At 34.4% G+C, this 115,343-nt stretch carries 75 protein-coding genes and 1 pseudogene (1 of these 76 running past the window's edge); 41 read left to right on the top strand and 35 right to left on the bottom strand.

Translation table 11 applies throughout. The features are described 5' to 3' along the window. The 8 genes and pseudogenes from ACSV4D_RS08815 to ACSV4D_RS08780 form a co-directional block, all read right to left on the bottom strand. Positions 1-199, bottom strand: the beginning of a protein-coding gene (locus ACSV4D_RS08815) for a hypothetical protein (protein ID WP_439227951.1). It extends 1,418 nt beyond the left edge of the window; only the first 199 of its 1,617 coding nucleotides appear in the window; its start codon is at positions 197-199; the stop codon falls past the left edge of the window. Between the two features lie 57 nt (positions 200-256). Further along, positions 257-2,047 (bottom strand): RagB/SusD family nutrient uptake outer membrane protein, encoded by a 1,791-nt coding sequence (locus ACSV4D_RS08810; RefSeq protein WP_439227950.1) that lies wholly within the window; start codon positions 2,045-2,047, stop codon positions 257-259. Between the two features lie 33 nt (positions 2,048-2,080). Beyond that, on the bottom strand, positions 2,081-5,170 hold the full coding sequence (locus tag ACSV4D_RS08805) for a SusC/RagA family TonB-linked outer membrane protein (protein ID WP_439227949.1): 3,090 nt from the start codon (positions 5,168-5,170) through the stop codon (positions 2,081-2,083). Positions 5,171-5,554: 384 nt separating this feature from the next. Further along, the gene (locus ACSV4D_RS08800) at positions 5,555-5,899 is read right to left on the bottom strand and encodes an L-rhamnose mutarotase (protein ID WP_439227948.1); all 345 of its coding nucleotides are present in this window, start codon (positions 5,897-5,899) and stop codon (positions 5,555-5,557) included. A gap of 4 nt (positions 5,900-5,903) precedes the next feature. Next, positions 5,904-7,226 (bottom strand): L-fucose:H+ symporter permease, encoded by a 1,323-nt coding sequence (gene fucP, locus ACSV4D_RS08795; protein WP_439227947.1) that lies wholly within the window; start codon positions 7,224-7,226, stop codon positions 5,904-5,906. Positions 7,227-7,325: 99 nt separating this feature from the next. Continuing rightward, a pseudogene (locus ACSV4D_RS08790) lies at positions 7,326-7,949 on the bottom strand (SDR family oxidoreductase); the annotation flags it as partial. A gap of 275 nt (positions 7,950-8,224) precedes the next feature. Continuing rightward, positions 8,225-10,258, bottom strand: a complete 2,034-nt coding sequence (locus tag ACSV4D_RS08785; protein WP_439227946.1) for a glycoside hydrolase family 2 protein — start codon at positions 10,256-10,258, stop codon at positions 8,225-8,227. Between the two features lie 34 nt (positions 10,259-10,292). Then, a complete protein-coding gene (locus ACSV4D_RS08780; RefSeq protein ID WP_439227944.1) occupies positions 10,293-11,426 on the bottom strand; it encodes a glycoside hydrolase family 117 protein in 1,134 nt (377 codons plus the stop codon). Between the two features lie 262 nt (positions 11,427-11,688). Here ACSV4D_RS08780 and ACSV4D_RS08775 point away from each other — a divergent pair, with 262 nt between their 5' ends. Genes ACSV4D_RS08775 through ACSV4D_RS08765 form a run of 3 tightly spaced genes read left to right on the top strand, consistent with a single transcriptional unit; the run spans position 11,689 to position 16,655 of the window. Then, positions 11,689-12,093 (top strand): hypothetical protein, encoded by a 405-nt coding sequence (locus ACSV4D_RS08775; protein WP_439227943.1) that lies wholly within the window; start codon positions 11,689-11,691, stop codon positions 12,091-12,093. Between the two features lie 47 nt (positions 12,094-12,140). Beyond that, a complete protein-coding gene (locus ACSV4D_RS08770) occupies positions 12,141-12,344 on the top strand; it encodes a hypothetical protein (RefSeq protein ID WP_439228037.1) in 204 nt (67 codons plus the stop codon). 24 nt (positions 12,345-12,368) lie between these two features. After that, a complete protein-coding gene (locus tag ACSV4D_RS08765) occupies positions 12,369-16,655 on the top strand; it encodes a hybrid sensor histidine kinase/response regulator transcription factor (protein WP_439227942.1) in 4,287 nt (1,428 codons plus the stop codon). A gap of 269 nt (positions 16,656-16,924) precedes the next feature. Here ACSV4D_RS08765 and ACSV4D_RS08760 read toward each other — a convergent pair whose 3' ends face one another. From ACSV4D_RS08760 to ACSV4D_RS08715, 10 genes are all read right to left on the bottom strand, one after another. Next, complete coding sequence (locus tag ACSV4D_RS08760) at positions 16,925-17,089, bottom strand: hypothetical protein (protein WP_439227941.1); 165 nt, start codon at positions 17,087-17,089, stop codon at positions 16,925-16,927. A gap of 553 nt (positions 17,090-17,642) precedes the next feature. Then, the gene (locus ACSV4D_RS08755; protein ID WP_439227940.1) at positions 17,643-19,142 is read right to left on the bottom strand and encodes an alpha-L-fucosidase; all 1,500 of its coding nucleotides are present in this window, start codon (positions 19,140-19,142) and stop codon (positions 17,643-17,645) included. A gap of 8 nt (positions 19,143-19,150) precedes the next feature. Continuing rightward, entirely contained in the window at positions 19,151-20,749 is a 1,599-nt protein-coding gene (locus tag ACSV4D_RS08750; protein ID WP_439227939.1) for an alpha-L-fucosidase, read from the bottom strand. Between the two features lie 170 nt (positions 20,750-20,919). Beyond that, positions 20,920-21,714 carry an SDR family oxidoreductase gene (locus ACSV4D_RS08745; protein ID WP_439227938.1) on the bottom strand — a complete coding sequence of 265 codons (795 nt, stop codon included), beginning with the start codon at positions 21,712-21,714 and terminating at the stop codon, positions 20,920-20,922. A gap of 9 nt (positions 21,715-21,723) precedes the next feature. Further along, positions 21,724-22,734, bottom strand: a complete 1,011-nt coding sequence (locus ACSV4D_RS08740; RefSeq protein WP_439227936.1) for a zinc-binding alcohol dehydrogenase family protein — start codon at positions 22,732-22,734, stop codon at positions 21,724-21,726. A gap of 10 nt (positions 22,735-22,744) precedes the next feature. Next, on the bottom strand, positions 22,745-23,509 hold the full coding sequence (locus ACSV4D_RS08735; protein ID WP_439227935.1) for an SDR family NAD(P)-dependent oxidoreductase: 765 nt from the start codon (positions 23,507-23,509) through the stop codon (positions 22,745-22,747). A gap of 10 nt (positions 23,510-23,519) precedes the next feature. Beyond that, positions 23,520-24,710 (bottom strand): UxaA family hydrolase, encoded by a 1,191-nt coding sequence (locus ACSV4D_RS08730; protein ID WP_439227933.1) that lies wholly within the window; start codon positions 24,708-24,710, stop codon positions 23,520-23,522. A 1-nt stretch (position 24,711) separates the two neighbouring features. Further along, positions 24,712-24,987 (bottom strand): UxaA family hydrolase, encoded by a 276-nt coding sequence (locus ACSV4D_RS08725; RefSeq protein ID WP_439227931.1) that lies wholly within the window; start codon positions 24,985-24,987, stop codon positions 24,712-24,714. Between the two features lie 3 nt (positions 24,988-24,990). Continuing rightward, a complete protein-coding gene (locus tag ACSV4D_RS08720; protein WP_439227930.1) occupies positions 24,991-25,683 on the bottom strand; it encodes an RraA family protein in 693 nt (230 codons plus the stop codon). Between the two features lie 24 nt (positions 25,684-25,707). Next, positions 25,708-27,114, bottom strand: a complete 1,407-nt coding sequence (locus ACSV4D_RS08715; protein WP_439227929.1) for a sugar porter family MFS transporter — start codon at positions 27,112-27,114, stop codon at positions 25,708-25,710. 137 nt (positions 27,115-27,251) lie between these two features. On the opposite strand from ACSV4D_RS08715, the gene ACSV4D_RS08710 reads away from it, so the two are divergent. The 18 genes from ACSV4D_RS08710 (at position 27,252) to ACSV4D_RS08625 (ending at position 59,923) form a co-directional block, all read left to right on the top strand. Then, positions 27,252-28,118 (top strand): AraC family transcriptional regulator, encoded by an 867-nt coding sequence (locus tag ACSV4D_RS08710; RefSeq protein WP_439227928.1) that lies wholly within the window; start codon positions 27,252-27,254, stop codon positions 28,116-28,118. A gap of 313 nt (positions 28,119-28,431) precedes the next feature. Beyond that, the gene (locus tag ACSV4D_RS08705; protein WP_439227927.1) at positions 28,432-29,946 is read left to right on the top strand and encodes a sulfatase-like hydrolase/transferase; all 1,515 of its coding nucleotides are present in this window, start codon (positions 28,432-28,434) and stop codon (positions 29,944-29,946) included. Between the two features lie 32 nt (positions 29,947-29,978). After that, entirely contained in the window at positions 29,979-33,200 is a 3,222-nt protein-coding gene (locus ACSV4D_RS08700; RefSeq protein WP_439227926.1) for a glycoside hydrolase family 2 TIM barrel-domain containing protein, read from the top strand. A 6-nt stretch (positions 33,201-33,206) separates the two neighbouring features. After that, positions 33,207-34,610, top strand: coding sequence for a sulfatase-like hydrolase/transferase (locus tag ACSV4D_RS08695; RefSeq protein ID WP_439227925.1), 1,404 nt, complete (start codon positions 33,207-33,209; stop codon positions 34,608-34,610). A gap of 362 nt (positions 34,611-34,972) precedes the next feature. Then, positions 34,973-36,478 carry a sulfatase family protein gene (locus ACSV4D_RS08690; protein WP_439227923.1) on the top strand — a complete coding sequence of 502 codons (1,506 nt, stop codon included), beginning with the start codon at positions 34,973-34,975 and terminating at the stop codon, positions 36,476-36,478. 29 nt (positions 36,479-36,507) lie between these two features. Continuing rightward, positions 36,508-38,133, top strand: coding sequence for a sulfatase-like hydrolase/transferase (locus ACSV4D_RS08685; protein ID WP_439227922.1), 1,626 nt, complete (start codon positions 36,508-36,510; stop codon positions 38,131-38,133). A 7-nt stretch (positions 38,134-38,140) separates the two neighbouring features. Next, on the top strand, positions 38,141-39,949 hold the full coding sequence (locus ACSV4D_RS08680; RefSeq protein WP_439227921.1) for an arylsulfatase: 1,809 nt from the start codon (positions 38,141-38,143) through the stop codon (positions 39,947-39,949). Positions 39,950-39,964: 15 nt separating this feature from the next. Continuing rightward, positions 39,965-41,479: a sulfatase family protein gene (locus ACSV4D_RS08675; protein ID WP_439227919.1), complete on the top strand. Its 1,515-nt coding sequence runs from the start codon at positions 39,965-39,967 to the stop codon at positions 41,477-41,479. A gap of 327 nt (positions 41,480-41,806) precedes the next feature. Beyond that, the gene (locus ACSV4D_RS08670; protein WP_439228039.1) at positions 41,807-42,022 is read left to right on the top strand and encodes a hypothetical protein; all 216 of its coding nucleotides are present in this window, start codon (positions 41,807-41,809) and stop codon (positions 42,020-42,022) included. Between the two features lie 986 nt (positions 42,023-43,008). Then, positions 43,009-45,216: a glycoside hydrolase family 3 C-terminal domain-containing protein gene (locus tag ACSV4D_RS08665; RefSeq protein ID WP_439227918.1), complete on the top strand. Its 2,208-nt coding sequence runs from the start codon at positions 43,009-43,011 to the stop codon at positions 45,214-45,216. Between the two features lie 261 nt (positions 45,217-45,477). After that, on the top strand, positions 45,478-48,018 hold the full coding sequence (locus ACSV4D_RS08660; protein ID WP_439227917.1) for a glycoside hydrolase family 2 TIM barrel-domain containing protein: 2,541 nt from the start codon (positions 45,478-45,480) through the stop codon (positions 48,016-48,018). A gap of 6 nt (positions 48,019-48,024) precedes the next feature. Then, positions 48,025-49,692, top strand: coding sequence for an apiosidase-like domain-containing protein (locus ACSV4D_RS08655; RefSeq protein WP_439227916.1), 1,668 nt, complete (start codon positions 48,025-48,027; stop codon positions 49,690-49,692). 13 nt (positions 49,693-49,705) lie between these two features. After that, entirely contained in the window at positions 49,706-51,502 is a 1,797-nt protein-coding gene (locus tag ACSV4D_RS08650; RefSeq protein ID WP_439227915.1) for an alkaline phosphatase D family protein, read from the top strand. 2 nt (positions 51,503-51,504) lie between these two features. Continuing rightward, complete coding sequence (locus tag ACSV4D_RS08645) at positions 51,505-52,806, top strand: beta-porphyranase D (protein WP_439227914.1); 1,302 nt, start codon at positions 51,505-51,507, stop codon at positions 52,804-52,806. Positions 52,807-52,810: 4 nt separating this feature from the next. Continuing rightward, positions 52,811-54,334 (top strand): sulfatase family protein, encoded by a 1,524-nt coding sequence (locus ACSV4D_RS08640; protein WP_439227912.1) that lies wholly within the window; start codon positions 52,811-52,813, stop codon positions 54,332-54,334. Positions 54,335-54,337: 3 nt separating this feature from the next. Then, complete coding sequence (locus tag ACSV4D_RS08635) at positions 54,338-56,701, top strand: glycoside hydrolase family 3 N-terminal domain-containing protein (protein ID WP_439227911.1); 2,364 nt, start codon at positions 54,338-54,340, stop codon at positions 56,699-56,701. 209 nt (positions 56,702-56,910) lie between these two features. Beyond that, positions 56,911-58,314, top strand: a complete 1,404-nt coding sequence (locus tag ACSV4D_RS08630; RefSeq protein WP_439227910.1) for a sulfatase-like hydrolase/transferase — start codon at positions 56,911-56,913, stop codon at positions 58,312-58,314. Between the two features lie 220 nt (positions 58,315-58,534). Continuing rightward, on the top strand, positions 58,535-59,923 hold the full coding sequence (locus ACSV4D_RS08625; RefSeq protein WP_439227909.1) for a family 43 glycosylhydrolase: 1,389 nt from the start codon (positions 58,535-58,537) through the stop codon (positions 59,921-59,923). A gap of 492 nt (positions 59,924-60,415) precedes the next feature. On the opposite strand, the gene galB is transcribed toward ACSV4D_RS08625, so the two are convergent. From galB to ACSV4D_RS08605, 4 genes are all read right to left on the bottom strand, one after another. Then, positions 60,416-62,878 (bottom strand): beta-galactosidase GalB, encoded by a 2,463-nt coding sequence (gene galB / locus ACSV4D_RS08620; protein ID WP_439227908.1) that lies wholly within the window; start codon positions 62,876-62,878, stop codon positions 60,416-60,418. Between the two features lie 297 nt (positions 62,879-63,175). Continuing rightward, positions 63,176-64,036 carry a glycosyl hydrolase gene (locus ACSV4D_RS08615; RefSeq protein WP_439227907.1) on the bottom strand — a complete coding sequence of 287 codons (861 nt, stop codon included), beginning with the start codon at positions 64,034-64,036 and terminating at the stop codon, positions 63,176-63,178. Between the two features lie 712 nt (positions 64,037-64,748). Beyond that, positions 64,749-66,341 carry an alpha-L-fucosidase gene (locus tag ACSV4D_RS08610; protein ID WP_439227906.1) on the bottom strand — a complete coding sequence of 531 codons (1,593 nt, stop codon included), beginning with the start codon at positions 66,339-66,341 and terminating at the stop codon, positions 64,749-64,751. Between the two features lie 185 nt (positions 66,342-66,526). Further along, complete coding sequence (locus ACSV4D_RS08605) at positions 66,527-68,821, bottom strand: alpha-L-fucosidase (protein WP_439227905.1); 2,295 nt, start codon at positions 68,819-68,821, stop codon at positions 66,527-66,529. Between the two features lie 776 nt (positions 68,822-69,597). Here ACSV4D_RS08605 and ACSV4D_RS08600 point away from each other — a divergent pair. Beyond that, positions 69,598-70,998, top strand: a complete 1,401-nt coding sequence (locus ACSV4D_RS08600; RefSeq protein WP_439227904.1) for a tetratricopeptide repeat protein — start codon at positions 69,598-69,600, stop codon at positions 70,996-70,998. A gap of 140 nt (positions 70,999-71,138) precedes the next feature. Here the strand turns inward: ACSV4D_RS08600 and ACSV4D_RS08595 are convergent, their stop codons facing one another. From ACSV4D_RS08595 to ACSV4D_RS08570, 6 genes are all read right to left on the bottom strand, one after another. Beyond that, positions 71,139-72,611: a RagB/SusD family nutrient uptake outer membrane protein gene (locus ACSV4D_RS08595; RefSeq protein ID WP_439227902.1), complete on the bottom strand. Its 1,473-nt coding sequence runs from the start codon at positions 72,609-72,611 to the stop codon at positions 71,139-71,141. A gap of 10 nt (positions 72,612-72,621) precedes the next feature. Beyond that, entirely contained in the window at positions 72,622-75,786 is a 3,165-nt protein-coding gene (locus ACSV4D_RS08590) for a SusC/RagA family TonB-linked outer membrane protein (protein ID WP_439227901.1), read from the bottom strand. A gap of 486 nt (positions 75,787-76,272) precedes the next feature. After that, on the bottom strand, positions 76,273-77,688 hold the full coding sequence (locus ACSV4D_RS08585) for a RagB/SusD family nutrient uptake outer membrane protein (RefSeq protein WP_439227900.1): 1,416 nt from the start codon (positions 77,686-77,688) through the stop codon (positions 76,273-76,275). A 65-nt stretch (positions 77,689-77,753) separates the two neighbouring features. Beyond that, on the bottom strand, positions 77,754-81,107 hold the full coding sequence (locus ACSV4D_RS08580; protein ID WP_439227899.1) for a TonB-dependent receptor: 3,354 nt from the start codon (positions 81,105-81,107) through the stop codon (positions 77,754-77,756). A gap of 81 nt (positions 81,108-81,188) precedes the next feature. Further along, positions 81,189-82,355: a FecR family protein gene (locus tag ACSV4D_RS08575; protein ID WP_439227898.1), complete on the bottom strand. Its 1,167-nt coding sequence runs from the start codon at positions 82,353-82,355 to the stop codon at positions 81,189-81,191. A gap of 236 nt (positions 82,356-82,591) precedes the next feature. Further along, positions 82,592-83,128 (bottom strand): sigma-70 family RNA polymerase sigma factor, encoded by a 537-nt coding sequence (locus tag ACSV4D_RS08570; RefSeq protein ID WP_439227897.1) that lies wholly within the window; start codon positions 83,126-83,128, stop codon positions 82,592-82,594. A gap of 334 nt (positions 83,129-83,462) precedes the next feature. On the opposite strand from ACSV4D_RS08570, the gene ACSV4D_RS08565 reads away from it, so the two are divergent. The 5 genes from ACSV4D_RS08565 to ACSV4D_RS08545 all read left to right on the top strand — a co-directional run bounded on the left by ACSV4D_RS08565 (position 83,463) and on the right by ACSV4D_RS08545 (position 87,414). Continuing rightward, complete coding sequence (locus tag ACSV4D_RS08565; protein ID WP_439228036.1) at positions 83,463-83,813, top strand: RagB/SusD family nutrient uptake outer membrane protein; 351 nt, start codon at positions 83,463-83,465, stop codon at positions 83,811-83,813. Positions 83,814-84,849: 1,036 nt separating this feature from the next. Then, positions 84,850-86,070: a site-specific integrase gene (locus ACSV4D_RS08560; RefSeq protein ID WP_439227896.1), complete on the top strand. Its 1,221-nt coding sequence runs from the start codon at positions 84,850-84,852 to the stop codon at positions 86,068-86,070. A 77-nt stretch (positions 86,071-86,147) separates the two neighbouring features. After that, the gene (locus ACSV4D_RS08555) at positions 86,148-86,486 is read left to right on the top strand and encodes a helix-turn-helix domain-containing protein (protein ID WP_408079608.1); all 339 of its coding nucleotides are present in this window, start codon (positions 86,148-86,150) and stop codon (positions 86,484-86,486) included. 59 nt (positions 86,487-86,545) lie between these two features. Beyond that, a complete protein-coding gene (locus ACSV4D_RS08550) occupies positions 86,546-86,746 on the top strand; it encodes a hypothetical protein (protein ID WP_439227895.1) in 201 nt (66 codons plus the stop codon). A gap of 20 nt (positions 86,747-86,766) precedes the next feature. Further along, entirely contained in the window at positions 86,767-87,414 is a 648-nt protein-coding gene (locus ACSV4D_RS08545) for a helix-turn-helix domain-containing protein (RefSeq protein ID WP_439227894.1), read from the top strand. Between the two features lie 345 nt (positions 87,415-87,759). Here ACSV4D_RS08545 and ACSV4D_RS08540 read toward each other — a convergent pair whose 3' ends face one another. The 4 genes from ACSV4D_RS08540 to ACSV4D_RS08525 all read right to left on the bottom strand — a co-directional run bounded on the left by ACSV4D_RS08540 (position 87,760) and on the right by ACSV4D_RS08525 (position 95,395). Continuing rightward, positions 87,760-89,421, bottom strand: a complete 1,662-nt coding sequence (locus tag ACSV4D_RS08540) for a sulfatase family protein (RefSeq protein WP_439227893.1) — start codon at positions 89,419-89,421, stop codon at positions 87,760-87,762. Positions 89,422-89,445: 24 nt separating this feature from the next. Then, positions 89,446-91,806 (bottom strand): beta-glucosidase, encoded by a 2,361-nt coding sequence (locus ACSV4D_RS08535; protein ID WP_439227892.1) that lies wholly within the window; start codon positions 91,804-91,806, stop codon positions 89,446-89,448. Positions 91,807-91,904: 98 nt separating this feature from the next. Then, positions 91,905-94,151: a TonB-dependent receptor gene (locus ACSV4D_RS08530; protein ID WP_439227891.1), complete on the bottom strand. Its 2,247-nt coding sequence runs from the start codon at positions 94,149-94,151 to the stop codon at positions 91,905-91,907. A 110-nt stretch (positions 94,152-94,261) separates the two neighbouring features. Continuing rightward, complete coding sequence (locus ACSV4D_RS08525) at positions 94,262-95,395, bottom strand: formylglycine-generating enzyme family protein (RefSeq protein ID WP_439227890.1); 1,134 nt, start codon at positions 95,393-95,395, stop codon at positions 94,262-94,264. Between the two features lie 248 nt (positions 95,396-95,643). On the opposite strand from ACSV4D_RS08525, the gene ACSV4D_RS08520 reads away from it, so the two are divergent. The 10 genes from ACSV4D_RS08520 (at position 95,644) to ACSV4D_RS08475 (ending at position 107,337) form a co-directional block, all read left to right on the top strand. Beyond that, on the top strand, positions 95,644-96,396 hold the full coding sequence (locus ACSV4D_RS08520) for an NUDIX hydrolase (protein WP_439227889.1): 753 nt from the start codon (positions 95,644-95,646) through the stop codon (positions 96,394-96,396). Between the two features lie 428 nt (positions 96,397-96,824). After that, complete coding sequence (locus ACSV4D_RS08515; protein ID WP_439227888.1) at positions 96,825-98,162, top strand: sigma-54-dependent transcriptional regulator; 1,338 nt, start codon at positions 96,825-96,827, stop codon at positions 98,160-98,162. Between the two features lie 173 nt (positions 98,163-98,335). Beyond that, on the top strand, positions 98,336-98,617 hold the full coding sequence (locus ACSV4D_RS08510; RefSeq protein ID WP_439227887.1) for a DUF7674 family protein: 282 nt from the start codon (positions 98,336-98,338) through the stop codon (positions 98,615-98,617). An 83-nt stretch (positions 98,618-98,700) separates the two neighbouring features. Further along, positions 98,701-98,778 (top strand): potassium-transporting ATPase subunit F, encoded by a 78-nt coding sequence (locus ACSV4D_RS08505; RefSeq protein WP_084625983.1) that lies wholly within the window; start codon positions 98,701-98,703, stop codon positions 98,776-98,778. Between the two features lie 2 nt (positions 98,779-98,780). Further along, complete coding sequence (gene kdpA / locus ACSV4D_RS08500) at positions 98,781-100,481, top strand: potassium-transporting ATPase subunit KdpA (RefSeq protein WP_439227886.1); 1,701 nt, start codon at positions 98,781-98,783, stop codon at positions 100,479-100,481. An 11-nt stretch (positions 100,482-100,492) separates the two neighbouring features. Continuing rightward, positions 100,493-102,511, top strand: coding sequence for a potassium-transporting ATPase subunit KdpB (gene kdpB / locus ACSV4D_RS08495; RefSeq protein ID WP_439227884.1), 2,019 nt, complete (start codon positions 100,493-100,495; stop codon positions 102,509-102,511). 59 nt (positions 102,512-102,570) lie between these two features. After that, positions 102,571-103,131 carry a K(+)-transporting ATPase subunit C gene (locus ACSV4D_RS08490; protein WP_408079716.1) on the top strand — a complete coding sequence of 187 codons (561 nt, stop codon included), beginning with the start codon at positions 102,571-102,573 and terminating at the stop codon, positions 103,129-103,131. Between the two features lie 179 nt (positions 103,132-103,310). Further along, the gene (locus tag ACSV4D_RS08485) at positions 103,311-104,393 is read left to right on the top strand and encodes a porin (protein WP_439227883.1); all 1,083 of its coding nucleotides are present in this window, start codon (positions 103,311-103,313) and stop codon (positions 104,391-104,393) included. 93 nt (positions 104,394-104,486) lie between these two features. Next, a complete protein-coding gene (locus ACSV4D_RS08480) occupies positions 104,487-105,608 on the top strand; it encodes a sensor protein KdpD (RefSeq protein WP_439227882.1) in 1,122 nt (373 codons plus the stop codon). 1 nt (position 105,609) lies between these two features. After that, positions 105,610-107,337, top strand: a complete 1,728-nt coding sequence (locus ACSV4D_RS08475; RefSeq protein WP_439227881.1) for an ATP-binding protein — start codon at positions 105,610-105,612, stop codon at positions 107,335-107,337. Positions 107,338-107,659: 322 nt separating this feature from the next. Here the strand turns inward: ACSV4D_RS08475 and ACSV4D_RS08470 are convergent, their stop codons facing one another. The 3 genes from ACSV4D_RS08470 to ACSV4D_RS08460 form a co-directional block, all read right to left on the bottom strand. Continuing rightward, positions 107,660-107,935, bottom strand: a complete 276-nt coding sequence (locus ACSV4D_RS08470; RefSeq protein WP_408079724.1) for a DUF6520 family protein — start codon at positions 107,933-107,935, stop codon at positions 107,660-107,662. 89 nt (positions 107,936-108,024) lie between these two features. Further along, a complete protein-coding gene (locus tag ACSV4D_RS08465; protein WP_439227880.1) occupies positions 108,025-109,557 on the bottom strand; it encodes a MauE/DoxX family redox-associated membrane protein in 1,533 nt (510 codons plus the stop codon). Positions 109,558-109,767: 210 nt separating this feature from the next. Continuing rightward, positions 109,768-110,055: a hypothetical protein gene (locus ACSV4D_RS08460; protein WP_408079728.1), complete on the bottom strand. Its 288-nt coding sequence runs from the start codon at positions 110,053-110,055 to the stop codon at positions 109,768-109,770. A 156-nt stretch (positions 110,056-110,211) separates the two neighbouring features. On the opposite strand from ACSV4D_RS08460, the gene ACSV4D_RS08455 reads away from it, so the two are divergent. From ACSV4D_RS08455 to mobC, 4 genes are all read left to right on the top strand, one after another. After that, the gene (locus ACSV4D_RS08455; protein ID WP_439227879.1) at positions 110,212-111,108 is read left to right on the top strand and encodes a toprim domain-containing protein; all 897 of its coding nucleotides are present in this window, start codon (positions 110,212-110,214) and stop codon (positions 111,106-111,108) included. Between the two features lie 232 nt (positions 111,109-111,340). Further along, positions 111,341-111,730 (top strand): plasmid mobilization protein, encoded by a 390-nt coding sequence (locus ACSV4D_RS08450; RefSeq protein ID WP_439227878.1) that lies wholly within the window; start codon positions 111,341-111,343, stop codon positions 111,728-111,730. Then, entirely contained in the window at positions 111,718-113,016 is a 1,299-nt protein-coding gene (locus ACSV4D_RS08445) for a relaxase/mobilization nuclease domain-containing protein (RefSeq protein ID WP_439227876.1), read from the top strand. The genes ACSV4D_RS08450 and ACSV4D_RS08445 overlap by 13 nt, the downstream gene beginning before the upstream one ends. 20 nt (positions 113,017-113,036) lie before the next feature. Beyond that, positions 113,037-115,019, top strand: a complete 1,983-nt coding sequence (gene mobC, locus ACSV4D_RS08440; protein WP_439228035.1) for a conjugal transfer protein MobC — start codon at positions 113,037-113,039, stop codon at positions 115,017-115,019. Positions 115,020-115,343 lie beyond the last annotated feature (324 nt).

The raw sequence follows: 115,343 nt of genomic DNA, 5'->3' as shown, positions 1-115,343 counted from the left end.
TGTGCCAAGAATGCTCTATAGTTCCTTGTGATAAATCAGTAAAAGATGCATATTTGTTCAAGGCTACATTGAGCGTTTTGATTGTTCCAAAACTGTTATAAAAACCGACATCACTAAGCTCATTTGGAGCTTCGTAATCGGTTTGACATCCGAAGATACTTGATAGTACAAGTCCTATTACTATTAATTTATTTTTCATCTTTTATATTTTTTTAAATTCTAAGTCTATAATTTTAAACGCTAATCATATATTGAATTAATTCCCTACAATCTCGTATAATTTTGGATTGGTAATAATTTCACCATTAGGTAATGGAAAGTAACCATGTTTTGATTCATTATAATTAGCTGCAGCTTCTTGAAATTCATTCCAGCCAACATCAACCAATGGATCAGCTGGAGATACCTCAGTTACAATTGATGCCCACCTAGTAACATCATTACCCGTAATTTCGTCTTTTACATTAAAGTTTTGCGCATAATATCTTCTGGCTGCTAATTCTTTAAAACGGTCAGCTTTTACATTCCATCTTCTTAAATCCACATTTCTTTCACAACCGTACCCTTCCGCTGACAATTCCAAAGGATATTCTTTGAATCTTAAGTGCTTGGTTAATGATTCTTTATCATAAACTACATTATCGTGATCATTATTAGGATATTCTCCAGACCCATTTAAACCTAACAATTGTACCCCTGAACGTCTTCGTACTTTGTTAATTTGTACTAAGGCTTCATCAATTTGTCCCATTTCGATTAAACATTCAGCATATTGCAAATGGATACCACCTAATCTGATTAATCTTTCATTAACACCAGAGCGAACTTTACCAGGAGACAAAATGTTTTCTCCTCTTGTTATATCCCAATTAGTGTGCTTACGCCAAAACGCAGTCATTCTTACATTGAAGTTACATGCTTGTCCTGTTTCTGCTCTTAGATAATAAGGCATATCTACGTCATCTACAAGTGCTACAGACCAAGAAGTTCGTAAACTAAATTTTCTTAATCGCTGTTGACCCGAGGTTTTATCAGTAACAATATTTCTAGGGTCTTGTGTATCTAAAACTTCATTTCTGTACTCCTTAATAAGCCAATTAGCTACTACAGCACCAAAATAAGTTCCTGAAGCCCCTGTAAATTGCAATTGTAACCCACCTGTACTTGCAACATCTCTACTGTCATAATTATTGTAGTTATCCGTATATCCAGTAGCATATGAAATTTCAAGAATAGACTCATCATTTAACTCATCCAAAGTTGTAAAGTTACTTCCAATGTTTGGCATCAACTTATAACCGTAGTTTTCAATCACCCTTTTAAAATAGGGAGCTGCTTCTGTGAAATTATTTTCGTATAAATAAGTTTGACCAATTAAAGCTTCGGCAGCACCTGCAGTTACTCTACCTTTGTCTTTTCCACTCCAAGTCGGAGGTAAATTTTCAACAGCAAATTCTAAGTCTTCTAAAAAGAATTTCTTTACGTTTTCAGCTGTCTGCAAAGGTTTATAAAAGTCAGCTTCGACAACTGGTACATCTTCAAAAATTGGAAGTGAACCCGCGTTAAAGGAATGGTACAAATTGAAGTAATGAAAACCTCTAAAAAAGCGCGCTTGTGCTAATATTTTTTTAGCCAACTCAATATCAGTAGATGATGTTAAAGTAGGAATTATTCTTTCAGCAGCTATAATTACTTGATTGGCTCTAAAAATAGAGGTATAATTAGCAGCCCATTTATCATTAATAGGTTGTTCTGCATTAGTGAAAATTTGTAAGTAATAGGGATTGGTATTACTCGGTCTTTGATATCCATTAGCCCAAGCTAAATCAGTACGCGCCAATTCTTGAATAAGTGCATGATTTTTTGGGTTTGCAAAAGATTTGTAAACAGCATTTAATCCTGTTTGTAAGTCTTTAGTATCTTTCCAAAAACTATCTGTCGATATGTTGTTTGGATTCGTTTCGGTCAACCAGTCATTTTGACAACTAGTTACTGTTAGGACGAACGCCAAAGCTATCAAAAGTCTGGTATATATATGTTTTTTCATCTTTTTCATTTTTAAGTTGGGTTGTTTTCTAAATTAAAATTCGAACTGCAGACCAGCTGTAACTTTTGAACTTTGCGGTACTGTACCTTTATCAATACCACGAGTACTTAAACCGTTATTACCAACTTCAGGGTCATAACCTTTGTATTTTGTCAATCGAAGCGGGTTTTGAGCTGTTACATAAAAGCGTAATTTTGATAAACTCATTTTATCAACTATTTTCTTTGGTACTGTATATCCTAATGACACATTACGTAATCTTACAAAAGTTCCATCTTCTAACCAGTAATCAGACCATCCTCTATAGTTGTTGTGCAATGCCCCTCTATCTGCAGGAATTTCCGAAGTTGGATTTTGAGGTGTCCATTGATAAATTAAGTCTTTATTGTTAGAGTTCTTATATCCTAAAGCTTTACTTCCATTAATGATTTCAGCTCCAAAAGAACCATACCATTGCATAGAAAAATCAAAATCTTTATAGCTAGCAGAATAATTTAATCCTAATTCAAAATCAGGAGTACCACTTCCAGCAAATCTACGGTCATCATTTGTGATTCTCCCATCACCATCAGTATCCACATAACGTAAATCTCCAATTTTAGCAGTTGGTTCTATCTTTTTGTATTCTAATAACTCTGCTTCACTTTGAATAGCACCATCTGTTTTCATTAAGAAGAATGCCCCTGCAACATAGCCTTCTGCCAAGGCAGAAACCTTATCTTGGTCATTATCATGCCCTGAAATCGTACTACCGTTAAAATATAATAATTTATTTGTACCACTCATTTTGGTAACAGTATTGGTGTTTTTAGTAAAGTTAACCCCAACATTTTGCTTGAACTTTTTTCCTGTACGGTAGTTTAAAGCGTATTCAATACCTGTGTTTCTCATATCACCAACGTTTAATACCACTTCAGAGCCTGATCCACCACCTGCTGAAGGAGGTAATAAAACAGGAAATAACATGTCTCTTTTTTCAGTTACATAAAAATCAGAGGTTAAGGTTAACTTATTATTAAAGAACCCAAAATCAAAACCTAAGTTAGTTGAGACTGAAGTTTCCCACTTAACATTTTTATTAGCAAAATCAGTTTGAGTCGCCCCTTGAACATAATTTTGATCTGTTCCTGTTCCTAATACGTAATCGTTGTTTAAAACAATACCTGCACTATACGAATAATCAGCAACCCCTGAGTTTCCTGTGCTACCTCTACTTAGCCTTGTTTTGAAAACTGGTGCAATTTTTTTGAATGGCTGCCAAAAATCTTCATCTGACACGTTCCATCCCATTGAAACAGAAGGAAACCATTGGTAATGTTCTGCATTAAATTTTGAAGATCCGTCACGACGAGCACTCAAACTTAAAAGATATTTCCCCTTGTAATTGTACTGTAATCTCCCTAAAGTACCGATGAATTTAGTAACCCTGTTCTGAGTCCATTGGTTGTTTCCGGAACCAGCATTTGCTTGCCCGTTTGCTCCATTTATCACCGTAATATCATTACTTACAAGGTCAAATTTCTCAGCAAAAAACTCACCATAGTCATAGCGTTCAGCTGAATATACCGCAGTAAGACCTAAATTATGGTTACCAAAAGATTTATTGTAATTCAAGATATGTTCTAAAGTTCTTTTGGTTGCTCTAGAACTCAAGTTTCTAACTTTTGATTGTTGACTTGGAACTAAATCTCCTTTATTGTCATAGGCAATAAATGAAGGATTAATAGTGAATCGAGTCGTATTGTCATAACTAACAGCTCCTCTGGCAGTGTATTTTAAATTTTTAGTGATACTGTACTCAGCACTAATATTACCATCAAAATAGTCTCTCAAAGCCTTATCTGATGTTTGTAATTTATATCCTAAGTAGGACAAACGTGTTGCTTCAGTATTATCTCCTCCTGTATTGTCAATTTGTGTTTGATCAGCAGTAACCTGTACACCATAGGGATTGTATTTTACTGCATCAAGGATTAATCCGAATGGAGAATACTGAGTATATTCATTTCTTAAAGAAATTCCTGTAGATATCTTCCATTTCCCTTTACTGTATTGGGTATTAGCCCTTACATTATAACGTTCAAAGTTAGATTTAATTAAAGCCCCTTCTTGACCGAAAAAACCTCCGTTTATATTGTAAGACAAACCATCTTTACCTCCAGAAACACTAAGATTATAACTTTGAATTGGCGCCAAATCATTCTCAATCACATCATAAAAATTGCTGTTATTGGTTAATTGCGTTGGATTTTGTTCAATAGTTGTATAAGAATTGCCAAATACAGTTCCACTTTGGTTGTATTTATTTAAAAATTCAATATATAGTTTTTCTTCCACTGTAGGAACTGGAATGTGCCTGTAGTTCTTCTGAACACCATAATAACCATCTAGACTAATTTTCATAATACCTGCTTGAGGTTTTTTAGTCGTAATCAAAATTACCCCGGCAGCACCACGAGTACCATAAATAGCAGCCGAAGCACCATCTTTTAAGACATCAATAGTCTCAATTTCATTCATACTGATGTTTGGATTGTTATCATAAGGAATACCATCTACTACATACAAAGGTCTATTACTTCCTAAGACAGATGAGAGACCACGAATTTGTACGTTAGCTTCTGCTCCTGGATCTCCAGAACTTGCTGTTACATTGACACCAGCAATTAAACCTTGAAGAGCTGAACCTAAATCGGACGTAGCAGATTTAGATACATCTTCTTGTTTTACTCTTGTTACAGCTCCTGTAATTTCTTTTTTCTTTTGAGTTCCATATCCTACAATTACCACTTCGTCTAATGATGATACCTTTGATTTCATCACAACATTGACGGTGTTTTTGTTTGAAATTTTTACTTCTTGGTTTTCAAAACCTAAGTATGTAAAAATCAACACGTCTGTCGGTTTTGCTTTAATAGTATAGTTTCCGTCAAAATCGGTAACAGTTCCGGTAGTTGTTCCTTTTATAAGAATACTTACTCCAGGTAAAGATCCTTCCGTATCTGTTACTTTTCCTTTTACCGTAAATTGTGTTTGTGCCTGAAGTACTCCAAAGCAAAATAGCAACATTGCCATTGTTAAATTGGTCTTGAGCTTCCAATTTGTTAATAATTTAGAATTCATAATTTTGGTTGTTTAAATTTAGTACACAAAGGTTCAGCTAAACACTCATATTGTAGGTAACATATGTTTTTTTCATTGTAACATATGATTTATTTGTTAATTTTCGTTAATTTAATGGTAATATTTTCTTAGTTTATTAAAATTAATGCTTTTATTTACGTCTTTTTATTGCATTCATCAGTACGTATTATTTGTTTTAATCAATTATAATTTTAGTTTGAAGAAATCTCGTTTTATTATTGGATAACATTTGCTTTTGTTAATATCAACTCCTATTTTAATTCGATTTTTTCATGCTTGATTTACTTGAGTATCCTTAATTTTCTAAACAAAAATGGCTATCATTTTCAGATAGCCATTTTTGTTTAAAAAAAATTTAAAGTATTAAACTAATTGAAATACCTTTTCAAGAGGAATCCACTTTTCACCATCCTTTGCCCAGGGCAATTCTTGTTGGTATTTCCACATTAAGTTTTCCCATTCTTGTACTTTCGGATTACTAGCATCCATTTCCGCTTTCTTGGCTGGGTCGAAAGTTTCATCGACTTCCATAATCATAAACATGCGGTTTCCTGTTAAGTAAATTTGCATGTCTACAATTCCAGCATCTTTAATACTTTTAGTGATTTCAGGCCAAGCTTTACCTGCCGCATGATATGCTTTGTATTCGGCGATTAATTTAGAATCGTCTTTTAAATCACATGAAAAACAATGACGTTTTGTGTTCATTTTTTTATTTTTTTGATAGTTGAAAAGTATTGTAACCATAGAATGCTACAACTGACAAACAGATTAATGGTAATATGAATGAAAAATTAACCTCAGGTATATAACCCAATATTTTCACATCTGAAAATCCAGGACCGCCCCAATCTAACATTCCCCCTTGCAATACAGGCATTAACGCCCCTCCTACAATAGCCATTACCAATCCAGCAGATCCTATTTTCGCTTCATCACCCATGTTTTTTAAGGCAATTCCATAAATTGTTGGAAACATAATGGACATGAAAATTGAAATACTAACAAGAGAAATTAAACCTGCCATACCTTGCAATAGAATCGCTCCCGCACAACAAACTACTCCTCCAATTCCAAAGAACATCAATATTTTGGAAGGATTTATTTTTTTCATCAAAGCCGTACCAATCCATCTGCCAATTAAGAATAGCACCATTGCTGTTACATTGAAATATGTAGCGGTCAATTCCAATCCAAAGGTTTGATTGATATTATCAACATATTGAAAAATAAAAGTCCAGCACATAATTTGCGCTCCCACATAAAAGGCTTGCGCTACAACTCCATATTTATAATTTGTATTAGCAAACAATTTTGAAAAAGATTCCGATAAGGACATTTTATCTTCTTGTGGTGTTTTGGGCATTTTTGTAAAAACTATAACTATCAATATCGCTAAAACTAAAAGCCCTAAACCGATATAAGGAATACTGATAATACCCAAATCATTTTCTCGAATCGCGGCTACTTCAGTTGATGACAAAGCATTATAAGCTTCAGTTGAATAATCATCAGATTTTAAGGCATTGATGACAAAAACTTGCGCCATAATCATTCCACTCAAAGAACCTATTGGGTTAAAAGCTTGCGCTAAATTTAAACGTTGCGTCGCTGTTTCTGGATCTCCTAAAAATAAAATTAATGGATTTGAGGTAGTTTCCAAAAAAGCCAATCCACAAGTAATAATCCAAAGGGATAGTAAAAAATAAGTAAAATCTTGATAAGCCGCCGCAGGATAAAATAAAAATGCTCCTGTAGCATATAAAAATAAACCAACAATAAGTCCTGATTTATAACTGTATTTTCTAATAAAAAGTGCCGCTGGCAAAGCCATGAAGAAATAACCAAAATAAAAGGCAAACTGTACTAAGGATGCTTGCATATTAGACAATTCAGGCATTACTTTCTTAAATGCCGAAACCATAGGATTCGTTAAATCATTTGCAATTCCCCACAATGCAAATAAAGATGTAATTATAATAAAGGGGAAAAGTAGCTCTTTGCGGACTACTGGAACTGTAGCGGACTGCGACATAAATAATTTAGGTTATTGGGTTAATTAATCACTTTACAATAGTATCAATTATTAACAGAAACTTAATTGTCAAATGTTTTAGATACTATAACATATGGTTTATTGTGATAATAAGGAACGATCTAAGTGTACATAGCCTCCATCACAGTAAATGAATTGCCCAGTAGTATGCGAAGACAAACTTGAAATTGTAAATAAACTGGTATGTGCAATTTCCTCTTATGTTGTCATACGGTTTTCTAATGGAATTTTCTCCACAATTACTTTTAACTTTGCCTCACCCTTCTCAAGTGTTTTAATACAATTATCATAAGCAGGAGTCTAACTTTCGGTAATTATAATTGCATTTACTCGAATAGAACATTTAATTAAATCTACCGCCCACTCGTGTGTTAAACCTAAAACACCACCTTTTGCAGCAGCATAACCTGAAGTTCCACCTTGTCCTGTAAACGCAACTTTTGAACCTATATCCAAAATATTCCCTTTAGATTCTTTCAAAAAAGGAACAGCATGCTTCACAATCATGAAATAGCTCAATAAGTTCAATTTTAAGGACTCCATAAATTCCTCATAAGAAGCATCTAAGCCTGCTCCATCATTTACCCCTAGATTATTAATGACTATATCAATACATCCATATTTAATTGCAATGGTATTAATTGCATTTTAAATTTGTTTTGGATCAGCCAAATTAGTTTGACAAAAAATAGCATCTACTCCTTGATAGCTGACAGATTTAAGTATTTTTTTCGTTCAAAATCAGACACGCCTCCAACAGTATGTTTTACATTCAAATTTACATCTACAATGGTTTGTGCCATAGTACTTAGCCCACCTAGAGATAAGATAAGTATAAATAGCTTAAAAATTTTGTGCTTGTTTGAAATTTTCATTGGTTTAAGTTATTAGTGTCGGTTCTTTATAATTCAAATTACTTTTTTTATGAGGTCTTCGATTAATTGAATCCAACTGATTTATTAATATACATTTATAATTTAAAGAAGCTTCCAATTCACCTCATCGGCTAATTTTCCTGCTGTGATTTTGATGAGGTTGTTCCCTTTCGTCAATTTCATGTTTTTGAATTCGATAATCTTAATATCTGAATTTAGTTTTTGGGTGGCTATTTTTTTTCTATTTAGCCAAAGTGTCACTTCGGGCTGATTGCTGTACACCTTCACTGTTGTTTCAGACTCTTTTCTATCGACGTTTCTTCTTTCAGCAATGTAAAGAACAGGTGTTTTAGACCAGTTGGCTTTATAAAAATAGAAAGCGTCTTTTTTTGTTGCTCTGTCATAGGTGATAAGTCCTTTGTGGTTTAAGTTGGTAATTCCACCACGGTTCCAACCTGCCAATGCAAAATCAAACATATTCCAAACAAAAGAATTCCAGATATATGGACGATCTTTAATTATTTTCCAACTAACTTCATGACATAACGTTTGATCCATTTCTGGAAAATGATCTCCAAAAGGCTTGTCTAATAACTTGATATCTTGATGGTATATATTTCCTCCTGCACCATATTCACTAATAGCTAATGGAATGTTTGGGTATTTGGTATGTGATTCATCTAGCCATTTGCCTAAATCTTCATACTGTCCGTAGTACCAGCCAAAATATTTATTCCATGCTTGTAAATCGGTTATGTTTTCCATGTTTCCCATGATGCCACGATCACTTGCAGAGGCAGTTTTTCTAGTCTTATCCAATTGATGTGCTAGCGTATTCAACTCTTCGGTCAATAGCACACATGGTTCTGTTTTACTCACATAAGCACGAACTTCATTCCATAATCCCCAAGTATAAATGCTAGGATGATTGTAATTTTGAAGTATCAATTCGGTTAGTTGTCGTTTTGCATTTTCACCTTCACGACCGCTATAATCGTGAACAAAAGGTATTTCAGACCAAACTAGAATTCCTTTTTCATCTGCCAATTGATACGTCAAATCTGAGTGTTGGTAATGAGATAAACGTAGGGCAGTAGCTCCAATTTCATCCACTAAATCCATGTCTTTTTGATGTTGCTCGTCTGAAAGAGCAGGTCCCGTTTGTTTCCATTCTTGGTGCATCGCAACACCATATAAACGAAAAGGATTGTTGTTTAATTCAAAGCCTTTGTCAGGAGTAACAGCATAGGTTTTGATTCCAATTTTTTGATTTATTTTATCAGTTTTATTCTCGTTTTCTACACTTATTTCTGCTCGGTATTGGTGAGGGTTTTCTTTTCCATTCCACAATATTGGATTTTTTATTTTTGTCGAAAAGCGAATCATAGTATCCTTTTTGACAAAAGAAATGGTTTTTTTCTCTTGGGCAACCAAATTGTTTTTAGCGTCAAATATTTTGTATTCCAATAGTGCATTTTTGGAGGAAGCTGTATTGGATAGGTGCGTGCGAATTTCTAAATCGGCGGAATTATTTTTAAGCTCTTTTAGTTCTACAAACACACCCGATGAGGCGTAATATGTTGGACTAATGGTTGTTTTTGGAGTTGAAAAAATTTGAACAGGACGATAAATTCCCCCATAAAGATTGAATAATTTGTCATTTATAGGAATGATTTTAAAATCGGGTTCATTGCTTACTTTTAACGCGATTGTATTTTCTAAATTTGGTTTTGTCAAATTGGTTATTTCGAAACAAAAAGCACTATACCCGCCTAAATGATTTCCTAAAAGTTGATTGTTTAAGTACACTTGGACTTGATGTCCAACGGCTTCAAATCGGATAAAAATACGTTCCCCCTCCATTGATTTTGGTAAACTAACTTGAGTGCGATACCAAGCTTCACCACGGTAATAGCCCGAGCTATCAATAGCCTCCATAGAGTAGGTGTGGGGTACTTTTACTTTTTTCCAATTAGAAGTATTGTATGTGTCTTTTTGCGCATTATAGTGAACTCCTTTAGTGAAAATCCAATCGGTTAGGTTGATGTGGTTTCTTTCTTTAACAAAAGAGATTTGTGCTTGTAATGTAATGCAAGCCAGTAAAATAAGTGTAATTAATAGGTGTTTAAATTGCATGATTTTGATTGTCTTTATTAGGTGTGTTTTTAGATTATTTTTCAAAATTATAATCTTTTCGACTTTTATAGTCCAATACTTTTTGATACTCTTTATTAATGCTATCACCTTTGATTAAGCTCAAATCACAATCAAAACGGCGTAAAAAATTCCAATCGCCCAAAACATGTGATAACCCCCATGTAATACCTTGTCCTGGTGCTATATCAGTATCAGTAAAACCACCTTCACGATAAACTCCTCCTGCTTCTGGTTTTTCTAAGCCATGCTTTACAGGATAAAAATTGATGCCATCTTCAGCAAACTGAATACTATTTGCCTCAGGACCTTCACTCAAAAAAGCACAAACACCTTTTCTATACGGCCATACAATACATTCATGACCACCAATTAGGACTGGATTATATTCAGATTTCACATAAGGCCCTTCTGGTTTATCGGCAATGGCAACTCCAATAATAGCATGAGGCATATCTGCAAATTCTTTGGTAAATTCTCCTTTAGAAATATTGGGTTTCCAAGGCACACGAGCAGCACTTTTGTAATACATAAAATATTTTCCCTCACGAACTACAAAGGTTGGATCGTGTACGACTTCGCCATCCCAAGCTGTTTCTGAACCCACTTTTAAAATTGGATTTTCAAAACGATGCCAAGGTCCGTTTGGCGAATCTGCCCATGACATGCCTATAACGTTTTTATTGAAATCACCTGCAGTAGGACGACTTCCTGCCCAACGTGCTTGTTTTAAACTCCCCGCTGCTTGATAAGCTAAATAATATTTACCATTGGCTACTAAAATATCGGCAGTAAAAACAGAACGGTGGTCGTAATTCCCTTCTGGTCCTCGGTGTACTGCTATGCCTTGTTCTTTCCAATCGTATCCGTCTTTTGATGTAGCATACCAAATGTCGCATAAATCCCAATGAAATGCTCTAGTAGTATCAACTGCTTTCTGGGGCCCGACTAATACTGTATTGGCTTGTGGCTTGGTGTACCATACATAATACAATCCATCTACTTTTATAATGCTTGATGGATCACGACGCGTAACCCCTTTTTCGTAACCAATACCTTTAATATCAGTAAATTTAAATTGAGTGCTGAATTCATTGTATTTATCAAAACGTAATTTACTTTCTCTAAAACGCTTGTAGGAAGCGCTCATTTTTTCTTGTGCGTACGTTTGAGAATTAAAACAGAATGTTACTAAATAACAGATAAGTAGGAATGTTGTCTTTTTAATCATAACCATGAATTGTTTTTTTATTGAATAAGTGGTGCTATAAAAGTAATAGTTTTTATGTTTTTTATTTGTTCTTGGATTGTCTTTTAAACAATGCGTATAAGGTTACGCAAAATTAAGTTGTATATTCAAAATATTACCTTTAATTTGCTATGCAAAACTTATACAAAATTTGCATATTGCCATGTCAGATAATGAATGCCTTGATAAAGTTCGATTAGAAATTGAAAAAAAGCTAAACTGGGAGCCCTCCTCTTTATGGAAGGAATTCGACTATATAATGTTGGCTCAAATAATATCAGAGGCTTCATCAATTACCATAAGTCCGCATACCTTAAAAAGACTTTTTGGAAAAATAAAATACAATGACCAATACAATCCACAATTAGCAACAAAGGATGCTTTGTCTCTCTTTTTAGGCTATTCAAATTGGACGGATTTTATTTTGAAAAATAAAACTACTACTATTGAGCCTTCAGAGGTTGAAAAGGAAATAACCGAAAAAGGGAAAAAGAAAAAGGGTGTTTTTAGTCCCTATCTGATAATGATTTTGATGGGACTTTTTTCTTTAATGGTGTATAATGTATAGTTTAGCAATTCTAAAATTAGTAAAAGTAATTATAAGTTCCTGAGGAAATTGCATTAATAGGCTTCTGTAATGAACCTTTTACTTTATTAGCAAAACCATCTATTTCTACTATTAATAGCAACCAAATTGGAAGATTAGTTGCCGAAGCTTTTTTAGAAAGCATGAAAAATACTAAAAAGAAAACGATTTTAAATAAAATAATTTTAACTCCAGAATTGATTATTAGAGAATCCTCTAATATAAATATTTAACAAAATAATATAATACCACTAATAATGCCAAAATTAACCAACCTAACCCCACCCTACCCTTTTAGTTTTACATTAAAAGTACTTTTCTTTTTGTTATTTGCTTTTAACGCTACTGCTCAAGAAGAGAATGGCTTCGTACATTTAACTACTGATAACGGTTTGTCACAAAGTGATATCAACACAATCTATCAAGACAAACAAGGCTTCATGTGGTTTGGAACTCATGATGGGCTCAATAGATATGACGGTTATAATTTTTCAGTTTTCAAACCTGAAATTAATAATAAGAAAAGCATCAGTAGCAACCTGATTTGGAAAATTGTTGAAGACAATCAAAACCGATTATGGATTGGAACAACAGGAGGTGGCTTGAATTGTTTTGACAAAAAAAGAGAATCCTTTACCCATTTTACAGCTAATTCCGTTGCTGATGCTAGTATCATCAGCAATACGATAAGTGCTTTGTTAAAAGACAGAAAAAACAGATTATGGATAGGTACACCTAAGGGAATAGACATGTTAGACTTAAACAAGTCTTTAAACAAACCCATTTTTAATCATTTTAGCTTGAATCAAAACAAGAAAAAAAGCTCTTGGGACGGTTCTAACATATACAGCATTTTTGAAGATAGTAAAGGTAATATATGGGTTGGTAGTATGAGTGGATTGTTTAAATTAACAAGAGATACCCATGGAGAAATATACTTTGAGGACAGTAGATTATTTAATACTGCGATAAATGGTATCGTTGAGGATGAATTTGGACGATTAATCGTCTGCTCATTTAATGCTTTGTTTGTTATTTCTTCCAAAAATAATAGTGTGCAAGTTAACAAAATAATAGATGCACCATTTACTACTATACTAACTTCTAAGGGCTATTTATGGGCAGGGGGATCTAAAGGATTGTATCGCTTTGAAAATGCTTCATCATTAAAACTACCATCCCTTATCAATCAATATAGTTATAACCCAAAAATTCCTGAATTAAGTTTAAGTAAAAATAATGTTAAATCATTGTTTATTGACAAAGGAGGTATACTTTGGGTTGGAGTCAATGGTGGCGGAGTGAATAAACTAGATCCCACTGTAAAAAGATTTAAACACATCAAGAAAACCCTAAATCCTAATAGCCTAACTAATGATAAAGTCCGTGCTATTTTTGAAGACAGCAACCAGTTTCTATGGGTGGGAACTGAAGGTGGAGGTTTGAACTATTTAAAAAAAGGAAATAATTATTCCAATTTCAATATACTTTCTTCTATTTCAAATGTTTTTGCTATTGCCGAGGTCAAAGAAGGCAATTCTAAAAAATTACTCATAGGAGCTGAAGGGGGTATTGGATTGTATGAGTTAGATATCACCAATCCAAGCTCTATTTCTTCAATTAATGTGAAACCAATAAAAGACATTTATCATAGTGTTTTTGCCATTTTAGTTGATTCTAAAAAAAATATTTGGATTGGAACTTATAATGGAGGGGTTCATCGATGGCTAACAACTAGTACACCAGGTCTATATAAAAAAGACGTTTTGTACGAAAACAGCAACGAACCTAAAAACTTATCTAACAACATTATACGCTCCATAAAAGAAGACATGAAAGGAAATATTTGGTTTGGAACTGCAGATGGTCTTTGTAAATTACCTGAAGATCAAATTCGACAAAATAAACCTAAGTTTAAAATTTATAAAAACAAAATTGGTAATTCATCCAGTTTAAGTCATAATTATATTTTAGCTATTCATGAAAGTCGATATGGTGATTTATGGGTAGGGACTTTTGGGGGAGGAATAAACAAATTGATTCCTGCTAAATTAGGCAGAAAGGGAGAAAGTTTCAAAAACTATTCAGAAAAAGATGGACTTCCAAGCAATGTTATCAAAGGAATGTTAGAGGATAATTATGGTAATATTTGGATATCAACAAACAAAGGACTTTCACGCTTCAATATTAAATCTGAAAAATTCAAAAATTATGATGTTAATGATGGTTTACAAAGCAATGAATTTAGTGAATTAGCTTGTTTTAAGAGACAAAATGGAGAATTGCTTTTTGGTGGTGTAAATGGTTTCAATGCATTTTATCCTAATCAAATTGTGGATAACTTAGTTAAACCGAAAACTGCTTTTACTTCATTTTCAATTTTTAATAAACCGATCACTACAGGGGAAGAGTTTAATGGAAGAGTCATTTTAAATCAATCAATTAGTACGACTGATAAAATAGAATTATTATATAGTGAAAATAGTTTTTCAGTTGAGTTTTCAGCATTAAATTATACAGCACCAAGAAAAAACAGTTATGCTTATAAATTAGAAGGATTTAACGAAGATTGGATTTATACCTCCTCAAAAAACAGATTAGCAACCTTTACAAATTTAGCCCCAGGAACCTACACACTATTAGTTAAATCTGCTAATAACGATGGAATTTGGAATGAGAAACCTGTTGAACTAAAAATCACCATAGTTCCTCCATTTTGGAGAACAAATATCGCATATTTGATTTATTTTTTACTTTTTATAGGCTTTCTCATGGCTTTGAGAAGGTTTGAAATTATTCGTTCTACTAAAAAACACCAATTGGAATTAGAGGTATTTGAAAAGGAAAAACACGATGAAATGCATCGTTTAAAACTAGAATTTTTTACGAATATCTCCCATGAATTTAGAACACCATTAACCTTAATAAAAGGTCCCTTAGAATATTTACAAAAAAGTGAAGGCAAACTTTCAACTGAAAAACTAAAAGAGCAATACAATATAATGGAAAAAAACGTAAATTTTTTAATACGTTTAGTAAACCAATTACTTGATTTTAGAAAAATGGATAAAGGTAAAATGGATTTAATTCTAAATTACAGTAATATATTCGAATTCTTAAAATTAGTATCAGAACCATTTCAATTCCTAAGTCATAAAAAGAAAATTACTTTTGAAATTACTTCAAAATTAGACAATCCTCTAATTTGGTTTGATTCTGATGCGCTGGAAAAAATATTAAACAACTTACTCTCAAATGCTTTTAAATTTACCGCTGATGGAGGAAAAATTTCAGTAATATTATCAGATGGAAAAAAATTTAAAAACTCTTCCGGTTTTAACATCCAAGAAAACAAAGAAGATTTTATTTTTATTAGAGTAAAAGACTCCGGATTAGGCATTTCACCTCAAAAAATTAAAAATATTTTTGAGCGTTTTTATATTGATCGCGATTACAAAAAAACAAATACAGAAGGAACGGGTATTGGTTTGGATTTTACTAAAAAACTAATTGAATTACACCAGGGGAGTATTGATGTAGCAAATAATAAAAAACAAGGAGCAAGCTTTATTATTTGGCTACCAAAAAACAAAAGCGTATATGAAAACATACAAGGAATAAGCTTTGGAAATAAAGAAGAGAATGATATTTTTACAACTCATAATAATGCTGAAGTTCATACAGTAGAAGTTTTAGATGAGATTGAAGATCAGAATATCTCAAGATCTAGATCAAAACTACCCTTACTATTGATTGTAGAGGATAATACTGATATTAGGACAGTTATAAGACGTGGCTTAGAAAATAAATACTATATATATGAAGCGCAAAATGGACAAGAGGGTTTAGAATTGGCTAACAAATTAATGCCAAATATCATTTTGACAGATATTTTCATGCCAATCATGGATGGAATAGAAATGTGCGAAAAACTCAAAACAACCTCCGAGACCAGTCACATTCCAATAGTTATGCTTACCGCAAAAACTTCTACTGAATGGGAAAAAGAAGGTTTAAAAAATGGTGCAGATGGCTACATACGTAAGCCATTTGATATGGAATTATTAGAACTTAAACTCAAAAACATTCTCAAATACAGAGAAGATTTACGACGAAAATTCAATAGAGAAACAACCTTACAACCTAAAGAAGTAACTGTTACATCAGCTGACGAAGACTTTTTACAAAAGGCAATTGAAGTAGTCGAAAAACACATGATGAATACGGAGTTTAGCGTAGAATTGATGGTAAAAGAAATGGCTTTAAGTCGCAGTAATTTGTATTTGAAAATTAAAGAACTTACTGGTTTGTCTTCTAGTGAATTTATTCGAAATATTCGTTTAAAAAGAGCCATGCAATTGTTGGAACAAAGTGACCTTTCAGTCAAAGAGATTATGTATATGACAGGTTTTAATACCGCATCCTATTTCTCAAAATGTTTCAAAAAACAATTTGGTGTAATTCCGAGTAAGTATTTAAGAGATGCTGACAATGAAGATAGTGATGAAGAGGAAAATAATTCTGAAGCTGAAGTAATCAATTAGCAAGTACCTAATTTGGTGTATGTAGCATAAGGAACTCTACTTATTTCAAAGAAGAACAACCCTAACGGACCTTGGTAACGATTGGATAAACCTATAATTGATGTGAGTCCTAATCCAGAAGCAATGAATGCCTTAATGGTGAGTAATCCATCGATTAGCCAAAAAACTAACGGAACCTACTTGATGGTCTAGAAAGCTGTTGGGAAAAACATAGCAGGAAAATTTGGAGGTTTCTGTTGTACCTTCTGTGGCTACAGCAAAGAGCCCTGTTACCCCGCCAGAGGGGTGTCGCTTAACCATGTATCGGCACACAATCCGGTTGAACGTCCTTTCTCATAATCGAGAATACCTGCTGTTGGAGAAATGCAAACGTCGTATTTAATTTTGTAGGTAATACCAATATCCTGCTTGTTTTCATAATCATGATTTAGCAAATAGGCGAAAGCCTTTTTGCGAATGTTATCACTTAGTAATTCAAGCTCCATATCAAACCAAAATAAATCAGGTTAACTTATCTGCCGACTCTTTTAAAATATCGAACTAAGGTTACTCAAAGTCAGTATCGGGATATTCTACTTCAGCCATATCCATACTATTCCAACGACTAACATCAGAGTCTCAATTCAAGTAATTATCATGAAACACACCTATGGGGCCCCTAAATTTTTTACCTGCTTTTTGAAACTATACAGGTAAAAATACCGAATTTGGCATCTCTAAACCATTAAGAAACCGAAGGCTTGGCAATAGAAGGCCACTCTTCTTTGTATACATTACCAGCCCTTCTAGCTTCTTCTGTCTGGTTATACTCACTGGCATTTTCCTTTTTCTCTGTTTTGTTTTGAGCTAAAACTACTTAATTCATATCTTTGTAGGAATACTGAACGAAATCCTAAAAAACCTATTCTATTATTTATTAGTTTATTATTTAATTTTAATTGTTAGTGTATTTATATTATGTTATGGATGGACAAAATAATTTTCAATTTAATTGAATGTGATGCTTACCGCAAATGCATGCTCACAATGATGCTGGGTTGGAAGCTTAATGATAAGTTGGTCGTCATTCTGGTTAAAATCTAATAGTTTACCAGTACCAACCATAGTCACTTTTTTTATTGTTTTTGAATTATATTCAGCTTTTTTCCCCAAGGCTTTGATAACCATTGTTTCATTTTGTGGCCAACCAAGTTGAAAAGCAAAAAATTGATCGCCTTTGGTGGTAAAGCGTATATCGTTTTCATCCATCATTTCTTCATTGGCCATATCTCCATGGTTATTTGCTTCTTTGCGTTTAGGACCTTCTCCATATATTTTCCATGGACGGGTACCATATATTGCTTCTCCATTTATATCCATCCATTGTCCCATTTCAACCAAAAAGGTGTCAATAGCCTCTGGGTGAGTCCCATCTGCTTTTAAAGGCAAACACAATAGCAAGTTTCCATTTTTACTAACTATATCAATTAGCTTATCTACAATGTAATTGGTAGGGCGATACTCCGCAAATTGGTTGTAACCCCAGCACCCCATGTGGTCATCGGTTTGCCAAGCATTTACTTTTAACTCTCCTGATTTTTTACGTTCGTAATCCATGAGTGCAACCTCGGCATATTCTTTTCCTCCTTCTGTAGGCCAACCTTTTATGCACATTACACCATTTTCATTTCCATTGTGGCGTTTCAGATTGTTGTTATAGAAATGCGATACCACATCATACCCCTTTTTACCAAATGGAATCCCTCCATCGAAATACAATAAATCGAGTTCGTAATTATCGATTAAATCCTTAATTCTCTTGTTCCACATCGTGCCCCAATCATCAGCAATCTGTTTATGCTTTGGATTTTTAGGATCATATGGAGGATGATACAAATCATAATATGTAGGATCAACACCATCATAAGGTTCTTCTGGTGTGCCTTTATTTACTGTCCACCAGTTAAGACTTCTTGCCAGGTGTGTAGTGGCACCATAACGCAAGCCTTGAGCATGTGCTGCCTCTTGAAAAGCTTTTACCATATCCTTTTTGGGTCCTGTTTTTACCGAATTCCAACGCGTATGTTTTGAGTCAAACAAATCGTAATTATCATGGAACGTAGCAATAGATGTGTAATATTTGGCACCTGCTTTTTTGTACTGTTCCATCAATTTATTGGGATCGAATTTTTCGGCTTTCCACATGGGAATAAAATCTTTATAGCCCATTTTAGATTGATGTCCCCATACTTTACGATGATAAGGACCTTGTACCTGCCAAGTATTTTCGCTCTCCATAATGTACATATTGCGTGCATACCATTCCCCAACAGCAGGAACAGAATATGGCCCCCATACATTCCAAATGCCAAACTTTGCATCGCGAAACCACTCTGGTGTCTTATACTCTTGCAATGATTCAACTGTGGGTTTAAATTGATTTTGTGATTTTACCTGCCCTATAAAAACGAGAGTTATAGAGATAAAGAATACATATCTTATTTTCATGATTAGGTCTATTTATTTTGTTCTTGTTTTAATTGGATTTTATAACAAAAGGCGTATTTGCCATTTATATTTTTAGGAAACGAAAATGTCATATTTGTTTCGTTTTGCTGCCATTCAATTTTTTCATCAGAACCGATTAAACTTACACTTTCAATCTCACGAGTTAAATACTCAAACCCTTTTCCTAACTTTTTAGCTATTACAGTATTTGTTGTTGGTTTATCCATTACAATTACGTACAAAGTATTATTATCTTTACTTTGGGTATATCTAATATCTTGCTGGGTGTAAATAGCTTCCCAGTTTTCGTTAAAATGGCCATCTTTTTCTAATTTGGTAGGACCTTCTTCAGCTATTACCCAAGGTCTAGTGCTATAAATAGCTTCTCCGTTAGTTTTTAACCACTGACCTATGCCAAGTAGGGTTTCTTTTTGGTCATCTGGAATGGTTCCATCAGGTTTTGGGCTTACATCCAAAAGCAGACAACCATTTTTACTCACAATATCTATAAGAATTTCAATAATGGCTTCGGCTGAACGTGACTTACGTCCGTTATAGAACCATCCTCCTAATGGAGTATCGGTTAACCAGACGTCTTCTCTTGCTTTTTGAGATCGGCCTTTTTCAAAATCTAAGATTCCAGCAGAAGGAGCGATTGGAACGCTGTATTTTATTTTATAAGAAATTCCAATTTCTTGATTGTTTTTTTTAGCATTATTTAAAATGCCAGCAAATGCTTTTTTACGAATTTTTTCACTTAGCAATTCCAATCCCATATCAAACCAAAACAAATCTGGTTTGTATTTTTGAGCTGCTTCTTGCAATAAAGCATTCCATCTTTCTTCGTACTCAGCATCAGGATATTCGTCAAAACTATCATTATCACTAGAAAACTTATGAGGTTTAGAATATAAGTCTTGAAATTCAGGGTTTGCTCCATCAAATTTATGAGATTCATTAAAAAACCACCACGAAAATGCATGATGAAAAGTCATTACGTATTTCATACCTCGCGCACGTATAGCTTTCTCTAGCTCTCCAACTACATCTATACCCGCAGTGCGTTTCATATTCCAACGCGTAATTTTGGAATCCCAAAGCATAAAATTGTCATGATGGCATCCCATGGGGCCACTAAATTTTGCCCCAGATTTTTCAAAAATGTCTGCCCATTCTTCTGCATTAAATTTATCGGGCTGAAATTTCATTATCAAGTCTTTATAGCCGAATTCATTTTGATCGCCAAATAGCTCTCGATGCAACTTGAATTCGCGTGTAGTATCGGGCGAGTCGGGACGTATGGCATTTGTCCAATATTTTGCTTTTTTATTGTACATAGCCCATCCCCACCACTCTGTCGTTTGGTGTTGGGTAGCCAATACAGCTGGTCCAAAATGTGTGTAAATTCCAAACTTAGCATCTCTAAACCACTCAGGTGTTGAATGACGAGCTATAGAAGGCCATTCTTCTTTATAAATTTTTTCATTTACCTTCTTTTCTTGCTTAGAATGGGTTTCACTTATGTTTTCCTGAGATTTTTTTTGACTAAATCCTGTACTTCCAAAAAGAAGAATAGAAACTATTGTCAAGGTTTTTATTTTAATCATTATATTATTGTTTTTAAATAAGACCGTATAACATTTAAGAGTTTCTGATTTTGTTATCCTAAAAATTCCGAGACCCTTAGCAATGTATTTAGCAATAAGTAGCATTCTCTAATTAAATCATAATGCAAAAAGTTATTTTTAATACGTTTATAAATAAACCCTTTAAAATTTTAATTCCCTTCTATAAGTGCCCTATCTAGATGAACATAGCCACCATCAACAAAAACGTACTGACCTGTAGTATGGGATGATTTATCAGAAATTAAAAACATAGCAGTATTGGCAATCTCCAAAGGCGTTGTCATTCTTTTTTCCAAAGGAATTTTTTCTTCGATGCTTTGTAAAATCTCCTTACCATTGGGTTGAAGGTCTACCCAATTTTGATAAGCTGGTGTCCAGCTCTCGGCTATAACAAGGCAATTTACCCTAATTTGGTCTTTAATTAAATCAACTGCCCATTCTCGGGTAAGCCCTAGAACGCCTCCTTTGGCAGCAGCATAACCAGAAGTATTTCCTTGACCGGTAAGCGCAACTTTAGAACCAATATTCAATATAGTTCCTTTGCTCTTTTTTAGTTCAAGTAAAGCAAACTTTGTGGTAAGAAAGTAGCTTACTAAATTCAATTTTAACGAGTACATAAAATCATCATAGCTGCTCTCAAATCCTGCACCATCGTTTACTCCTACATTATTAATTAGAGCATCTATTCTTCCATATTTTTTTATTATTTTGTTTATGGCTGCCTCTATTTGCTCAGGTTGTGTCATATCTGTTTGAATGAATATGGAATCAACACCTTGATTATTCAATTCTTTTTCATAATCAAACCCTCTTTTATTTCTATCAACCAAAACAGGGATAGCTCCTTCATCTGCCAAAGCTCTTACTATAGTTTCTCCAATACTACCTTTCAATCCTGCAGCACCTGTAACTATCACGACCTTATTCTTTAAATTCAAGTTCATTTTTTGAAATTAAAATTTAACTAATATTTTCATTATTGCTCCAGAATTTTCGGACCACTCTTTAATTTCCTTTGGAAATTCTTCTGGCTCGATAATTTTAGTAATCAGTTTTTCAGAATCATCATTTTTTCTGAGATAATTGATTACCGCCTCAAAATCTGATTGTGTAGCATTTCTGGAACCTTTCATATCTAGTTCTTTTTGTACAAACAAATGGGTTGGAAATGCAATTTCTTTACCTGCATAACCAATAAACACCACGCGTCCTGTAAAGGCTACTTGGGCAATAGCGGTTTGATAGGTATTATTATTTCCTGCTGCCTCTATAGTAACGCTTGGACCAAAATTATCGGTAAGCCTTAAAATTTGAGACTCAAAATCATTGTCCATCGCATTCACTATATGGGTGGAACCAATTGATTTAGCTATTTCCAGTTTTCTTTGATCAATGTCAACGGCTATTACCTTAGCACCTCTTAAAACGCTTCTAATGATTGCTCCAGCTCCAATCATACCACAACCCAAAACCATTACCGTATCGTTATCGGTAACCTCTCCTCTGGCAACAGCATGGAAACCTACAGAAAGTGGCTCGACCAATGCTAATTTTTTCTTACTAAGACCCTCTGCAAAAAGCAATTTACTAAACGGAACATTGTGAAATTCCGTCATAGCACCATCTCTTTGCACACCAAGGGTTTCATTATATTTACATGCGTTTGTACGACCTGTTCTGCACGGATAACACTGACCACAATTCGTATAAGGCATGCAAGTAACTTGCTTTCCAATATACTCCTCTGAAACTCCTTCACCTGTTTCAACGATTACTCCACTTATTTCATGACCTGGTATTCTAGGGTACTGCACCATCGGGTTTTTTCCCATATAAGTACTTAAGTCAGATCCGCAAATACCAACATAATGTATTTTAATCTTTACTTCCCCTTGTTCAGGTTGCTTATCCACTATTGAACCTATGGTAGCGTTACCTGGTTCATTTATAAATATACTTTTCATCTTTTTTTATTTAAAATCCAACAGCAGCTCCGCCATCTACAGGAAGTAATACACCATTTACATAGGATGAAGCATCGGATCCTAAATAAATAGCGGCATTACCTATATCCTCAGGCTTACCAAATTCTTTAAATGGAATTCTGTTTAGAATTTTGTTTTTACGTTCGGCATCTTTATCTAATGCTTGGTGTAACATTTTAGATTTGATCCAACCGGGCGCAATTGAATTCACTCTTATACCATCCTCAGCATAATCGGCTAAAAGTCCTCTCATTAATCCTAACATAGCAGTTTTGGCACTGGTATATGCTACTACCTGTGTCATAGCCATAATGCCAGTCATAGAACTTATCATAATTATAGATCCTTTAATATCATAGCGTTTCATGGATTCCATAACCTCTCTGCTCAAGGTAAAAGCACTTAATAAATGGGTTTGAATCACGCTTAAAAAGGCATCATCTGTAGTTTTTGATGCTGGAGCTTTTAAGTGAATGCCCGCATTGTTTACCAAAATATGAATAGGACCTTGATTGTCTACTATCCTATTAATTAAATCTTTTATTTTTGACTGCTCGGTAATATCAAACACATAATACGACGCATTCGATCCTAATATAGCAACCGCTTCTTTTAATTGAGATTCCGTTCTACCAATAATAATAACTCTTGCTCCAGCTTCTGTATACGCTTTAGCAATTCCAAAACCAATTCCCGAACCACCTCCTGTGATTAGAGCTGTTTTTCCTTTTAAACCAAACTGAGGTATATTCATTCTAATAAAATTAAATAGGTAGGCAACCTGGTTCTAAATCGTTAAATGTTTTATAATTAAGTTGAAATTCTTGATGCAATAACGCTTCAGATTTTGATAAAGCACCATTGGCAACAGATATTATAGTTTTTTCCAGCGTTTTTGCAACCTCCTCTATAGTTTCGGTTCCCTCAACAATGGTTCCTGCATTAACGTCCATATCTTCTTCAAGGTTTATATACGTTTGCGGATTCGCGCAAATTTTAATTACTGGTGATATCGCAGAGCCTACCACCGAACCACGACCTGTTGAAAATAGCACTATTTGTGCCCCACAGGATATCAACTCTGCAATTTCTGCATTATCATTGGCATTAGGCCAACCAAATATAGGGTCACCATCTGGCACAACATCAAGTAAATACAATCCTGAATTTTCTGGTTGAATAGTTGGTTTTATAATACCGTCTATTTGTGAGTCGCCGCTCTTTATATATGCACCCATAGATTTTTCTTCTATTGTGGTTAAGCCTCCCTTAGCGTTCCCGTCAGAAAAACTACCTAATCCCATATTTTGGTAATAGGTTTTTGCTTTATCTACGGTTCTCACTAACATTTCCGCCAATTGGGGCGTTGCCGCTCTTTTTGCCATAATATGTTCACAACCAATAAGCTCGCCTGTTTCTTCAAATATAGCAGTAATGCCTTTTTTTAATAAATTATCAAAGGTTTTACCAATAACGGGGTTGGCGGTAATACCACTGGTTGCATCAGACCCCCCACAAATGGTTCCTATGCATAATTCATCAAAAGACATTGATACAACGGACATCTCTTTTAAGACGCTTAATTGCTCTTCTACCCATTGTCTACCTTTTTCTATAGATGTTCTACTCCCTTTGGATTCCTGAATTGTAATGGTTTTTACAGGCCGTCCAGAGGCTTGAATTGTTTTCTGTAAATTTTCTTTATTCAAATTTTCACAACCTAATGACATGATAAGAACCGCACCTACATTAGGATGTGTACAGAGGGCTTCCATCATACCATTGGCATAGGTATTTGGTGCGCACCCATGAAATCCAATAACATGCACGCCTTTATCTCTGTAAGGGTATTGTATTTCACGCGCTACATGATGTGCACACTCCACAGTATAAGCTACCAAAATATAATTTCTGATGCCCTTTTTACCATTTTGTCTTAAATATCCTTTTAGCATTTTATTTTGAAAATTGATTCATATACAGGCTTTCCATATTGTGTGTGTGAATATGACTGCCTTTTGAAATATTTTTAGTTGCAACTCCTATAGGAACACCGTACTTAACAACTTGTTCACTTTTATTAATCAATTTTAGTGCAATTTTATGTCCAAAATTGACGTCTTCAAGTAATTCAAACGTATCTGAGTTATAAGATATAGTATCTCCTCTTTTAAGGTTAGACAATGCTACTACTACATTATCAGACTCATGTAAACCAACAACTTTATTCATAGCTTACATTATACCAAATGTATTAAAAGCTTCTACGGTACTCATTCCGTTTTGCAAAGCCTCCAATACTATTTTTTCTCCTCTTGCTTTTCCAAGAGCTAAAGAAAAAGCTTCTTCTACAGCAACTTTAGGAACAATTAATACACCATCTCTATCTCCATAAATAACATCACCTGGATGTACTGGGATGCCTCCAAATTCAATAGGCAAGCCATAATCTACTACTTTACCTCGAGGTCCTTGATCTTGAGCGTAGGTACCCGCTGAAAAAGTTGGGTAATTTAACCTCAATATTTCGTTGGTATCCCTTGTAAAACCATTCACAACAGCGCCAGCAGCTCCTAATTTCATTGCTCTGGTACTCATTAGTCCACCCCACATTGCGTAGTTATAGGATCCTCCCGAGCAAATATAGACTTCGTTTTGCTTAAGACCGTCTAAAGCTTCAAACATCAATCCAAATGGTTTATTCATAATGGGATTTGCAGTTCCCTCTATTTTTTCGGCAAACACATCTGCCTCTAAGACGGGCATTGCTCTACCAATTACTACCATTTCCGAAGAAACTGGTTTTATTTGCTGGGGCAAAAACTGGTGTAACAACCCCATTTTATCCATAACATCACCTACTAAGGCAACAAATAATTCTTGTTTTGCTAGCTGAAATAGCTCATTGTCGTCTTTCCAAAGATTCATATTCTTATTGTATTTAATTTTAATCTAATTTAACCAAGAACGTTCTATATCTTCAATTGTTCTTCCTTTTGTTTCTGGCATTAAAAATTTCACAACCAACAGTAACAAGACAAGTTCGCCTGCAAACAGGAAGTAAATTACTCCCGGTGGGGTTATGGCTTCAATAACAGGGAAAACCTGAGCTACCAAAGCACTTGTTATCCAAATACAAACTGTTGCCAATGCAATGGCTTTTCCGCGGACCTGATTTGGAAAAATCTCTGATACTACTACAAATTTCACGGGGCCTATGGCACAGGCAAAAAAGGCAACAAAGGCATTAATAGCCACTACAATGGGCCACCCAGTAATATTGCTCATAAACAGAACACCTATAGCTATATGAGAAAGTAATGCCCCTATGGCTCCTACTGCCAATAATTTTCGCCTACCAGCAGAGTCAACAAAACCCAAGGCAAAAATGGTAGCTATAAAATTTACTATAGCAATGGATGCAAAACCTCCTAAAGAACCTCCTAGATCAAAACCAGCGCTTTCAAAAATCTGGGGGCCGTAATAGAATATAACAGACACCCCACAACCTTCTGATAATATACAAATAAGTATGGCAAGAATTAAAGGTTTTTTAAGTTTTTTTCCGAACAAATCTGCAAACTTCACAACACCTTCAGCGTTAAGCGTCTCCTTGATTTCCACTACTATTTCTTTAGCTCTTAAACTTCCATTTATTTTAGTTAATATGTTTTCTGCTTCAGCATTATAACCTCTTTTTACAAGCCATCTTGGGCTTTCGGGAATAAAAAAAGCACAGACTAAGAATAAAATTCCTGGAAGCGCTTCTGCCATAAACATTAAACGCCAGTTTTCATCTACTGCCAACCACTTCCAAAATTTAGAAAGTGTTGTTGAATTTGTATTAGACTCGGCAAAATTGAAAATGCTCCAATTGGCAAATACGCACATTACGATACCAATGGTAATGGTTAACTGGAAGAGTGTTACCATTCTCCCTCTTAAGTTTTCAGGAGCTACTTCAGAAATATATAATGGACAGACCATTGTGGCAGCCCCTATACCAAACCCACCAATTAACCTCGCAATGATTAAATCTATTGGTGTTGATGCCAGACCACTCCATACTGCCGAAATAAAAATTAAAACTGACGCCATCATCAAGGCTTTCCTTCTTCCAAAAGAATCAGAAATTGGACCAGCGATACCCGAACCAATAGCACACCCCCAAAGCACACAGCTTACATAAAACCCTAGTTCTGCTTTTGAAAAAGAAAACTGTTCTACTACTTGTGTATTGGTTCCTGATACTACAACCGCATCATAGCCAAAAAGTAAACCGCCACATGCGGCTACAATACATATAAACCATAAATATAAGGCTGACTTTCTTTCCAGTGGTGAAGCTACTTGATTCATTTAGTTTTATTAAAAATTTGTATTACAAAGATATGTTACGATGAATCAAATAATTTATCTCTTGTGACAAGAAATAACACTAAACTACCTAAAATAAAACTATATTATATGTATTTTTGAATAATTAAATCAATTAGATGAAACCACAATTAATTCAAGTTCCTAAACAGACTAGTACTTTATATATAATAAATGAAATTGTTCCCTATTTTTACAATCCTTTTCATTATCATAATAAATTAGAACTAACTTACATTTTAAACAGTGTTGGAACTCGGTTTATAGGTAATAACATGGAACGGTTCAAACCAGGAGAACTGGTACTTGTTGGTCCGTTATTAGCACATTGTTGGAAAAACGACCCTGAATATTTTGAAAAAGACCCTACTTTAAAGGCTCAAGCAGTAGTAGGACATTTTGATTTAAACTTTCTTGGAGAATCCTTCTGGAAAGTATCTGAAATGCAAGCGATAAATCAATTACTTGAGCAATCAAAACAAGGTATTCTCTTTAGTAAAAAAACTACTGAAAAAGTAAAATTAAAGTTACTAAAACTTGAGTCTTTATCTGAATCTAAAAAAATAATTGCGTTTTTAGATATACTCAGCATTTTGAGTGAAGATGAAAACAAACGCGTTTTAAGTTCAGCTTCGGTAAACCATCCTATTAACGATAAAAATCTTGATAGATTAAATAAAGTAATTAATTATATATCGAATAATTTTACCAATGACATAACCGTTGGAGAGCTTTCTGAAATAGCCCACTTGACCCCTAATGCATTTTGCAGGTATTTTAAAAAACATACACGCAAAACATTTAAAGCTTTTTTAAATGAATTGCGTGTAGATTATGCTTGCAGGTTAATGCAAGAAGAACAAATGAGCATGGCTGAAATAGGTTTCCAATCTGGTTTTAATAACACGTCTCATTTTATTAGAACATTCAAAAAGATAAAGGGTGTTTTACCTTTAAAATATAAAATAGCTATTGCAAAAATTTAATCTTCTATTCTATTCAAACTCTCCCTTAAACACTGTAGCTAAATCATTGGATATACAAATAAAGGTTGCTTCTGGTTTAAAGTAGTTCGTGATTACGGAGATTTAGAAGTAATATTTTTTGAATTATTAACCCTCAAAACACCACAAATACCATCTTAAAACCATTTGTATTATTTATAAAACCATTTGAAGGCTTAAATTTTAAACCAATTTAGAATCTTTGTAACGTTAGTTTTAGTTAGTTTGTTCACATATTAATACTCGCTCGGATTCTATTTGGAGCGAGTATTATTTTTTAATCAAAAAACCAATAATGAAATTTAAATTTTTTGCCGTAATCGTATGGACTGTATTATTGTATAATACCAAAATTAGATGTCAAAATAATTCACAAGGGAAGCCCAATATCGTTTTTATATTCACAGACGATCAAACTTATTCTTCAATCCATGCACTCGGAAACAAGGAAATTCAAACTCCCAATATGGATGCACTCGTTAAAAACGGAACTACTTTTACCCATGCCTATAATATGGGATCTTGGAGTGGAGCGGTTTGTGTAGCCTCCAGAGCAATGCTGATTTCAGGTCGTAGTGTTTGGCGCGCCAATGAAGTTAGTAAAGAATGGGCTAAAAATAAAAGTGTAGAAAAAACATGGGGAAAACTCATGGAACAACAAGGTTATGATACCTATATTACAGGTAAATGGCATGTGGATGCTCCTGTAGCTCAAGTGTTCCGGCATACTAAAAATATCCGTGCCGGAATGGCTGAGGATGGCTGGAATCATAGCAAAATGGTCGCGACTTTTGATTCTATCAGAAAAACTAAAGGTTCATTTGATGATGTTCGAATGCCGAACGGATACAATCGACCATTGAGCAAAAATGACACATCATGGCTGCCTTATGATAAAACTAAAGGTGGCTATTGGAAAGGTGGCAAACATTGGAGTGTCGTATTGAGAGATAATGCTATTGGTTATATCAACGAAGCAAAAACGAAAACCAATCCGTTTTTTATGTATTTGGCCTTCAATGCACCTCATGACCCTAGACAAGCACCAAAAGAATATCAAGATAAATATCCTTTAAATAAAATATCTGTACCACAAAGTTTCTTGCCTGAATATCCTTTTAGAAGAGATATGGGAAACAACAATGATTTGAGGGATGAGGCCTTAGCTCCTTTTCCTAGAACTGAATATGCAGTAAAAGTTCATACCCAAGAATATTATGCCAGCATTACTTATACTGATGAGCAAATAGGTTTAATTCTTGAGGCGTTAAAAAAATCTGGTAAAATGGATAATACCTATATCATTTTTACTGCCGATCATGGTCTGGCAATGGGGAGACACGGATTGTTAGGAAAGCAAAGTTTGTTTGACCACAGTGTTCGTGCTCCATTTGTAATGGTTGGTCCGGATATTCCAAAAAACAAAAAAGTAGATACAGATATTTATTTGCAAGATGCCATGGCAACCGCTTTGGATTTGGCCGGAGCTCCAAAACCAAAATATGTAGAGTTCAACAGTTTAATGGATTTAGCAAAAGGAAAAAAGACCAAAAGTAATTACAAAGCCATTTATGGTGCGTACTTAGATTTGCAGCGAATGATTCGTAAAGACGGATATAAATTAATCGTCTATCCTAAAATCAAAAAAGTATTGCTTTTTGATCTGAAAAAAGACTCAGAAGAAATAAATGATATTGCTGGCCTTCCAGCCAACAAAGAAAATGTAAAAACGCTATTTGCTGATTTACAGCAATTGCAAAAAGAAATGGACGATCCGTTAGATTTATCAGGAATACTTCAGTCATTATAATATTAAAATTACCATCTAAAAAAATATTTACATTGAATAAGTTAATATCCTTTTCGGTTCTTTTTTTATCTCTTAGTATTTTTTCTCAACAAAATGAATGGGAAAATCCAGCTGTTAATCAAATCAATAAAATGGCAGCACATGCTACCTTTTATTCCTATGAAAATGAGGCATTGGCCAAAGAAAATAACAGAGAAAAATCATCTTGGTTTCAATCCCTAAACGGAGATTGGAAATTCAGTTGGGCGCCCAAACCTGCTGATGCATCGACTAGTTTTCAGGAAAACAATTTCAATACTTCAAGCTGGAAAAACATTGATGTTCCTTCAAATTGGGAAATGAGAGGGTATGGAATTCCGATTTATACCAATTCGACCTATCCTTTTTTCAGTGATTTCCCATTTATCAATCACCATGACAATCCTGTAGGTCATTATGTAAAAACATTCGACCTCAATGATTCTTGGAAAGACAAAGATGTGATTTTACATTTTGGGGGTGTTTCTTCGGCCTTTTATGTTTGGGTAAACGGTACTTTTGTGGGCTATAGCGAAGATACTCGCTTACCTTCAGAATTTGACATAACAAAGCATCTTGTTAAGGGAAAGAACAAAATCGCCGTAAAAGTATATCGTTGGTCAGACGGGAGTTATCTCGAAGCTCAAGATCACTGGAGGATGAGCGGAATCGAAAGAGAAGTTTTCTTGCAAGCGGTACCAAAAGTTCGTTTGTCAAATTTCACCGTTCGTACCGATTTAGATAAAAATTATGAAAATGCCTCATTGCAAATTCGTCCTGCTTTTGTAGCCAATATTGCGAATAAATATATCGAAAAAGTAGGTCATTTTGGAGATAATCCTTTGCAAACCACCGTAGATAACTGGACACTTACAACCCAGTTATTAGATGCCAGAGGTGCTGCTGTAGGAGATGCCAATGTGATGAAGTTGCAAAAGTATTTTGGTGAATATTATCCGCAACGAGATAATGTTGATTTTGCCATGATTGAAACCCAAGTAAAGTCACCCAAAAAATGGTCTGCAGAAAACCCTTATTTATACACTTTATTATTCACTGTCAAAGACGACAAAGGTAACCCGATACAATATACAAGTACTAAAGTAGGATTTAGAGAAGTTGAAGTTGATAGTAAAGGACGTTTTTTAGTTAATGGAAATCCGGTGAAAATGATAGGTGTAAATCGTCATGATCATCATATGACAAACGGGAAAACGGTTTCAAGAGCCGATATGGAACGCGATGTACAGCTGCTAAAACAATTTAATTTTAATGCCGTTCGTACTTGTCATTATCCAAATGATCCTTATTTCTATGATTTGTGTGATTTGTACGGAATTTATGTTATGGATGAGGCAAATTTAGAGTCACACGGTAGTAGAGGCCGATTGGCAAATGAACCTGAATGGGCAAGTGCTTATCTTGAGAGAGCAATTCGCATGGTAGAAAGAGATAAAAATCATCCGTCAGTAGTTATTTGGTCTTTAGGAAACGAATCAGGAATGGGGCCTAACCATGCCGCTATGTCAGCTTGGATTAAAGAATTTGACCCTACTCGTTTTATTCATTATGAAGGAGCTCAAGGAGACAAGAATGATCCTCGATACCAAAAGAAATTTAATTCAAAAATGGCCAATCCAACTGACCCGAAATGGGTAGATATGTTGAGCCGAATGTATCCTACACCTCAGGAGTTGCAAGACTTGATAGACGAAACCAATTTTGATACCCGTCCGGTGGTGATGTGCGAATACGCACACTCTATGGGAAATTCTACTGGAAATATGAAAACCTACTGGGATGTGATTTACAAAAATGATCGAGCTTTAGGTGGTTATATTTGGGATTGGATTGATCAGGGATTGGTTAAAAAAGATAAAAACGGAAAAACATTCTTTGCCTATGGAGGTGATTTTGGTGATAAACCAAATTCTGGTAGTTTTTGTTTAAATGGAATCATTACTCCTGACAGAAACCCTAAACCGGCTACTTATGAGTGTAAGTATGTTAACCAACCAGCAGTTATTAGTCAAATAGACGCAAGCCGAGGCAAATTTGAAATTCTCAACCGTCACCATTCGGTAGATTTATCACAATATGAATTGGTTTGGAATCTTACCGAAAATGGAAAAACAATTCAATCGGGAACACTTGCCACTTTGGATACAAAACCTTTTCAAAAAGAGGCTTTGAATGTGAACTTGAAAAAAATAAATTTCAAGTCTGGAAATGAATATTTTATTACCATTCAAGGAAAATTAAGAGAAAATACGCTTTGGGAAAAGAAAGGTTATGTGGTTTTTGAAGAGCAATTTGCTGTTGAAAACCCAACAAAATTTGAGGTTAAATCAACGAAAACCGCTGCTTTAGAAGTAAATGAAACGTCTCAAAAGATAAACATCAGCAATAAAGCGGTGCAAATTGAAGTTGATAAAAAATCAGGTTATGTTAGCCAATTTAAATCAAACGGAATCGAAATCTTAGCGAGCCCTTTAAAATTGAACTTTTGGAGAGCCGAAACAGAGAATGATGAGGCATATCGTAATGCGAAAAAACTTTCAGCCGAATTGGATTGGATGAAGGCAGGAGATCGTTTTGAAGTGCAAAAAGTAACCGTTAACAACAGCGATAAGTCAAATGTTGTGGTTACGGTAAACGGAACAATTGCAAAGCCTAAAACGGCAATCACTTTAACATATACTATTCAAGGAGACGGTAAACTAAAAGTAGATTACTCCGCTAGCATTGATAAAAATGCACCGAATGTTCCCAAAATAGGAATGCAGTTTGATACCGATAATCAGTACCGAAATCTAACATATTTCGGGAAAGGACCTTTCGAAAACTATCAGGACAGAAATCTGGGATCAAAAGTAGGCTTGTATAGCGGTGATGTATTTACTATGAATCAAAGCTATATATATCCGGAAGAATACGGAAACCGTATGGACACCCGTTGGTTCTCGATAGCAAACAAATCAGGGAAAGGGATTGAAGTTACCCAAGAAAACAAGTTGTTAAACTTCAGTGTTTTGCCTTACAGTACATATAACTTACAAGAGGCCAAACACACCAATGAGTTGGAAGACAGAAAAGTAGTAACTGTAAATATTGATTTGATTCAAATGGGAATTGGTGGAGATGACACTTGGTCTAAAAGAGCAGAACCACATCCTGAATATTTAATCAAGCCCGGAACCTACTCCTATTCTTTTTATATTAATGCAAAAAAATAATAACTATTGAAAACTAAAATTGCTTTAGCATTATTAGTGTTATCGGGAGCTTTTTTTTCGAACACCATTAGCGCCCAAAAAAAGAATAGGCAAAAGCCCAATATCATTGTAATCCTGACCGATGACCAAGGTTGGGCAGATGTGGGCTTCAATGGCGCTACGGATATCCCTACACCCAACTTAGACCGAATTGCCAAGGAGGGAACCATCTTTTCTAACGGTTATGCGTCACATCCCTATTGCAGTCCTTCCCGTGCCGGATTGATGACAGGGCGCTATCAGGCACGTTTTGGTCACGACTGTAATATTGCCGATGATGGAGTAGATAACCCGACAGTAGGTACACCGCTTTCAGAAAAAATGATAGCTGAAGCCTTAAAAGAACAAGGATACCGTACTAGCGCTATTGGGAAATGGCATTTGGGTGACCATCCTGATTTGTATCCTACCAAGCAAGGCTTTGACCACTGGTTTGGTTTCCCTGGTGGAGGCATGAATTATTGGGGTACGTCAACGGATGCTATTCATACCGTTTACCGAAACGAAATTCCGGTTCCTGAAACTGAATTAACCTATTTGACTGATGATTTTACAGAGGAAGCCATAAAATTTATCACCAAAAAAGATCAAAAACCGTTCTTCATTTACCTGGCTTACAATGCGCCTCATGCTCCTGATCAAGCTACCAAGCAATATCTGGACAACACCAAACACATTGAGTACGGGGGGCGTAGCGTGTATGCCGCTATGGTAAATGCTGTCGATGTAAATGTCGGCCGCATTGACTCTACATTGGTAGCAAAAAAGATGAAAGACAATACCATCATTGTGTTTTTGAGTGATAACGGTGGCCGAGCAGAACTTGCCGATAACAGACCTAACCGTGGGCATAAAGGGATGATCTTTGAAGGGGGTATCAAAGTGCCTTTTTTCATGACATGGAAAAATGGATTAAAAGGAAATCAAGTTTATTCAAATGTGATTTCTTCATTGGATTTATTCCCAACTTTTTTGGATGCCGCAGGAGCTGATTTTCGTAAAGAAAAACAATTAGACGGTACTAGTTTGTTGCCGTATGTTAGAGGAGAAAATAAAGGCAAGCCTAATAACTTGTTGTTTTGGCGTTCGGTAGGTGGTTTTGAATATGCTGTCCGTAAGGGAGATTTTAAGTTGTATAAAAGTGCTTATAAGGGGAAAACTATGCTTTTTAATCTCAAAAGTGATGCTTTAGAACGTAATGATATTGCCCAAACTAATCCTGAAATTGTTTCTGATTTGGAACAGGAATATAAAAAATGGGATGCCATAAATATCGCCCCGGCTTGGATTGACCCTCATCCTGAAAACGTGATGAAAGAAGAAAAAGTTTTCCAGGAAATAAGACAAAAATCTTTAAAAAAGGTAAAGTAATTCTAATTATATAATTTGAAAAATTAACCACAACAACTCTCTAGTTTTAGTGGTTTTTTTGCTGCCTATTCTTTTTTATTCATAGGAGAGTTTAGGTTATTATGTTTCCGATATTATGTAGAGGAACCATTTGTGCCATAGTTTTTAGTTCTAAACTCTTCATAGAAACGGATTGGAATTATTTTTATAGAAAAACTATTATTATTCGTTTTGGATAGTTTTTGTTCAAATATTTTGTATTGTAATTAATTAAGATAACATGTTTGGCTCAAAAAATAAACATTTGTTGTAGTCTATAAGTCATATCATTTGTCGTTTTTAAATGAGAATAACGAATTTTATCTTTTTAAAATTCAGATTAAATGATAAAATCAACTTTTTTTAGTTCAAAATCAATTATGGTTTTGATTCTCAGTTTTATAGGTTTTTGCGCAATCCAAGCTCAGGAAAAACCTAATTTCATTGTAATTGTTGCAGACGATTTAGGTTATGCAGATGTTGGGTTTACAGGATGTAAAGATATTCAAACGCCTAATATTGACAGACTAGCCAATAATGGAGTTGTTTTTAATAATGCTTATGTGACACATCCATATTGTGGGCCATCCAGAGCAGCATTAATTACGGGAAGGTATCAAGCACGTTTTGGGATGGAAATTAATTTAACTTTCTCTCCTTTTGATATGCAAAACGGATTGCCTGTTTCAGAAAAAACATTTGCCGACAGATTAAAACCAGCGGGTTATCATACGGGAGTTATTGGAAAATGGCATTTGGGAGCCGCTTATCCATTTCATCCTAAAAATAGAGGTTTTGATTATTTTTATGGATTTCTAGCTGGAGGACATTCTTATTTTCCTGAAAGTGTCGATACTACCTGGCCATTATATACTAAAAAAGGGACAGCAGATTACAGTGCTAATGAAGGATGTTATTGGCCTTTGGTGCGTAATAATAATACAGCAGAATTTAATGAATATTTAACTACGGCATTAAGTAGAGATGCTGCCAAATTTGTAACAGAAAGTAAAGATCCATTTTGTTTGTATTTGGCTTATAATGCACCGCATTCACCATTGGAAGCTCCAAAAGAATTAATTGCTAAGTATGCTCATATTAAACACAAAGAGAGAAGAGTATATGCGGCTATGATTGATGCTATGGATCAAGGAATTGGTATGGTAGTAGATGCCTTGGAAAAATCAGGTAAACTGGATAATACAGTCATATTTTTTCTTTCCGATAATGGAGGAATTGTTAATCATAGTAGACCTGAGAATGAACCAAGACTAGATCATAATGATTGGGGAGATAATTTCCCTTTTAGAGGTGGTAAAGGAAGTTTATTGGAAGGAGGTCATCATGTTCCATTTTTTGTTCATTGGCCTAAAGGGTTGAAATCAGGTATAAAATATGATTTGCCTATTTCGTCTTTAGATATTGCAGCCACTATGGTTGCATTAGGTAATGGTGATACTAATGGCGAAAAATTAGAAGGAGTCAATTTAGTACCTTTTGTTCAGGGGAAAAGTAAAGCTGTTCCACATGAAGCCTTGTTTTGGCGTATGGATAGTGGGTCAAGCTGGGCTGTACGTACTCCTGAGGCTAAATATTTTAAAATGGGTAAAGAAAATCCAGTACTCGTTGATATAAAAAAAGATCCATACGAGAGCAAAAATGTTATTGAGAATAAACTTGATGAAAGAAAAAGATTGGCTAAGTTATGGAATGAATGGAATGCTCAAAACCAACCTAGCAAATATTTGCAAGCCAATGAGTATCAAAAGCAACGTTTGAAATTCTATGAAGATATGAGAAAACGTTTGGATAAAGAAGCGGAAAATATGAAGCCATTGATTATAGATTAATGACTATACTAAATACCATAGTTGAAAAAATGAAATACAATTTTTTAAATCTGTTATTGTTATCAGTTTTATTTTGTTCTAATGTAGAAGCACAAGAAAAACCTAATATTATTGTCCTTTTTGCTGATGACATCAGCGCAAGAGAGTTGCCTGTTTATGGATCTACCGTATGGAGTGATTTACATGGCGGAGATACTTCGGATAAAAATTTAAGAGCTTTCACTCCGGTATTGGACAAAATAGCAAACGAAGGTTGTTTTATTAAAACTGCTTGGGCAGCGACAATATGTGGTCCTAGCCGTGCGATGATGATGACGGGTCGTTATGCGCATCTGCATAAATGGTGGTTTAATACTGATAAAGGAAAAGCTCCTGATGGTAAAAAAACTTGGGATTTATATGATAGTTCTCCTCATACGATAGCCCATATTGCTAAAAAAGGTGGATATGCTACTTTTTGGGCTGGTAAAACTCAAATGAATATTGAAGGATTTAAATTTGATGAAGGATGTTTTACACCTGGTGGGGAAACAAGTGAAAAAGCTTCTACGACTGATGCCTACAGTGATTTCAGATTGGAAACGAAAAAAATTGATGGGCAAAAGAAGCTAATTAATATTGACACAGGAAAAGAAGTTGCAAAAGGATATGCTCAATCGAGTTGGTATTGGAAACCTAATGTACAATTACTAAATAATCCTAAAGCGTCTTCTGCTTTAGAACGTTGGCCAAATAACAAAGTAGCTATCGATACTTTTGGTTTAAGTACATATGGTCCTGATGTGGAATTGAACTTCATTTTTGATTTTATGGAACGTAAGCATAAAAGTAAAACTCCATTTTTCGTATACCACACCAGTCATTTAGGACATGATGCCTTTGATTTCTTAAATCCAGAATCTGGTAATAAATGGCCAGGTACTCCCAAAGTAACTTGGGACGGAAAAAAATATTCCCGTTTAAAACCTCATGTTACTGGTGACAACGGGGTTTACGATTCACATGGAACAATTACTGGCTCAGGCATTTACAATCACGTAAATTATTTAGATTATCAGATTTGGTTGTACATGAAAAAACTCAAAGAATTAGGAGAAGAAAATAATACCATTTTTATTTTCTGTGCTGATAATGCTACTAGTGGTTACGGAAAAGCAATAGCAACCAGTCAGAAAGGAACTCATGTACCTCTTATCATTTATGCTCCAGGAATGAATTTAACTAAAAAAGGAGAGCAGGATATTCTAGCTAACATTTCCGATGTTCTACCTACAATTGCGGATATTGCTGGAGTAAAAATCCCTGATAATTATGAAATTGACGGAAAAAGTTTAGTTCCATTTTTAACTACAAAACAAGACAAACACCGTGATTGGATATATGGATATCAAAAAGAATTTCAAATTATTCGTGGAAATTTAGTGTTAAGAGATGGTAAAGACATTTGGTATGATGTAAGTAAAAATCCTGCCGATTTAATTAGTTTTCCTAAAATAACAGATTGGAGTACAGTTTCTGAAGCCCATAGAAAAGAGAGAGATGAATTGCAAGCGATATTGCCAAAATTCAATAAACATGATACGGAACATGATGCTCCAAAAGATGGAATTGTTAAAGTTGATCCTTTAGAAGTAGTTAAGAAAAAGAAAAAATAATTTTAAAATGAGCTTAAACAAAAACATACAATTAAATTACAGTAGCGTATTTTATACGTTACTGTTTTTGTTATTTTCTGTAGGCGTTATAACTGCTCAAAAAAAGCCTAACGTCATTTTAATTTTAACTGATGATCAAGGAATTGGAGATTTGGGCTGCGAAGGAAATCCTTGGCTCAAAACCCCAAACATAGATGCTTTTTACAAAGAATCGATTCGAATGACTGATTTTCATGTAAGTCCGATGTGTACTCCCACACGCGCAGCAATTATGACAGGTAGATACCCCATAAACAATGGAGCTTGGGCAACTTATAAAGGGAGAGATGCATTATCAAAGGACCAATTGACAATGGCAAATGTATTTAAACAGAATGGCTATACAACAGGATTGTTTGGAAAATGGCATTTAGGAGATAATTATCCAACAAGACCAACAGATGTTGGTTTTGATGTAGCCATACATCATAAAGCGGGCGGAGTAGGCGAATTATCAGATTATTGGGGCAATAGCTATTTCAACGATGTGTATTACGTCAATAACGAGCCTAAGCCATTTGAAGGCTATTGCACTGATGTTTGGTTTAAAGAAGCAATTAAATTCATGAAGCAAAGGAAAAAAGAGGACAATCCTTTCTTTGTTTATTTAGCGCTTAATGCTCCTCATGATCCTTGGCTTGTTGATGAAAAATATTCAAAACCATACAAAAAACTGGAAGGCACAAAAATTAATAATGCCAATTTTTATGGAATGATTGCTAATATTGATGAAAATTTTGGAAAACTTCAACAATTTTTAAAAAACGAGAAATTACTCGAAAATACTATTGTTATATATATGTCTGACAATGGTACAAGTGGCGGAATTAGTCGTGATGGTAAAGAAATTGGCTACAACAAAGGTTTTAGAGGAATTAAAGGTACAAAAACCGAGGGAGGACATCGGGTACCGTTTTTTATTCGTTGGCCCAACGGAAAGATTAAAGGAGGAAAAGACATAAATGAGCTTGCTGCTCATGTAGATCTTATTCCAACCTTGGCCAATTTATGTCAAATGTCTGTTCCGGAAAAAATGAAATTAGATGGAGTCGATTTTTCAAAACTATTACGCCATCCAAAAGAAGAAACACTAGCTAATAGATCTGTTTTTGTACATCACCGTCAAGATTGGCGTCCACCAATGGATGTAAACCAAAGCTGTATTTTAAAAGAGAATTGGCGACTAGTAAACGGAACCGAATTGTATGATATTGCAAAAGACCCACATCAAGACAATAATGTAGCGGGAATTTATCCGGATATCGTAAAACAGCTTTTAAATCAGAATACTGAATTTTTAAATGTTTCGAAGAAAAATCCAGAATACAACGAACTACCTGTAAATGTAATTGGAAATAAATCGCAACCAGAAATAAAATTAACCATTCAACACGCAATTGGTGAGGATGGAGGTATTTGGAAATGCGAACAAGTAGCTGAGGGAATGAAGAATAAAAACAATACGCATGCTATTGAGATTGAAGAAGAAGGCGATTATTTAATCTCTTGTTGCCGATGGCCTAAAGAATGTTCGGGAACAATTTTAGGAACGCCAAATGAAAATATAAAAAACAGGTTTCAGTACCAAAAGATTAGACCAAGCAAAGTCCAGATTAGTATCGCCAATCAAATATTGGAAAAAGAAATTAAACCGACGGATGAGGAAGTGGTGTTTAAAGTTCATTTAAAAAGAGGAAAAACCTTATTGAGAAATGATTTTATTGAAGGAAAAGAAAGTTATGGTGTGTACTATACCTACATCAGTAAGTGCAATTAAATTAAAAAGACAACTATGAAAAGAACTCTTTTTTTGAGTTTAAAAATCTTTGTGATTGTGGTTTTTAGCATAATCAATCCTAGCAATTTACAGGGGCAGGAAAAGCCTAATTTTATTGTCATACTTGCCGATGATTTGGGCTACAATGATGTAGGATTTACAGGGGCCAAGGATATCATGACCCCAAATTTAGATCGATTGGCTAAGAATGGAGTGGTATGCAATAATGCCTATGTAACACACCCTTATTGTGGTCCCTCACGTTCAGACCTGATTACAGGAAGATACCAAGCTCGATTTGGTATGGAAATTAATCTGACCTTTTCGCCTTTTGACTCTCAAAATGGTTTGCCGGTTTCTGAAAAGACTTTTGCAGATCGATTGAAAACTGCAGGATATCGTACTGGTGTCATCGGAAAATGGCATTTGGGTGCTGCTTATAATTTCCATCCAAACAATAGAGGTTTCGATTTCTTTTATGGATTTTTATCGGGAGGACATTTTTATTTTCCTAACAGTGTTAATACTATTTGGCCTTTATACACCAAGAATGGTACGGCAGATTATAGTGCAAATGAAGGCTCGTACTGGCCGTTAATGCGCAATAATAACACAGGGGAGTTTAATGAGTACCTAACTACAGCCTTGAGTCGTGACGCTGCCAAATTTGTAAAGGAAAGCAAAGACCCTTTTTGTTTGTATTTGGCCTACAATGCACCTCATTCGCCCCTCGAAGCACCAAAAGAAGTGATAGATAAGTATGCACACATCCCTCAGAGAGAAAGAAGAATCTATGCGGCTATGATTGATGTCATGGACCAGGGAATAGGAATGGTGTTAAAATCATTGGAAGAATCAGGCAAACTAGATAATACAGTAATCTTTTTCCTTTCGGATAATGGAGGAATTATTGACTATACACGTCCTGAAGGTCAACCTAGAAGAGAACGTAGCGACTGGGGGGATAATACACCTTTCAGAGGGGGAAAAGGCAGTTTACTTGAAGGAGGAAATCACGTTCCTTTTTTAGTACACTGGCCCAAAGGTTTGAAAGGAGGAAAAACCTATGACCTGCCTATTTCGGCCTTAGATATTGCCGCAACGATGGTCGCTTTAGGTAAGGGTGATACCTCGGGCGAAAAACTGGAAGGCGTCAATTTGATACCTTATGTACAAGGAAAAAATAAAGGTGTACCGCATGAAGCAATTTATTGGAGACTAGACGGGGGAAGTAGCTGGGCGGTGCGTACCCCAGAGGCAAAGTACCTTATGATGAGAGGAGTTAATAAGGGAAGCCAAATGCTAGTAGACATGGTTAAGGATCCTTACGAGCACAAAAATGTTATTGATGAGAAACCCCAAGTCCGAAAAAAATTAGCCAAATTATGGAATGACTGGAATGCTCAGAACCAACCCAACAAATATTTACAGGCAAATGAATATCAAAAACAACGTTTGCAATTTTATGAAGATATGAGAAAGAACTTGGATGAAGAAGCTGCAAGAAAGAAACCATTAATAATTGATTAAAGTATGCAAGTAAGCCTACCAATAAACGCAATAATTTTTCGTATCTAGAAAATATTATCCCACTATAAAATGAATTTTAACTCTAAACATGTTCACAAAGGATTAGTAGCTTTTTTTATTGCCTCTACTTCTTTTGCCTAAAAGTCGATTTTTCTTTTCAAAATAATAATTTACCCATTGAAAATAAAGCAAGATTCTTAGTGTCACAAATGACCATTTAAGAAAATCAATTAATTTAAAAACGGAGCTACTGCCATACCAAAGTTAAAGGTTCCCGATTACGATTGGTGGAATGAAGCACTGCACATGGTATAAAGAAACGGAAAAGTGACTATCTTTCCTCAGGCAATTGCTTTGGGATCGACTTTTGATCCCAAATTAACAGAAAGGCTAGCCTCGGCTATATCCATCGAAGCACGTGCTCAATATAGTATTTTTCAAAAAAATAGCAATCAAAGTATGCTTATTCCGTCAAATCCTGATGTGAAAACAGGGACGAATTATCCGTGTTCTTTGACTTCTCTATTGAAATCAGAAAAATAATTTATAACACAAAACTGGGGTATTGTTTTAAACTAATTTTCTCTTATTTTTGAAAAAAGGCTCCGATTATAAAACCGAAGCCTGACTTTTCTATTTATACACTTTATGGGATAGTTTCTCATTTTAATCAAAAAATTGTATGTCTTTAAAAAACGCTCTTAGTTGCAGGCTCTACTTTGTGTAAGCACAACTATTTGGGCTATACTAGTTGTTATCTTTTTTTCATCGTATGTATTGTTCTGCCCTTATTAATTTGTTTATCGCTACTAACTTATATCAGATGTCCTTTTTTGAGTGAGTTGTGACTTAAATCTTAGATTCAATGAAAACAGGTTTCATAATGAATAATATTTTGTCTACGAAACACTATAAAAAAGACATACATTGTACATTTTTAGTCATACCGTACTCGCTTTGAATTTAGAAATGGGGAATTTTACAATCATTAATAGAAATTTCGACGGCTCCTCATAAAATATGTTGCCGTAAATTCATAAGAGCTGTAATCCACATAATAAATTAGCTGAATAGCGATGAAATTAAATACTTTATTTAAAATTAAAACAATTTCTACTTTGTTATTCGTAACCGTATTTTTTGCAGGACAAAACCAAGAGAAACCTAGTTTTATAATTATCCTTTCAGATGATTTAGGTTATAATGATGTAGGATTTACAGGTTTTAAAAAAATTTACACACATTCCTGTGGAAAGACAAACTATAAAGACATCAATGGTTGTAGACTATGTCAACCAATATACACAATCTTGTCTCACTGAAATTATTTCACTTATACCGCTAATTACATCACCTAACAACATACAATAAAAATGCGTCCTTATAAAAATCAACTTGTCAACAAAAAATAATTAATATTTGAAACTAGTTTTGTATATGAAATCATTAATTTTGTTTATTCATAATTGTAATGAATCAAAAAGGCTCGTTGATCTGACCTACAAAAAGACTTTATTATAAAAATACAAATGATAAAAAGTACTCTATACAAAAAAATAAGTATCGCCTCAATGGTCTTAGTAACCATGAGTGGAACGGCACAAAATGTAGATTTTTCTTTCCAAAACAACAATTTGTCAATTGAGAGGAGAGCCGAAATTTTGGTGTCACAAATGACAACCGAAGAAAAAATTAACCAGTTGAAAAATGGTGCAGCGGCCATACCACGCTTGAAAGTGCCCGATTATGACTGGTGGAACGAAGCGCTTCACGGTATTGGTAGAAACGGAAAAGCAACTATTTTCCCGCAAGCTATTGCTTTGGGAGCCACTTTTGACCCTCAATTGGCAGAAAGAGTTGCTTCGGCAATTTCGACAGAAGCACGTGCTAAATATAGTATTTCTCAAAAAAATGGCAATCACAGTAAATATTCTGGATTGACTTTTTGGACGCCCAATATCAATATTTTTAGAGACCCAAGATGGGGTCGTGGTCAAGAAACCTATGGTGAAGATCCGTTTTTAACGGCTCGAATTGGAGTTGCTTTTGTAAAAGGATTGCAAGGAAACGATCCCAAATATTTGAAATCTGCTGCCTGTGCTAAACATTTTGCTGTTCATTCGGGCCCTGAGAATGTCCGTCATGAATTTAATGCAGAACCTTCTAAACAAGATTTATATGAAACCTATTTGCCTGCTTTTGAAGCCTTGGTCAAAGAGGCAAAAGTAGAAGGAGTAATGGCTGCTTATAATGCCGTTTATGGCAAACCAGCTTGTGCGAGTGATTTTTTATTGAAAGAAACTTTAAGAGATAAATGGAAATTTGATGGCTATATAACGTCAGATTGTGGTGCTGTGAGTGGAGTTTCGGGCAAATTAAAATATGTAAAAACGGCGGCAGAAGCGGCAGCTGTTTCTTTAAAAGCAGGAACCAATTTGGAATGTGGTACAACCTACGATCAATTGAAAAAAGCGATTAAAGAAGGTTTTATAACAGAACAAATCATTCATGAAAGAACAGTCCAACTTTTTAAAACCCGTTTTAGATTGGGAATGTTTGACGAATCGGGTACTGATAATCCGTATTTAAATTATGGTTTGGAAAAAATTCATAGTCCTGAGCATATAGCACTTGCAAGAGAAGTAGCGCAAAAATCGATTGTATTGCTGAAAAACAAAAACAATATATTACCCCTGTCAAAAGACATCAAAATACCTTACGTGACAGGACCTTTTGCCAATTCAAATGATATGTTAATGGGAAGCTACTACGGCGTAACCTCTGGCATGGTTACTATTTTGGAGGGAATTGCAGATGCGGTTTCTCCTAGTGCTTCTTTAAACTATAGGAGCGGTGTGTTACCTTTTCACAAAAATATTAACCCAAAAAACTGGGCTCCTTTTGAAGCGGGTGAATCAGATGTTACAATTTGTGTAGTAGGTTTGACTGCCGATAGAGAGGGAGAGGAAGTAGATGCGATTGCTGCCGAGAATGTAGGAGATAAAAACGATTTGAAATTACCACAAAGCCAAATTGATTATGTACAAGAAGTGGCGTCCAAGATCAAAGGCAAGCCATTAATTTTGGTAATAGCCAGCGGAAGTCCGGTTTCACTAGAAGGGATCGAAGAGCTATGTGATTCAATCGTACAGATTTGGTACCCAGGAGAACAAGGGGGCAATGCAGTTGCCGACGTACTTTTTGGAGACATTTCACCATCGGGACATTTACCATTGACTTTCCCTAAAAATATCAAGCAATTGCCAGCTTATGAAGATTATTCGATGAAAGGTCGCACGTATAAGTACATGACCGAAGAGCCAATGTACCCCTTTGGATTTGGTTTGACCTATTCAAAAACAGAATTTAATAATCTAAAATTATCTTCGGATAAAGTGAAGAGCTATAGTTCTTTATCAGCTTCTATAGAAGTAATAAACAGCGGTAACTATGATATTGACGAAGTGGTACAACTTTACATTTGTCCAGTTGACCATAAAGATGGCGTTCCTTTTAAAACTTTAAAAGCTTTTGAACGTGTTGCATTGAAAAAAGGAGAACGTAAAACGGTTTCATTTACTATAGCTCCGGAGCAATTGAAGTTTGTTAATGAAAAAGGAGAGAAAATATGGCGCAAAGGCGACTATAAAATAGTTATAGGGAATGCATCACCTGGAGATTTAAGTGTAAAACTAGGATCTGCTGTACCACAAGAGACTATGCTTAGGCTGAAATAAAACTGGTGAAAATGAATTTATAGAACTGAAATCCACTTATCAACTTTGTTTCTGATAATGATTTTTTTTTCGTGTTGAACGAATGTTAAAAAATATCAGAGCGCTTTCTATAAAAAATTTACTTTTTCAGAACGTTTTGATTGTGATTTGAGTCTCGAATAAGGGAATGAAAAAAAAGCCGAATTTGATAAAATGATCGAATGGAATAAAAGCGATAAAGACTGGAAAGAATAATAAAATAAAGATTGAAATTTAAATAAAATGAGGAATACAAAAACAAAATTGATTGCATTTTTATTACTAATAGCTCTATTTGCTAGTGTGAAGATGATATCACAAAATGTAAGGGAGCAAGACTTTAATTTCGATTGGAAATTTCAGTTGCAAAAAGACACAAAAATTACGACAGCGCTTCCGCTAAAAGATACCGATTGGCGCGATGTACGTTTACCTCACGATTGGAGTGTCGAATTTTCATTTGATAAAACCAAAGAAGGTGCTACGGGTTATTTAGATGGAGGTGTGGCTTGGTACCAAAAACATTTTTCAATTCCTAAAGCCGACAAAGATAAAAAGTTCTATATCCTTTTTGATGGTGTGTACAATAATGCGAAGTTTTGGCTAAACGGAAAACTATTAGGAGAAAACCCTTATGGCTACTCCCCTACTTATTTTGATCTAACGCCTTTTCTTACCAAAGACGGCAGTCAAAATGTAATTTCGGTACATGTAGACCACTCTCGTTATGCTGATAACCGCTGGTATTCCGGTAGTGGAATTTATCGTAATGTAAAATTAATCACTACAGATAAATTGCATATTCCTATTTGGGGAACCTTCATTAGCACTCCCGAAGTAAACAAAGAGTTGGCCAAGGTACAATTGAAAGTAAAGGTTGAAAACGAACTTTCAAGTAAGAGTACTTTTGATTTATCGACAAAATTAGTTGATGCTAATGGAACTGTAGTTGCAAAACAAAACAGTACCCTAAAGTTGAATGCCAAAACAAACAAAGAATTTACTCAGACATTTACTGTAACCAATCCAAAACTATGGGATCCAGAAAACCCAAACAGATACAAAGCCATTACAACGATTACTACAAAAGGTAAAGTCATTGATGAATATACTACTCCTTTCGGAATCCGTAAAATTGAATTTAAAGCCAAAGAAGGTTTCTTTTTGAATGGAAAATCGACCTACATGAAAGGAATATGTATTCATCACGATGGTGGTTTGGTAGGTTCAGCTGTACCTGAAGGCGTGTGGCGCAGAAGATTGACAATATTAAAAGAATGTGGCGTTAATGCGATTAGAACGTCTCACAATCCTTTTTCTGAAGAATTTTTGGACCTTTGTGACGAAATGGGATTTTTAGTTCAAAACGAATTATTTGATGAGTTTGATTTGCCAAAAGACAAACGTCAAAATTATCACGAAAGACATGACGATTACATCACAAAAGGCTATACTGAGCATTTTCAAAAATGGGGAAAAAGTGATTTGACACGTACAATTTTACGTGACCGTAATCATCCTAGTGTAGTACAATGGAGTATTGGTAACGAAATTGAATGGACTTACTTAAATTACAGATACATCACTGGTTTTTGGAAAGATCCAAAGGACCCTCAAAAATCTGGTGATTTTTGGGGAAGTATCCCGATGTATTCTCCAGAAGAATTAAAGAAAAGATATGACGAATCCAATCACGGCAAATACGTTCTGGCCGAAACTGCCAAAAGATTAAGCGGTTGGGTAAAAGAATTAGATGATACCAGACCTACTACTGCCAATATGATTATTCCGCAGGTGAGTCATGTGAGTGGTTATGCAGATGCTGTAGATATTGCTGGTTATAGCTATAGAAATGTAATTATTCCGTGGGCACAAAAACATTTCCCTACTAAACAGGTAACCATTAATGAATGTCCGGGAACTTGGGATGATTGGAAACAAGTTTTAGAATATCCCGGTGTTTTTAGTATGTTTTTGTGGACAGGGATAGACTATCTTGGCGAAGCACATAATGAATGGCCTCAAAAAGGATGGGATGGCGATTTATTGGATTTTGCCGGATTTAAAAAACAAGGATTTAACTATCACAAAAGTATTTGGGTAAATAAACCCAACATCGCTATAGGGACAATGCCTGTAAAAGGAACCGATTTTAAAGTAGATGAACTAAGTGGTCAATTAATTGTTCCCAAAAAAGAATTAAAATGGAATAATAGTAAAGCCAATTTTCACTGGAACTATACTCCTGGAGAAATGATTGTGGTGGAAGTCACCTCAAATCATGCTGAAGTTGAATTATTCCTAAACGGACGTTCATTGGGAGTTAGAAGCATGTCTGAATGTCCCGATCGTATTTTCCGTTGGGCAGTACCGTATCAAGCAGGTACACTTACTGCAAAAGCTGGTTTTGACGGAGCTGAAGTCACAGCTCAATTAAAAACGACATCTGAACCGGTGAAAATCGTATTGACTACTGACCAAACCAAATTAAAAGCAGATGGTTATGATGTAGCACACATTATCGCTCAATTAGTAGATAAAGACGGGAATGATGTTACTACAACTGAAGCTCAATTGACTTTTGATGTCAAAGGTGATGTTAAAGTATTAGGTGTTGATAATGGATGGAACAAAAGCACTCAGGACTATCAGACCAATACAGTAGAAACCCATAACGGACATGCTTTGCTATTGATTCAATCGTTAAGAAAAGCGAGCGATGTATCTGTAAAAGTTTCAGCCAAAGGGCTAAAAAGCAATGAAATAGCAATAGAGATAAGATAATTAAATATGAATACCAAACTTTGCTTACTTCTTTTTGTATTTACAATTCGATTAAATTATGCCCAAACCAAGGTTTGGAACAAGCCAAAATCGAATCAAACTATTGCTACGGTTCAATGGGAGGTTAGTGATTTGGTATATCATAGTAGTCAAAAGATTGAAAAGCCGCTTGAGAAAGAAGTATTTGCATTGGTAAAAGGAAATAATGAAACCCAAAAAATCCCTTTGTTTTATAACGGAAACAACGATTGGGTATTCCGATTTTCGAGTTCGACTGTGGGGAATAAAAACTTTGTAATCCAATCAGATATAAAAGAACTAAATGGTAAAAAAGGGAAATTTACCATTCAACCCAATAAAAAAGTAGACCGCCACGGAGGAATTGTTTTGCACAAGGATAATCCTCAACATTTTTTCTACGAAGACGGTTCTCATTATTTCAATCTAGCCTTTGAATGCGATTGGTTGTTTGCCTTGGATTATGGTCAAAAAGAAATACCTAAAACTAAACAATTACTTTCGACAATTGCCGAAAACAGATTCAATCAGATTGTGATGAATGTGTATGCCTATGACCTAGATTTAGATTGGGTGAAGGATGAAAAATTAAAAACAAACCCTCAACATAATTATGGTGCTCGTGAAGATATCTTCCCCTTTTTAGGTTCCAATTCAAACCCAGATTACAGTGCCTTAAATATTGACTTTTTTAAGCATTTTGATAAAGTTATTGCAGCCATGCATGACCAAGAAATTGTAAGCCATTTGATGATTTATGTGTGGAATAAACGGGTAGCATGGCCAAAAGCAGGATCTGATGCTGACAATAGGTATTATAATTATGTCATAAAAAGATACCAAGCCTTTCCAAATGTTATTTGGGATGTATCCAAAGAAGCTACTAATAAAATCGCATTGGAGCAAAATAAAAACGTAGTCCAGCACATTGAAGAACGTATCAGTCGTACAAGAAATTTAGACGCATTTGACCGTTTGGTATCTGTTCACGATTTTGGTTTTTGTAAAAATCATAAAAATGAGGTTGACTTTATTTCTACCCAAGATTGGAAATTGTCACTACATGAAAGTATGCTCAATGTGTACAAGCTTTTTCCTGATAAGCCTGTTTTTAATATCGAGCATGGTGGGTATGAAGAATCTCCGTACAACATTTTTCCTGGTGGATTCTCAAATGCAGAAGCATGCTTACGAAGAAATTATCTGTGTCTTTTTGCTGGAGTTTATACAACTTACTATTGGCAGGCAGCGGCTTGGAATGCCATTATTCACAACCCTTTTGAACAACCTGAAGCTGTAATTAAACCGAGGTTTGATTATTTCAAGTATATGCGGAATCTGTTTGATAAAGTAAATTTTGAAAACTTTGTCCCAGATTCTAAAAAGATGACTAGATCCTATGTGTTAGCAAATGCTAAAGAGGGTGTTGTAATGCAATACCTTCCTAAAGAAGTACATTCAGATGATATGAAGCAGTATCTGGAAAATGAATATAATTACGAAAAGGCTACTTGGCAATGGTTTAATACACTAACAGGAGCATTTACAGAAGAAAAAAAGGTGCTGTTTGAACATAAATATGGTTTTTGGGATTGGCGACCTTGGCGAAATGAAGCTGATGCTATATTGATTATTAAAGGGCTTAAACAATTGTAAAATAAAAAAATATATGAAAAAAGGACTCTTAATTATTCTTGTATTTCTCAGTTATTTTTCTTTTGCACAAAAAAAGAATGTATTAGAAATTACCAGAAATCAAACTCCGAATGATCGCATTTGCTTTGCACTTTATACCGTTCATGATAAAACGTTAAAATTGACTGCGCAATTTTATCCCATAAAAGATTATGAACCTTTCAGAGCTTTATTGCAAATTAAAAAAGGAAATGATTGGGAAACCGTACAGACAGCTGAGATAGAATATCCAAGCTATACCGCTCATTTCAGAATAGAAAAATGGGATGATACCCAAGAAAAAGAATACCGTGTAGCGCATAACAATAAAGCGTTTTATGACGGAATCATCCAGAAAAATCCGATTCACAAAAAGGAAATCACCATGGCAGCTTTTTCTTGTTGGTCGCTTTACGAAAGACATGGAGGACAAATTCCTGCTACTGATATCGTAAATAATTTGAAAAAATTGAAACCGGATGTTTTATTTTTTTCAGGAGATCAGGTGTACGATCACAGTGAACATTATAAATATTGGTTAAAATTTGGCGAGTCTTTTGGAGATGTGATTCGCAATACCCCAACCATCTGTTTGCCGGATGACCACGACATAGGTCAAGGTAATTTGTGGGGTAATGGCGGAAAAAAAATTGAAAGTAGAGACGGTGACGAAGGAGGTTATTATATGCCGGTTTCTTATATCAAAGAGGTAGAAAAAGCACAAACCAGTCACTTACCGGATCCGTATGACCCAACACCTATTGAACAGGGAATTGGGGTTTATTATACCGATTTAACCTGGGGCGGAATCAGTTTTGCTATTATAGAAGACCGAAAATTCAAGTCGGGTCCAAAAAGAGTTTTGGAGAGAAAAGGTTATGCCGATACCAGAGAAATGGATGTTCCTGGAGCTTCCTTGTTAGGACAAAGACAAATCGACTTCTTGGAAGACTGGACTACAAAATGGCAAGACGCCGAGATGAAAGCAGTATTATCTCAAACTATTTTTACCAATTTATCAACGCATAGCCCAACCATTAATCAAAAGCAAAGATACAGTACCGACTCTAACGGTTGGCCGCAATCAGGCAGAAACAAAGCCTTGAGTGTCATCAGAAAAAGTTTTTCATGCATGATTGCAGGAGACCAACATTTAGGTTCTGTGGTGCATCATGGTATTGAAGAATGGGACAATGCAGGCTATTCTTTTGCAGTTCCTGCGGCAGCCAATTTTTGGATGCGCTGGTGGAATCCGGAAAAACCGGGGAAGAATCACATCAAAGGAATGCCTGAATATACAGGAGAATATAAAGATGCTTTTCATAACAAAATCACTGTTCATGCTGTTGCCAATCCTACTCACAAAGACAATACGCCTAGGGAAGATTTACTAAGTGGAAGAGCTGCCGGATATGGGATAATTAAATTCAATAAAGAAAAGCGAGAAACAACTTTTGAATGTTGGGAACGCAACGTAGATATGTTTGCAGCCGGGAGTAAGCCTTTCAATGGTTGGCCTGTAACTTTTTCACAGGCAGACAATTTTAACATAAAGGAAGGTTTTGAATTACCCACCTTAAAGATCAATCAAACCGATCAGGTGGTAACCGTAAAGAATTATTATACCAGCGAGGTGGTTTCTTCATTAAGAATTAAAGGGACAGAATACAAACCGAAAGTAATGCTAGCTGGGAAATATACAATTGAAGTAGGTGAAGATAAAAATATCAAGCGTTTCTACGAAATAGAAGCAGTAAAGAAAAACAAAGAACTAATAAAAGTAACTCTATAAAAATGAAAACCAATAAAAAAAATCTGATATTAGTTGCCTTATTGAATTTGTTTTTTGCACAAGCGCAGACAGTTTCATCAGGACCACCCGAACCACCTTTGGGGAAAAGATGGGTGTTAAATCCTGATTTTTCTGATGAGTTCAACGGAAGAGCATTGGATACAACCAAATGGTATGATCATCACCCAACCTGGAAAGGTAGAGAGCCGGGTATCTTCTTACCATCGCAGGTTTCGGTCAAAGACGGCTTTCTTCAAATCAAAGGAGAAAAGCTGAAGAAAGATACCATTATAAAAGCCTATGGTAAAGAATTGAAATATAACATTGCAGGTGGAGCGGTAGTTTCAAAAAAAGCGGTGCTTTTTGGTTATTATGAATCAAGGATTAAAGCAGCCGCAACTACAATGTCAGCCACTTTCTGGTTTTCAAGTCCTGGCCATAAGGGGCAAAAAGATTGTGATAACTATAGTTTAGAATGGGACATTCATGAATCTATAGGAAGGGGTGGTGATTTTAAAGGAAATTTTTTCGCCTATGGTATGCACTCCAATTCGCATTATTGGTACACCGATTGTAATAAAGAAAAACATGATTATCGGGCAGCAGTCATCAATTTTAATAATCCGGAAGTTTCCTCAGCCCGTTTCCATGTGTATGGCGGTTGGTGGCGCGACGAACAAACGGCTAGCTATTATTACAATAACAGCGAACCAAAACATCAAAAATTTTACGACAAAGTAAGCGGAAAACCATTTGACCAACCCATGCATATGCGTTTGGTTTCTGAGACTTACCCTTATCCTTGGATTGAATTGCCTAATGATGCCGAATTGGCCGACCCAACCAAAAACGTGGTGTATTATGACTGGGTACGCGGGTACAAATTGGTAGATGTGAATGATGCTAATACAGGAGCTAAGAATGATCCAACGGTTAAACTTTTTGACGAAAGCATTATGTTTCATTCGGCTACAATTGATTTGTCGTCAGCAACTGTTTTAAAAATCCCATTGGCATACAAAGCCCTTGAAGACCGTGAGATTTATTTAAAACTTTGGGATGCTAACGGCACAAAAATTGTAGAAACCAAATTCATTGCCTATGCAGGTTATGCCAATTTAGAATACGAATTAAAACTGGATAAAATTCTGGAAGCTAAAGCGGGGTATTCTCTATTGGCTAAAATCCGACCATTAAACGTAGAAAAACCTACCGATATCGACTCAAGTACATTAATTATTAATATTAACGATACTAAAACAGCAAAAAACTTAACTTCAAAGAAAAAGAAAACAAATAAATAAAATCATGAAATTAAAAAATGCAGCCCTATGTCTTATAGTATTGGGATTAATAAGTTTCCCACTATTGGCACAAAAAAAGAATACTAAAAAACCCAATATTGTTATTATTTACCTGGACGATTTGGGTTACGGCGATTTAAGTTCCTATGGAGCAACCGAACTAAAAACACCAAATATAGATGTCCTTGCGAATGGAGGTATAAAATTCACCAATGGGTATGCTACTTCGGCTACTTGTACTCCAAGTCGTTATGGCTTATTAACGGGAGTTTATCCATGGCGTAATGATGATGCTAAAATTTTACCGGGTTCGGCACCATTAATTATTTCTGAAAAGCAAGAGACCTTGCCTAAAATGCTAAAACGAGCTGGTTATCAAACCGCTGTAATAGGAAAATGGCATTTGGGTTTAGGTGTGGGAGAAACCGACTGGAACAAACAAATTAAGCCAGGAGCAAATGAAGTTGGCTTCGATGAATCCTATATTCTAGCAGCTACACAAGATCGTGTACCTACTGTTTACATTGATAATGGTCGTGTAGATAATTTAGATCCTAAAGACCCTATTTTTGTAAGTTATAAAAAGAACTTTGAAGGACAACCTACAGGATTAGACAATCCTGAGTTGACTACGATGAAATGGAGTCATGGTCATAATCAATCTATTGTGAATGGAATTCCAAGAATTGGTTATATGAAAGGTGGTGAAGCAGCCAAATGGAAAGATACTGACATGGCTGATCATTTTTTAATCAAAGCCCAAAACTATGTAAAAGAGCATAAAAACAAACCCTTTTTCTTGTATTATGCCTTGCAACAACCTCATGTACCGCGTACACCACATCCTCGTTTTGAAGGAAAGTCAGGAATGGGACCGCGTGGTGATGCTATTTTAGAAGCCGATTGGTGTATTGGTGAATTTATGAAAACCTTAAAAAAAGAAGGGATTTTAGAAAACACACTAATTGTTTTCTCTAGTGATAACGGTCCGGTTTTAGATGATGGATATCACGATGATGCAGTCGAAAAATTGGGAAAACATACTCCGGCAGGTAAATTAAGAGGTGGGAAATATAGTTTGTTTGAAGCAGGAACGCGTGTTCCTTTTATGGTATATTGGAAAGGCACCATTAAGCCAAAAGTTTCAGATGCTTTGGTTTGTCAAATGGATTTACTGGCTTCTTTTGCTTCGATGTTTGGGGTAAAAACTGATTTGGGAGATAGTCAAAATACAATCAATACATTTTTAGGAAAAGACAACAAAGGACGTCAAAACTTGGTTATAGAAGCTAATTCTAAAACCGCTTTCAGAACTGGGGATTGGATTATGATTCCGCCTCATAACGGAAAAGCTATGAATGAACAAACGCATACCGAATTAGGTATTGATACTGAATTCCAATTGTACAACTTGAAAAAAGACATTAGTCAGAAAAAAAATCAAGCTCCCTCTAATCCCAAGTTAGTTCAAACATTATTTGAACAATACAAAAAAATCGTAGTAGACAAATACACCCCAATAAAGTAAATTATGAGTAGTAGAATCCTAGTAATTGTAATGCTTTTTTGCTTTCAAACAATAATAAATGCACAAGTAAGAAAGGTAGAAAGCTATTCAACTCCAGAGATTGATGCCAAAGTCGAAAAAATAATGGCTACAATGACTATGGAGGAAAAAATTGCTCAAATTACGGGTACACGTTTAAAAGAGATTATGGTTGATGGCAAGGTCTCTTTAGAAAAATGCAGACAAAATATCCCCAATGGTGTGGGCCATTTTTGCCAATTTTCATCGGGGCTTGAACTTTCTCCAGAAAAACTAAGAGATTTAGTGCGTGAGGTCCAGCATTTTCTAATGACGGAAACCAAATTAAAAATCCCTGCTATTTTTCACGAAGAGGCCATTACTGGTTTTGCCACACAAGGAGCCACTACTTTCCCGCAACAAATTGGTGTAGGTTGTTCTTGGAATCCGGAAGTAGTGAAAAACAATTCTCGTTCTACTGCTCAAAACATGAGAGCCGCTGGGGCAACTTTTGCTTTGTCTCCAATGCTTGATTTAAGTCGGACCGCACATTGGAACCGACTCGAGGAGAGTTATGGTGAAGACGCGTATTTGACTTCAAAAATGGGAGTAGCCTTCGTAAAGGGTTTGCAGGGTGAAGATTTTAGAACGGGAGTGGCGGCCACCGTAAAACATTTTGCAGGCTACGGCACATTTAATAATAGCGAAAAAGAATTATACGAAGAATATTTAATGCCGCATGAAGCTTGTATCAAAATTGCAGGAGCCAAAAGTGTGATGCCATCGTATGGAAAATACAGAGCTTTACCAGTAATTGCGAGTCCTACCATGCTTGACCAAATGTTACGCAAGGAAATAGGTTTTGACGGATTGATTGTGAGCGATTATTTTGCTGTTTCTAAAACTTTTAAAGGCTATAAACAAGCGCCATCTGAAATGGTAGCGGGCGCTATGGCAATCAATGCGGGTGTTGATATCGAATTGTCCTCGCCTATTGCTTATCCGCTTTTGCCAGAAGCTTTGAAAAAAGGAGAAGTTTCAATAGAAACGATTAATCAAGCCGTAAAGCGTTCCCTAATAATGAAGGCAAAACTAGGCTTGTTAGATAAAAACCCTATTATTGGCAAAGAAGGAAAATTAGATTTTGATCCACCAGCATTTAGACAATTAGCCTATGAAACTGCTACCCAGTCCATTGTTCTTTTAAAAAATAACGGACTATTACCCTTAAAAAAAGAGGTAAAAAAAATAGCCTTAGTAGGCCCAAATGCGGCAACAGTGCAATGTTTATTGGGTGATTATACCTATCAGTCTATGATTTCTTTTTGGCATAGCACTGAGTTTGATCCTTTGAACCCAAAATTGGTGACTTTAAAAGAAGGCTTAGAAAACAAATTAGGAAATAAAGTAAAAATTCTTCACGAGAGAGGTTGTGATTGGAGTGCTACTCTTGAAACTAAGGTAGATAATAGCGGTTTGGGTGATGACCGATTGAGCAAACTAAAATTAATGGCTATCAAAGGATTGCCGCAGCCGGATTTGCAAAATGCCATAAAAATTGGTAAAGAGAGCGATGTTATTGTGGTGGCTGTTGGCGAAAATTTATACTTGTGTGGCGAAGGAAGAGAACGTAACGGAATAAGGCTACCTGGTGATCAAGAAGCCTTTGTCGAAAAAATGATTGCAACAGGCAAACCCGTTATTTTAGTAATGTTTGGTGGTCGTCAGCAATTGGTAAGTAAGTTTGAAAGTAAATGTGCTGCGATTATTCAGGCTTGGTTTCCAGGTGAAGAAGGCGGAAATGCTTTGGCAGATATTATTGTTGGAAATGTAAATCCTTCAGCAAAATTATGTGTTACTTATCCCAAAACCGATTCCAAAGAAGAAATTAATTACAAAAATGGATACGTTGATGGTTCATTAGTACAATATCCTTTTGGTTTCGGATTGTCATATTCCAATTATGTTTATTCAGACTTACAAATGCAGCCTAACGCAGCCATTACAGACGAACGTTTTTCGGTTTCGGTAAAAATTAAGAATACAGGAAAAAGAGAGGGAACTGAAATTGTTCAATTGTATGTTTCACCTGTAGATAAAACCTCAACCATGAAACCCATTCAGCTTAAAGGATTCGAAAGAGTGTCGTTGAAAGCTGGTGAAGAAAAAACAGTAGTTTTTAATGTTTCGCCGCAACAATTAGTGCAATACAAAGAAGAAAAATGGATTATCGAATCTGGAAAGTATGAGTTTAAAATAGGTGCATCCTGTACAGACATTCGTCAAAAAGGGATTATTGATGTCCAAGGTAAAGAGTTGATTTTGAACAAAGGAAGAGAAGTGTTTTTTACCGTTAATGAAATTAAATAAACTATAAAACCTAACATCTAATGGTTTGAGATGAAAGAATTTAGTTCTATTTAGAGTATTTTAGGCGATGAAATACTCTTTGTCTAGTTTTTGTCTAGTGAAAAAAATGCCATTCTGAATGAACTTAATTTATATTTGTTTATTATCAATTGCCACGGGGTCAAAATCGTGGCAATTGATTATTAATTAAAAAATAAAAAAATAAAAAGATGCCTATTAAAAGATTAATCCTAACTACCGCTGTTTTTTTGATGGCTTTTATGCCAATGAAAATAACAGCTCAAAAAACAAATATAATTTTCCTTTTCGCAGATGATGCTGGGTATAATGATTTTGGTTTCCAAGGAAGTAAATATTTTAAAACACCCCATTTAGACAAACTGGCTTCGGAAGGTATGATTTTCAAAGAAGCTTATACCACAGATTCAGTTTGTGGACCTTCGAGAGCAGGATTGCTTACAGGAATGTACCAGCAACGCTACGGAATTGAAGAGAACAATGTACCAGGGTATATGAGTGAATCCTCTCGATTGAATGATGACGAAATGGGTTTACCAACCAATATCAAAACAATTGCCGATTACTTACAACCATTGGGATATAAATCAATTGTTTTAGGGAAATGGCATTTAGGTAATGACGATAGATACCATCCGTTAAAAAGAGGTTTCGATGAATTTTATGGTTTTAGAGGAGGCGCCAGAAGTTTTTGGCCCTTGACTGAAAATGAAGCCAAACTAACACCTGAAAACAGACTGGAACAAGGTTTTGGAAATTATAAAGAACCCACTAAGTATATCACCGATGATTTTGCAGATAAGGCTTGTGAATTCTTGGATCGAAACAAAAAAAATCCGTTTTTCATGTATGTTTCCTTCAATGCTGTGCATGCACCATTGCATACTACTGAAGAAGATATGGCAAAAATTGAGCACCTAACCGGTAAACGAAAACAATTGGCAGCAATGACCTTGGCACTAGACCGTGCCTGTGGACAAATTTTGGATAAACTTAAAAAATTAGGTTTAGAAAAAAACACATTAATTGTCTTTGCCAATGACAATGGAGGTCCTGACGGTACAGAAACCTCAAACTACCCTTTGAGTGGTTGTAAATCTACTTTTCTGGAAGGCGGAATCCGAGTGCCTTTTATCATGAAATTACCTTCAATAATCAAGGCCGGAACTACTTATGATAAGTCAATTAGCATGCTGGATATGGCCCCTACTTTTATTAATCTAGCCGGAGGAAATGCTACTGCTATCAAAGATTTAGATGGTGTTGATCTTATGCCATTTGTAACCCATAAAAAATCAGAAGCACCACACAAAAGACTGTTCTGGAAAATTGCTAACAGAGGGGTCGTACGTGAAGGCGATTGGAAATTGCTGCGTTATCCTGACAGACCTGCTGAATTGTATAATATTGCCGAAGATATTAGAGAGAAAAATGATTTGGCAGTCAAATATCCAGAGAAAGTACGTGAAATGTACAAAACTTTGTTTGAATGGGAAGCAGGTTTAGAGCGCCCTTTGTGGATGCTAAAGACCATTTATGAGGTAAATGCAGTTCACCGTACAGATGAAAAAAGAGATCCGGTAATTGATAAATAGAGACCCAGAATCAAGCAACCTAAATTCGCAAATTGAATTATTGAAAAATAATTGAGTTTGCGAATTTTTGGTTTAAAATTCTTAATGTAAACCTCATTATTCTCAATAATAAATCATACGTTCTACTTATCGGTTAGTCTGTATAATGATAATTCCGTTCAATGTCATAATATTGCTATAATAAAGTTTGATGCTTCAAAAAGATTTAAACACATACAAAATGAGATTTTTTAAAATAAATACAATGCTTTTAGTTGGATTGATTTCCAATGCTCTTTTTGCACAAATTGGAGTGAAACATGGTAGTGATGATAATCGTAGCAGTTGGGGGATAAATCCTCATGCACTTTATGTGGACGTAATTGCACCTGAACATGGAATGGCGGATCCGCATGCTTGGGTACAAAATGATACTGTTTATGTTATTTGTGGTCATGATGAATCTTGGGAAGGTAAAGGTTCTTTTCGAATGGACCGATGGGAAGTTTGGTCTTCCACAGATTTAAAAAATTGGAAACACCATCGTAATATTTATCCATCACAAACCTATATCGGCAATCAGCCCAATTGCTGGGCAGGAGATATAACGGAACGAGATGGGAAATTTTATTGGTTTTTTTCCAACAGAAATAAAAATACCGGTGTTATGGTTGCCGATAATGCTACTGGTGAATACAAGGACTTGTTAGGCAAACCATTATTGCCTGAAGGAATTGTTCCTGTGCATCCCTATGATCCGGAAGTTTTTGTCGAAAACGATGTCTATACGATTTGTTTTGGAGCAGGAACCTATTATATGGCTACTTTATCTAAGGATATGAAATCTTTGGCATCAGAACCCAAAGCGATTACCGTTATCGATGAAAAGGGACAAAGTATGAAAACTGAAGATAAATCAACTTTATTCAAACGCAATGGTTGGTATTATTTAGTCTTTGGAAGTAGATATGCTATGTCAAAGAATTTGTATGGTCCTTATGAATTTAAGGGTGCATTCTTAAAAGGTGGACATACCAGTTTTTTTGAATGGAAAAATCAGTTGTATGTACTACAGGAAAACCATGACATCAGTGCTTTCTATAGAGGAGCAAGTTTAAAACCTGTCTTTTTTAATAAAGACGAAACCATTATCGTCCCAAAAGAGGACCGCATGTATCCAGCACCGGGAAGACCTTTTGAATTTAAAAACAGTACCATGGGCTGGAATGCCTTAGGAGGAACTTTGATTTCGTATAAAGAGGGCAAGTTGATGGGGACAATTACCGCAAAAAATGCTGTTGTACAAAGTGCCCCCTGGTTGTACACAGAAACCAAATTATGTTCGAAAATCACTTTAAAAATCAAAAACAATAGCCAAGCTAAGGAACTAAAATTGGCACTTTTTACACGTAATTATTCTAAAAATTTTTGGTCAACAGAGACCGGTCAGGTGGATTGGAGCAAACAAGAATGGATTACAATTCCTATTGCGGCTAAAGATGCCTCTTTTAAAATCTACACTATTGATTTAAATAAATTCAAAAATAGAAACGAACTATTAATGCAATTGGCATTTCAGCTTGAAGCCGATAAAGGAAGTTGGGAAATAGATGAAGTCATCATTAACTAAACCACTCTGCACTTCCAGTACAGAGGTTTGTTTGACGAGAGACTGAAAATCTCTAAATTTTGAAAACTATTTATCAATGCTGAAAAAATCAGAATATACTTTTTCGCATTACTTAAGTACTGCAATAAATTGCAGGGTTTTAGACCCGAAACTGAGACCAATAAAGGAAATTCTAGTTTATCCCCCCTGAAGAGACCACATTCAGAAGTAAGTGTTTTTTTGAGTGAAGCATAGAAAATAGCTGATTTTAATGTCCTAAAATCGGTCATTTTTGTTTTGTGATTTTTTTCAAAGATTCATTGGGGTGGAGGGTAAAAAAAGGGATTTTAGCACCCAACAGGACATAGGGATTCCATTAAAATGGCATGAACCCTGAATGCAGTTTATAATAAAGACAATCTGGAAATAAAAAAGAAAAGCCACAAATAGTTCAAAAACTACTTGTGGCATCCTTATTTTGGTGATTTTTTTTACTGTGAATTTTATAAAAACTTACTTCGTTTCAATTACAATCTGCGTGCTTTTTAATGATTTTGAATTGGCTTTTAAAGCAATTTTTCCAGCATTTTTAGATGATTTTAAAATAGCCAAACACATACCGTTAAAAGCTTTTCTTTGGTTACCCTGAAAAGACTCCAAACTGATTTGGTTTCCGTTATCAACGCCTATGATTTCCCCTACTCCTTTTACATCAAAAGTTACTAGATTATCTGCCAACGGACAGAAATTGCCGTTTTTGTCTAAAATTTTCACCGTTACATAAGCAAGGTCTTGTCCGTTAGCGTCAATTATACTTCTATCAACAGACAAACTGATTTTTGCTGGCTTTCCAGCTGTTTTGATTATTTCTTCATTGACCTTTTTACCATCTTTGTAACCCACCACTTTTAAGGTACCGGGTTGATAGGGAACATTCCAAGATAATCTATATTTAGATTGAAAGGTTTTGGGTTCGTAACGAGTAAAATCAACTTTAATTTCGGTTAAATCCTTCCCTTTCACTTTTCGTCCTAATGATTTACCGTTTAAAAACAGTTCCGCTTCATCAACATTGGTATAACAATAAACGGGAATCTCCTTTCCTTCCATTCCTTCCCAATTCCAATGTGGCAACAAGTGAATCATCGGTTTAGTAGTCCAATGACTTTGGTACAAAAAGAATCGGTCTTTAGGGAAACCGCATAAATCCACTGCTCCAAAATAAGAGCTCTTAGAAGGCCAATGTCCGTTCCAATAACCATTAGTCGAATTGTCTTTTCCTCCGTATGGAGTAGGTTCTCCTAAATAGTCAAATCCAGTCCAGATAAATTCTCCCATCACAAATGGACTTTTTTCCTGAAAATGAAATTCGATATCCGGTGGGTATGCCCATGGCGGTCCGATGATATCATAACTCGTAACATGCAATGAAGGATGTGTTTCGTATTTTTCAATTGGTAAATGATAGACCCCGCGACTACTGGTACAACTGGAAGTTTCAGAACCATAAAAAGGCAATTCAGGATAATTACTTCTTATTTCCTCATATTTACTCGGTTTGTAATTTACCCCTGCAATATCTACTTGTTGTGCGAAATTATTGTCATACGGGTTTGAATAATTATTCATTCCCATCGTAGTGGGTCTGGTTCTATCTACTTCTTTACAATAATCATTGAGCATTTTTGCCACTCTCCAACCGTTCTTTTTGTCTCCTTGCTCTAGGATTTCGTTTCCTGTACTCCACATAATAATAGATGGGTGGTTACGGTCTCTGTACAACATGTCTTTGATGTCTCTTTCTGCCCATTGGTCAAAAAACACACTATAGCCGTTAGGCACTTTAGGCATCTTCCACATGTCAAAAGATTCATCCAAAACCAATAATCCTAACTCATCACATAAATCTAAAAATTCTCTTGAGGGTGGATTATGACTGGTACGAATCGCATTAGTCCCCATGTCTTTCATGATTTGCAATTTGCGTTCATCAGCTCTTTTATACACTGCCGAACCTAAAGCGCCATTGTCGTGGTGTAAACACACACCATTGAAACGTATTTTTTCATTATTCAGAAAAAAACCATCTTTGGTAAAAGCGATGGTACGCAACCCAAAACGAGTTTTATACGAATCCAATACTTTTCCATTTTCGGAAATTGTGGTCACAGCATTGTACAAATGCGGTGTTTTAGTGTCCCAACGTAGCGGATTTTTTATCACTGTGTACAATGCTGAAATCGCTTTGGAGTTGGGTGCAATTTTCAAATCTTCCTCAACTGATGCCACTGATTTTCCGTCAGGCGAAAAGTATTCCTGTTTTACTTTTACAGTAACTGCCTTTTCGGTTTTATTCTCTACAGTAGTTTCGTTTTGGATGGTTGCTTTTTCCTTAGTTACTGTTGGAGTCGTAATATATGTTCCCCATTGTTTTACATGTACAGGCTCGTCAATTTTTAACCAAACCGAACGGTAAATTCCTGCCCCCGGATACCAACGAGAAGATAAATCCTCTGGTTTTAATCGAACGGCAATTATATTATTTGAACCATCGTATTTTAAATATTTACTTATATCAAATTCAAAACCGATATACCCATTAGGGCGATTCCCAACCAATTGACCGTTGACCCAAACATAGGCATCATACATCGCTCCTTCAAACTCGATTCGTACGACTTTGCCTTGAGCACTTTTATCCATTTTGAATGATTTGCGATACCAACCTGTTCCGTGAAAAGGCAAACCGCCACAACGCGCATTGTATTTTTCGTCAAAAGGACCTTCGATAGCCCAATCATGAGGTAAGTTTAGATTACGCCACTTGGAGTCATTGAAATTTACTTGCTCAGCACCCTTGGCTTCGGCATTGAAAAATCTCCAAGAATCATTAAAATTCAAATCTTGTGCTTGTGCTTTGCTTACTCCACAACATAACAATGTTGCCGCACAAAAGGATAAAAAGAGTTGTTTCATTTTGAATTACTTCAATTAATTATAGTCTTTATAATAAGACCAAAACTAAGATTAAACAATAGGAATAGTATTTACAAATGTTTTTTATTGTACCATAGATGGGTTTTTGCATTCATAGGAATGCAAACTAATAAACCCAGTATTAAAATTTTGACCCCACAATATAAATCCCCTTAAAATTATTTTCAATTATTATTGATTATTTCGTTGACTTTATATACTTATTTATGGGCTTCGATGAATTTATTTGGTTCAATATCTGGTTCCATTTTGGTTATAATAAAATCGGTACAAGTATTAACGATCTTTTAATTCATATACTCTTATGTAATCAATCAAAGTTGTTCTTTCTTCTTTGCTTCCTGTAGCGACTTTACTTCCTTTCTCCGGTATGGGGTTCCAATCATAGGCTTCTATAGAAAATTGTAAAACCAAATCTTGATCAAAAGGTACAGGTGGTTTCAAAGTGTAAACGTATTCACCATCTAGATAAAACAACAATTCTGTTGGGCTTTTCCAGTAGAATCCATAGGTATAAAAACGTTCGTGGTTTTTAGTTGGCGGAGCCATTTTCTTTTGATCTCTAACTTGTTTTACACAGGCAGACTCTCTATGAATAGCATTAGAATGCATAATTTGGTCCCAATCAAAGGCCCATTTATGAGTTTGATCTGTCAAAACACCTACTGATTCCGTAATATCGATTTCATGTTTGTTTTCACAAGTTCCTTTATGACACAACCAAAAACCACCACCCATTTCTGTTTTGTTCATTTTCATACGGCACTCATAATAATGCCCTACAGATGTTTTTTTGTAGGATCGCAGAATACCTCCATGGTATTTATAGGTCGATTTCCCAATTGTAACAGGTTTAGGCAATTCTCCAACTTCAATGGTTAGACAACCATCTTTGATGTCAAAACTTTCTTTTTGAAACAATCCAGGAGCACGACCCGTCCAGTCTAATTTGTAATGTCCCTGTGGATCTATATTCCATTTTTTAGAATCAATTTTTTTACCATTAAATTCATCACTCAACGCCTGTACCTTTTCCCACTTCTTTCCCGCTATTTCCGGCAACTGTGCATACGAATTTGTAATGGCCAATATTAAAACGGCAAATACAATACTTTTAAAAATCTTTGAATATTTCATATTTAAAAATTAATTATTAGAGGTTCGGTTTTTATTTCTTTTATACTGCACCAATTATATTTGGCTCCTTTTTAAAACAAGTTCTCAGAATAGTTAATAATTTTAAAAGACAACATTTAGAATCATTAAAGTTGAACTTCATATCCCCGTCGATCAGGATCGAAAAATTTTCACAAATCCATATAATTCATTTTCTAGGGATTTACCGTAGTTCAAAACAAAAAAATGCTATTTAGAAAAGTTTTAAATAAAACTACTTCATCATAAAACAGTTCAAATTTGGGTTGCATATTCATCTTCAAAAATAGATTTAAAGCAATACTGCCCTCCTAACATATGTTTTTTATTCTAACATAAATGTATTTTCCAGATTTATGAAGGACTTTTAGATTGTACAATTCAAAATAAATGGGACTATTCCGAAGAATAAGCCCTTCTCAAAAAAATAGTAACAGCTGTTTTCTAAACGGAAATACAGGTTCAATTTAATAATTCTTAGTCTTATTTTATTAGGCAATTAGATAATACGCTCCTCAAAAAAACCACTATAAACTAGAGGTTCATAGTGGTTATAACATAGCAGTTTTTCTGCAAACATTTTTATTCACGAGGTTATTGGATAAAATGACTTGAAAAAACCAAAAAAATCATCAAAAACAATTTCTCAAAACAGGCTTTATAGAATAAAAATATTACAATATTTTTTAGTATTTTATTTCAACTCAACTTTATAACACCAAGCATATTTACCTTGAGCATTTTTTGGAAAAGTCAAATGTAATCCCTCTAAATCACGTTTCCAATGAATAGAATTTTTGGATCCGATTAAAGATACAGCAGCAATTTCTCGTTCCAAATAAGGGTTTACAGTTGACAAAGCTTTAACAACCACTTCTTCAGTTGATGGTTTATTTAAAACGGTTATATAAAGTGTATTGTTATCCTTACTTCTTGTAAATCGAATGTCTTTTTCAGTATAAATAGCCTCCCAATTTTCATTAAAATGTCCATCCTTCGATAATTTTGTAGGACCTTCTTCTGCAATTACCCATGGGCGAGTGTTATAAATTGCTTCTCCATTCATGTCTAACCATTCTCCTATACCCAATAAGGTTTGTTTTTGATCTTCAGGAATGGATCCATCTGCTTTTGGACTTACGTCTAGCAATAAACAACCATTTTTACTCACAACATCTACTAGAATTTCAACAATTGCTTTTGGAGAGCGCGAAGGTCTTGTATTATAAAACCACCCCCCTAAAGGAGTGTCACTTAACCAAGGATCTGGTCGTAATCCTGTAGAGCGCCCTTTTTCAAAATCCAAAATACCTGCTGTTGGAGGAATACATACATCGTATTTTATTTTATAAGCCAACCCTATATCCTGTTTGTTTTCGTTGGCTAAATTTAATAACCGAGAAAATGCTTTTTTGCGAATATTATCACTTAAAAGTTCAAGACCCATATCAAACCAAAAAAGGTCTGGCTTATATTTCAATGCTGATTCTTCTAAAATTTTAAACCAACGCTCTTCAAAGTCAGCATCAGGATATGGCTCAAAACTATCTGGAAGCGGTGAGAACGCATGTGGTTTTCCATATAAATCTTCATTACCTGGTTTTCCTCCGTCAAAAGCAAATGAATTGTAATACCAATACCAAGTAAAGGCATGGTGGTAGGTTATAAGGAATTTCATATCGCGTTTTCGAATGGCTTTTTCTAAATCGCCCACAATATCTACTCCTGCCATTTTTTTGCTATTCCAACGACTAATGTTTGAATCCCAATTCAAATAATTATCATGAAAAATTCCAATAGGCCCCATAAATTTAGCACCCGCTTTTTGAAATAAATCCGCCCATTCTTCAGCGTTAAATTTTGAAGGTTGAAATTGTTTTATAATATCTTTATAGCCTACTACATTTTGATCACCTCCAAAAAGTTGTTTATGTCTCAAAAATTCGCCAGAAGGTTTGTGTTTACCTAAAGGTGTATTTGTCCAAGAAACGCTAATAGTATCGTACATTGCCCAACCATACCACTCGGTAGTCTGATGTTGTGTAGCCACAGTGGCAGGTCCAATACATGTAAAAATCCCAAACTTAGCATCTCTAAACCACTCTGGTACAGAATGTTTTGCTATAGATGGCCATTCTGGTCTAAATTCAACACTTTTTTTAGCTTCTTCTATTTGATTTGTTTCACTTACATTTTCTTTTTTTGCTAATTTGTTTTGTGCGTTCAGTGTTGTTAGAAATACACCTATGCTCAAAACAAAAACTGTAAATTGAATCTTTCTTTTCATTTTATATTGTTTGGGTTAATTTTTAATGATTTGCTCTAATTCTAATTTATAAATTACGACTAAAGACCTATTTACCTTTTGTCTCTTTAGGAAATGCCAATTGCTGTCCTTTCCTGCGTGTTTCCAATTCAATTTTAAAACAAAAGCATTGCTGCTAGGATATTCCCTAGCAAGCTACTGTACTTTTAATGTTTTAAAATAGAAGATCTCGCCATCGAAACAGTCTCTTTATTATCTTTGAGTCCACAACTTATATCTAATATGTTTTTATCAACTTGCTCAAGTTCAACCATTCCTATTAGATTGTATATACTTATTTTTCCTTTACTACTCAGGCAAACAATATTTTTCTCAAGATTGGAAATATCAAGTGCGACTAAATCCTTACCTCCTAGTTTTTCCCAATAAGTCCCCTCAAAGCGCTCTAGCTGGCCATTGTTAATAATAGCAACCATTCCTAACCAGCCTCCGCCACATGCTATATCCTCAGCTTTTTTATCGAGTTTTTTCCAAATCAAATCAGCGTAATATGCAATTGTATGATCATCCTGAACTGCCCATATAGTCCCTGTTGTACTAATGTCACATCGTATTGCTTTGATTCCGGGAATCATTAACCATTCTTTATCATCTTTACTTTTTCTTGTAACACGATTTTCTCCACTTGGCAAATCAACCCACATAGGCAAATTCTTAGTATATAAATATACAATATTATCCATCCCAACGAATACTGTTCCTCCTGCACTAGCACCTACATCTAAAGCCTTAAATCCGAGGTCAATTTCTTTACCATTTTTAATTTCAACCAAAGAATTATCAGACTTTATAGCCCACACTTCATTTTGATTATTAACTGTAATTCTTTTATAAACTCCATCTGATTCCGTAATTGGTAGATTTTTCCACCAATCTGTTAACTGTTCAGTACAATCATCTAATTTTGCTACAGCTTTTTGACTGTATTCTTTTAAATTATCTAGCTCTATTTTTATAACCAGGGCATGTTTCAGTTCTATTCCTTTTGGAATTTCAACATTAAAGCTTTCTTCATCTGAATTCCATTTCAGACTCACATTTTCATGACCAAGAATTGACACTTTTTTAATACCTAAACTTTTCCCTTTTTTGGGAACTAGATATGGAACATTGAGTTTATTCCCTGTAGGCATCTCCATCAAACTTAGGTAAAGAGATTTTTCACCTTTTTTCACAATACGCAAATTACCAACACCACTTGTTGCCCAAGGGGTAGTTTCGTAAATTGACTCTCCATTAACCTTCATCCAAGCACCAATTTCTTTAAGAAGTAATAGCGCCTTATTGTCTAATTGACCATTAGACATAGGGCTTACGTTCAAAAGCATATTTCCATTCTTTGAAACTATATCAATTAATTCTTGCAATATCTCTGTTGCAGACCTATACTCATCATCTTTTACATAAGTCCAATCGCCAATTGAAGTATCTGTTTGCCATGGTTTTTTTCTAATTAAGGGCAAGCGAGCACGCTCAAGGTTTAAGGTTGCAATACCATCCCAATAATAACCCCACTCTCCTTTAGGGGCTTTTGCATACCAATCTTTAATACACATTACCGCTTCATTTTCCCCATTATGCCTTGCTGCATTAGTAGTATACAAGTTGGATATCATTTCTAATCCTGTTCGCCCTTTATCATCTCCAGGGAAGGGCACACCTCCATCAACATAGAAAAAATCAGGTTCATAATGTTCAAATAAATCTTTGCAACGCGCTAGCCAGTTTTCTTTCCAATATGTAGGTGCATTAGAGGGTTGAGTTGGTTTAACATCACCATCTGCATTCGGAGGTAGATAAAAATCCCAATAAGCTGCATCGTTGCCATCATAAGGCACACCAGCGTAAGGACCTTTTTTATCAGCACCTTTATTTGTCTGAAACCAACTTGAAGCCCGCTCAACATGACTTGTCACTCCCCAGCGGATTCCCTTATCTTTGTATTTTAAAACAGCCTGATGAAATTCAGCCATAATATCGCGTTTTGGACCATAATTCACAGAATTCCATTTATGGTATTTTGAATTCCATAAATCAAAATTATCGTGATGATTAGCCATTGCGACTATATATTTAGCTCCTATTTCAACAAACAAATCAACTAATGATTGTGCATCAAAATCCTCACCTTTCCACTCATTTACAATGTCTTTATAACCAAATTTAGACGGATGCCCATAATTTTTAAGATGAAAATTATAATGTGGATGCCCTTCAATATACATGTTACGCGCATACCAGTCACCAACTGCTGGAACAGTGTAGGCATTCCAACAAACCCAAATGCCAAATTTTGCTTTACTAAACCAATCTGGGGTCTCATATTGTTGTAGTGATTCTACAGTGGGATTGTAAATTTTAGGTGATTCCTTTTTACTACTCTGTGCATAACCAAATATAGTTGTGAGCACAAGTAATATTGACAGATGTCGAATTTTCATAATTTTAAATTTATTTGTTAATTGATTTGTTTAATTGCCATCCTAAAGACAATGTTAGTATTTTGTGTTATATTTTTTTTTTACAAAATCTAGTTTGTATTTAGTATATGATATTTTAATTTTCTAAACTAGTCGGGATTTGTATGCTAAGCGATAGACAAACTCCAATTCCTCTGCTTTAATTTTATAGCCTTTTTTTGTTCATTCAAGCTTGCTTTATTTAATTCATTTTTTAAATATGTTCCAGAATTTAACAGAAAAACATAACACGACACAAATAGACTGAACGATACATTATTACATTAGATATTTGATTTCAAGCTAAAGGTTTTGTTTATACTTTTTATTATTTGCTACTATATATTTTGATTTTTTAATCAAATAGAAAAACAGCATTCAATCCCAGTATTTTGAATATGCAACGATATGATTTTCAACATTTCAAAATTATTCTTATTTATTTCCATTGAAGAAAAACAAACTATATTAAAACTATATTCTACTATATCTTATACTAAATTAAACTATATTTTGCATGCCAATTGAGTATATTGCACGTTCAAGAAACGATATCCATGATTTTTAACTTATTCTTTAATTTCCGGACCATAATCTTTGGACTAATATTCACTATTGTTCCATTTACTTCTTTTTCACAAGATGCCAAAAATGACTCCGCTTATAAATTAGAAAAATTCAATAAGGAACGTTATTTAATGACGCAAAAAAGTACCAAAACAGCTTACAACTATTTTAGCAATGGTGCCAAATACTTTTTGAAAAAAGGAGATACAATTAACCATCTAAATTGCATTGCGCATCTTTCGGACATTGAACATCGTAAGGGACAGTTTAATAATGCTTTTGAATTGATTTGGGAAGCAATGCCTCTGGCTGAAAAAATTTCTAATAAAATGCCTTTAGTAGAATTTCATCAAATGTTAGGTATTTTATACCAAGTATATGGTAAAGAAACTATTGCTTTAAAACATACCAAAATAGGTTTGGAAATTTCAAAAGAATATTCCAAGGTAAATAAACTATATAAAAAAAGACTTACGTCATGTTATTTAGATGTTGCTGTACAATATGTTGCTATGAAGGAATATGATTTGGCTATTAATTATTTAGACTCTTGCTATTTTGTAGATACTTCAACTACTCGCTTGCACTTTGTAGATGCAATTTATTCGCAAGTATATCTTGAAAAACAGAATTACAAAAAAGCTCAAGAATATTTAAATGGTGTTACTGAGAATTTTGAAATGAATGGAAAGGTATTTCAAACCGCAACCAACTATTTTCAGGGGAGAATAAAATCAGCCATTAACGAACCTGAAAAAGCTATATTTTACTACAAAAAATCGTTAAAGGCTATTGATTCTTTGCAAAACAACCTCAATTTAAAACCTGAAGTATTAGAAAAACTTGCCTTTGAATATAGAAAAGTAAACAATTCAGATCAGGCTTTTTTATGTTTAAAAGAATCTAAACATCTTTCAGACAGCCTTTTTAATATTCAAAGCAAACAAAATAAAATTCTTTTTGAAATAAAAAACAAGTATAAAGAATCTTTATCATTAAAGGAAGCACAATTAAACACCCAAAATAAAATGTTACAGTTAAGCAATCAATCAAAATTTAGGCTACGATTGTTAATTGTAATACTAGTTTTACTAGTAATTATTTTAATCATTACTTTTCGACTACATTCGAAAATGAAAAAAGCTTCGTATGAAAAATTAATTCAAAAAGAAAAAAGTGAAGCAATCATTGAAGTAAAAAATAAGGAACTTACAACAAATGCATTGCAACTTATTGAAAAAGAACAGGCTGTATCCGAATTAATGGAAGCTGTAATGCTCAATTCTCCCAATTTATACAATAAATTCCAAGCAAAGTATAAAAAAAGTAACAAAAAAATTTGGGAAGATTTCCATCTCCGATTTACTCAAACGAACGATGCATTCTATAACAAGTTATTAATATCCCACCCCGATTTAACATCAACAGATTTAAAGCATTGTGCATTGATACGGTTAAATTTTGATAGCAAAGAAATGTCACATCTTTTAGGAATTTCCATAAATAGCGTTCATATGGCACGTTCTCGAATCCGCAAAAAATTAAATTTGACTAGAGAGGATAGCTTAAGTGCCTATTTGGGTAAAATTTAATACCGATTTTCATTCTTTTTTGTTTAATGCTCAATATCTGAATTGACTCATACTTTCGAACTAGTAACTTGAATTAATAATAAAAAAAGGTCTAATCAATTAAGATTAAACCTTTTTCAACCTAACCAAACTAAACCAATTTAATAATTATTTTGAGATAAAATTTTATTTGACAAGTCAATTTGTGTTTGCGGAATAGGCATCACTTCGTTTTTATTTTCAACAAATCCAAGTGGAGCCAAAATAGTTTTAGCTCTCCCAGTACGAATTAAATCTTGAAAGCGTAAACCTTCTCCTGCAAGCTCAACTCTTCTCTCATGATAAATGGCATCTAATAAAGCTTGCCCATTTAAGGTTGGAGGTAAATCAGGTACAACTGTTGGTAATGCTGTTCCTCTGGCTCGCGTTCTTACTTTATTTACATATTGTATTGCTGTAGGTGCATCGGTGTTGTATATAGACTCAGCATACATCAAATAGGCGTCAGCCAATCGAATTAAACGAACGTTTTGATCACTATTCAACTGCCCTCCAATTGTTGGAATTGCATATCCACTATAAGGTTTCCAAGAATATTTTTTATTGTAATGCCCTGTTCCATATACACTAGATTCATTAAAAATAAAAGCATCTAATCTAGGATCGTTTGCTTCATACTCATCAACTAAATTCTGTTTAATTTGTGCAAAACCAAATCCTTGTCCAGAAGGTGTTCTGGGCATCATTTGTTTTGGTACAGATGTTCCTAATCTACTATTATTAGAAGAATAATTGATTTCAAAAACAGATTCTTTACTCCATTCTCCAAGAGGTTGAAAAATTGTATTCAGTTCTACCAATTCATATGGTAACTTAAACAGCTCTTCACCATATAGCTTTACTTGATCCATCTTGTTTTGATATAAAGAAACTCTCATCATATAGCCCAATGCAGCACCTTTGTCTGCATGTCCCTGAAAAGAGGATGGTTTAGTAAATCTAGAAGGCAAATCTTGAATAGCTTTTATCAAATCTTGTTCAATGAAATCATACGTTTGAGCTTTACTAGCCCTAGGAATATCGGCCTTCCCATATGGTAGCGCTTTGTCATATAATGGAACTCCCCCAAAAAACGTAACTAAATTAAAATAATAATATGCACGCAAAAAATGAGCTTCGGCTGCAATTTCTTTTTTTCTGTTAGCATCAGTAAAATCAACTTGATCAATATTGTCTAAAACCAAATTTGCATACAAAACACCTCTAAACTGAATATCCCAACGAAAATTCAAGTAACTATTATTAGTTGTTAGAGTATATTCCTGTTTTTGTAATAATAATGGAATATCGGCCAAACTTAACCCCCCTTTTTCAATATCATCTGTTCCAATATCTCCCATAAATAAATCAGATGACCAAACTTGACCAAAAGAAGTATATTGTTCAAGCATTGGATTATAAGCAGCAGTCAATGCTTGTTCCATATCTGCCGGTGTTTTGTAAAAATTATCAACCACAGGAGAGCCAAAAGAATCAATTTCTAAATAGTCCTTACTACAAGATGTCATACCTAGTAATAAAACAACTGAAAAAAATCTGATTCCCTTTCTAAATCTAATATTTATATTATTCATAATTTTCTATTTAAAAATTAATATTTAACCCCAAAGAAATTGTTCTCACAGAAGGATACCTTCCTCTATCAATTCCAATATCCAAAGGACTACTTTGAGAATTATCGACACCCACCTCTGGATCTAATCCATTATACTTTGTAAATGTTAGTAAATTCTGAGCAGAAACATAGAAACGTAACTTTTCTAAAGCTATTTTATTTAAAAGAGTCTTAGGCAAAGAATACCCTAGCTGAATATTTTTCAATCTGAGATAAGAACCATCTTTGACATATCGACTAGAAGTTATTGTATTATTGGCTTGACTAGCAAAAGACGCTCGTGGAATAGAATTAGAAGTACCTTCTCCAGTCCATCTTCCTAAGTAATCTACATTAAAATTTGTAGACAAATCTCCCATTAAATCATAATCACTGGCATTAAAAATTTTATTCCCTTGACTTCCTTGGAGAAAGGCTGATAAATCGAACTGCTTGTAATCAACGTTAAGATTGATTCCATAAGTAAATTTCGGCAACGGTGAACCGATAAAAGTTCTATCCGCATCATTAATAATCCCATCATTATTTTGATCTTTGTATTTTACATCTCCCGGTTTTGTGCCCGGTAAATTCGGATAAGCATTAATTTCATTTTGATTCTGAAAAATCCCTAACATTTCCAGACCGTAGAATGACGCTAAAGGATGACCTGCTTCAGTTCGACTTACATTAGCTATTGCTCCTTGAGCGTTCCCTGTTTGAAATACTGTCCCCTCTGTGGCTAGTTTGAGTACTTTGTTTTTAATAACGGCAATGTTTCCGCCTACATTAAAAGAAAAATCTTTAATCACTTTTTTGTAGTTGGCAGTAAACTCAAATCCTTTATTCTCAATATTTCCCGCATTAGTAAAAGGAGAATTCCTATACCCAGACGAAGACAAAATAGGAGTGGGCATTAGCATATCAGTGGTATTTTTGATAAAATAATCTGCAGTAAGTGTAATCGAATTATTCAATAATCCTATATCCAAACCAAGATTTTTAGTCACTGTTGCTTCCCATTTTAGGTTTGAATTCCCAGGTGTTAGAGGTGTTACTCCTATTGTTGTTGCTTCACCAGGACCAAATGGATAATTGGTTCCTATATTTAATGTATTATAAATGGCTGAATTAGGGATGTCCTGATTCCCTGTTTTCCCCCAACCCAAACGGAATTTTAATTGATTGATAGCATCTACACTATAAAAATGTTCTTTATGAATGTTCCATGCCAAGGCTAATGACGGGAAGTTGGCCCATCTGTTATTGGAACCGAAACGTGAGGAACCATCTTTCCTGAATGTACCTGTCAATAAATACCTATCGTCATAATTGTAATTAAATCTACCAAAAAAAGATAATAATCTTGACTCTGAGATATCGCCACTATTAGTTGCCGAAGAAATAGAACCAGCACTTAAAGTGGGATTTATAACGCTTGGTGGAATATCATTTCGAGTCGTGTTAACATTGTTAAAATTCAATTCTTGAATTTCTTGCCCCAATAAAGCACTAATAGTATGCTTCTTTGCTATAGTTACGTTATAATTTAAAGTATTAGATATTACATAAACTCTATTTTCACTTCTGTTTAGCGTATAAGTGCTTAAAGGAGAATTGATAATAGAAGATACAAAATAAGCTGGAACAAAATTATCTACTTTAGTGTTGTTGATTTGTAAACCAAGATTTGACTTAAATTTTAAGCCTTTAGCAACATCAACATCAAGAGATACATCTCCTAAAAAGCTTTCTTTAATAGAAGGTGTATTAACATAGGTGGCAAACGCAAGTGGATTAGCCACAATACTATTAAATTTTGATATCCCAAACGATCCATCTGGATTGTAAATTGGAGATACAGGATCATTCATATAACCTAAAAATGCCACTCTACTTGTTGAATTTCCAAATTCTGCAACACTTCTGCTTTTTGCTTTTGCGTATTGAATATTGTGACTCAGTTTTACTTTTGGCATTATTTGATAGCTATTATTTACTCTGAAATTTGTTCGATTATAAGAAGAATTAACTACAATTCCTTCTTGATCAATGTATCCAAAAGAAACATAAAAGGTTGAGTTATCAGAACCTCCTGAAGCTGAAAGTTGATGGCTTTGTATTAGAGCTGATTTATATACTAAATCCTTCCAATTATAAGATCGTAATGATGAAGGGTTGATTAAATCTGAGTTCAATGGGCGCCCATCGTTAGCTAATCCTTCATTATATAAGGTTGCCCATTGCTCAGCATTCATAACTTCTAAATTGTCTATCCTCTTTTGAATTCCTGCATAGCCAGTATAAGAAATAACAGGCTTCCCTTTTAAACCACTTTTGGTCGTAATCAAGACAACTCCATTTGCTCCTCTTGAACCATAAATAGCAGTAGCCGAAGCATCTTTTAAAACTTCAATTGATTTAGCATCCTCCATATTAATACTGGAAATATCATTAATGGGAATACCATCTACAACATACAAAGGATCAGCGTTGTTCACTGTCCCAAAACCTCGCACCCTAACTGTAGGAGTCGCTCCTGGAGCTCCTGAACTTTTAGAAACCGTAACTCCAGCCATTCTTCCTTGGATAGCTTGGGCAATAGATGTATTTTGGGTTTTATTTAACTCCTTAACATCAGCAGAAGTAACTGATCCCGTGACATCAGATTTTTTAACAGTACCGTAACCAATTACTACAACCTCATCTAATGCCGCCGCATCGCTCTTCAATGAAACATTAACAACGTTTCTACCGTTTATCTCTACTTCGGTTGTTTTCATTCCTAAGTAAGAAAAAATCAATATTTTAGCTGTTTCTGGAAGAGTAAGAACATAATTCCCATCAAAATCAGTTGTAGTTCCTATAGTCGTCCCTTTCACCGAAACATTTGCTCCTGGAATAGGTAATCCATCGGGATCTTTTACTGTTCCTTTGATTGTTATTTGTTGTAAAGGGTTATCATTTATCTCTGTTTTTTCTAATTCAATTACAATAGTATTATTGTTTAAATAAAAGGTATGATTTATTAGAGAACGGGACCTTGCATGGGTTGTGCTCACAGTGATCAATAGCAATAAAATGGATAATTTAGTAGCCAAATTAAATTGAATATATAAAGACAAAGCATGTCTTTGACTAATATTTCTTTTCATATTTTTTTTTTGATTTAATAGATTATAATAAGCGGAAATTCCATCATTTTTAATCAGTATTTTTCATGGGCTTGATTGTTTTTAAGGTTGGTTAATAATTAATAATTTTTTTTTATTAAACTTCTAATTCTCGGTTAAAATTGCAAGATGAATAATTTGGTCTTTGTTTTTTATAAAATTTCTTATATGAAACTAATTTCAAATATAAACATTATTTATTAAATAAATTAACATAAAAAAAAACATTTATTAATAACTCTATCAGTTGTAATTTTTAAAAGTTATTACAAATTTTGATGTGTATTCTTACAACTTTTTATTAGCAATAGTATTCATAACATTTTTTTTATATTTTCAATTAAAATCAAAAGCGGGATTTCTAGGAGGTCTAATTTTAAAAAATTAAATTCTTGTTTTTATATTAAAAAAAAGGTCTAATCAATTAAGACTAAACCTTTTTCAAACAACCAACCAGATACCAAATATTTAATAATTATTTTGAGATAAAATTTTATTTGACAAATCAATTTGTGTTTGTGGAATAGGCATTACTTCATTTTTATTCTCGACAAAACCTAGTGAGGCTAAAATAGTTTTAGCTCTCCCGGTACGAATTAAATCTTGAAATCGTAAACCTTCCCCTGCAAATTCAACCCTTCTTTCATGATAAATGGCATCTAATAAAGCTTGCCCACTTAAAGTTGGAGGTAAATCAGGTACAACTGTTGGCAATGCTGTTCCTCTGGCACGGGTTCTTACTTTATTTACATATTGTACTGCTGTAGGTGCATTGGTGCTGTATATAGACTCAGCATACATCAAATAAGCATCAGCCAATCGAATTAACCGAATATTATTTCCACTGTTTCCATTTCCTCCTGTAGTAGGTTTACTATAGTTACTATATGGTGCCCAAGCATATTTTCTATTATACCATTCTGTACCATAACCGCCCGTAACGTTATAAAAAGAAGCCGTAAACCGAGGATCATTAGGTTCAAATTCATTACGTAAGTCAGATTGAATTTGTCCAAAACCTATCCCTCCTTTACTTCTAGGACTCATCATATTAGGCATTTGAGTTCCTAAATTACTCGCATTAGAGGACATATTAATTTCAAAAATTGAACCTGTATTCCATTCGCCTTCTTGTCTGAAGAGAATACTATAATCAGCCAAGACATAAGGCAATGCAAATAATTGTTCACCGTAAGTTTTAACCTGATCCATCTTATTTTGATACAAAGAAATTCGCATCATCAATCCCAACGCAGCACCTTTATCAGCGTGCCCTAGAAAACTCGTAGGTTTTGTAAATCGGGACGGTAAATCTGAAATAGCAATTTTCAAGTCATTTTCTATAAAAGTATAGGTTGCTTCAATGGTTGCTCGTGCCACATTATACTCTCCATTCTCTAATGGCTTGTCTAATAAAGGAACACCTCCAAAGGTAGTTACTAAATAATAATAATAATAAGCACGTAAAAAATGAGCTTCCGCTAAAATTTCTTTCTTTCTATTAACATCTGTAAAAACAATATTAGGTACTTTATTCAATACTAAATTAGCATACAAAACACCTTTATAATTTACTTTCCAAATAGCTTCAACTGCAGTATTTGAAGTTATAAGACTGTAGTTTTCTTTACCAAACAATTGAGGACCATCATCAGAACTCGCACCTCCTTTTAATAGATCATCTGTTCCTATATCTCCAAATAGTAAGGTACATGCCGTAGAGGCTAAAAAGTTTTCTCTTGCGTACATTTCTCTCATTGGAGAATAAGCGGCTGTTAACCCTTGTTCGGCATCAGTGGGCGTTTTATAAAAAGCATCCACTTCTGGTGTACCATATACTCCCACATCCAAATAGTCTTTATCGCAAGACACCGTTGTCAGCATTGTTATTACAGCACAAAATATTATATTCCTATTAATTGTTTTATATAATTTCATTGTCTCTTTAATTAAAAATTAATATCTAATCCTAATGATAAAATTCTGGTAGATGGATACCTACCTCTATCTATTCCAATATCTAAAGGGTTATTAAAGTTCTCATCAACACCCACTTCTGGATCCAAACCTTCATACTTAGTAAATGTTAGCAAATTCTGACCTGAAATATAAATACGGAAATTTGTTAATGCAATTTTTTCTAAAATCGATTTAGGCAATGTATACCCTATTTGCACATTTTTTAATCGTAGATAAGATCCATCTTTAACAAAACGACTAGATTGTTGTGTATTTATACCGTTATTTACAAAAGTTGCTCTAGGAATAGAATTGGATGTTCCTTCGCCTGTCCATCTATTTAGATAGTTAGTACTCATATTAGTCCCTAAATCACTCTCTAAGTAATATAAACTAGCATTAAAAATCTTATTTCCTTTACTTCCTTGGAAAAATGCTGAAAAATCAAATTGTTTATAAGTCATATCCAAATTAATACCATAAGTAAATTCAGGAAAAGGAGAGCCTATATAGATCCTGTCTTTATCATCTAAAACACCATCTTTATTGATATCCTTGTACTTTACATCTCCAGGTTTACTATTTGCAAATGCTGCACTAGTATTCACTTCATTTTGATTTTGAAATATCCCAATCATTTCATACCCATAATAGGATGCTAATGGGTGTCCTACTTCTGTTCTCCCAATATTATTAAAACCTTGAGCAGGGCCAGATTGAATAACACTTCCTTGACCGGATAATTTAGTTACTTTATTTTTTACAAAAGAGATATTACCTCCTACATTTAATGAGAAATCTTTAATTACTTGTTTATAATTTGCTGAAAGTTCAAATCCTTTATTTTCAATATTTCCAGCATTTGTAAATGGATTATTCTGATATCCCCCAGTAAATAATATAGGAGTAGCCATCAACATATCCGAAGTGTTTTTAATAAAATATTCGGCAGTAAGTGTAATTGAATTATTTAATATCCCTAAATCTAAACCTATATTTTTTGTAACTGTAGTTTCCCATTTTAAATCGGCATTTCCAGGTGTTAAAGGTGCTACACCTGTTGTGGTCGTCTCATCATTTCCAAATAAATAATTGGTGCCAATATTTAGACTATTATAGGTGGCCGAATTGGGAATGTTTTGATTTCCCGTTTCTCCCCAGCCTAAACGAAACTTAAGTTGACTAATTTCATCAATTTTAAAAAAATTCTCCTTATGAATGTTCCATGCTGCAGCTATTGATGGAAATTGTGCCCATCTATTATTAGATCCAAATCGAGAAGAACCATCTATTCTATAAGTTCCTGTTAATAAATAGCGGTCGTCGTAATTATAATTTAGCCTTCCAAAGAAAGATAATAGCTTAGACTCAGAAATATCACCATCATTTTTAGAAGTAGAAACATCCCCAGAACCCAAAGTAGGATTTATCACACTTTCTGGTATACCTGTTCTTTGTGTATTTACATTATTTGAATTCAGATTTTGTATTTCTTGACCTAAAAAAGCAGTAATATTATGCTTTTTTGCTATTGTCTTAGCATAATTTAATGTATTAGATAATATCAATACTCTATTTTCAGAACGGTTTAATGTATAGGTACTTGTAGTAGAATTATAGGTAGGTCCAACATTAAATATTGGAACAAAATTATCAACTTTCGTATTATTTATTTGAAGACCAAAATTAGACTTAAAGGAAAGTCCCTTTAATAGATCCACATCAAGAAAAACATTTCCCAAAAAACTTTCTTTTATTTGGGGTGTTTTCCCAAATTTAGTTGCCCCTTTTGGATTAGTAGCCGAAGAATATTTAGGGACACCATAACTACCGTCAGCATTAAAGATTGGAGTTACTGGATCAATTAAATACCCCACAAATGCAGACCTGAACCAAGGATTTTGTCCAAATTCAGGAACTGATATTGTTTTAGCATTTGAATACTGGAGGTTGTGACCAAATTTAACTTTTGGCGTTAACTGATACGTATTATTAACTCTAAAATTAGTTCTTTTATAAGATGACTCTTCAATTATCCCTTTTTGATCAATGTACCCAAAAGAAACGTAATATGTTGATGTATCTGAGCCACCTGAGGCTGAAAGTTGATGATTTTGTAAAACTCCTGTTCTATATACAGCATCTTTCCAATTGTAAGATATTAAATTTGAAGGATTTGATAATGCAGTTTCAATTGGACTGCCATCATTAATTTTACCTTCGTTGTAAATTGTGGCCCATTGCTCAGCATTTAATACTTCTAAATTATCAATACGCTCTTCAATCCCCATATAGGTAGTATAGGACAGAGTCATTTTATTTTTTGAACCACCATTAGTAGTAATTAAAATCACTCCGTTTGCTCCTCTTGATCCATAAATAGCAGTAGCTGAAGCGTCTTTTAGTACTTCAACCGCTTTTGCATCAGCCATATTAATACTTGATATATCATTAATAGGCACTCCATCAACAACATATAATGGATCTGAATTATTTACAGTACCTGTACCTCTAACCCTAACAGTTGGAGTAGCTCCAGGTTTTCCAGAAGCTTTTGAAACCGTTACACCTGCGGCTCTTCCTTGAATTGCCTGAGCTATAGATGTATTTTGTGTTTTGTTCATATCATCAGTATTTACTGAAGACAACGAACCTGTTACATCTGATTTTCTAACCGTTCCGTAGCCTATTACCACGACTTCGTCTAAGGCAGCCGCATCACTTTTCAATGAAACACTAACAACGCTTCTACCGTTTATTTCTACTTCGGTTGTTTTCATACCTAAATAAGAAAAAACTAATACTTCGGCTGTTGCTGGAACAGTAAGAACATAGTTTCCGTCAAAATCAGTCGTAGTTCCTACAGTAGTCCCTTTCACCGATACATTTGCTCCGGGAATCGGCATCTCATCGGCATCTTTTACAGTTCCTTTTATTTGAATTTGTTGAATGTTCATCTGACCTACTTCAGTTTGATCTGGTGTTTTATTTCCTTTTAGAATAATTTGTTTGTTCATAACTTTAAAAGAAACGTCAGAACCTGAGAATATATTCTCTAATACAGATTTTAGCTCAATATTGTCCGCTTTTACAGATACGATTCTATCTACGTTTATTTCTTCATTATTAAATAAAAATTTGTATTTAGTATCTTTTTCTATTTTTTCAAAAACTGAGGCTACCCTCTCATCTTTAAAATCATAAGATACTTTAACACTTTGAGAATAAGTTGTTGCACTTTTAGAAACTATAGTTCCCATACAAAAAATTGCTGTTAATTTCCATGTCAATTTCAATCGAGATGCAGCAAAAAATGTAACATTTAAACGAGTGGTTTGTTTCATAAATTTTTTAATTTTTAATTAGTCTTTTTGTTGGTTAGTTAAATTTTTTCTCATTTTCTTTTTTCATTGGTATTTCTCTTTTTAAGGTTTTGTAATCGTAATTGTTTTGTTTTTAACTTTAAAAACAAAAGGTTTATTTTCGGCAAATAGAGACAAAACTTCTTCTATCGTTTCTATATCAAAGGTTGCAGTAAATAATTCTGAATTTAACTCTTTGTAGTTGTTGATAATTTTCACATCATAATGACGCTCCAATTTCTTAATAATGCTGAAGAACCGTTGATTCTTAAAGACTATTCGTCCTTCGATCCAGCTCGTATAAATATCAGTATCTACCTGTCCCTTGTTTATTTTTCCAAACTTATAATTCCATGAGACGAAGTCGCCAGACTGTAGTACAATTTCTTTGTGATCTATAGCTGCATTATCATTAGAGCTCAACGCTACAGACCCTTCGACCAAAACCGTAGTAATCCATGGATCCTCAGGATAAGCAGACACATTGAATTTTGTTCCTAAAACAGCAATATCAAACACATTAGCACTTACTATAAATGGATGTTTTTTATCTTTAATCACTTCAAAAAAACCTTCGCCTTCTAAGAATACTTGACGAGAACTTCCTTTTACAAAATTGATAGGAAATCGAAAAGAGGATCCTGAATTAAGATATACCAAAGTCCCGTCTGAGAGTGTAACTTCAAACTTTTTACCATACGGCACTCTTAAAGTGTTGTAAATTAGCCTATCAACATACTTTACTCTTCTAAAATCTAATTTGCTCCCACTTTTGACCCCTAAAACCTGCCCTTGAGTATCTTTTATGCCATAAATTTTATCTGAAGAAAGTACTTGAATAGCACCATTTTCAGATTCTAAAGTAACTTCACTTGTATGAACAGGTACTGCACTTGCTTGAAAATTGTAACTATAGTCACTAAGTCCATAACCCAAAGACAAAGCAATAATAAAAATCGCTGCATACTTTAAAGTACGTTTTATAAAAATTTTATTTTTATTTCGTTTTTCTTCTTCCTTGTATTTTGCCATTACTTTATGCCAGGCTAACTCTGGATTTACATCTGCAAATGGATTTTTTTCGTGTTCTTCTTCTTTTAAAATTTCTAATTCTTTATAAAAATTATAATTTTCATCAGACTCTTGATACCACTCTAAAAAGCACTTTTCTTCTTGTTGAGACAAGGATGTATCATGCAATTTTTTGACAATTAAATCTATTATATCCATAACCAAAAAAAAACTTGGTGATTACTATTTATAATAAGACCCTAAAAAAGGAAATAGGGTAGTCAAAAAATTAAAAAAAAATTAAAAAAAAATTTTTCAATTAAAAGTTAATTGTAAAAAGTGAAGCTTAATGTGTAAAGAAATTTGTAACTAAAAAGCTCATCTGTGTTCTCAATCGGATGTAATTATTAAATACCAATTACTACTACCTAGTATATCTTAAAAACACTATCGCTTTATTTTCTAATCAATTTCAATAGTACTAAAAAAAGAAGTGAATATGATATCATTTCGGAACGAATATTCCTGTAGGCCGACTTGATGTGATATTTCACGGTATTTACAGATATTCCTAACGAGTCTGCTACTTCTTGGTATTTTTCACCCTCGATAACACATCTTAAAAAAATATTTTTAGCAGGCTGGGGTAGTTTTTCAATAATCCTGAATAACTCCCCTGTTTTTTGCTCTAATAACTGACTCTCCTCTCCAGGGTCATGTAAGTTATTCTGAATTTCAGATTCAGATAAAATGGTAAATTTTTGTTGGGTTTTGATTTTCTTCAAACAGCTATTTTTTATAGCTACTGTGATGTATGATTTGAGATTTAATACATCTTCTGTTTTCTTTTTCAATAGAACTTTTGCACATACATCTTGCACCACTTCTTCTGCTTCATCTTTATCTTTTAGGTATGAATATGACAAAACACACCAGTCTTTGTAGTGTGATAAAAAAAGTTTTTCTAATTGTACATGAATAGTATCATTCATTTCTATTTTATTTTTTGACAAAATTTAAAGTAAATTAATGATCATTAAATCTCATTAAATAAATTATATAGTCATGATTTTTCTAAACAACTAATACATTTAGTAAGTTAGACAAAAGTAAAATTAAATATGATCAAAGAAACTAACCCGAACATATGATTCTAATCATAATACAAATGAGTTTTTACTTAATAAAGGGGGGCAATAATCGAGAATTATTAATTAATTCAAGTTGCTAGATAATTGATTTTTTCAATTGTAATCCGAATGCAAACAATGTCAGCTTTACTAGAAACCCTTCCAATGCATCCCGTTATTGTGTTATGCTGATGTAATGTTATTGGTGGCCGAAGCCGAAACGGAACTCAATAATAGTATACCAACGACTAATGCTTTAGATTTAGTAAATTCCCTACTTACAAAAAGGTATGGTACTTTTACACCAGCTGCAGTACCAACCATTAATTTTTTAGATTTTATCTTTGCAGAAAGATCTAGAGAACTTTGTTATGAAAGTCAATTATGGTTTGATTTAGTTAGAACAAAAAGATTAGTAGACGCCGTCAAAAACACTTCATTTAGAGGAAACCTAAAAAATAATGGCCCTGCTGCTATTACCGATAAAATTATGTTTATCCAATTCCTCAGACTGAAATTCTTAATAATACTGCTATATCGCAAGTAGATCAAAATGATGGATACTAATTACTACCATTTTTCTAAAAGACAAGTCTTACCAGGATAATTCAGTACTGGGATTATTTTATCTATCATTATCTCGCCCAAAAATAAATATTTTAACAACTACTATTTCAAAAAAATTGCAATTATCTACGTTAAGCTACCTTAAACACTATTTTATTTTAAACTCTAAAATAATTTCTGAAAAAAATCAGAAATACTAAAAACATAAACCAATAATTAGAAGCAACCAAAACAGTGTCCTATTGTAAAATATTCAATTTTAACTTAATAATACATAAAATCATATTCATATATTCTAATATTGGGACTCATTTATTTCTATCAAAAACAAGACAACTTATCTAAATCCTCTACAAAATGATTCGACATTTGTTCATTTGAGGTCACATTTATTAATTCAAATAAAAATTTGATTGTAATCCTAATCACTTTCTGAAATTGATTATCCTCTCGCGACTAATCTTTAAAAAAACCGTAATCAACTAAAATAATAAATTCCTTAATCCAATTTTCAAAATTTGTTTTCAAAAATATTTGTCTGAGTTTATTATAAAAATGCTTAACTTTGTCTTTTAATCAATTAGGAATTATAACATAATTTTAAGCGGATTTAAACCAGTCTAGAACTTTCAATATTTATAAAAATGGAGAAAATCTTCATGGCATATCCGTGGCACAGCAGTTAAAAAAATATTAGAAATGCAGTATATAGGGAGTTGCGACGGTTTTGTTCGAATCCCTCTTTCTCCGCCAGATGAAGTTTCAAAAGAAACTTTAAAAGTCAAAAAGCCTTTAAATACTAGTATTTAAAGGCTTTTTTGTTTTTTGCAATACGTCAAAAAACACATATTTTATCAAAGAACAGTGACCCTATTAGTGACCCTATTTTATTTTATGCCTTTTTTAGCAAAAATAGGGTCACTAAATCAGAAGAATTCCTCGGGAATTCCCTGTAAACACTGGACACTTTCAAAGTTTTTAAATCAATTTGAATATTAATTTAAAAACAAAAAGTCATGTTAAAAATTATCTTCTATCTTAAATCAGGAAAAGACAACAAAAAAGGAGAGTCTCCTATTTTTGCCCGCATTTCCTACAACCAAAAATCCACAACTATGGCTACTGGTAGATCAATCTTAAAAGAAAGATGGCAGTTCACCAATAACCTAAGAAACGTACTAAAAATTGAAAAGGAAAAAGTTATCAAGCATAGTCTGGATCTTTTTCAACTCAACATTGAAAAAAAATTCAATGAAATGATCAAAGAAGGTTTAGACATTTCATTGCAATTACTAAAAACCGAATTTACGGGCAAAACGGATCCAAAAATCAAGGAAGTAAGTATATTAGAAATTTTAGACAAGCATAATAAATACTTTGAAAGGAAAGTTAATGGAGATGAACGCTCTAAAGCGTCGCTCCAAAAATATGAACGCTCTAAAGAATTACTTATTACCTTCATGAAAAAACAATATAATATGTCAAACCTTCCATCAAATGAAATTTCCAGCGCTTTTATATATAATCTCGAATCATTCCTAAAATATGAAAGTGATTTTAAAGGCAGAATTGGCATCAAGAACAATTCTGTAGTCAAATACATGAGAATGTATAAAACCTGCTGTAATCACGCCATCAAAATGGGGCTGATAGATAAAAATCCTTTTGATCTCTATACCGGAAAACTTAACATAAAAGATGCTGTATTTCTTAGCCAACAAGAACTAGATTGCATTGAAAATAAAAAATTTTCTATTGAACGTCTGGAGAAGGTCAAAGATATATTCTTATTTAGCTGCTATACCGGATATGCGCCTGTAGATGCTTTAAATCTTACCTCAAGTAATATTTTCCAAGATAACAATGATAATTTTTGGATTATGACCAACAGAGCGAAAACAGCAATTAAGGCCAACGTACCTCTTCTGCCACCGGCTCTTAAGATAATAAACAAATACAAAAACCAACAGATTGGATTAATTCCTCAAATATCCAATCAAAAAATGAATGCTTATCTCAAAGAGATTGGTGATCTATGCGCAATAGACAAAAAACTGACCTGGTATGTTGCAAGACATACATTTGCGACTACCGTTACGCTGGCAAATGGTGTCAGAATAGAAAATGTTTCATCAATGTTGGGGCATACAAATATTAAGCAAACTCAACATTATGCTAAAGTCTTAGATGAAAATGTAATGGAAGACATGTCAAGACTAAAACAAAAATATAGCTGATAAGCGTATTTACTAAGTAATTAATAAGCCTGCACTAGTGTTATACAAAAACAATTAGATGAAAAATGTTTGTTATTATGAACATAAATATTAATTTTGTTTATAATAACGAACATTTAATCAAAATGAACAGAAAAAAACAAACCATTTTTCCTCAGTATCAAAAGACTTTAGAACAAATGGGAGAAAACATAAAGTTAGCCAGAAAAAGAAGAAAATTAACTACTATTCAAGTAGCTGAAAGAGCTGGCATTGTTAGGACTACTTTATATCAAATAGAAAAAGGAAATCCTAGCGTTGCTATTGGTGCTTATTTTAATGTTCTAAGAGTATTAGGGTTACAAGATGATTTTCTTAAACTCGCTTCAGATGATGAACTAGGAAGAAAACTGCAAGATCTTGAATTACTAAAATAACAGCTTGATGTGAAACGAAGTATACTCCCTAAATAATCCAATAATTTAAATTAGCTACAATGTCCACCAACAAAACCAATATATTCGTTTATGCACACTGGAAAGAAATGTCTGAACCAAAAATCATTGGCATCTTATCTGCACAACAGGCAAAAGGTAAAAAAGCATTCAGTTTTGAATACGATAAAGAGTGGCTTAAATCAGAACAAAAATTTATACTCGACCCAGATATTCAATTATACGGTGGTAAACAATTCTAAAACCACATCAGAAAATAGTAATGAATAATGTAGAAACAAGCGAAAAAGGATTTCTATTATATATTCACGAAGATTTTTTAGTGAACCATAACCTTCATTCAGAAATAAGTAAGTATGGCTATTTTGATTACGAAGTAAATGAAGCTTTGCACCTTTCTCCAAAGGAAGAAGCTATTCTGTGGGATTTATTCAACAAGATAAAAGTGGAATATTACAATAATCAGGATGAGTATAGCAAAGATATCATACTTACTCATATAGATTCTTTCTTAAAATATGCTCAGCGATTTTACAAACGGCAGTTCCTGAATAGAACCGTATTATCCGGTACTATAATCACGAAATTTACAGAGATATTAAAACACTATTTTAAAAACGGAGGTCTTCAAAAAAGCGGCTTACCCTATGTGAAATATATGGCTGCCAAGCTATCATTGTCTCCAAAATATTTAAGTGATGTATTAAAACAAGAAACAGGTAAAACAGCGCTGGAGCACATTCACATTGCATTAGTTATCGAAGCAAAAAATATTTTGATGAATACTGACAAAACCGTATCTGAAACTGCTTATGAATTAGGTTTTGAAAACCCTCCTTACTTTTCAAGACTTTTTAAGAAAGAAGTAGGTATTACACCTACCGAATATAGAGAACAATTTTTAAATTAAATGTTCCTGTTTATCGTCAAAAAGATTAACACTAATTGCTTCAGAAAGATTTGATTTTTTTACTGATACATCTCGAATCAAATTTTCCAATAAATATTGATTTTCTAGAACCTTTAAAATTTAAATAATTTTTTGGAACAAAAAACCTCTAAAATCTACGACTTTAGAGGTTGGTGGAATTTCTATGGATGATACGAAGCGGCTTCGACCCACCTTTTACTGGATTTGAAGAAAATGTAAAAGGTGGAATATGCTGTAAATAATTTGTAAAAATACTATTGCATTAATACTGAGTATGGAAAATGCAAAATACAGGTTTTCAAGATATCGAAATTAATTTCGCATTTATTTTTGTTTTTTCAGGTATTCCTGATACAATTTGTTCATTTCTTCCGGAGCTAATTTCCAATATTCCACTAGAGGATTTGTTTTAAGCTTTTCTTTATATTCGTCTATGAATTTTTGATTTAAAGTATCGTTGTCTTTATACTTAATTCTTAAATTCTCGAGTTCTTTATGTAATTTTTTCTGAATGGCTGCATACTCAGGATTATCATAAACATTATGTAACTCATTAGGATCTTTCTTAGTATCGTATAATTCCCAGACATCCATATCATAGTAAAAATGTATCAATTTATATCGGTCTGTTGTAATTCCATAGTGGCGTCTTACATCGTGCTCAGATGGATGTTCATAGTAATGATAATAGTGTGATTTTCTCCAGTCTATTGGTGTTTTCCCTTTTAATATTGGAACGATGCTACGTCCTTGCATATCTTCAGGGATATTTGTTTGCGCCAGATCTAGAAAAGTTTCGGCAAAATCTAAATTAGATACTAAATCATTGTTAACCTGACCTGCTTTAATTTGTTCCGGCCATTTTATAAGTAGTGGAGTTTTTAAAGATTCTTTGTACATCCATCTCTTATCAAACCATCCGTGTTCACCTAAATAAAAGCCTTGGTCTGAAGTATATATTACAATTGTATTTTCATCTAAACCGGCTTTTTTCAAATAATCTAAAACACTTCCTACTCCTTTATCAACACCTGCAACACAAGCAAGATAATCTCTCATGTATCGTTGATATTTGTAACGGGTTAAATCTTTACCTTTTAAGTTTGCTTTTTTAAATTTATCATTTATGGTACCGTATATAGAGTCCCACATTTTTTGTTGTTTTTCATTGAAACCGGCTTGAGGATTATCGGTAATTTTGATATCCTGTCCCATTTTCATAGCTTCAGAGATTGACATATAATTTAGCGAAGCAACTTTTCGGTTACCTGAATAATCATCAAATAAAGTTTCTGGTTCCGGAAATTCTACATTTTCATACATTCCTAATTCATTAGGCCCAGGTTGCCATGGTCTGTGAGGAGACTTATGTCCAAGAAATAGCATAAATGGCTGGTCGTCATTTTTTACAGAATCGATCCAATTAATAGCTTTATCAGTAATAATTTCTGTTGCATAACCTTCTACCTGATACATTCCTTTTTTATTTACAAACATAGGATTGTAATACGATCCCTGTCCAGGCAGAATATCTACATAATCAAAACCTTTTGTTGGCGTTTGACCTAAATGGAGTTTTCCTAATACACCTGTTTTATAACCTGCTTGTTGCAGCAATTCAGCAAAAGTTTGTTGATTGAAATTAAATTCGGAACCGAAGGTATTATCAACAAATTCATTTTGATGGCTGTATTTTCCGGTAATTATAGTGGCTCTTGATGGACCACATATAGAGTTTGTTACCAGACAGTTGTCAAACCGTATACCTTCATTTGCTATTCGATCAATATTGGGTGTAGGTGCAACCTTAGCCAATCGTCCTCCGTAAGCACTTATGGCTTGGTAAGCATGATCATCACTGATGATAAAAACGATATTGGGTCTTTTTTCAGTTTTTCCCGGTTTTACTTCTATGGTCTTTTTGTTGCTTACCCCACAGGAGCTTATCATAAGAATTCCAAGAAGGGTGTAAACTATTTTTTTCATATTTTAAATAAATTATTTATTAAACTATTTTTTTAACTCGTCCAGATTATTTTCCAGATTAAAGGTATTATTCACTTTTTCGGCTACAATATCATTTGAAACTTTTAAATCTTTACTTAGCTTTATATCTTTAGAAGAAGCAGCTGCTATAATCTTATATGTTCCTTTTTCAACTACCCAGGCACTTTGTGTATCTATAAAAGATGCTAGATCTTTAGCTTTTAGATTGAATTTCAAAGTTTCTGATTTTCCTGGTTCAAGTTTTTGTGTTTTTTTGAAGGCTTTAAGTTCTTCAGTTGGCTTATCAATAGATCCTTTTGGAGCTGAAACATAAATCTGTGCGATTTCTTTCCCTGCTACTTTTCCGGTATTGGTTACTTTTAAAGATACTTCTATTTCTCCATTAAAGTCTGTTGCACTTAATTTTAAATCAGAATATTCGAAAGAGGTGTAGGAATCCCCATAACCAAATTCATATGATGTGTTAATGTCGAATGTGTTGAAGTAGCGATAACCTACATAAATTCCCTCTTTATAATAAACATCTTTTGGGTTTTCAGCAGGAACACCTAGCCAGTTTGCTGCGGAGGCGTGATTGTGATAATCCACAGGGAAGGTCATTGTTAACTTGCCAGATGGGTTAGCTTTCCCTGTTATAACATCAGCAACCGAGTTTCCACCTTCCTGACCTGGTTGCCATGCAAGTAAAATAGCATCTACTTTGTCTTTCCATGAGAAAGTTTCTATTACACCTCCTATGTTTAATATCACTATTACTTTTTTACCTTCAGCATGAAAAGCTTCTGAAACGGTATTAATCATTTTGATTTCATCCTGTCCTAAGTAAAAATCATTATCGATGTGTCTGTCTTCATTTTCTCCGGAATTTCTTCCAATAGTAATGATAGCAACAGCATCAGTTTTTGCTTTTTGTGCAATCATCGCTGGATCAAGTGGCATTTCAGGCAATCTTTGTGGTACAGCAAGTAGTCCTCCGTGTTCTTCACGTCGTTTCATTTCTTTTGCCACAACGTCGTTTACAAATGGAACATAGGCGGCTTCGATATCTTGGTCTATTTTAAATCCCGCATTGGTGAGACCTTCTATCAATGATACGGTATATGCTTTATTGACATCACCACTTCCGGTACCACCGGCAATAAAGTTATAAGAGGTATCACCAAAAACAGCAATAGTATTTTCGGTGTTTTTATACGGTAAAATGCTATTTTTATTTTTAAGCAAAACCATTCCCTCGGTCGCAGCATTTCGAGTAACCGCTGCATGTGCCTTTAAATCAGGTTTATTACTGTACTTATAATTTTTAAATGAAGGAGATATCAAAACATAGTTTAAAATTCTCCTTAGGCTTGTATTAACAGCATTTATATCTACTTTGCCAGAATTGATAGCATCTATCAGTGCTTTTTTTTGTGCTTCCATACCTGGCATAAGAAGATCGTTACCTGAATTAATTTGTGCTGCCACATCACTTGTCACTCCCTCTTTTAGTATACTTTCGAATCCCGGATATCCACCAAACCAGTCTGTCATAACAAAACCTTTGTATCCCCATTCTTTTCTGAGAATTGTGGTTAGTAAATCGTTATTAGATGAAGCATATTGTCCATTTATTTTATTATAAGCTGACATTATAGTCCATGGTTTTGACTCTTTGATAGCTATTTCAAAACCTCTCAAATAAATTTCTCTCATTGCCCTCTCTGAAATATGAGCGTTAACAGATAAACGGTTTGTTTCCTGATTGTTAGCGGCAAAGTGTTTTATAGATGTTCCAACATCATTTTGTTGTATTCCCTGTATATATGCAGATGCTATTTTACCGGCAACAAGAGGGTCTTCCGAATAGTATTCAAAATTACGTCCATTCAAAGGGTTTCTATGAATATTTACTGCTGGGGCAAGCAGAACATCAACACCATATTCTTTCACTTCTTCACCCATTGATTTTCCTACTTCTTTTATCAATTCGGTATTCCAACTTGATGCCAAAGCCGTGCCAACAGGAAATGCGGTGGCATAATAAGTATTAGAATCATTTTTGCGTTTTGGCTGAATTCGAAGCCCAGCAGGTCCATCAGCCAAAACAGTTTCAGGTATTCCAAGCCTTGGAATTGCCATTGTACCACCAGCTGCGCCAAGGACTCTTACGTCAGGTTCTCCTTCAAGAGGAGTAAGTCCTGCATATCCGGGCATTCCCGGACCTATAAGAAGAGAAGCTTTTTCTTCAGGTGTCATTGCAGTTATAACTTCCTCAACAGAAGCTTTTCCTAATTGTGGTGTTTTTTTCTGAGCACGGGTGTGTTGTACAGTAAACAGTATTATTACTGCTAAGGTTTTTACAGATAAGGTTCTTTTTTTCATTCTATTAAATTATTTACTCATTACATTTCAGCATTGCTGATATTTATTAAAATTTATAATAATTCTTTCGTTAAAAAGATTTTAGACGAGATATAAATCTAAAAATTAATATTAACTGAAAGTTGTGCTGTAAAAGGAAGTATGTAGGACCCGGTTAGTAATTTTCCATAATAAGCAGAAGGCTCAGTAATTAGTTCTGCACCGTTTATAGTTCCTTTTGCTCCACGTTGGTTTAAAAAGTTAATAAATGTTGCTCCAAAATTCAGGTGGTCATTATACTTGTAATTAAGTCCGCCAAAAGTTTCCCAACGAGGTTGAAAAAACAGTGCATTAGTAAGATTAGCATACTGCTTGCTAAAATATCTGAAACTTGCCCAAAGCTTCCATTTGTTGTAACTATAACTAGGGTCTATTTCCATCAGTACTTTAGAGATTTCCAATACATTATTATCACTGTAATCGTAATCGTTTCCAAATGCAGAAAATTTGAAATTTTTATACACTGGATCCTGAAGGGTAATCAAATAGTGTAAATTAAATCCTTTAAAAGGTTTAGCTACGATATCTGTAGTCCAGCCGATAGTTTGTATATCATAATATACTGATGCGTTTTGGTTTTCATTTGAATTTTGAGGGTTAACTAGATTGTAACGTCTCAAGTAGTTGTTTTTAGTAAGATAAGTAGCCTGAGATACAAGACTTACGTATTTATTGTTCCAGAAAACACCCAGTGCGCCAAGAGGGCTTTTACTTTTTTTGAAGTTAGGAGTAAATGCAGTTGAAAAGTCATTTAATTTTCCGTTTTCTTCTGTATAAAGGAAATTGGCTAATAAACCATAATCCTTTCCAATATTGTAGCTAGCATTAACACTTCCTCCAATGTGAATCCAGTTATCATTAAAACTTGCCTTTTGAGCGGGATCAAACACCATTCCAGCTGTTCTCACGCCTTGGTTATATTCGCTCTGCATGTTATGCCATCTTAAATTAAGTCCATAATTTAATTTAAGCTTATCATTAACCTGCCAATTATCAGTTCCGTATGCAGACAATTTGTTTTCATTACCAGTATAATATTCGGCACCAACATTGTAATTAAAGAAACCAAATTCATCTGTGTTAGGAGCTATGAGTCTTTGTGGTTGATTTTCAACTGTCTGATAAAAGAAAGATCTGTCAGAATGGAAGTCTTTTACTTTGAAATATTGTTCTAAAAGTCCAAAAGTAATGTCGTGATTTTTAATTTTTTTTGCAAGTTCAAACCGACCCATAATAGTTGTTGTAGGGATTTCCGGAGAAATTGTAGCTAGCATTGTACCCACATTACCTGAATGACTTTCGCCAGTGGATGCAATAGTATAGTTACTGCTATTACTTGTTTGAAAAATATTTAAAGGAATTGTACTGGCTATAGATGCTTTAGCTAAATGTAGTCTTGTAGAATATTTAAAGTTCCAACCGTTGTTTAATAAATAATTACCAAAAATATCAATATTATGTGCTTTATTAGTTGAGTTTTTGCCGTCTAGATCTGCCCAATAATAATCTCCATTAAGAGCATTTCGCAGTCTAAGTTTTCCGTCTCTTACAATATAGGAATCACGCCCTATTGTAAAGTCATCCAGTTCACTAGCTTTACCACCATTGCCATATTCAAATACAGCATAATTTGTAAGTGTGTAAGATTTAGAGAATCGGTAAAAAACATTAAATTGTCCTTTATTATTTTTAAAAAACTTTGTTAAACCAGCACGATAAATCTGAGTTTGATCGGCATATTTATTGAAACCAGAGTCATAAGTGTTGGGATCAAAGTTGGCAAAAGCACCAACAGAATAACTCCACCCATTTTTAGTCATAGGCCCAGATATATTTACGTCTCCCTGCATCCATCCAAAGTGGCTTCCGGATAATTTTGCTTTAACTTTAAACTCTTTAGTACCATTTTGAGAATAAGAATTAACAGCAAATCCAAGGTCTCCCATTTTTGTGGCAAGATCCTCCATTTTCAATAAGCCCGTTTTTTGTAAACTTACGCTTGGACGCCAAGCTTTGTTGGTAAGTTCGGGCCAAAAAAAGTAAACTACCGGAAGATCATTTTCTAGTATTGTAATTCCTCCAACACTTGGTGGGAGTCCAATGTTAACTTCTCGGGGACCGTTGTTGTTGGCGGCATTTAACATTACATTGCGTTCATCACCATTTCGTGTTGTTGTAACATCTTTTTTTGATTTTTCTTCTACTGTAATGGAATCTTTTGCAGTAAGTTTGTTTTTTTCTTGCGCGTACAGGCTTCCTGATAGGCAGCTGATTCCAATAATAAGGACTTGTAGTTTCCGTTTCATTTTTTGGTTTTTTTTAGGTTAAATAAATGCGAATACTCGCGATTGTAATTGTTTATGAACTATTCTATTTGAAAAAAGTTTGTAGCTGTTGGTTTTGTAGTAAAACTGTTTTAATTATTTTGAGCAACAGAGATTACACATCGAAATCCTGTATTTTGTAATCCGGTATCAGGACTTGACATCATTCTCGAGGATGCTCTATAACCGGAACAATATTTTTCATTACACATAAATGATCCACCACGAATAACTTTTAGCGCGGTTCTTGGTTGATTTGGATCATAGCTGTCTTTGGGACCTGTGGGATTATTTAATATTGCGGTTGAATTTTTTTTATAATAGTCGTTTCTGTAGTTGTCTGAACACCATTCCCATACATTTCCAGCCATGTCAAATAATCCAAAATTATTTGGAGCATAACTTTTTACAGGAGCTAATCCTGCATAATGATCTTTTTTTGTATTCTTATATGGAAACGATCCGTCCCAAGTATTTGCTTTCGGTTTGCCGTAGTATGGTTCTTCTTTTCCCCAAGGATAAGGTTCATTTTTTAATCCTCCCCGCGCCGCATATTCCCATTCAGCCTCAGTAGGAAGTCTTTTTCCTGCCCATTTTGCATAAGCATTGGCGTCTTCCCAAGAAATTTGTACTACAGGATAGTTTTCCATTCCTTTTATGGAACTATTTTGACCGAACGGATGTTTCCAGTTTGCGCCTTTTTTCCATTTCCACCATACACTGGCATTATTAAGAGGTACAGGTCCGGAAGTAGGTTTAAAAACCAAAGAAGCGGCAATTAGTAGACTATCAGCTGGTTTTGGGGTTCCTTCTGGTAGTTGTTTTTTTAATTCCTCCCATACAGGTGCTTTCTCTGCAGTTGTAATGTATCCTGTTGCTTTGACGAATTCTGCAAATTCTGCGTTTGTCACCTCTGTTTTATCCATATAAAAAGAGGAAACAATTACAGCATGTTGTGGGTATTCATCTTGTCTTCCTCTATTGTCAGGTGCACCCATGAAGAATTTACCGCCAATAATTTTAACCATCCTTTTTAATGAAACTTTCTCTTGAGGTTTAATATCTACAGTATCATCAGCCGTTACAAAACGTTCTGGAATACCGGAATGACAACTTTGGTAAGTAATTTCACGTCTTGTTTTTTCTGATTCTGCAACTACTGTTTTGTCTCTACATGAAACCAAAGATGTAATCAAAATTATTGTGATGGATGTCAGTTTTTTCATTTGTATGATAGTATTTAAAGAACCATTGCTTCAATTTGAAGCAATATTAAGTATAATTTTCTTTGATTCAAAAAGAAGCGTTGTAAATTTTTAAAAAAAAGCCTATTTTAATTTCAATATGTATATTTTTTTTATAGAAAAACAGAGGTATTTACTTATTTAAAGAAATGTACAGGCTTTAAAGTATAGTTTGATACGCTTTCTTGTTCACTAAGAAAAACGAGTTATCTTTGAAAAAAATATTTAGTATGTCTAAGGAATTTAATAATAAGTTATTGACCACCGCAGCAAGTATGCGAGAAAATTATCTTGCACATATATCAATCGACTGTGTTGTTTTTGGTTTTCATGATGAGTGCCTAAAAGTATTATTGGCGAGATTTGAAGGAGAAGATGATTGGGTTTTGCCTGGAGGTTATGTAGAGAAGAAAGAAGATTTGTTTGATGCAGCTAAAAGAATTCTTGAGCAAAGGACAGGAGCCAGAAATATATACCTTAATCAATTTAAAACTTTTGGTAAAATTGGAAGGTCTGAATTTTTTTTTAAAGATATTCCCGATGATGTTTGGTATAGGGAGCGTTTTATTACTATTGGTTATTACGCTTTGGTGGATTTTAGTACTTTAGATCCTGTAAAAGATGTTTTTTCTGATGACTGTTCGTGGCACGATGTTAAGTTGAAACCTAACTTGGTAATGGATCACAATGAGATTTATGATAGCGCTCTTAAACAGTTAAGGAGGGATTTGAATTATAAACCAGTAGGGTTAAATTTATTACCCGAGAAGTTTACAATGCCTGAGTTGCAAAAACTCTATGAAATTATTTTAGATCGAAAACTTAATAGGGGAAATTTTTACAGAAAAATGATGAGATATAATATACTTACGAAATTGGATGAGACTAAAAGAGGGGGTGCACATAAATCTCCCAATTTATATGTATTCAATTTAGACCAATATAATAAGGCTTTAGAAGATGGTTTTCAGGAAAGTTGGTAAGTTAATTTTTTATAAATTCAGAATAATAGATTTTTATTTAGAAAATTTAATTACAAATGATGATACCCCAACTTATGTTTTTATCCGATCTAATTTATTTGAATAAAGTCAAGCCTTCTCGAAATATTAAAAAAAACATTGTTTTTTTCGAACCACAAAAAAACTCCAAAATCAATGACTTTGAAGGTATGTTAAAAATTGGTGGCCCTTACGGAACTATTTACGAACCATTTTTTGCAGGATTTGAAGAAATTGGCTCTAACTACGTAGTGTTTAAAGGTTCAAAAATAGTTGTAAAGTCAAAACATATTCTTATTTAGTTGTTCTGTTTTGTAGTAAACTATCTATTAATGAATCTAAAAACAGTAAACAATCAATTACTTTAAAAATAATATCTAATTTTACTTAAAATTAAATGCTTTATTCTTTTGAAAAATATATTAATCATTGATGATGAAGACAAACTAAGAGGTTTGCTTACTAGAATCATTAAATCGGAAGGTTTTGAAGTGGTGGAAGCACCAGATTTAAAATCAGGCTTCAAAAAATTAGAGCAAAACGATATTGATGTAGTGCTGTGTGATGTCAAACTCCCAGATGGAAATGGTGTGGATTTTCTTCAAAAAATGAAAATGGCATTTCCACTGGTTGAAATTATTCTTCTCACTGCTTACGGCAAAATATCTGATGGGGTTCAGGCGATGAAAAACGGCGCTTTTGATTACATAGTAAAGGGTGATGATAATGATAAAATTATTCCGCTTTTATACAAAGCAATAGAAAAATCAGAACTCCAAAAGAAAATAAAAAAGTTGGAACAACGAATTTCCGATAAATATTCTTTTGACTCCATTATAGGGAAATCTAAAGCATTGGAACAAGCTGTTGATTTAGCCAAAAAAGTAGCAAAAACCGATTCCACAGTATTGTTGACCGGAGAAACAGGGACAGGAAAAGAAGTTTTTGCACAAGCCATTCACGAAAACAGCAACCGTGTTGGGAAACCATTTGTAGCCTTAAATTGCAGTACTTTTAGCAAGGAAATTATGGAAAGTGAACTCTTCGGGCACAGACAAGGAGCTTTTACCGGAGCTTTGAAAGACAAAAAAAGATTTATTGAAGAAGCTAACGGGGGTACTTTATTTTTAGATGAAATCGGCGAAATGCCTATCGATTTACAAGCTAAACTATTACGGGTATTAGAAACAAACCAATACATCCCGGTGGGAGATACCACACCTAAGAAGTCTAATTTCAGATTGATTGCTGCCACCAACAGAGATTTAAAAACAGAAAGTGACAATCATACTTTTCGTCTGGATTTGTATTTCAGACTAAACATTTTTGAGATTAAAATTCCTGCACTCCGAGATAGAAAAAAAGATATTGCAACATTAACTACTTATTTTGTCAAACAGTTTTCAGATAAAATCAATAAAAAACAATTGCTAATTTCAGCCGATTTTCTCCAAAAACTGGAAGCTTATCATTGGCCAGGAAATGTTCGAGAACTGAAAAATATCATCGAGCGTTCCGTTATTTTAGCTGATGAAATCCTTACTCCAGAAGTTTTACCTTATGAAATGCAACATATTCAGGATAATTCTAATAAAACAATGTCGGCTTTTTCAATGCAAAGTATTGAAAAACTCCACATTCAAAAAGTATTAAATTATACGAAAGGAAACAAAGCTGAAACTGCCCGATTACTCGAAATTGGGATTGCTACTTTGTATCGAAAATTAGATGAATACAATATTCATTAGTTATTTTTAAATTCAACTTCCAAAACAATAAAAGCCTATCAAAATGATAGGCTTTTTTTTGCTCCGTTTTTGGCATATCAATTACAAATAGAACAAATACAAGGACTTACCGAATTTTCATTTTATTGGAACAGCTTTTGGCATTAGGCGAATGAACATAAAAATTCATATCAATGAAAAATCAAGTTACCAACATTTACAAACAAGCCGAACGCTTTGCTGAAATAACAAAATCAGCGATTATTTCGGGAAATATTGTAAGAGCTAAAAAATGTTTGGCTTTAGCCGAAAAATTATTTACTACCGGAAGCTCCGAAACTAAAAATGCCATTTCTAATGTCTATGTTTTATCGGTTTCCACTTTTATGGAATTACGCCATTGCAGTATTTCTAATCTTTTTCCGAATTCACTCAAGACGGAATATCATAAACAAATAAACACTTCTGGAGTATGACGGCACTTATCCTTACTGCAAGCGGATGGATTCTATTCGCTCTATTTTTTAAAATGATTCTATTCTTTGAAAAAATCTAATTTATGATACCACTTTTCATTATCGCCATAGCAGTTTTTGTATACATCTGTTATGTACTAATTAAACCCGAAAAATTCTAAATATGAACTCTGAAATACTAGGAATTATCGTTATATACGGATTGGTCGTGCTTTTAGCCATTCCGCTAGGTCGTTACATCGGTAAAATATTCAATTATGAAAACACTTGGTTGGACAGAATTTTTAATCCAATCGATAAACTATTCTTTAAGATTGGTGGCATCGATCCATTCAAGGAAATGAACTGGAAACAGCATTTGTTTGCTCTCTTAACTATCAATCTGGTTTGGTTTATCATTTCGATGTTGGTCTTAACCAATATGGCCTGGCTGCCTTTTAATCCAGATGGAAATCCGTCCATGAGTGGCGATTTGGCATTCAATACTTCTGTTAGTTTTGTAACCAATACCAATTTGCAACACTATTCCGGCGAAAGCGGATTGTCCTATTTAGGACAATTAACGTTGATGCTTTGGCAATTTATCAGTTCAGGCTGCGGAATGGCAATTTGTGCCACAGTTTTTATGGCAATGAAAGAAAAAAAATCGGAAACTTTAGGGAATTTCTATAGTTTTTTCGTGAGATCTTGTACCAGAGTTTTATTGCCTTTGTCATTTATAGTAGCCATTATTTTGGTGCTGAATGGAACTCCAATGACATTTGAAGGTAAAGATACCATTACCACTCTTGAAGGCAATGAACAAAATGTAAGTCGCGGACCAGTTGCAGCTTTTGTCGCCATCAAACAATTAGGAACTAATGGCGGAGGATTTTACGGTCCCAATTCGTCGAATCCAATGGAAAACCCAAATTACCTGACCAATATAGTGGAGAATGGTTCCATCTTTTTGATTCCGATTGCACTAGTTTTTGCTCTTGGATTTATCCTGAAACGTAAAAAGTTATCATGGACAATCTATAGTGTGATGACTTTAGGTTTTCTGATGCTGTTGATTCCTGCCGTAATTAGCGAAATGAATGGAAATCCTGCTATTTCTCATATGGGAATTGCCCAAAATATGGGAAGTATGGAAGGAAAAGAAGTTCGTTTTGGTGCTGCTGCTTCCGCAAATTGGGCAACTTATACGACAGTTACAAGTAATGGGTCTGTAAATGCCATGCACGACAGTATGATGCCAATTACAGGAATGACAACACTTCTCGGAATGATGATCAACTGTTTTTATGGTGGCGTTGGCGTTGGATTTTTGAACTTTTATATTTTCATAATTCTCGGTGTTTTCATCAGTGGATTGATGGTTGGTAGAACACCTGAATTTCTAGGAAAGAAAATTGAAGCCAAAGAAATGAAAATTGCGATGATTATTGCCTTGTTGCATCCATTTTTAATATTGGTCGGAACGGCTTTGGCAAGTCATTTATATGCATCTGATCCAGAAGCTTTATCAGGTTGGTTGGCAAATCCTGGGTATCACGGTTTCAGTGAAATGTTATACGAATTCACATCATCATCTGCCAATAATGGTAGCGGATTTGAAGGTTTGGGCGATAATACTCCGTTTTGGAATATTGCTACCGGGATTGTGATGCTTTTGGCACGTTATTTACCAATCATTGGACCCGTTGCTATTGCTGGAATGTTGGCTCAAAAGCAATACATACCTGAAAGCAACGGAACTTTAAAAACAGATACCTCTACTTTCGGATTGATGGTTTTTGCAGTGATTTTTATTGTAGCTGCTTTGTCGTTTTTCCCAGCTTTAACTTTAGGTCCAATCGCTGAATATTTTTCAGCTAAATAATTACAACTATTATGAGTACATCTCAAAATAATTTATTTCAAAAAGAGTTGGTCAGCGAAGCCTTCAAACAATCTTTCGTAAAGCTCAACCCTAAGATAATGTTCAAAAATCCGGTAATGTTTACTGTCGAAATTGGAACAGCCATAATGTTTTTTGTCTGTCTTTGGATTTTATCCGGAGAAGGTTCACAAGGAAGTTTCATCTACAATTTCACCGTTTTTCTAGTTTTATTTCTAACATTGCTTTTCGCAAATTTTGCCGAAGCCATTGCCGAAGCAAGAGGAAAATCTCAGGCTGACAGCTTGCGAAAAACCCGAGAAGAAACGCCTGCAAGATTAGAAAACGGTCAGACCATTTCTTCTGCCGAATTAAAAAAAGGTGACATTTTTGTTTGCGAAGCTGGTGATATCATTGCCGCCGACGGAGAAATTATCGAAGGTTTGGCAACTATAGATGAAAGTGCCATTACTGGCGAAAGTGCTCCGGTAATTCGTGAAGCTGGTGGCGATAAATCATCGGTAACTGGAGGAACAAAAGTACTTTCGGATAAAATAAAAGTAATTGTAACGTCAGAACCAGGCGAAAGTTTTTTGGATAAAATGATTGCCTTGGTGGAAGGTGCAAGCCGTCAAAAAACACCAAACGAAATCGCCTTAACGATTTTATTAGCCGGGTTTACATTAGTGTTCATTATCGTAACCGTAACGTTGGCTCCATTTGCAAAATATGCGAATGCACCAATCACGATTGCAGCTTTTATTTCGCTTTTCGTATGTTTGATTCCAACCACTATTGGCGGATTATTATCAGCTATCGGAATTGCCGGAATGGACAGAGCTTTACGTGCCAACGTAATTACAAAATCGGGAAAAGCCGTGGAAAATTCCGGAGACATTGACGTTTTGCTTTTGGATAAAACGGGAACCATCACCATTGGAAACCGAAAAGCGACTTCTTTTTATCCAACAAATGGCGTTTCACAGGAAGATTTTATCAAATCGGCTGTGTTGAGTTCGCTTGCTGATGATACGCCAGAAGGAAAAAGTATTGTTGAACTTGCTGGACAAGAGGTTGCCAATAAATTATCAATCGAAGGTGCAACTTTAATCAAGTTTACTGCCGAAACCAGAACTTCTGGTGTGGTTTTGAAAGACGGCACCAACATTAGAAAAGGTGCTCAAGATGCTGCGAAAAATATCGCACTTCAAGCAGGAAATTCGTTTCCTGAAGATATTGCACAAAAAGTAATTGACATCTCATCTAACGGTGGAACGCCTTTGGTTGTCATCAAAAACAACCAAGTACAAGGGGTAATCGAATTGCAGGACATCATCAAAACTGGAATGAAAGAACGTTTTGAACGCCTACGCAAAATGGGAATCAAGACGGTTATGGTTACGGGTGACAATCCGCTTACGGCAAAATTTATCGCAGAAAAAGCTGGTGTCGATGATTTTATCGCTGAAGCCAAACCTGAAGATAAAATGAATTACATCAAAAAAGAGCAAGCTGAAGGAAGATTGGTAGCGATGATGGGTGACGGAACAAATGACGCTCCTGCCCTAGCACAAGCCAATGTTGGTGTAGCCATGAACAGCGGAACTCAAGCTGCAAAAGAAGCCGGAAATATGGTGGATTTAGACAATGATCCAACTAAATTAATCGAGATTGTAGAAATTGGGAAACAACTTTTAATGACTAGAGGAACGCTAACGACCTTCTCCATTGCAAATGACGTTGCTAAGTATTTTGCTATCATTCCGGCACTTTTTATCACAGCGATTCCTGCATTGCAGGGTTTGAATATTATGGGATTACACAGTCCGGAAAGTGCTATTTTATCGGCAGTTATTTTTAATGCAATTATTATTCCGTTTCTGATTCCTTTGGCTTTACGAGGTGTTGCTTATAAACCAATTGGTGCATCGGCTTTGTTGCGTAGAAATTTATTAATCTACGGAATTGGCGGTATGATTGTTCCGTTTATTGGAATAAAATTGATTGATATGGTAGTGTCGATGTTTGTGTAGTTAAAGTAATTAGAAAAATAGAATCTGAAACAAGTTCAGATTAAAAAAAAATAGAAATCATGAAAGAAAATATAATACCAGCAATTAGATTAACATTGTTTTGTGCGGTGTTTTTCTCCGGAATTTACACGTTGAGCATTCTCGGAATAGCACAATTGTCTCCCAATCAAGGAAAAGGTGAAATTGTTACCGTAAACGGGAAAAAACAGCATATTAATGTGGCTCAAAAATTCACAGAAAACAAGTATTTCTGGTCCAGACCATCTGCTGTAGATTATAATGCTGCCGGTTCTGGAGGAAGCAATAAAGGCCCAAACAATCCTGAATATTTGGCAGAAGTACAAACCCGCATTGGTGCCTTTTTACATAAAAATCCATCCGTAAAGCGTAGCGAAGTTCCATCGGAATTGGTTACAGCTTCCGGAAGTGGACTAGATCCTAACATTTCTGTGAATGGTGCCAAAGTTCAAATTGAACGAATTGCAAACAGTAGAAATTTGTCAATGGGGAAAATACTAGAAATTGTTCAAAATAATACAGAACGCCCTCTTTTTGGAATGTTTGGACCTGCTAAAGTTAATGTTTTACAATTGAATATTGAATTAGATAAATTAAAATAAGTATTAAGATTTTAGTATTAAGAATTAAGATTGTGAATTTAAAACATAATTCTTTACAAACGGAATGCCTAGCCCAGATTGCTTCGCCAGTTCGGCTTCTAGCCTCGCATGCTGGATTAGTTTCAAATAAAAAATAAAATTAGGATGCGATTGCTTCGTACCTCGCTATGACAAATAAAATGAAAAAAATAGTATTTACAGCTCTTATAACTATCGGATGTGCAACAATAAACGCTCAAGAAATAGATACAGCCAAAAGTCCGTTGACGTTTTCAGGTTATATTGAAACCTATTACAGTTATGATTTTGGAAATCCAGACAATCATGTTCGTCCCGGGTTTATTTATAGTCACAACAAACACAACGAATTAAACTTAAACTTGGGATTGGCAAAAGTGAACTATGCAAAAGATAATGTTCGTGGAAATTTGGCCATTATGACCGGAACGTATGCCGAATACAACTTAGTAGCCGAACAGGATTTGCTGAAAAATGTTTTTGAAGCCAATATTGGTGTGAAAATTTCATCAAAACATAATTTGTGGGTTGATGCCGGAATTATGCCATCTCACATTGGTTTTGAAAGTGCGATTGGGAAAGATTGCCAGACTTTAACCCGAAGTATTTTGGCTGATAATTCACCCTATTATGAAGCTGGAGTAAAAATTGGCTATACGTCTCCATCCGAAAAATGGTATTTGGCGGCGATATATTTGAATGGTTGGCAACGTATTCAGAAGATTGACGGCAATCAAACTCCTTCTTTTGGAACACAAATTACGTATAAACCAAGTGGTAAAACTACATTAAATTGGAGTACCTTTATAGGAAATGAACAGCCTGATGCTGACAGAAAATGGCGTTACTTTAATAATATTTATGGTCAGTTTCAGTTTTCTGAAAAAACCAATTTAACTGCCGGATTTGATATTGGTGCTCAACAAACAGTAAACGGAAGTAGTCATTATGATGTTTGGTATTCGCCCGTTTTGATTTTGCAACACCAACCAACTGCTAAAACTCAAATTGGGGTTAGAGGCGAATATCACCAAGATAATCAAGGTGTTATCATTGCAACTAGAGCTAAAAACGGGCTTAAAACTTACGGCTTTTCAACAAATTTTGATTATTTAGTTTCAGATAATGTGATGTTCAGAATTGAAGCTAGAAATTTATCCAGCAAAGATGATGTGTTTTTGAAAGATGGAAATCCAACTAATAGCAATACTTTTTTGACGACTTCGTTGGCGATTTCGTTTTAATTTTTTGCCACAGATTAAAAGGATTTTTGAAATCTGTGAAAATCTTTTTAATCTGTGGCAAACTTCATTGTTTAGTTTATTTCAAAAGTGATTATGGAAAAACAAAATAACGCCCAGCATTTCCTTGATTTAATTCAGAAATCTCGAAAAGGAAAGTTTAAAATCTACATTGGTATGAGTGCCGGTGTGGGAAAAACGTTCCGTATGTTGCAAGAAGCGCATACCCTTTTGAAGAACGGAATCGATGTTAAAATTGGTTATATAGAAACCCATTTTCGGAAAGAAACCCATGAATTGCTTGATGGCTTGCCTGTAATTCCCAGACGAAGTATTTTCTACAAAGGAAAGCAACTCGAAGAAATGGATGTGCAAGCCATTATTAATTTACGTCCCGAAGTCGTGATTGTAGATGAATTGGCTCATACCAATATCGAAGGAAGTAAAAACGAAAAACGTTGGCAGGATGTTTTGGAGATTTTGGAAGCTGGAATAAATGTGATTTCCGCCGTTAATATTCAGCATATTGAGAGTTTAAATGAAGATGTGAAACGCATTACTGGCGTTGATGTTCAAGAACGCGTTCCCGATAATGTGTTGCGATTGGCGGATGAAGTTGTGAATATCGATTTGACTTCGGAGGATTTGATTTCGCGGTTGAAACAAGGAAAGATTTATACGCAAGATAAAATCCAAACTGCATTAGCCAATTTTTTTAAAACCGAACAAATCCTGCAATTACGAGAATTGGCTTTGAAAGAAGTAGCCAGTCAGGTGGTTCGGAAAGTGGAAAATGAAGTTCCTAAAAATTTGGCTTTAAAGCATGAAAAATTACTGGCTTGTATCAGTAGCAATGACAAAACCGCTAAAATCGTAATCAGAAAATCAGCCCGATTGGCAAGTTATTACAACGGTAGTTGGTATGTTCTATATGTCGAAATGCCAAAGGAAAGTCCCAACAAGATTGCGTTGGACAAACAGCGTCATTTGATTAACAATTTCAAATTGGCCACACAACTTGGTGCTGAAGTAATCAAAATCGAAAGTTCGAATATTACCGAAGCCATGCTGAAAATCGTGGAGCAAAAAGACATCACAACGGTTTGTATTGGCAAGCCGCATTTCAATTTATTTGAAGTAATTTTGTCTACAACTATTTTTAGAAGATTATTAAATAATCTATCGAAATCAAATGTTGATCTTGTAATTCTGTCTTGATATGAAAATTAAAACCAAATTAAACCTCGGTGTTGGGTTGTTATTTACCTTGATTATCATCCTTGTTTTGGTAAGTGCTTTTTATATTTTTTCGATTAAAAAAGACACTCAAAATATTCTGAAAGCTAATTATATAACATTGGAGTATTCCCGAAACATGCTTTCTTCTTTGGATGAAATTACTAAAGATGAACCTAAAGCCATTCATCTTTTTGACAGGAATCTCAAAAAACAACTCATTAACATTACGGAAGCAGGAGAAAAAATAGCGTCTCAAAACTTGCTGAACAACTTTAATCTTTTGAAACAAAATCCAAAAGATGAAAGTCTCAAATCGCAAATTCGACAAGATATTTTTGAGATTATGAAACTCAATATGAATGCGATAAAAATTAAAAGTGATATTGCTAAAGAATCTGCTGAAACTGCTAATTTTTCGATTGCAATTGTGGGAAGTTTGTGTTTTTTAATTGCTTTTAACCTATTGATCAATCTGCCCAATAACATTGCCAGTCCTATCAAAGAGTTAACGGTAAGTATTCAGGAAATTGCGAATAAAAATTATTCTGAACGGGTTCATTTTACCAATCATAATGAATTTGGTGATTTAGCAAAATCATTTAATACTATGGCTCAAAAACTAGAAGAATACAACAGTAGTAATTTGTACAAATTATTTTTCGAAAAAAAGCGATTGGAAACACTAATCAATAATATGCACGATCCAATTATCGGATTAGATAATGAAGCTATTGTTTTATTTGCGAATGATGAAGCTTTAAAAATAATAGGATTAAAATCAGAAGATATTATTGGAAAATCAGCTGCTACCCTAGCCCTGTCGAATGATTTGATACGGTCTTTAATTTTGAAAGAACCAACTAATAATTCACAAAAAAAACAACCTTTAAAGATTTTTGCCAATGGAAAAGAAAGTTATTTTGATAAAGAAACTATTAGCATCACTATTACTCCTACTGGCGAAGAAAAAGAAATCAATGTGGGAGATGTTATTATTTTAAGAAATATTACCATTTTTAAAGAATTGGATTTTGCCAAAACTAATTTTATAGCCACCGTTTCACATGAATTAAAAACACCTATTGCCTCTATAAAATTAAGTTTACAATTATTAGAAAATACATCAACGGGAACCATAAATGAAGAACAAAAACAATTGGTAGAAAGCATTAAAGACGATAGCCAACGGTTATTGAAAATTACAGCCGAATTACTCAATTTGGCACAACTAGAAACAGGAAATATTCAATTGAATATTGAAAAAAGTGATCCCAATGAAATTGTAAATTATGCTATTGATGCTGTTAAAGTAAAAGCTGAACAAAAAAACATTCAATTAGTTACAGAAACTCCCGACAATTTGCCAAATGTTAGAGCAGATAAAGAAAAAACATCTTGGGTTTTAATTAATTTTTTAACCAATGCCATCACTTATTCCTCTGAAAATAGTACTATTATTGTAAAAGTAATTTCAGAAAATGATCAGGTTTCTTTTAGTGTGACTGATTTTGGTCAAGGAATTGATGCTCGTTATAAAAATAAAATTTTTGATAAGTACTTTCAAATTCCAGGAAGCAGTAAATCCGGAACTGGCTTAGGACTTGCGATAAGTAAAGAATTTATTGATGCGCAAAATGGGTCAATCTACGTTGAAAGTGAACTGGGACTTGGCAGTACATTTGGAATTTCACTACATACACTTTCCTGAAAAGCATAAAAAAAACTCCCTAATTGCTTAAGGAGTTTATTGGTGGACGATAAGGGTTTCGAAACATACAAGTTATATTCTGTTTAAAATGTTACAATTTACAGATACAATTCGATTTTAGTACCGCTATGAAAACTCTTAAATAATTATTAAAGGTTTCTTAGTTTATTTTCCCAAATAGACAAATGCACTTTTCTGTAGCAGCAAGACCAAATAAACATGGAAGGAATCAAAGACTTAGATATTGCAGTAACTATAACGTAACAATGCAGTTCCAATTTGGAACTGCATTGTCATTTTCAAAACTCACTAACGGGAGTTCTCAAGGGCGGTACAAAATTTCGGTACAGTTGTCTGAGGAATCTTTACCAAAGGCCTGCGGACCTGAAGTAATACCAGCGCGACAAACAAAGTCTGAAGGGGTGTCACTACAGTTCACTTCAACATCACAGTTCCCCTGATTGTTCAGGAGATATCCTGTTCTTTGGGCAGTACTGCTTGCTGCAGCGCTTTGCATCGCGGTAGTGGCAAAAGCCCCACTAATTCCTAAAATGGCCACTGTAAGCGGCATCATTTTTTTTAAAATCTGCGTTTTCATATCATAGGTATTTAAATGAAACATCGATCTACTTTTTTCTACAGGTGTTCGATCTTATTCCTGATACTGGCCAAGTATATTTTTAAGGACTACTCTTTGTATTTGGTTCCTTTTTTCAATTCTTTTTTGAGCAGAGTATTCCAGTTATAAACTGCTAAATGTGTCCCAAACAAAGCATAAAGATGCTCGTTGGCAATAAAAAAAGCAGTCAGTTTTTTTCCCGGTAGCCGGTAAAGAGCAAAGCTAAAACGGTAACTTTTGTTTTCTAAATTATAAAGGTCTATAATAGAGGCCTCTTGCCATAGTTTATCGTTTTCCAATTGCCCTTTTACCAGAGAGTGTACAAACAGCAAATGCTGTTCTAAAGCGGCATGTGCATTGACAATTAATGGTGGTGCAGCCATTTTTCGCTGCTGCTGATCTTTAAGGTAGGCTATTTTTATTTTTGCCTGAGTTGTAGTATCAATGGTGTGTCCGCGATAATCCAATTCCAAATTATCTTTTCCTACCAGAAATGCATTGCGGTAGTAATAAAGATATACCCATCTGTTCCAGGAGGCATTATATAAAAGCGTCCCATCAGTATCAAAAACACCATCTATTTGCTGTTGCAAAAGGGTCTGGTCGTAGCGTAGGTTTGCTCTTTGACTGGTTTCGAAAATCCCTAAAGTATGCGCGCCATCCTGCCCAATATTGGATCGTATCACAAAAGCACCATTAGCCATCGAAACTGCTTTGGTAAAATAGGGACTGTCACGAAGTTCAGTTGTAATAACCCAATTGGACATATTTCCTTTGTACATCCGCCCCACTACACCATCGACCAAATAAAAATACGGAGGTTGCAACAGTATTTTGACACTTTTAAAAAGAAGCTTTTTCGGAGCATTGGAAATACTGATGGACTTTCTGTTTTTCAATAGTGGATCTACACTCAATAGCTGCAAAGGATTACTATAATTGCCTAAATAAATCCTGTCCTTAGCAAAACCTGCAAAATAATAGGAATTGTATTTTAAATCTATACTGGATTGGAAGCTTACAGGATGTTGGGGATAGCGTCTTATAAAGGGATTATGATACTGCATGATGGCTTCAGAATACAGGAACAACGCAATCATAAAAGTGACACTACTAACAAGGCTTATCACAATAATGCTGACAGTCCTTTTTTGCAGCAACCGAGTAGTCGCAGTGGGATTAAGACTGTGATAAAATACAATGGAGACAATAGCTAATAATACAAAAAAAAGATTGAACAGGAGATGGCTGTTCCAACTCATCTTTTCCAGTATACCACCGCAGGAACAGGGGACAAATGAAGTATAGTGCAGCACTATAAAAATATAACTGCTAAACAAAGTCATTAGGATTAAGGAACCTAAAAGACCTAAATAACGCCAGCTAGTCTTAAGCAAAATCAACACTATAACTATCTCTGCGAAAGGGACGAGATAGGAAATCTCAAAAGCAAAGGCACTCAATAAGGGAGATTGTCCCAACTGCACCTGAAAATTTTCAAAATCAAGAATTTTACTAATGGCTGCGTAGCTAAAAAGCAGAATGTACAATAGGACAATTATTGTTATAATGCGGGTTCTGTTTTTAACTCCAATTTTCATTTTAATCCGTTTTAAGAATTTTTCGTTCAGTACTTTTTCAAAAGTAGCATGGAATCAAACTATATAACGTACTCAAAACCAGCAAATAGTTTTAAAAATCCTGCCAAATTATGAGGGAGGCTGAACTAAAAAAAGTGTTTACTCCCTATTGCTGACAGGAAATAAACACTATGTTTTTTAAGGGATTATTTTTCCTTTGTTTTTTTGAGACTATTTACAGTCTTCACTCAGGCTGGTGAGTTTTTCATTTAAGGCGACCAGTCCCGCTTTTTCCAAGCAATCCTGAGCAATATTTTGCATGCCCAGTAACTCCTCTGGAGCTATACTTTTTAAAAGATCCGAAGGGGTTTCTTTTTGATTGATTCCCAGGCTAATCACATGGGACAATAACAATACTTCTTTACGTGAAATTTTTAAATCAATCTTCACCAGCTCACTCATACCCGGAATACTCAACACCGTATCATACACCTTGGCTACATCATTTGTTGTAATCATAATTCACAGCTTTAAATTAATACTCTTTTACATTACAAAAATAAATAGGCTAGATGAATTCATCCTAATCAAAATATGATGAGGATTGGTCAAGGCGCAAAGCTTCTTTAATTTAGTATTAGCAAACGGAATAATGAACTTGATAAAATGTATGTTATGAATTTCATAAATAGTAAGTTAACAATAAATGAAGCCAAAGAAACAGATCTTATAAATTACCTATCAAATCTGGGCTATGAACCTTCTAAAATAAGAAATAATGATTACTGGTACCGCTCTCCATTACGAAATGAAAAAAAAGCTTCTTTTAAAATCAATCGGAGATTAAATCGCTGGTACGATCACGGTCTTGGGAAAGGTGGCAATCTGATTGATTTTGGAGTACTTTATTTCAATTGTAGCATTGGTGAATTACTACAAAATTTAAGTGGTAATTTTTCTTTTCAACAGCCAAAAATTCAGCAGACAGATTACAATACTATAAAAGAGAATAAAATTATAATTCATAAAGAAATATCCCTTAGCTCCCCTAGCCTTTTAAGTTACCTACAACACCGCAGCATTCCAATTGAAATTGCACAACAGTATTGTGTAGAAGTTCGTTACACTTTGGCGAAAAAAAATCACTTTGGAATCGGTTTTAAAAATGATTTAGGAGGCTTTGAAATTCGTAATCCTTATTTCAAAACAAGCAGTTCACCCAAAGGAATTACCACCTTCTCCAATGGCAATATTGAGGTGAGTGCATTTGAGGGATTCATGGACTTTCTTTCCTTCAAAGCCATGACCAAAAACCTTCCTGAAAAAAGTCAGGACTTTGTCATTCTAAACTCCATTACTTTTTTTGAAAGAGCACGTCCTTTCATGGAAAATCAGGAATCAATCCGACTTTATTTTGATAGAGATGAAACGGGACAAAATTATACAATCCGTGCACTTTCTCTGAGTACTAAATATTGTGATAAAAGCCAGCTTTATAAAAACTACAAAGACTTGAATGACTGGACTATGAATTTTGGAAAAACAGAAGGAAGATCTTTGGACTTAAAATAAGATCTCACAAAGTCATTTCCTGAAGATCACAGATTAATGTTATAAAAAGCTGGAATATTAAAACTTACAGTAATTTGTAAATCATTAGAATCAGCTAAAAGATTGCCACGTTCCTGCAATCGGCAAGATGTCCGTTTGTTAAACAAACGAGATCTTGCTGCCTTTTTACTCGGAACTCGTTGGCAGTGGCTCTGAAATGAATAAAAGTTTGAAAACACGAAAAAGATAGATGATGAAAGCAAAAAAATCAAACAGAACCCGCATTATTGGTTTACGACTACTAACCAGTGAATATGGCAAATTAGAAAAAGAATGGAAAGCTTCAACTTGTAGAAAGCTAAGTGATTATGTACGTAAAAGACTTTTTCAGAAACCGATTGTAACCACTTACCGAGACGCTTCTCTGGATGATTTCATGATAGAAACTATACAGCTTAAGACAGAATTGAATGCAATAGGCAGCAACTTCAATCAGGCTGTAAAAAAACTCCATACACTTCAGCAAATTCCTGAATTCAAAGACTGGATTATCAACTATGATTTGCAAAATAAAATCCTTTTCAATAAGGTAGAAGAAATCAAAAAACACATTCAAAAAATTTCTGAAAAATGGTTGCAATAATTAAGACCGGGAACTCTATTCATAACATTTTTAATTACAATGAGAATAAGGTAAAGCAAGAAGTAGCAGCTTGTATTGGCGAAGGAAATTATCCTGCTGATGCTGACCAATTGAGTACAACAATGAAACTAAACAGACTGCTGAAACAAGCCTCTTTAAATGAAAATGTAAAACGAAACAGTGTTCACATTTCATTGAATTTTGATCCTTCTGAATCTAATTTGACTAAGGAAAAATTAATGAATATTGCTAATACATATATGGAACAAATTGGTTTTGGGAAGCAGCCTTATCTGGTGTATCAGCATCATGATGCAGGCCATCCGCATATCCATATTATTTCAATTAAAATAAGAGAAGACGGCAGCAGAATTGACACCCAAAATATTGGACGAAATCAGTCCGAAACGGCCAGAAAAACAATTGAAAAATCTTTCGGTCTTACAGCCGCTGAAGGACGTGAGAAAAAACAAAATCAGAAACTTCAGCCCATCAGCATGGGAAAGATTGAGTATGGGAAAACAGAAACTAAAAAAGCAATAGCGAACGTTTTGACAGGGGTGCTGAATTCATATCGGTATTCGAGTCTTCCCGAACTAAATGCAGTATTACAACAATACAATGTGTATGCTGACCGGGGAAGTGGAAATTCGAGGATATTCCAAAAAAAAGGATTAGTTTATCGCATACTCGATCGAGAGGGAAAACCGATTGGTATTCCCATAAAGGCGAGTGACTTCTACAACAAACCAACCTTAAAGTTTTTAGAAGAAAGATTTGTTGCTAATAAAACGAATAAATTATCCGATAGAAACCGAATTAAAAATGCTATTGATTTGGCTTTTACAGGAAAAGGAACATCACTTCCTGACTTGATAAAAGTATTGAAAAAGGATGGAATTCATATCGTTTTAAGAAAAAACACCGAAGGCTTAATTTACGGGATTACTTATGTAGACCATAGTACTCAATGTGTTTTTAACGGAAGTACTCTTGGTAAGCAATATAGCGCTAAGGAGATACAAGAGCGTTGCGAATTAAGTACTGCTGGCAAACAAAAAATTTCAGACTCCTTGAGAGATAAATTACAAAAATCTGAATCTCCGAAAACGAATCAAGAAAATAAAAAAACTTCATTTGATCCTGTTTTATCTGGTAATTACGAGAAGCTATTTGAAAAAATGACCGAAATTCTAACCCAATCAGAACAGTCTACAGCTTATATTCCGAAACAACTGAAAGGAAAACGAAAAAAGAAAAAAAGAAGAGGACAATCTGATAATTAATAAAACTGGAAATCATGGCTATGCAAAATGGAGAAAACGAACAGGCTTTGAGGAAAATATTGGATATGACACGATTCATCAGCATCATAATACTGGGAATCCATTTTTACTATTATTGCTATGCCGCATTTAGAGAATGGCATCTTGTGAGCGAGCTTGGTGATACCATTTTGAAAAACATTCTCAAAACTGGAATGTTCGGCAATTTTCAAAAATCCAAACTCTTTGTGCTTGGATTTTTAATGATTTCTTTAATGGGAGCTAAAGGGAGAAAAGACGAAAAGCTGAACTATAAATCAGCCTTTGTTTATATCATAACAGGTATAATACTTTACGGTATCAGCTCCTTATTTTTTTACTTAAAAATGGAAATCACACAGGTTGCATTGATTTACATAGCAACGACTTCGATTGGATATCTTTTGATTCTTTCGGGTGGAACTTTGCTATCCAGAATTATCAAAAGCAAATTGAATCACAAAGATATTTTCAATAAGGAAAATGAAACCTTTCCACAGGAAGAACGACTACTGGAAAATGAATATTCAATCAATCTTCCCGCCAGATATTACCTGAAAGATAAAGTTCGAAAGAGCTGGATCAATATCATTAATCCTTTTCGTGCATTAATGGTATTAGGAACTCCCGGTTCCGGGAAATCCTATTTTGTCATTCGGCATGTGATTACACAGCATATTCGAAAAAGCTTTACAATGTTTATTTATGATTTCAAATTCGATGACCTTTCTAAAGTAGCTTACAATACATGGCTGAACTACAAACACCTTTATCCGGTAGTTCCTCAGTTCTATGTTATTAATTTTGATGATCTCAGTCGCACGCATCGCTGTAATCCCTTAGAGCCTTCTGCAATGACAGATATCACAGATGCCGCAGAATCCGCCCGGACTATTCTACTGGGACTCAACCGGGAATGGATTAAAAAACAGGGAGACTTCTTTGTGGAATCCCCAATCAATTTCCTAACGGCAATCATTTGGTATTTAAGAAAATACAAAGACGGTCAGTTCTGTACACTTCCCCATGTTATAGAGCTAATGCAGACCGATTATGATCAGCTCTTTACCCTACTTAGAACAGAAAAGGAAATTGAAGTATTAATTAACCCTTTTGTCAATGCTTATCTTAACGATGTGATGGAACAGTTGGAAGGACAAATTGCGTCTGCCAAAATCGCAATGGCAAGACTTTCTTCTCCCCAACTCTATTATGTCTTATCTGGTAATGATTTTAATTTAGACATCAATAATCCCGAAGAACCTAAGATTGTCTGCATGGGAAACAATCCTCAAAAAATACAGATTTACGGGGCCGTCTTATCACTATATGTTAGCCGTTTGATAAAACAGGTAAACCAAAAAGGCAAACAAAAAAGCAGTCTGATTTTTGATGAATTTCCAACTATTTATCTGAATAACATGGATAGTTTAATTGCTACGGCCAGAAGTAATAAAGTGGCGACCTGTTTGGGAATTCAGGACTTCAGTCAGCTACGCAAAGATTACGGTCGTGAACAGGCAGATGTGATTATGAATATTACCGGAAATATCATCAGTGGACAAGTAACCGGTGATACCGCTAAACAATTATCCGAAAGATTTGGTAAAATTATGCAGGACAGAGAAAGCCTTTCCATCAACAGTAGTGATACCTCGATTAGCCGTTCTAAACAATTGGAATCAGCCATTCCTCCTTCCAAAATTTCTTCCTTAAGTTCGGGTGCATTTGTAGGTATGGTGGCTGATGATCCCGACTGTAAAATTGAACTCAAAACATTCCATTCTGAAATTATTAATGACCATGAAGCACTCAAAACTGAGCAGAATAATTATAAAGATATACCCGTAGTTCGTAACATTGACAACAACATGGTTCAGCGTAATTATCTTCACGTAAAGCAAGATATTCAGGATATTATTCACTCAGAAATGGAAAGACTCTTAAATGATCCGGCCATGAATTACCTGATACTCAAGAAATAATTTTTAATTAGGTCATCAAATTTAGTAATGAACAAAAACTTATCGATCTATTTAGGATGATCTAACTAAACTACTTCATAGTTCATTTAATAACTTTTGCTGGAGAATACTAGATTAAGCTATCAAAATCATTTTGAACATTATACAGATTACCAGCAGATATATCTGAAATTTATAAATTAAAAAGGCCTTGATTTCTCAAGACCTTTCTTTGGTATAGCATACTTTAAATTATTTAAAATTCCATCCTAATGTTATTCCAAAAGCCAGAGGTCTGATTTTTGCATTTTTATCAATACTGTACAAACCATTAGCTTTTCTTTC

The organism is Flavobacterium sp. ARAG 55.4 (assembly GCF_051846875.1).
Classification (GTDB): Bacteria; Bacteroidota; Bacteroidia; order Flavobacteriales; family Flavobacteriaceae; genus Flavobacterium; species Flavobacterium plantiphilum.
Note: the sequence above shows the minus strand (reverse complement) of the source record. Positions and strands in the feature narration are given on the sequence as shown.

What these genes read in the sequence shown, in the direction of transcription:
- ACSV4D_RS08445 (WP_439227876.1), top strand. Translation starts at nt 111,718, where the DNA reads ATGGTTGCAATAATTAAGACCGGGAACTCTATTCATAACATTTTTAAT.
- ACSV4D_RS08715 (WP_439227929.1), bottom strand. Translation starts at nt 27,114, where the DNA reads ATGAATCAAGTAGCTTCACCACTGGAAAGAAAGTCAGCCTTATATTTA.
- ACSV4D_RS08690 (WP_439227923.1), top strand. Translation starts at nt 34,973, where the DNA reads ATGATAAAATCAACTTTTTTTAGTTCAAAATCAATTATGGTTTTGATT.
- ACSV4D_RS08650 (WP_439227915.1), top strand. Translation starts at nt 49,706, where the DNA reads ATGAAAAAAGGACTCTTAATTATTCTTGTATTTCTCAGTTATTTTTCT.
- ACSV4D_RS08705 (WP_439227927.1), top strand. Translation starts at nt 28,432, where the DNA reads ATGAAATTTAAATTTTTTGCCGTAATCGTATGGACTGTATTATTGTAT.
- ACSV4D_RS08490 (WP_408079716.1), top strand. Translation starts at nt 102,571, where the DNA reads ATGAAAGAAAATATAATACCAGCAATTAGATTAACATTGTTTTGTGCG.
- ACSV4D_RS08685 (WP_439227922.1), top strand. Translation starts at nt 36,508, where the DNA reads ATGAAATACAATTTTTTAAATCTGTTATTGTTATCAGTTTTATTTTGT.
- ACSV4D_RS08530 (WP_439227891.1), bottom strand. Translation starts at nt 94,151, where the DNA reads ATGAAACGGAAACTACAAGTCCTTATTATTGGAATCAGCTGCCTATCA.
- ACSV4D_RS08455 (WP_439227879.1), top strand. Translation starts at nt 110,212, where the DNA reads ATGAATTTCATAAATAGTAAGTTAACAATAAATGAAGCCAAAGAAACA.
- ACSV4D_RS08545 (WP_439227894.1), top strand. Translation starts at nt 86,767, where the DNA reads ATGAATAATGTAGAAACAAGCGAAAAAGGATTTCTATTATATATTCAC.
- ACSV4D_RS08660 (WP_439227917.1), top strand. Translation starts at nt 45,478, where the DNA reads ATGAGGAATACAAAAACAAAATTGATTGCATTTTTATTACTAATAGCT.
- ACSV4D_RS08725 (WP_439227931.1), bottom strand. Translation starts at nt 24,987, where the DNA reads ATGAATAAAGTTGTTGGTTTACATGAGTCTGATAATGTAGTAGTAGCA.
- ACSV4D_RS08605 (WP_439227905.1), bottom strand. Translation starts at nt 68,821, where the DNA reads ATGAAAATTCGACATCTGTCAATATTACTTGTGCTCACAACTATATTT.
- ACSV4D_RS08775 (WP_439227943.1), top strand. Translation starts at nt 11,689, where the DNA reads ATGTCAGATAATGAATGCCTTGATAAAGTTCGATTAGAAATTGAAAAA.
- ACSV4D_RS08785 (WP_439227946.1), bottom strand. Translation starts at nt 10,258, where the DNA reads ATGCAATTTAAACACCTATTAATTACACTTATTTTACTGGCTTGCATT.
- ACSV4D_RS08560 (WP_439227896.1), top strand. Translation starts at nt 84,850, where the DNA reads ATGTTAAAAATTATCTTCTATCTTAAATCAGGAAAAGACAACAAAAAA.
- ACSV4D_RS08630 (WP_439227910.1), top strand. Translation starts at nt 56,911, where the DNA reads ATGCCTATTAAAAGATTAATCCTAACTACCGCTGTTTTTTTGATGGCT.
- ACSV4D_RS08615 (WP_439227907.1), bottom strand. Translation starts at nt 64,036, where the DNA reads ATGAAATATTCAAAGATTTTTAAAAGTATTGTATTTGCCGTTTTAATA.
- ACSV4D_RS08635 (WP_439227911.1), top strand. Translation starts at nt 54,338, where the DNA reads ATGAGTAGTAGAATCCTAGTAATTGTAATGCTTTTTTGCTTTCAAACA.
- ACSV4D_RS08780 (WP_439227944.1), bottom strand. Translation starts at nt 11,426, where the DNA reads ATGAGCGCTTCCTACAAGCGTTTTAGAGAAAGTAAATTACGTTTTGAT.
- ACSV4D_RS08645 (WP_439227914.1), top strand. Translation starts at nt 51,505, where the DNA reads ATGAAAACCAATAAAAAAAATCTGATATTAGTTGCCTTATTGAATTTG.
- ACSV4D_RS08565 (WP_439228036.1), top strand. Translation starts at nt 83,463, where the DNA reads ATGTTATTGGTGGCCGAAGCCGAAACGGAACTCAATAATAGTATACCA.
- ACSV4D_RS08655 (WP_439227916.1), top strand. Translation starts at nt 48,025, where the DNA reads ATGAATACCAAACTTTGCTTACTTCTTTTTGTATTTACAATTCGATTA.
- ACSV4D_RS08510 (WP_439227887.1), top strand. Translation starts at nt 98,336, where the DNA reads ATGAAAAATCAAGTTACCAACATTTACAAACAAGCCGAACGCTTTGCT.
- ACSV4D_RS08475 (WP_439227881.1), top strand. Translation starts at nt 105,610, where the DNA reads ATGAAAATTAAAACCAAATTAAACCTCGGTGTTGGGTTGTTATTTACC.
- ACSV4D_RS08730 (WP_439227933.1), bottom strand. Translation starts at nt 24,710, where the DNA reads ATGCTAAAAGGATATTTAAGACAAAATGGTAAAAAGGGCATCAGAAAT.
- ACSV4D_RS08740 (WP_439227936.1), bottom strand. Translation starts at nt 22,734, where the DNA reads ATGAAAAGTATATTTATAAATGAACCAGGTAACGCTACCATAGGTTCA.
- ACSV4D_RS08550 (WP_439227895.1), top strand. Translation starts at nt 86,546, where the DNA reads ATGTCCACCAACAAAACCAATATATTCGTTTATGCACACTGGAAAGAA.
- ACSV4D_RS08470 (WP_408079724.1), bottom strand. Translation starts at nt 107,935, where the DNA reads ATGAAAACGCAGATTTTAAAAAAAATGATGCCGCTTACAGTGGCCATT.
- ACSV4D_RS08675 (WP_439227919.1), top strand. Translation starts at nt 39,965, where the DNA reads ATGAAAAGAACTCTTTTTTTGAGTTTAAAAATCTTTGTGATTGTGGTT.
- ACSV4D_RS08595 (WP_439227902.1), bottom strand. Translation starts at nt 72,611, where the DNA reads ATGAATAATATAAATATTAGATTTAGAAAGGGAATCAGATTTTTTTCA.
- ACSV4D_RS08465 (WP_439227880.1), bottom strand. Translation starts at nt 109,557, where the DNA reads ATGAAAATTGGAGTTAAAAACAGAACCCGCATTATAACAATAATTGTC.
- ACSV4D_RS08460 (WP_408079728.1), bottom strand. Translation starts at nt 110,055, where the DNA reads ATGATTACAACAAATGATGTAGCCAAGGTGTATGATACGGTGTTGAGT.
- ACSV4D_RS08590 (WP_439227901.1), bottom strand. Translation starts at nt 75,786, where the DNA reads ATGAAAAGAAATATTAGTCAAAGACATGCTTTGTCTTTATATATTCAA.
- fucP (WP_439227947.1), bottom strand. Translation starts at nt 7,226, where the DNA reads ATGTCGCAGTCCGCTACAGTTCCAGTAGTCCGCAAAGAGCTACTTTTC.
- ACSV4D_RS08750 (WP_439227939.1), bottom strand. Translation starts at nt 20,749, where the DNA reads ATGATTAAAATAAAAACCTTGACAATAGTTTCTATTCTTCTTTTTGGA.
- ACSV4D_RS08450 (WP_439227878.1), top strand. Translation starts at nt 111,341, where the DNA reads ATGAAAGCAAAAAAATCAAACAGAACCCGCATTATTGGTTTACGACTA.
- ACSV4D_RS08480 (WP_439227882.1), top strand. Translation starts at nt 104,487, where the DNA reads ATGGAAAAACAAAATAACGCCCAGCATTTCCTTGATTTAATTCAGAAA.
- galB (WP_439227908.1), bottom strand. Translation starts at nt 62,878, where the DNA reads ATGAAACAACTCTTTTTATCCTTTTGTGCGGCAACATTGTTATGTTGT.
- ACSV4D_RS08810 (WP_439227950.1), bottom strand. Translation starts at nt 2,047, where the DNA reads ATGAAAAAACATATATATACCAGACTTTTGATAGCTTTGGCGTTCGTC.
- ACSV4D_RS08485 (WP_439227883.1), top strand. Translation starts at nt 103,311, where the DNA reads ATGAAAAAAATAGTATTTACAGCTCTTATAACTATCGGATGTGCAACA.
- ACSV4D_RS08680 (WP_439227921.1), top strand. Translation starts at nt 38,141, where the DNA reads ATGAGCTTAAACAAAAACATACAATTAAATTACAGTAGCGTATTTTAT.
- ACSV4D_RS08585 (WP_439227900.1), bottom strand. Translation starts at nt 77,688, where the DNA reads ATGCTGACAACGGTGTCTTGCGATAAAGACTATTTGGATGTGGGAGTA.
- kdpA (WP_439227886.1), top strand. Translation starts at nt 98,781, where the DNA reads ATGAACTCTGAAATACTAGGAATTATCGTTATATACGGATTGGTCGTG.
- ACSV4D_RS08575 (WP_439227898.1), bottom strand. Translation starts at nt 82,355, where the DNA reads ATGGATATAATAGATTTAATTGTCAAAAAATTGCATGATACATCCTTG.
- ACSV4D_RS08640 (WP_439227912.1), top strand. Translation starts at nt 52,811, where the DNA reads ATGAAATTAAAAAATGCAGCCCTATGTCTTATAGTATTGGGATTAATA.
- ACSV4D_RS08710 (WP_439227928.1), top strand. Translation starts at nt 27,252, where the DNA reads ATGAAACCACAATTAATTCAAGTTCCTAAACAGACTAGTACTTTATAT.
- ACSV4D_RS08805 (WP_439227949.1), bottom strand. Translation starts at nt 5,170, where the DNA reads ATGAATTCTAAATTATTAACAAATTGGAAGCTCAAGACCAATTTAACA.
- ACSV4D_RS08535 (WP_439227892.1), bottom strand. Translation starts at nt 91,806, where the DNA reads ATGAAAAAAAGAACCTTATCTGTAAAAACCTTAGCAGTAATAATACTG.
- ACSV4D_RS08580 (WP_439227899.1), bottom strand. Translation starts at nt 81,107, where the DNA reads ATGAAACAAACCACTCGTTTAAATGTTACATTTTTTGCTGCATCTCGA.
- ACSV4D_RS08665 (WP_439227918.1), top strand. Translation starts at nt 43,009, where the DNA reads ATGATAAAAAGTACTCTATACAAAAAAATAAGTATCGCCTCAATGGTC.
- ACSV4D_RS08610 (WP_439227906.1), bottom strand. Translation starts at nt 66,341, where the DNA reads ATGAAAAGAAAGATTCAATTTACAGTTTTTGTTTTGAGCATAGGTGTA.
- ACSV4D_RS08735 (WP_439227935.1), bottom strand. Translation starts at nt 23,509, where the DNA reads ATGAATATACCTCAGTTTGGTTTAAAAGGAAAAACAGCTCTAATCACA.
- ACSV4D_RS08800 (WP_439227948.1), bottom strand. Translation starts at nt 5,899, where the DNA reads ATGAACACAAAACGTCATTGTTTTTCATGTGATTTAAAAGACGATTCT.
- ACSV4D_RS08555 (WP_408079608.1), top strand. Translation starts at nt 86,148, where the DNA reads ATGAACATAAATATTAATTTTGTTTATAATAACGAACATTTAATCAAA.
- ACSV4D_RS08525 (WP_439227890.1), bottom strand. Translation starts at nt 95,395, where the DNA reads ATGAAAAAACTGACATCCATCACAATAATTTTGATTACATCTTTGGTT.
- ACSV4D_RS08765 (WP_439227942.1), top strand. Translation starts at nt 12,369, where the DNA reads ATGCCAAAATTAACCAACCTAACCCCACCCTACCCTTTTAGTTTTACA.
- ACSV4D_RS08755 (WP_439227940.1), bottom strand. Translation starts at nt 19,142, where the DNA reads ATGAAAATAAGATATGTATTCTTTATCTCTATAACTCTCGTTTTTATA.
- kdpB (WP_439227884.1), top strand. Translation starts at nt 100,493, where the DNA reads ATGAGTACATCTCAAAATAATTTATTTCAAAAAGAGTTGGTCAGCGAA.
- ACSV4D_RS08720 (WP_439227930.1), bottom strand. Translation starts at nt 25,683, where the DNA reads ATGAATCTTTGGAAAGACGACAATGAGCTATTTCAGCTAGCAAAACAA.
- mobC (WP_439228035.1), top strand. Translation starts at nt 113,037, where the DNA reads ATGCAAAATGGAGAAAACGAACAGGCTTTGAGGAAAATATTGGATATG.
- ACSV4D_RS08540 (WP_439227893.1), bottom strand. Translation starts at nt 89,421, where the DNA reads ATGAAAAAAATAGTTTACACCCTTCTTGGAATTCTTATGATAAGCTCC.
- ACSV4D_RS08520 (WP_439227889.1), top strand. Translation starts at nt 95,644, where the DNA reads ATGTCTAAGGAATTTAATAATAAGTTATTGACCACCGCAGCAAGTATG.
- ACSV4D_RS08570 (WP_439227897.1), bottom strand. Translation starts at nt 83,128, where the DNA reads ATGAATGATACTATTCATGTACAATTAGAAAAACTTTTTTTATCACAC.
- ACSV4D_RS08745 (WP_439227938.1), bottom strand. Translation starts at nt 21,714, where the DNA reads ATGAACTTGAATTTAAAGAATAAGGTCGTGATAGTTACAGGTGCTGCA.
- ACSV4D_RS08625 (WP_439227909.1), top strand. Translation starts at nt 58,535, where the DNA reads ATGAGATTTTTTAAAATAAATACAATGCTTTTAGTTGGATTGATTTCC.
- ACSV4D_RS08505 (WP_084625983.1), top strand. Translation starts at nt 98,701, where the DNA reads ATGATACCACTTTTCATTATCGCCATAGCAGTTTTTGTATACATCTGT.